General features: G+C 69.2%; 108 protein-coding genes, 1 tRNA gene and 2 pseudogenes (1 of these 111 running past the window's edge). 72 read left to right on the forward strand and 39 right to left on the reverse strand.

Translation table 11 applies throughout. The features are described 5' to 3' along the window. Positions 1–167: 167 nt before the first annotated feature. The 5 genes from ABGB19_RS12310 to sucB are packed head-to-tail and all read right to left on the reverse strand — an operon-like array spanning position 168 to position 5,401. On the reverse strand, positions 168–920 hold the full coding sequence (locus tag ABGB19_RS12310) for a DUF4191 domain-containing protein (protein ID WP_347686253.1): 753 nt from the start codon (positions 918–920) through the stop codon (positions 168–170). 4 nt (positions 921–924) lie between these two features. Then, positions 925–1,887 (reverse strand): lipoyl synthase, encoded by a 963-nt coding sequence (lipA, locus tag ABGB19_RS12315; RefSeq protein ID WP_347686254.1) that lies wholly within the window; start codon positions 1,885–1,887, stop codon positions 925–927. Continuing rightward, on the reverse strand, positions 1,884–2,558 hold the full coding sequence (gene lipB / locus ABGB19_RS12320) for a lipoyl(octanoyl) transferase LipB (RefSeq protein WP_347686255.1): 675 nt from the start codon (positions 2,556–2,558) through the stop codon (positions 1,884–1,886). The genes lipA and lipB overlap by 4 nt, the downstream gene beginning before the upstream one ends. Positions 2,559–2,578: 20 nt before the next feature. Beyond that, positions 2,579–3,487 carry a TIGR01777 family oxidoreductase gene (locus ABGB19_RS12325; RefSeq protein WP_347686256.1) on the reverse strand — a complete coding sequence of 303 codons (909 nt, stop codon included), beginning with the start codon at positions 3,485–3,487 and terminating at the stop codon, positions 2,579–2,581. A gap of 30 nt (positions 3,488–3,517) precedes the next feature. Then, entirely contained in the window at positions 3,518–5,401 is a 1,884-nt protein-coding gene (gene sucB, locus ABGB19_RS12330) for a 2-oxoglutarate dehydrogenase, E2 component, dihydrolipoamide succinyltransferase (protein WP_347686257.1), read from the reverse strand. Positions 5,402–5,560: 159 nt separating this feature from the next. Between sucB and ABGB19_RS12335 the strand changes: the two genes are divergently transcribed. Both ABGB19_RS12335 and ABGB19_RS12340 read left to right on the forward strand, forming a co-directional pair. After that, entirely contained in the window at positions 5,561–5,917 is a 357-nt protein-coding gene (locus ABGB19_RS12335; RefSeq protein WP_347686258.1) for an oxidoreductase, read from the forward strand. A gap of 50 nt (positions 5,918–5,967) precedes the next feature. Continuing rightward, positions 5,968–7,737 carry an SDR family oxidoreductase gene (locus tag ABGB19_RS12340; protein WP_347686259.1) on the forward strand — a complete coding sequence of 590 codons (1,770 nt, stop codon included), beginning with the start codon at positions 5,968–5,970 and terminating at the stop codon, positions 7,735–7,737. A 10-nt stretch (positions 7,738–7,747) separates the two neighbouring features. On the opposite strand, the gene ABGB19_RS12345 is transcribed toward ABGB19_RS12340, so the two are convergent. Next, positions 7,748–9,271 (reverse strand): leucyl aminopeptidase, encoded by a 1,524-nt coding sequence (locus ABGB19_RS12345; protein ID WP_347686260.1) that lies wholly within the window; start codon positions 9,269–9,271, stop codon positions 7,748–7,750. Between the two features lie 17 nt (positions 9,272–9,288). Continuing rightward, positions 9,289–10,374 (reverse strand): adenylate/guanylate cyclase domain-containing protein, encoded by a 1,086-nt coding sequence (locus ABGB19_RS12350; protein WP_347686261.1) that lies wholly within the window; start codon positions 10,372–10,374, stop codon positions 9,289–9,291. Positions 10,375–10,434: 60 nt separating this feature from the next. Between ABGB19_RS12350 and gcvT the strand changes: the two genes are divergently transcribed. Both gcvT and ABGB19_RS12360 read left to right on the forward strand, forming a co-directional pair. Beyond that, positions 10,435–11,529, forward strand: coding sequence for a glycine cleavage system aminomethyltransferase GcvT (gene gcvT / locus ABGB19_RS12355; RefSeq protein ID WP_347686713.1), 1,095 nt, complete (start codon positions 10,435–10,437; stop codon positions 11,527–11,529). Positions 11,530–11,552: 23 nt separating this feature from the next. Further along, positions 11,553–12,671, forward strand: coding sequence for a branched-chain amino acid aminotransferase (locus ABGB19_RS12360; RefSeq protein ID WP_347686262.1), 1,119 nt, complete (start codon positions 11,553–11,555; stop codon positions 12,669–12,671). 170 nt (positions 12,672–12,841) lie between these two features. Here ABGB19_RS12360 and ABGB19_RS12365 read toward each other — a convergent pair whose 3' ends face one another. From ABGB19_RS12365 to ABGB19_RS12380, 4 genes are read right to left on the reverse strand one after another with little or no spacing between them, the layout of a single operon-like run. Next, the gene (locus tag ABGB19_RS12365) at positions 12,842–13,564 is read right to left on the reverse strand and encodes an adenosylcobinamide-GDP ribazoletransferase (RefSeq protein ID WP_347686263.1); all 723 of its coding nucleotides are present in this window, start codon (positions 13,562–13,564) and stop codon (positions 12,842–12,844) included. Between the two features lie 3 nt (positions 13,565–13,567). Next, entirely contained in the window at positions 13,568–14,617 is a 1,050-nt protein-coding gene (gene cobT, locus ABGB19_RS12370) for a nicotinate-nucleotide--dimethylbenzimidazole phosphoribosyltransferase (RefSeq protein ID WP_347686264.1), read from the reverse strand. Continuing rightward, positions 14,614–15,144 carry a bifunctional adenosylcobinamide kinase/adenosylcobinamide-phosphate guanylyltransferase gene (locus tag ABGB19_RS12375; protein WP_347686265.1) on the reverse strand — a complete coding sequence of 177 codons (531 nt, stop codon included), beginning with the start codon at positions 15,142–15,144 and terminating at the stop codon, positions 14,614–14,616. The genes cobT and ABGB19_RS12375 overlap by 4 nt, the downstream gene beginning before the upstream one ends. 5 nt (positions 15,145–15,149) lie before the next feature. After that, positions 15,150–15,779 (reverse strand): DUF3043 domain-containing protein, encoded by a 630-nt coding sequence (locus ABGB19_RS12380; protein WP_347686714.1) that lies wholly within the window; start codon positions 15,777–15,779, stop codon positions 15,150–15,152. A 174-nt stretch (positions 15,780–15,953) separates the two neighbouring features. Here ABGB19_RS12380 and ABGB19_RS12385 point away from each other — a divergent pair, with 174 nt between their 5' ends. Beyond that, on the forward strand, positions 15,954–16,328 hold the full coding sequence (locus ABGB19_RS12385) for an iron-sulfur cluster assembly accessory protein (RefSeq protein ID WP_347686266.1): 375 nt from the start codon (positions 15,954–15,956) through the stop codon (positions 16,326–16,328). 10 nt (positions 16,329–16,338) lie between these two features. On the opposite strand, the gene ABGB19_RS12390 is transcribed toward ABGB19_RS12385, so the two are convergent. After that, a complete protein-coding gene (locus ABGB19_RS12390; protein WP_347686267.1) occupies positions 16,339–16,971 on the reverse strand; it encodes a hypothetical protein in 633 nt (210 codons plus the stop codon). 120 nt (positions 16,972–17,091) lie between these two features. On the opposite strand from ABGB19_RS12390, the gene ABGB19_RS12395 reads away from it, so the two are divergent. Then, positions 17,092–18,066 carry a carbohydrate kinase family protein gene (locus tag ABGB19_RS12395; protein WP_347686268.1) on the forward strand — a complete coding sequence of 325 codons (975 nt, stop codon included), beginning with the start codon at positions 17,092–17,094 and terminating at the stop codon, positions 18,064–18,066. Between the two features lie 28 nt (positions 18,067–18,094). On the opposite strand, the gene asnB is transcribed toward ABGB19_RS12395, so the two are convergent. Further along, positions 18,095–20,038 carry an asparagine synthase (glutamine-hydrolyzing) gene (gene asnB, locus ABGB19_RS12400; protein WP_347686269.1) on the reverse strand — a complete coding sequence of 648 codons (1,944 nt, stop codon included), beginning with the start codon at positions 20,036–20,038 and terminating at the stop codon, positions 18,095–18,097. A 146-nt stretch (positions 20,039–20,184) separates the two neighbouring features. Here asnB and ABGB19_RS12405 point away from each other — a divergent pair, with 146 nt between their 5' ends. From ABGB19_RS12405 to ABGB19_RS12420, 4 genes are all read left to right on the forward strand, one after another. Continuing rightward, entirely contained in the window at positions 20,185–21,261 is a 1,077-nt protein-coding gene (locus ABGB19_RS12405; protein ID WP_347686270.1) for a cytochrome c oxidase subunit II, read from the forward strand. A gap of 13 nt (positions 21,262–21,274) precedes the next feature. Further along, a complete protein-coding gene (locus tag ABGB19_RS12410; RefSeq protein WP_347686271.1) occupies positions 21,275–21,694 on the forward strand; it encodes a cytochrome c oxidase subunit 4 in 420 nt (139 codons plus the stop codon). Between the two features lie 198 nt (positions 21,695–21,892). After that, complete coding sequence (locus tag ABGB19_RS12415; protein WP_347686272.1) at positions 21,893–22,750, forward strand: MmpS family transport accessory protein; 858 nt, start codon at positions 21,893–21,895, stop codon at positions 22,748–22,750. Continuing rightward, entirely contained in the window at positions 22,750–23,448 is a 699-nt protein-coding gene (locus tag ABGB19_RS12420) for a DUF2561 family protein (protein ID WP_347686273.1), read from the forward strand. The genes ABGB19_RS12415 and ABGB19_RS12420 overlap by 1 nt, the downstream gene beginning before the upstream one ends. 51 nt (positions 23,449–23,499) lie before the next feature. On the opposite strand, the gene ABGB19_RS12425 is transcribed toward ABGB19_RS12420, so the two are convergent. The 4 genes from ABGB19_RS12425 to ABGB19_RS12440 all read right to left on the reverse strand — a co-directional run bounded on the left by ABGB19_RS12425 (position 23,500) and on the right by ABGB19_RS12440 (position 27,947). Further along, entirely contained in the window at positions 23,500–25,215 is a 1,716-nt protein-coding gene (locus ABGB19_RS12425; protein ID WP_347686274.1) for a cytochrome bc complex cytochrome b subunit, read from the reverse strand. Then, the gene (locus tag ABGB19_RS12430) at positions 25,212–26,405 is read right to left on the reverse strand and encodes a ubiquinol-cytochrome c reductase iron-sulfur subunit (protein WP_347686715.1); all 1,194 of its coding nucleotides are present in this window, start codon (positions 26,403–26,405) and stop codon (positions 25,212–25,214) included. The genes ABGB19_RS12425 and ABGB19_RS12430 overlap by 4 nt, the downstream gene beginning before the upstream one ends. A gap of 62 nt (positions 26,406–26,467) precedes the next feature. Then, positions 26,468–27,274: a cytochrome c gene (locus tag ABGB19_RS12435; RefSeq protein WP_347686275.1), complete on the reverse strand. Its 807-nt coding sequence runs from the start codon at positions 27,272–27,274 to the stop codon at positions 26,468–26,470. A gap of 61 nt (positions 27,275–27,335) precedes the next feature. After that, a complete protein-coding gene (locus ABGB19_RS12440) occupies positions 27,336–27,947 on the reverse strand; it encodes a heme-copper oxidase subunit III (RefSeq protein ID WP_347686276.1) in 612 nt (203 codons plus the stop codon). A 68-nt stretch (positions 27,948–28,015) separates the two neighbouring features. Between ABGB19_RS12440 and trpD the strand changes: the two genes are divergently transcribed. Further along, a complete protein-coding gene (trpD, locus tag ABGB19_RS12445; protein ID WP_347686277.1) occupies positions 28,016–29,083 on the forward strand; it encodes an anthranilate phosphoribosyltransferase in 1,068 nt (355 codons plus the stop codon). Here trpD and ABGB19_RS12450 read toward each other — a convergent pair. Then, positions 29,021–30,928 (reverse strand): annotated as a pseudogene (locus ABGB19_RS12450) (DEDD exonuclease domain-containing protein); the annotation flags it as partial. The gene trpD and the pseudogene ABGB19_RS12450 sit on opposite strands and share 63 nt — an antisense overlap. On the opposite strand from ABGB19_RS12450, the gene ABGB19_RS12455 reads away from it, so the two are divergent. The 4 genes from ABGB19_RS12455 to ABGB19_RS12470 all read left to right on the forward strand — a co-directional run bounded on the left by ABGB19_RS12455 (position 30,927) and on the right by ABGB19_RS12470 (position 34,337). Continuing rightward, the gene (locus tag ABGB19_RS12455; protein WP_347686278.1) at positions 30,927–31,133 is read left to right on the forward strand and encodes a hypothetical protein; all 207 of its coding nucleotides are present in this window, start codon (positions 30,927–30,929) and stop codon (positions 31,131–31,133) included. The pseudogene ABGB19_RS12450 and the gene ABGB19_RS12455 sit on opposite strands and share 2 nt — an antisense overlap. A gap of 214 nt (positions 31,134–31,347) precedes the next feature. Next, positions 31,348–32,412, forward strand: a complete 1,065-nt coding sequence (ripC, locus tag ABGB19_RS12460) for a peptidoglycan hydrolase RipC (protein ID WP_347686279.1) — start codon at positions 31,348–31,350, stop codon at positions 32,410–32,412. Continuing rightward, complete coding sequence (locus ABGB19_RS12465; RefSeq protein ID WP_347686280.1) at positions 32,381–33,208, forward strand: DUF4157 domain-containing protein; 828 nt, start codon at positions 32,381–32,383, stop codon at positions 33,206–33,208. The genes ripC and ABGB19_RS12465 overlap by 32 nt, the downstream gene beginning before the upstream one ends. 1 nt (position 33,209) lies before the next feature. Continuing rightward, on the forward strand, positions 33,210–34,337 hold the full coding sequence (locus ABGB19_RS12470) for a glycosyltransferase family 4 protein (RefSeq protein WP_347686281.1): 1,128 nt from the start codon (positions 33,210–33,212) through the stop codon (positions 34,335–34,337). Here the strand turns inward: ABGB19_RS12470 and ABGB19_RS12475 are convergent. Then, positions 34,334–36,136, reverse strand: a complete 1,803-nt coding sequence (locus ABGB19_RS12475; protein ID WP_347686282.1) for a long-chain fatty acid--CoA ligase — start codon at positions 36,134–36,136, stop codon at positions 34,334–34,336. The genes ABGB19_RS12470 and ABGB19_RS12475 overlap by 4 nt on opposite strands. A gap of 105 nt (positions 36,137–36,241) precedes the next feature. Here ABGB19_RS12475 and ABGB19_RS12480 point away from each other — a divergent pair, with 105 nt between their 5' ends. The 5 genes from ABGB19_RS12480 (at position 36,242) to ABGB19_RS12500 (ending at position 39,554) form a co-directional block, all read left to right on the forward strand. Next, positions 36,242–36,631 (forward strand): polyketide cyclase / dehydrase and lipid transport, encoded by a 390-nt coding sequence (locus ABGB19_RS12480; protein ID WP_347686283.1) that lies wholly within the window; start codon positions 36,242–36,244, stop codon positions 36,629–36,631. Positions 36,632–36,671: 40 nt separating this feature from the next. After that, positions 36,672–37,109, forward strand: coding sequence for an SRPBCC family protein (locus ABGB19_RS12485; protein ID WP_347686284.1), 438 nt, complete (start codon positions 36,672–36,674; stop codon positions 37,107–37,109). Then, a complete protein-coding gene (locus tag ABGB19_RS12490; RefSeq protein ID WP_347686716.1) occupies positions 37,102–38,370 on the forward strand; it encodes an ArsA family ATPase in 1,269 nt (422 codons plus the stop codon). Before ABGB19_RS12485 ends, ABGB19_RS12490 begins: the two co-directional genes overlap by 8 nt. After that, on the forward strand, positions 38,367–38,741 hold the full coding sequence (locus tag ABGB19_RS12495) for a hypothetical protein (protein ID WP_347686285.1): 375 nt from the start codon (positions 38,367–38,369) through the stop codon (positions 38,739–38,741). Before ABGB19_RS12490 ends, ABGB19_RS12495 begins: the two co-directional genes overlap by 4 nt. Positions 38,742–38,828: 87 nt before the next feature. Next, positions 38,829–39,554: a lysophospholipid acyltransferase family protein gene (locus tag ABGB19_RS12500; protein ID WP_347686286.1), complete on the forward strand. Its 726-nt coding sequence runs from the start codon at positions 38,829–38,831 to the stop codon at positions 39,552–39,554. 76 nt (positions 39,555–39,630) lie between these two features. Here ABGB19_RS12500 and ABGB19_RS12505 read toward each other — a convergent pair whose 3' ends face one another. After that, positions 39,631–40,923, reverse strand: coding sequence for a glycosyltransferase 87 family protein (locus ABGB19_RS12505; protein WP_347686287.1), 1,293 nt, complete (start codon positions 40,921–40,923; stop codon positions 39,631–39,633). A gap of 111 nt (positions 40,924–41,034) precedes the next feature. Here ABGB19_RS12505 and ABGB19_RS12510 point away from each other — a divergent pair, with 111 nt between their 5' ends. From ABGB19_RS12510 to ABGB19_RS12520, 3 genes are all read left to right on the forward strand, one after another. Beyond that, on the forward strand, positions 41,035–41,910 hold the full coding sequence (locus ABGB19_RS12510; protein WP_347686288.1) for a hypothetical protein: 876 nt from the start codon (positions 41,035–41,037) through the stop codon (positions 41,908–41,910). Beyond that, positions 41,910–42,389, forward strand: coding sequence for a polyadenylate-specific 3'-exoribonuclease AS (locus tag ABGB19_RS12515; protein WP_347686289.1), 480 nt, complete (start codon positions 41,910–41,912; stop codon positions 42,387–42,389). Before ABGB19_RS12510 ends, ABGB19_RS12515 begins: the two co-directional genes overlap by 1 nt. A 62-nt stretch (positions 42,390–42,451) precedes the next feature. Next, a complete protein-coding gene (locus ABGB19_RS12520) occupies positions 42,452–43,840 on the forward strand; it encodes a 3-deoxy-7-phosphoheptulonate synthase class II (protein ID WP_347686290.1) in 1,389 nt (462 codons plus the stop codon). A gap of 7 nt (positions 43,841–43,847) precedes the next feature. Here the strand turns inward: ABGB19_RS12520 and ABGB19_RS12525 are convergent, their stop codons facing one another. Further along, a complete protein-coding gene (locus tag ABGB19_RS12525; protein WP_347686291.1) occupies positions 43,848–45,035 on the reverse strand; it encodes a protein kinase in 1,188 nt (395 codons plus the stop codon). Positions 45,036–45,102: 67 nt separating this feature from the next. Here ABGB19_RS12525 and ABGB19_RS12530 point away from each other — a divergent pair, with 67 nt between their 5' ends. Next, complete coding sequence (locus ABGB19_RS12530; protein ID WP_347686292.1) at positions 45,103–45,507, forward strand: Rv2175c family DNA-binding protein; 405 nt, start codon at positions 45,103–45,105, stop codon at positions 45,505–45,507. On the opposite strand, the gene ABGB19_RS12535 is transcribed toward ABGB19_RS12530, so the two are convergent. The 4 genes from ABGB19_RS12535 to ABGB19_RS12550 form a co-directional block, all read right to left on the reverse strand. Continuing rightward, positions 45,428–46,999 carry an alpha-(1->6)-mannopyranosyltransferase A gene (locus tag ABGB19_RS12535; protein ID WP_347686293.1) on the reverse strand — a complete coding sequence of 524 codons (1,572 nt, stop codon included), beginning with the start codon at positions 46,997–46,999 and terminating at the stop codon, positions 45,428–45,430. The two genes, ABGB19_RS12530 and ABGB19_RS12535, sit on opposite strands and share 80 nt — an antisense overlap. Positions 47,000–47,003: 4 nt before the next feature. Continuing rightward, entirely contained in the window at positions 47,004–48,092 is a 1,089-nt protein-coding gene (gene idsA2 / locus ABGB19_RS12540) for a bifunctional (2E,6E)-farnesyl/geranyl diphosphate synthase (protein ID WP_347686294.1), read from the reverse strand. Positions 48,093–48,214: 122 nt separating this feature from the next. Continuing rightward, positions 48,215–48,898 carry a DUF3153 domain-containing protein gene (locus ABGB19_RS12545; RefSeq protein WP_347686295.1) on the reverse strand — a complete coding sequence of 228 codons (684 nt, stop codon included), beginning with the start codon at positions 48,896–48,898 and terminating at the stop codon, positions 48,215–48,217. A 26-nt stretch (positions 48,899–48,924) separates the two neighbouring features. Then, positions 48,925–49,521 (reverse strand): N-acetyltransferase, encoded by a 597-nt coding sequence (locus ABGB19_RS12550; protein WP_347686296.1) that lies wholly within the window; start codon positions 49,519–49,521, stop codon positions 48,925–48,927. Between the two features lie 230 nt (positions 49,522–49,751). On the opposite strand from ABGB19_RS12550, the gene ABGB19_RS12555 reads away from it, so the two are divergent. The 20 genes from ABGB19_RS12555 to ABGB19_RS12650 all read left to right on the forward strand — a co-directional run bounded on the left by ABGB19_RS12555 (position 49,752) and on the right by ABGB19_RS12650 (position 70,939). Then, on the forward strand, positions 49,752–50,156 hold the full coding sequence (locus tag ABGB19_RS12555) for a DUF3040 domain-containing protein (RefSeq protein ID WP_347686297.1): 405 nt from the start codon (positions 49,752–49,754) through the stop codon (positions 50,154–50,156). Between the two features lie 292 nt (positions 50,157–50,448). Then, positions 50,449–50,880 carry a division/cell wall cluster transcriptional repressor MraZ gene (gene mraZ / locus ABGB19_RS12560; RefSeq protein ID WP_064349961.1) on the forward strand — a complete coding sequence of 144 codons (432 nt, stop codon included), beginning with the start codon at positions 50,449–50,451 and terminating at the stop codon, positions 50,878–50,880. Positions 50,881–51,037: 157 nt separating this feature from the next. Beyond that, entirely contained in the window at positions 51,038–52,018 is a 981-nt protein-coding gene (rsmH, locus tag ABGB19_RS12565; RefSeq protein ID WP_347686298.1) for a 16S rRNA (cytosine(1402)-N(4))-methyltransferase RsmH, read from the forward strand. Then, entirely contained in the window at positions 52,008–53,054 is a 1,047-nt protein-coding gene (locus ABGB19_RS12570) for a hypothetical protein (protein WP_347686299.1), read from the forward strand. Before rsmH ends, ABGB19_RS12570 begins: the two co-directional genes overlap by 11 nt. Beyond that, positions 53,051–54,973: a penicillin-binding protein 2 gene (locus ABGB19_RS12575; protein ID WP_347686300.1), complete on the forward strand. Its 1,923-nt coding sequence runs from the start codon at positions 53,051–53,053 to the stop codon at positions 54,971–54,973. Before ABGB19_RS12570 ends, ABGB19_RS12575 begins: the two co-directional genes overlap by 4 nt. A gap of 51 nt (positions 54,974–55,024) precedes the next feature. Further along, entirely contained in the window at positions 55,025–56,548 is a 1,524-nt protein-coding gene (locus tag ABGB19_RS12580; protein WP_347686301.1) for a UDP-N-acetylmuramoyl-L-alanyl-D-glutamate--2,6-diaminopimelate ligase, read from the forward strand. Then, positions 56,545–58,050: a UDP-N-acetylmuramoyl-tripeptide--D-alanyl-D-alanine ligase gene (gene murF / locus ABGB19_RS12585; protein ID WP_347686302.1), complete on the forward strand. Its 1,506-nt coding sequence runs from the start codon at positions 56,545–56,547 to the stop codon at positions 58,048–58,050. The genes ABGB19_RS12580 and murF overlap by 4 nt, the downstream gene beginning before the upstream one ends. After that, complete coding sequence (mraY, locus tag ABGB19_RS12590; protein ID WP_347686303.1) at positions 58,047–59,126, forward strand: phospho-N-acetylmuramoyl-pentapeptide-transferase; 1,080 nt, start codon at positions 58,047–58,049, stop codon at positions 59,124–59,126. The genes murF and mraY overlap by 4 nt, the downstream gene beginning before the upstream one ends. Further along, positions 59,119–60,585 carry a UDP-N-acetylmuramoyl-L-alanine--D-glutamate ligase gene (murD, locus tag ABGB19_RS12595; protein ID WP_347686304.1) on the forward strand — a complete coding sequence of 489 codons (1,467 nt, stop codon included), beginning with the start codon at positions 59,119–59,121 and terminating at the stop codon, positions 60,583–60,585. Before mraY ends, murD begins: the two co-directional genes overlap by 8 nt. Before the next feature lie 15 nt (positions 60,586–60,600). Next, positions 60,601–62,127 (forward strand): putative lipid II flippase FtsW, encoded by a 1,527-nt coding sequence (ftsW, locus tag ABGB19_RS12600; protein ID WP_347686717.1) that lies wholly within the window; start codon positions 60,601–60,603, stop codon positions 62,125–62,127. Beyond that, the gene (gene murG / locus ABGB19_RS12605) at positions 62,124–63,278 is read left to right on the forward strand and encodes an undecaprenyldiphospho-muramoylpentapeptide beta-N-acetylglucosaminyltransferase (protein ID WP_347686305.1); all 1,155 of its coding nucleotides are present in this window, start codon (positions 62,124–62,126) and stop codon (positions 63,276–63,278) included. Before ftsW ends, murG begins: the two co-directional genes overlap by 4 nt. Further along, the gene (gene murC / locus ABGB19_RS12610) at positions 63,275–64,738 is read left to right on the forward strand and encodes a UDP-N-acetylmuramate--L-alanine ligase (protein ID WP_347686306.1); all 1,464 of its coding nucleotides are present in this window, start codon (positions 63,275–63,277) and stop codon (positions 64,736–64,738) included. The genes murG and murC overlap by 4 nt, the downstream gene beginning before the upstream one ends. Beyond that, on the forward strand, positions 64,735–65,640 hold the full coding sequence (locus tag ABGB19_RS12615) for a cell division protein FtsQ/DivIB (protein WP_347686307.1): 906 nt from the start codon (positions 64,735–64,737) through the stop codon (positions 65,638–65,640). Before murC ends, ABGB19_RS12615 begins: the two co-directional genes overlap by 4 nt. 171 nt (positions 65,641–65,811) lie before the next feature. Continuing rightward, positions 65,812–66,963: a cell division protein FtsZ gene (gene ftsZ, locus ABGB19_RS12620; protein ID WP_347686308.1), complete on the forward strand. Its 1,152-nt coding sequence runs from the start codon at positions 65,812–65,814 to the stop codon at positions 66,961–66,963. Between the two features lie 22 nt (positions 66,964–66,985). Then, entirely contained in the window at positions 66,986–67,693 is a 708-nt protein-coding gene (gene pgeF / locus ABGB19_RS12625) for a peptidoglycan editing factor PgeF (RefSeq protein WP_347686309.1), read from the forward strand. After that, a complete protein-coding gene (locus tag ABGB19_RS12630; protein WP_347686310.1) occupies positions 67,690–68,511 on the forward strand; it encodes a YggS family pyridoxal phosphate-dependent enzyme in 822 nt (273 codons plus the stop codon). The genes pgeF and ABGB19_RS12630 overlap by 4 nt, the downstream gene beginning before the upstream one ends. Beyond that, positions 68,508–69,149 (forward strand): cell division protein SepF, encoded by a 642-nt coding sequence (locus ABGB19_RS12635; RefSeq protein ID WP_347686311.1) that lies wholly within the window; start codon positions 68,508–68,510, stop codon positions 69,147–69,149. Before ABGB19_RS12630 ends, ABGB19_RS12635 begins: the two co-directional genes overlap by 4 nt. A gap of 104 nt (positions 69,150–69,253) precedes the next feature. Then, complete coding sequence (locus tag ABGB19_RS12640; RefSeq protein WP_238886397.1) at positions 69,254–69,544, forward strand: YggT family protein; 291 nt, start codon at positions 69,254–69,256, stop codon at positions 69,542–69,544. Between the two features lie 227 nt (positions 69,545–69,771). Beyond that, on the forward strand, positions 69,772–70,581 hold the full coding sequence (locus ABGB19_RS12645; protein ID WP_347686312.1) for a DivIVA domain-containing protein: 810 nt from the start codon (positions 69,772–69,774) through the stop codon (positions 70,579–70,581). A 37-nt stretch (positions 70,582–70,618) separates the two neighbouring features. Continuing rightward, positions 70,619–70,939 carry a DUF308 domain-containing protein gene (locus ABGB19_RS12650; RefSeq protein WP_347686313.1) on the forward strand — a complete coding sequence of 107 codons (321 nt, stop codon included), beginning with the start codon at positions 70,619–70,621 and terminating at the stop codon, positions 70,937–70,939. A gap of 30 nt (positions 70,940–70,969) precedes the next feature. Here the strand turns inward: ABGB19_RS12650 and ABGB19_RS12655 are convergent. Continuing rightward, positions 70,970–71,599, reverse strand: a pseudogene (locus ABGB19_RS12655) (phosphoribosyltransferase); the annotation flags it as partial. A gap of 156 nt (positions 71,600–71,755) precedes the next feature. On the opposite strand from ABGB19_RS12655, the gene ABGB19_RS12660 reads away from it, so the two are divergent. Further along, the gene (locus tag ABGB19_RS12660) at positions 71,756–73,105 is read left to right on the forward strand and encodes a TIGR01777 family oxidoreductase (protein WP_347686314.1); all 1,350 of its coding nucleotides are present in this window, start codon (positions 71,756–71,758) and stop codon (positions 73,103–73,105) included. Here ABGB19_RS12660 and ABGB19_RS12665 read toward each other — a convergent pair. Then, positions 73,084–73,809 (reverse strand): type 1 glutamine amidotransferase, encoded by a 726-nt coding sequence (locus tag ABGB19_RS12665; RefSeq protein ID WP_347686315.1) that lies wholly within the window; start codon positions 73,807–73,809, stop codon positions 73,084–73,086. The two genes, ABGB19_RS12660 and ABGB19_RS12665, sit on opposite strands and share 22 nt — an antisense overlap. Before the next feature lie 88 nt (positions 73,810–73,897). Here ABGB19_RS12665 and ABGB19_RS12670 point away from each other — a divergent pair, with 88 nt between their 5' ends. From ABGB19_RS12670 to ABGB19_RS12680, 3 genes are read left to right on the forward strand one after another with little or no spacing between them, the layout of a single operon-like run. Then, entirely contained in the window at positions 73,898–75,445 is a 1,548-nt protein-coding gene (locus ABGB19_RS12670) for a phospholipase D-like domain-containing protein (protein WP_347686316.1), read from the forward strand. Then, positions 75,442–76,983 (forward strand): phospholipase D-like domain-containing protein, encoded by a 1,542-nt coding sequence (locus tag ABGB19_RS12675; RefSeq protein ID WP_347686317.1) that lies wholly within the window; start codon positions 75,442–75,444, stop codon positions 76,981–76,983. The genes ABGB19_RS12670 and ABGB19_RS12675 overlap by 4 nt, the downstream gene beginning before the upstream one ends. A gap of 53 nt (positions 76,984–77,036) precedes the next feature. After that, the gene (locus ABGB19_RS12680; RefSeq protein WP_347686318.1) at positions 77,037–78,323 is read left to right on the forward strand and encodes a DUF222 domain-containing protein; all 1,287 of its coding nucleotides are present in this window, start codon (positions 77,037–77,039) and stop codon (positions 78,321–78,323) included. Here ABGB19_RS12680 and ABGB19_RS12685 read toward each other — a convergent pair. Both ABGB19_RS12685 and ABGB19_RS12690 read right to left on the reverse strand, forming a co-directional pair. Next, the gene (locus ABGB19_RS12685) at positions 78,309–78,977 is read right to left on the reverse strand and encodes a response regulator (RefSeq protein WP_347686319.1); all 669 of its coding nucleotides are present in this window, start codon (positions 78,975–78,977) and stop codon (positions 78,309–78,311) included. The genes ABGB19_RS12680 and ABGB19_RS12685 overlap by 15 nt on opposite strands. Further along, a complete protein-coding gene (locus ABGB19_RS12690; RefSeq protein WP_347686320.1) occupies positions 78,970–80,601 on the reverse strand; it encodes an ATP-binding protein in 1,632 nt (543 codons plus the stop codon). Before ABGB19_RS12690 ends, ABGB19_RS12685 begins: the two co-directional genes overlap by 8 nt. 96 nt (positions 80,602–80,697) lie before the next feature. Between ABGB19_RS12690 and ABGB19_RS12695 the strand changes: the two genes are divergently transcribed. The 7 genes from ABGB19_RS12695 to ABGB19_RS12725 all read left to right on the forward strand — a co-directional run bounded on the left by ABGB19_RS12695 (position 80,698) and on the right by ABGB19_RS12725 (position 90,350). Continuing rightward, positions 80,698–81,693 carry a tripartite tricarboxylate transporter substrate-binding protein gene (locus ABGB19_RS12695; protein ID WP_347686321.1) on the forward strand — a complete coding sequence of 332 codons (996 nt, stop codon included), beginning with the start codon at positions 80,698–80,700 and terminating at the stop codon, positions 81,691–81,693. Next, complete coding sequence (locus ABGB19_RS12700) at positions 81,690–82,214, forward strand: tripartite tricarboxylate transporter TctB family protein (protein ID WP_347686322.1); 525 nt, start codon at positions 81,690–81,692, stop codon at positions 82,212–82,214. Before ABGB19_RS12695 ends, ABGB19_RS12700 begins: the two co-directional genes overlap by 4 nt. Beyond that, the gene (locus ABGB19_RS12705; RefSeq protein WP_347686323.1) at positions 82,215–83,753 is read left to right on the forward strand and encodes a tripartite tricarboxylate transporter permease; all 1,539 of its coding nucleotides are present in this window, start codon (positions 82,215–82,217) and stop codon (positions 83,751–83,753) included. Positions 83,754–83,781: 28 nt separating this feature from the next. Continuing rightward, entirely contained in the window at positions 83,782–84,171 is a 390-nt protein-coding gene (locus ABGB19_RS12710) for a universal stress protein (RefSeq protein ID WP_347686324.1), read from the forward strand. 136 nt (positions 84,172–84,307) lie between these two features. Next, positions 84,308–85,744: a nitrate/nitrite transporter gene (locus ABGB19_RS12715; protein WP_347686325.1), complete on the forward strand. Its 1,437-nt coding sequence runs from the start codon at positions 84,308–84,310 to the stop codon at positions 85,742–85,744. 5 nt (positions 85,745–85,749) lie between these two features. Then, on the forward strand, positions 85,750–89,694 hold the full coding sequence (locus tag ABGB19_RS12720) for a bifunctional nitrate reductase/sulfite reductase flavoprotein subunit alpha (RefSeq protein ID WP_347686326.1): 3,945 nt from the start codon (positions 85,750–85,752) through the stop codon (positions 89,692–89,694). A 95-nt stretch (positions 89,695–89,789) separates the two neighbouring features. Continuing rightward, a complete protein-coding gene (locus ABGB19_RS12725; RefSeq protein ID WP_347686327.1) occupies positions 89,790–90,350 on the forward strand; it encodes a TetR/AcrR family transcriptional regulator in 561 nt (186 codons plus the stop codon). On the opposite strand, the gene ABGB19_RS12730 is transcribed toward ABGB19_RS12725, so the two are convergent. The 5 genes from ABGB19_RS12730 to ABGB19_RS12750 form a co-directional block, all read right to left on the reverse strand. After that, positions 90,331–90,981, reverse strand: a complete 651-nt coding sequence (locus tag ABGB19_RS12730) for a hypothetical protein (protein WP_347686328.1) — start codon at positions 90,979–90,981, stop codon at positions 90,331–90,333. The genes ABGB19_RS12725 and ABGB19_RS12730 overlap by 20 nt on opposite strands. A gap of 74 nt (positions 90,982–91,055) precedes the next feature. Continuing rightward, on the reverse strand, positions 91,056–91,496 hold the full coding sequence (locus ABGB19_RS12735) for a nuclear transport factor 2 family protein (protein WP_347686329.1): 441 nt from the start codon (positions 91,494–91,496) through the stop codon (positions 91,056–91,058). A gap of 229 nt (positions 91,497–91,725) precedes the next feature. Further along, entirely contained in the window at positions 91,726–91,869 is a 144-nt protein-coding gene (locus ABGB19_RS12740; RefSeq protein ID WP_347686330.1) for a hypothetical protein, read from the reverse strand. Then, positions 91,866–92,096: an FMN-binding negative transcriptional regulator gene (locus ABGB19_RS12745; RefSeq protein WP_347686718.1), complete on the reverse strand. Its 231-nt coding sequence runs from the start codon at positions 92,094–92,096 to the stop codon at positions 91,866–91,868. Before ABGB19_RS12745 ends, ABGB19_RS12740 begins: the two co-directional genes overlap by 4 nt. A gap of 38 nt (positions 92,097–92,134) precedes the next feature. Then, positions 92,135–92,220: transfer RNA gene (locus ABGB19_RS12750), tRNA-Leu, on the reverse strand. 72 nt (positions 92,221–92,292) lie between these two features. On the opposite strand from ABGB19_RS12750, the gene ABGB19_RS12755 reads away from it, so the two are divergent. Further along, positions 92,293–93,636: a M20/M25/M40 family metallo-hydrolase gene (locus tag ABGB19_RS12755; RefSeq protein WP_347686331.1), complete on the forward strand. Its 1,344-nt coding sequence runs from the start codon at positions 92,293–92,295 to the stop codon at positions 93,634–93,636. A gap of 29 nt (positions 93,637–93,665) precedes the next feature. Next, positions 93,666–94,196 carry a YbhB/YbcL family Raf kinase inhibitor-like protein gene (locus ABGB19_RS12760; protein WP_347686332.1) on the forward strand — a complete coding sequence of 177 codons (531 nt, stop codon included), beginning with the start codon at positions 93,666–93,668 and terminating at the stop codon, positions 94,194–94,196. Between the two features lie 18 nt (positions 94,197–94,214). Here ABGB19_RS12760 and ABGB19_RS12765 read toward each other — a convergent pair whose 3' ends face one another. The 3 genes from ABGB19_RS12765 to ABGB19_RS12775 all read right to left on the reverse strand — a co-directional run bounded on the left by ABGB19_RS12765 (position 94,215) and on the right by ABGB19_RS12775 (position 96,629). After that, a complete protein-coding gene (locus ABGB19_RS12765; protein ID WP_347686333.1) occupies positions 94,215–95,279 on the reverse strand; it encodes a quinone-dependent dihydroorotate dehydrogenase in 1,065 nt (354 codons plus the stop codon). A gap of 7 nt (positions 95,280–95,286) precedes the next feature. Continuing rightward, a complete protein-coding gene (locus tag ABGB19_RS12770; RefSeq protein WP_347686334.1) occupies positions 95,287–95,556 on the reverse strand; it encodes a DUF5703 family protein in 270 nt (89 codons plus the stop codon). A gap of 92 nt (positions 95,557–95,648) precedes the next feature. Next, positions 95,649–96,629 carry a hypothetical protein gene (locus ABGB19_RS12775; RefSeq protein WP_347686719.1) on the reverse strand — a complete coding sequence of 327 codons (981 nt, stop codon included), beginning with the start codon at positions 96,627–96,629 and terminating at the stop codon, positions 95,649–95,651. 183 nt (positions 96,630–96,812) lie between these two features. Between ABGB19_RS12775 and ABGB19_RS12780 the strand changes: the two genes are divergently transcribed. The 9 genes from ABGB19_RS12780 (at position 96,813) to ABGB19_RS12820 (ending at position 104,689) form a co-directional block, all read left to right on the forward strand. Then, positions 96,813–97,124, forward strand: a complete 312-nt coding sequence (locus ABGB19_RS12780; RefSeq protein ID WP_347686335.1) for a hypothetical protein — start codon at positions 96,813–96,815, stop codon at positions 97,122–97,124. Between the two features lie 44 nt (positions 97,125–97,168). Next, a complete protein-coding gene (locus tag ABGB19_RS12785) occupies positions 97,169–97,999 on the forward strand; it encodes an undecaprenyl-diphosphate phosphatase (RefSeq protein ID WP_347686720.1) in 831 nt (276 codons plus the stop codon). Further along, complete coding sequence (locus tag ABGB19_RS12790; protein WP_347686336.1) at positions 97,996–98,712, forward strand: histidine phosphatase family protein; 717 nt, start codon at positions 97,996–97,998, stop codon at positions 98,710–98,712. Before ABGB19_RS12785 ends, ABGB19_RS12790 begins: the two co-directional genes overlap by 4 nt. A gap of 102 nt (positions 98,713–98,814) precedes the next feature. Further along, a complete protein-coding gene (locus ABGB19_RS12795; protein WP_347686337.1) occupies positions 98,815–99,399 on the forward strand; it encodes a DUF3090 domain-containing protein in 585 nt (194 codons plus the stop codon). Next, complete coding sequence (locus ABGB19_RS12800) at positions 99,386–100,249, forward strand: SCO1664 family protein (RefSeq protein ID WP_347686338.1); 864 nt, start codon at positions 99,386–99,388, stop codon at positions 100,247–100,249. Before ABGB19_RS12795 ends, ABGB19_RS12800 begins: the two co-directional genes overlap by 14 nt. Before the next feature lie 14 nt (positions 100,250–100,263). Next, positions 100,264–101,043: a 3'(2'),5'-bisphosphate nucleotidase CysQ gene (locus ABGB19_RS12805; RefSeq protein WP_347686339.1), complete on the forward strand. Its 780-nt coding sequence runs from the start codon at positions 100,264–100,266 to the stop codon at positions 101,041–101,043. A 48-nt stretch (positions 101,044–101,091) separates the two neighbouring features. After that, complete coding sequence (mshC, locus tag ABGB19_RS12810; protein ID WP_347686340.1) at positions 101,092–102,330, forward strand: cysteine--1-D-myo-inosityl 2-amino-2-deoxy-alpha-D-glucopyranoside ligase; 1,239 nt, start codon at positions 101,092–101,094, stop codon at positions 102,328–102,330. Between the two features lie 50 nt (positions 102,331–102,380). Beyond that, positions 102,381–103,256 carry an SDR family oxidoreductase gene (locus ABGB19_RS12815; RefSeq protein ID WP_347686341.1) on the forward strand — a complete coding sequence of 292 codons (876 nt, stop codon included), beginning with the start codon at positions 102,381–102,383 and terminating at the stop codon, positions 103,254–103,256. Further along, entirely contained in the window at positions 103,256–104,689 is a 1,434-nt protein-coding gene (locus ABGB19_RS12820) for a DUF1254 domain-containing protein (protein WP_347686342.1), read from the forward strand. The genes ABGB19_RS12815 and ABGB19_RS12820 overlap by 1 nt, the downstream gene beginning before the upstream one ends. A gap of 67 nt (positions 104,690–104,756) precedes the next feature. Here ABGB19_RS12820 and ABGB19_RS12825 read toward each other — a convergent pair whose 3' ends face one another. Next, a complete protein-coding gene (locus ABGB19_RS12825; RefSeq protein WP_347686343.1) occupies positions 104,757–105,647 on the reverse strand; it encodes a PAC2 family protein in 891 nt (296 codons plus the stop codon). A gap of 455 nt (positions 105,648–106,102) precedes the next feature. On the opposite strand from ABGB19_RS12825, the gene metH reads away from it, so the two are divergent. Next, on the forward strand, positions 106,103–109,861 hold the full coding sequence (gene metH / locus ABGB19_RS12830) for a methionine synthase (RefSeq protein ID WP_347686344.1): 3,759 nt from the start codon (positions 106,103–106,105) through the stop codon (positions 109,859–109,861). 40 nt (positions 109,862–109,901) lie between these two features. On the opposite strand, the gene ABGB19_RS12835 is transcribed toward metH, so the two are convergent. Beyond that, a complete protein-coding gene (locus ABGB19_RS12835; protein WP_347686345.1) occupies positions 109,902–110,699 on the reverse strand; it encodes an NAD(P)H-binding protein in 798 nt (265 codons plus the stop codon). Positions 110,700–110,763: 64 nt separating this feature from the next. On the opposite strand from ABGB19_RS12835, the gene ABGB19_RS12840 reads away from it, so the two are divergent. The 5 genes in view from ABGB19_RS12840 to hisG are tightly spaced (at most 57 nt apart) and all read left to right on the forward strand, a layout consistent with a single transcriptional unit that may run on beyond the window. After that, a complete protein-coding gene (locus ABGB19_RS12840) occupies positions 110,764–111,447 on the forward strand; it encodes an HAD family phosphatase (RefSeq protein WP_347686346.1) in 684 nt (227 codons plus the stop codon). Between the two features lie 57 nt (positions 111,448–111,504). After that, on the forward strand, positions 111,505–112,968 hold the full coding sequence (locus ABGB19_RS12845) for a sugar porter family MFS transporter (RefSeq protein WP_347686347.1): 1,464 nt from the start codon (positions 111,505–111,507) through the stop codon (positions 112,966–112,968). Next, positions 112,955–114,502 (forward strand): FAD-binding protein, encoded by a 1,548-nt coding sequence (locus ABGB19_RS12850; RefSeq protein ID WP_347686721.1) that lies wholly within the window; start codon positions 112,955–112,957, stop codon positions 114,500–114,502. The genes ABGB19_RS12845 and ABGB19_RS12850 overlap by 14 nt, the downstream gene beginning before the upstream one ends. Positions 114,503–114,518: 16 nt before the next feature. Next, a complete protein-coding gene (locus tag ABGB19_RS12855) occupies positions 114,519–114,800 on the forward strand; it encodes a phosphoribosyl-ATP diphosphatase (RefSeq protein WP_347686348.1) in 282 nt (93 codons plus the stop codon). 5 nt (positions 114,801–114,805) lie between these two features. Beyond that, on the forward strand, positions 114,806–115,343 hold the 5' portion of the coding sequence (gene hisG / locus ABGB19_RS12860) for an ATP phosphoribosyltransferase (RefSeq protein ID WP_347686722.1). The gene runs 314 nt beyond the window's last position; the window shows 538 of its 852 coding nt (coding positions 1–538); the start codon lies at positions 114,806–114,808; its stop codon lies off the right edge, out of view.

A 115,343-nucleotide genomic window follows, 5' to 3' on the forward strand; every position in this document is an offset into this window, starting at 1 on the left:
ACGGGTCCAAGACAAACTCAACAGCCGACCCCGACCCACCCTGAATCTCGACACTCCAGCCCAACGCCTAGCCGCCCTCCTCGACCAAGCCGCGTAGCCGCATTGCACTAACCACTTGACTTTGAGCGTCGGTTTGTCTGCACAACTTCAGTTTCGGCGCAGAGGTGTTACCGGCGGCGGACGGTGCGCTGCACTCCGCGCATCTTCGCCTGCGCAGGCAGCGGCCCCTTAGGCATCGCTGCGGGGCCCACCTTGGTGCCGAGCGCGGCCAGCCGGGACTCCAGCGAGTCCATCTGCTTGACCGTGATGTTGGCCGGCAGCTTCGACAGGTGACGCTGCAGCTTGCTCAGCGGCACCTCACCCTCCCCGTTGCCGATGACGATGTCGTAGATCGGTACGTCGCCGACCAGCCGGGCGGTGCGCTTCTTCTCCTGAGCCAGCAGCGGCTTGACCCGGTTCGGCGCGCCCTCGCCGACGAGGATCACACCGGGGCGTCCGATCACCCGGTGCACGGCGTCGAAGTGGCCGGTGGCCGCCACGCCGGGCGTCACCCGCCACTTGCCCTGAAGCTGGTCCAGCGCCCACGCGGCGGCGCCGGTCTGGCCCTCGGCCTTGCGGTAGACCGACTTCTGCGCGCGCCTGCCGAAGATGATGAACGCCACCAGCGCGCCGAGCACGACGCCGAGCGGGATCATCATGTACATGGTGAAGCCGCCCGCGAAGATGCCGAGCGCCACCGACGCCCCGACGATCAGCACGAACGCGGCGATCATGTACGGCAGTAGCCGCTTGTCCTCTTTGCGCTGAATCTGGAACGCCTGCCAAAGCTGGCTGCGTCGCTGCTTGGACGCCGCCTTACGGGCCGCCTTGGCCTCGGCCTTCGCCGCCTTGGTGGCAGCGGGTTTGCGGGTTTTCGCCATTGGTTCAGGATACGGAGTCTGATGTCGCCGCCGTCGCGGCTCCGGTGGGCCGCGAAGCGACCGCCTGGGCATACAACCTGCCGGCTCGGTAGGACGACCGCACCAGCGGACCCGCCAGCACGCCGGCGAATCCCAGTTCCTGCGCGAAGCGCTCGTGCTCGACGAACTCCTCGGGCTTGACCCAGCGCTCCACCGGATGGTGTCGCGCCGACGGGCGCAGGTACTGGGTGATGGTGACGAGGTCACAACCGGCGTCGAGCAGGTCGCGTAGCGCGGTGCGGACCTCCTCGGGCGTCTCGCCCATGCCGAGGATCAGGTTCGACTTGGTGACGAGCCCGTACTCGCGCGCCGCGGTGAGTACCGCGAGGCTTCGCTCGTAACGGAACGCGGGCCGGATCCGCTTGAAAATCCGCGGCACCGTTTCGACGTTGTGCGCCAACACTTCCGGACGCGCCGCGAAGACCTGCTCGAGCAGGGCTGGGTCGGCGTTGAAATCGGGGATCAGCAGCTCCACGCCGGTGTTCGGGTTGAGCGCTTTGATCGCGCGCACCGTCTCGGCGTAGAGCCACGCTCCGCCGTCGGGCAGATCGTCGCGGGCCACTCCGGTGACCGTCGAGTACCGCAGGCCCATCGCCTGCACGCTCTCGGCGACCCGGCGCGGCTCGTCACGGTCGAGATCGGCGGGCTTGCCGGTGTCGATCTGGCAGAAGTCGCAGCGGCGGGTGCACTGCTCGCCGCCGATCAGGAAGGTGGCCTCGCGGTCCTCCCAGCACTCGAAGATGTTCGGGCAGCCGGCTTCCTCGCAGACCGTGTGCAGGCCCTCGCGGCGGACCAACGCCTTGAGCTCGGAGTACTCCGGGCCCATCCGCGCCCTGGTCTTGATCCACGGCGGCTTGCGCTCGATCGGCGTCTCGGCGTTGCGGGCCTCGAGACGCAGCAGCTTCCGACCATCAGGCGCGACTGTCACTGGGTCAACGGTACCCTCAGCCGCCCGTCGAGCACGTCGTCGACGGCGCGGGCCACCTGCGTGACGACGTCGTCGACGCTCACCGGGCGGCCGAGCTCGGCCGTCAGCGACGTCACGCCGGCATCGGAGATGCCGCACGGCACGATCGCCGAGAACGCGCTCAGGTCGCAGTCGCAGTTCAGCGCGAACCCGTGCAGCGTCGTCGCCCGCGACACCCGGATCCCGATCGCGGCGATCTTGCGGGCCGGCCCGCGCTCGTCGGCGGCCACCCACACCCCCGACCGGCCCGCTACCCGGCCGGTCTGCAGGCCCAAGGTGGCGCAGACGGTGATCAATGATTCCTCAAGGCGCCGAACGAAATTCACCACATCGAGCGGCTCGGCCAGGCCGATGATGGGATAGCCCACCAGCTGGCCGGGACCGTGCCAGGTGATCTTGCCGCCCCGGTCGGTGTCGACGACGGGAGTGCCGTCCAGTGGGCGTTCATGCGCTTCGGTGCGTCTGCCCGCGGTGTAGACCGGCGGATGCTCCAGCAGCAGCAGCGTGTCCGGTCCGCCGGCCACCCGCGCGTCGACCAGCTCGCGCTGCAGCCGCCACGCGTCCTGGTAGCCGAGCGTCCCGAGCCTGCGCACCTCTATCGGCGCGGACGCCGACCGAATCGACGTTGCCACGCCGTCGACGCTACTCCCGGTCACGAGCCGGCCGGTGCCGTCGCGAAGGTCAGCGCCTCACCGATGGTGTTGTGGTGGAACACGAAGCCGGCGCGTTCCAGCGCTGCCGGAATCGCCCGCTGGCCGCCGAGCAGACCCTCGTCGGCGAACTCGCCCAGCACGGTGCGCAGTGCGAAGCCCGGCACCATCAGCGGGGTCGGGCGGTTGACCGCGCGGCCCAGTGCGGTGGTGAACTCCGCGTTGGTGACCGGCGCGGGACCGGTGAGGTTGACCGGGCCGGACAGCGAGTCGGTGCCGATCGCGAACAGAAGCGCTCGAATCTCGTCCTCGAGGCTGATCCACGGCATGTACTGGCGGCCGTTGCCCAGTCGCGCGCCGAGGCCCAGCGAGAACAGCGGCCGCAGCCGACTCATCATCCCGCCCGACGGCGCCAGCACCAGCCCGGAGCGCACCAGCACCACACGGGCGCCGTCCTGCTGCGCCGCCCACGTGGCGGCCTCCCAGTCGACGCACAGATCGGCGAGGAAGCCGTCTCCGGCCGGTGCGGTCTCGTCGGTGACACGCCCGCCCGTGTCGCCGTAGTACCCGACCGCGCTAGCGTTGATCAGCACCGGGACCCCGGCCTCGGCGACCGCGGCGGCCAGCACCTCCGTCGGTCCGATGCGGCTGTCGCGCAGGCTCTGCTTGAACGCCCCCGACCAACGTTTCTCGCCGACGTTGACGCCGCACAGGTTCACCACGGCATCGACGTCGGCCAACGCACCGGAGTCGAACTCGCCGGCGTCGGGGTTCCAGAACACCTCGTCGGCGTTCGACGGCGCACGGCGCACGATCCGAACCACCCGGCGGTCAGTGGCCCGCAGGGCGTAGACCAGCGCCGTACCGATCAGGCCGGACGAACCGGCAATCGCGACGACGGCTTCGGACACGACAGGCGCAAGCCCTTCCCTATAGGCCTTCTACAGGCCCAAGTCGGCCTCGAATGCGCCCTCTTCGAGCCGGCGCTTGATGGTGGTCAGGAAGCGGCCCGCGTCCGCGCCGTCGATCAGCCGGTGGTCGTAGGTCAGCGGCAGGTAGCACACCGAACGCACGCCGATCGACTCGTTGCCGAACTCGTCGGCGATCACCCGCGGCCGTTTCACGATCGCGCCGGTGCCCAGCATCGCCGCCTGCGGCGGCACCAGGATGGGCGTGTCGAACAGCGCACCCTGGCTGCCGATGTTGGTGATCGTGAACGTGCCACCGGACAACTCGTCGGGCTTCAGGTCACCCGAGCGGGCGCGCGCGGCGATGTCGGCGATCGCGCGGGCCAGCCCGCCGAGCGAGAGGTCGCCGGCGTTCTTGATCACCGGCGACAGCAGGCCCTGCTCGGTGTCGACAGCGAAGCCGAGGTGCTCGGCGTCGTAGTAGGTGATCTCCTTGGTTTCCTCGTTGTAGCTGGCATTGACGTTCGGATGCGACTTGAGCGCGTCGATCACCGCGCGGGCGATGAACGGCAGATACGTCAGGTTCACGCCCTCGCGCTCGGCGAAGTCGTTCTTCGCGCGTGCGCGCAGCGCCACGATGCGGGTCATATCGACCTCGTGGGTCTGCGTCAATTGCGCTGTGGCCTGCAGGGATTCGCGTGTCTTCTTGGCCGTCAGCTGACGGATCCTGGTGGCCTTCTGTTTGGTGCCGCGCAGGTGTGCCAGCGGTGCGGGCGAGGCGTTGGCCTGCGCCATCGAGGCGGCCGGGGCCTTGCCCGGTGCCTCGGCGGCCTTCTCCGTCGACGCTGCGGGCGCCTTCTTGGCCTCCGCGGCGGCCAGCACGTCCTGCTTACGGATGCGTCCGCCGACCCCGGTGCCCGTCACGGTGGTGAGGTCGACGTCGTTCTCCGCGGCCAGCTTGCGCACCAGTGGGGTGACGTACGGACCGGAGTCACCCGACGGCTGCGCCTGCGGCTTGGATTCCGGCTTGGTCTGTTGTGCCGGTTGTGGTTTGGGTTCCGGCTTGGGTTCGGGTTTCGGCTCGGGCTTGGCTTCCTGCTTCGGCTCGGGCTCCGGTTCGGGTTCCGGTTCGGGCTCGGGCTCGGGCTCTGGTTCCGGTTTCGGTTCCGGTTCGCGCTTCGATTCCTCGGCGGTGTCGGCGTCGCCGCCGGTCTCTTCGCTCGAGCGCTCATCGCCGATCTTGGCGAGCTCACCGCCCACCTCGACCGTGTCGTCCTCTTCGGCGGTGATGGAGATGAGTGTGCCCGCCACCGGCGAGGGGATCTCGGTGTCGACCTTGTCCGTCGACACCTCTAGCAACGGCTCGTCGACCTCGACGGTGTCGCCGACCTTCTTCAGCCAGCGGGTCACGGTGCCTTCGGTGACCGACTCGCCGAGTTCGGGCATCAGCACCGGTGTCGCGTCGCCGGAAGGCTTGGCGGCAGGCTTGGACTTCGACTCGGACTTCGACTCGGGTTCGGGTTCGTCCTGCTCCTCGGCGGCGGGTTCGGGTTGCGACGCCGGCTCCTCGGCGGGCTTCTCTTCCACGGCAGGCTCTTCCTCCGCAGGCTCTTCGTCATCGCCCTGGTCCTCGTCGGCGGAGGTGTCCTCACCGCCTGAGTCCTCGGAGCCGTCCTCGGCCGAGTCGCCGATGACCGCCAACTCGCCGCCGACCTCGACCGTGTCGTCTTCCTGGGCGACGATCTTCGTCAGCACACCGGACGCGGGAGCGGGGATCTCGGTGTCCACCTTGTCGGTGGAGACCTCCAGCAGTGGCTCATCCTGCTCGACCGTGTCGCCCTCTTGCTTGAGCCATCGGGTAACTGTCCCTTCGGTGACGCTCTCGCCGAGTGCGGGCATCTGGACGGAGATGGCCATTGATTGACTCCCTCGCTCCCTTGAACGGTCGGTCAGTCCTGCTGGGTCGAATGTCTGCAAACCCATCCTGTCACGTCCGGGCCGAGTGTTCGCCGCAGACCTTCGGACCTGTCGCTCTGGCACTATCGAAGGAGGTGAGCGAAGGGAGCGCGGGCAGGAGTGGGTCTGTTCGACAGGTTTCGGCGCGGCAAGCGCGGCGGTAAGGGGTCGGGCAGCGACCCGGCCGCGGATCTGAAGTATCTGCGTCAGTGGGTCGCCGAGCACACCGGTGTGGAGGCGTTCGTGGAGCCGAAGACCACCGTCACCGACGTCACCGTGGTGCTGGTGGCCGCCGACGGCGAATGGACCCGGCGCCGCGCCGGGGGAGACGCCGGCGCTCGGCGACTCTCCGAGCGCCTCAACATTCCCGTCTACGACGTGCAGAAGGTCGGCTACCCGCAGCGGATGCGCGACTACGACGAGCGCAGGCGCATCGAGCGTCGTCGAGCTGCGCGCGAGGAACTCGAAGGGCGCTGACGAACGTCCTGATACGGTACCGGCGGTCCCACTCAACCACGGGAGGCGCGATGGGGGAGATCACCGAGCGGTACGTGGACAGCAGCGACGACGTGCGCATCGCGGTCTACGAACAAGGCAACCCCGACGGCCCCACCCTGGTGCTGGTGCACGGCTGGCCGGACTCGCACGTGCTGTGGGACAGCGTGGTGCCGCTGCTGGCGGACCGCTTCCGCATCGTGCGATTCGACGATCGCGGGGTAGGTAAATCATCTGTGCCCAAACGGGTTTCGGCCTACCGGATGGGACGGTACGCCGACGACTTCGCGGCCGTGATCGCCGCGGTGAGCCCCGGCGAGCCCGTCCACGTGCTGGCCCACGACTGGGGCTCGTCGGCGATCTGGGAGTACCTCGCCCGCCCGGACGCCCGCGACCGCGTCGCGTCGTTCACCTCGATCTCCGGTCCGAGCGCCGACCACCTCAACCGCTATGTGATCGGCAGCCTGATGCGGCCCTACCGGCCGCGGCGGTTCGTGCGCGGAGTCGCGCAGATGCTGCGCCTGACCTACATGGGGCTGTTCTCGATCCCGGTGCTGGCGCCGATGTTCATCCGCCGGTCCTTCCGCAGGGGCGCGCTAGCGCGCATGCTGACCCAGCGCGACGGCATTCCAGCCGACAGGGTGCGCCATTCGTCCGATCTGCCCACCGACGCGGCCAACAGCATCAGGGTCTACGCCGCCAACTACTGGCGGTCGATGACCAAGGCCCGCAAGGACCACTACGTCGACGTCCCGGTTCAGCTCCTCGTCAACGTCAGGGACCGGTTCGTTCGGCCGTACGTCTACGAGGACACCCAGCACTGGGCGCCGCGGCTGTGGCGCCGCGACGTCGTGGCCGGTCACTGGTCGCCGATGTCGCACCCGCAGGTGATCGCGCGGTCGGTCGAGCAGCTCGTGGACCATCTCGAGGGCAAGCCGCCGTCGCGCGAGCTGCTGCGTGCACAGGTCGGCCGGCCACGCGAATACTTCGGTGACACACTGGTTTCGGTGACCGGTGCGGGTAGCGGCATCGGCCGCGCGACGGCGCTGGCGTTCGCGAGCGAGGGAGCCGAGGTCGTCGTCAGCGACATCGACGAGGGCACCGTCAAGGAGACCGCGGCCCAGGTCACCGCGCGCGGCGGCGTCGCGCACGCGTACACCGTCGACGTGTCCGACACCGACGCCGTCGAGCGCTTCGTCGACCGGCTGTGCGCGGAGCACGGCGTGCCCGACGTCGTGGTCAACAACGCCGGCGTGGGTCACGCCGGGCGGTTCCTCGACACCCCGCGCGAGGAGTACGACCGCGTGCTGGCCATCAACTTCGGCGGAGTCGTCAACTGCTGCAGGTCTTTCGGGCGTCGCATGGTGGACCGCGGAGCCGGTGGGCACGTGGTCAACATCTCGTCGATGGCGGCCTACTCACCGCAGCAGTCGATGAACGCCTACGCCACCAGCAAGGCCGCGGTGTTCATGTTCTCCGACTGTCTGCGGGCCGAACTCGGCGAGGCCGGCATCGGATTGACCACGGTGTGCCCGGGCGTCATCGACACCAACATCGTGCACACCACCCGGTTCGACGCGCCCGCCAACAAGCGCGGCAAGGTCGAGGGTCGTCGCGCACAACTCGAGAAAGCTTTCAGCGCGCGGCGATACGGTCCGGACAAGGTCGCCAAGGCGATCGTCGCGGCGGTCAAGAAGAACAAGCCGATCCGGCCGGTCGCGCCGGAGGCCTACATCCTCTACGGCGTGGCGCACCTGGCGCCGCAGGCGATGCGCAGTTCGGCGCGCGCCAACGTCGTCTAGCCGCCGGCAATCAGCCGTTCGTGGCTATGTCTTCGAGGACGGCGAACATCGTCCGCGTCGGTACGCCGGTTCCGCCCTTGCCGGTGTAACCCCACGGGCCGCCGGTGTTGTAGGCAGGGGCCGCGATGTCGATGTGCGCCCACTGCACACCGTCGCGGACGAACTCCCGCAGATACGTGCCCGCGACGAGCATGCCGGCGTACCGCGACCCGCTGACGTTGGCGAGGTCGGCCACCGTGGACTTGAGCTCGTCCTTGAGTTCCTCGGGCAGCGGCATCGGCCATGCGTTCTCGCCGACGCTTTGCGAGATCCCGGCGACCCGGTCGCGGAACTCGTCGCTGCCCATCACGCCCGGGGTGCGGGCGCCCAGCGCCACCGTCTGGGCGCCGGTCAGCGTCGAGGTCTCGATCAGATAGTCCGGGTCGTCCTGGCAGGCCCGCACGATCGCGTCGGCCAGGATCAGCCTGCCCTCGGCGTCGGTGTTGAGCACCTCGACGGTGATCCCGCCGTACTGGGTCAACACGTCGCCGGGGCGCTGGGCGGTCGACGACGGCATGTTCTCGGCCATCGGCACGGTGGCGATCACGTCGATGGCAAGCTTCCGCCTGGCAGCCAGCACCACGGTCGCGATCACGGCGGCGGCGCCGCCCATGTCGGAGGTCATGTGGTGCATGTTCGCCGCGGGTTTGATCGAGATGCCGCCGGTGTCGAAGGTGATGCCCTTGCCGACGAGGGCAACCTTCCTGCCCTTGCGTTTCGCGCCGCGGTGTGACAGGCGCACCAGTCGCGGCGGGCGCGACGAACCCTTGCCTACGCCGATGATCCCGCCGAAGCGGTCCTTCTCCAGCGCCTTGTCGTCGAGGATCTCCACTTCGAGCCCGGCCGCCTCTCCCAAAGCCCGTGCGCGCTTGGCGAATTCGGCGGGGAACAGGTGGCTGGGCGGGGTGTTGACGAAGTCGCGGGCGGTGGCCACCGCGGTCGCGATGTCGGTCGCCCGCTGCGCCGCGTCCTTGGTTGCCGACTTGGTGTCGGCGGTCAGCGCGGTGATCGCGCGCAGGCCCGCATCTTTCGGGGCGGTCTTGTCGCTGCGGAACTCGGTGAACCGGTAAGCGCCGAGGATCAGCCCCTCGATCGCCGCGGACAGGTCGAGATCCGACAGCGTGGTGAGCGCGGACTCGGTGCCGTTGAGCGAGCGCGCCGCCACCCCCGCCGCACGGCGGATGGCGTCGGCGCCGAAGGTGTCGCGACTCTTCCCGAGCCCGACCGCCAGCACGCTGGCCACCGGAAGCGACGGCGCGACGACACGGGTGAGCTGCTCGGCGCCGCCCTTGGCCCCGAGCGCCTCCAGCGCGACCTCGATCTCGCCGATCGCCTCGGCGTCGAGGAACGGGCTGCCCACCACCGTGGCGGTCGCATCGTCGTCCGCACCGCTGACCACCGGCACGATCAGCACCGAGGAGCCGACCTTTCGCTTGGGTAGCGACGAGCTGACGGTGACGCTGGGGGCCTGGTATCCGACCTGTGCTGGGCTCACGAGCCCTTACCCTAGCTTCAGCCGCCGACGTGCAGGTCGTAGGCCGTTACCGGGCTTTCGAAACCCTTGAGCGTCAACGGATCCAGTTGGGTTGCCGGCCAGTGGGACAACGCTCCGCGCACCTCGGCCGACGCCAGCACCTGTCCCGGCGCCGCGGCGGCGACCAGGCGTGCGGCCAGGTTGACCGGCGTGCCGAAGTAGTCGCCGGCCAGCGCCAGCACCCGACCGTAGGCCAGCCCGGCGCGGACCTGCAGACCTTCCTCCCGGGCTCGCGGGTGGTCGACGAGATCGATCGCCACCTTCGCCAGCAGCTCGGCTGTCGAAGTCACCCACATGACCTCGTCGCCGATGAACTTCACCACCCGGCCACCGTCCGCATGCACCAGGTCGGCGATCGCGCCCCCGAATTCCAGGAGAAGCCCCGACAGCTCGTTGGGTGTGAGCCGCTGGGTCAGCGCCGTGAAACCGGTGAGATCGGCGAATCCGATGCCGCAGGTGACGCTCGCCGACGCGTCGGTGATGACCCGCTCGAAGTGGGTGCGGGCGCTCACGACGTGCTGGCGCCAGATCGTGTCGATCAGGTTCCCGAGGCGCGCGGTGGCTTCGGCGATCGCGCGGTAGGCCCGGGCGGTAGTCAGCTCGTCGCCGCTGTGCGTCATCAGCAGGTCGGGTTGGGCCACCCGGACCATGGTTCCGCCCGCTTCGGCGAGCCGGGCCATCGTGTTGCCGAGCACCCGCAGGAAGGCCAGGGCCGCTTCATCGCCCACGAGCGTTCGCATCGCGACCCATGCCGACAGTCCCTCGACGTCGGTCTGGCTCAGGGCGGGCACGTCCGGGTCGGCAACGCCGAGGCCCAGCACCGCCCATGCCTGCGCGACCTGTTCGAAAGACACGCCCAGCGCATCGGCGGCAGTGCGCAGGGTGTAGGTCGGGCGCCCCGACCACTGCAGCGCGTCGCCTGCGAGGCCGAACAGCCGGCCGCGGCGTTCGGCCTCGACCATCTCCTCGGCGGTGAACCCGAGCGAGTCCAGATACTCGATCAGCGCGGCCCGCTGCCGCGCGTCGGCTATCCCCGCGGCTTGCAGCGCGTCGAGATCGACCACCCGCACAAGTGTGCCAATTGCGGGGGCGGATTAGGGTGGATCGGCGTGACGCACGCTGAGATGAACAACGTGATGAAGGGCCCGCTGGAAGACCGGCACCGCGAACTGGGCGCCAGCTTCGCCGAATTCGGCGGCTGGCTGATGCCGGTGTCCTATGCGGGGACGGTCAGCGAGCACACCGCGACGCGGACGACCGTCGGCCTGTTCGACGTCAGCCACCTCGGCAAGGCGCTGGTGCGCGGGCCCGGCGCCGCGGCTTACGTCAACTCCGCGCTGACCAACGACCTGCGCCGCATCGGACCGGGCAAGGCACAATACACGTTGTGCTGCAACGACTCCGGCGGCGTCATCGACGATCTGATCGCCTACTACGTCTCCGACGACGAGATCTTCCTCGTGCCCAACGCCGCGAACACGGCCGCTGTCGTCGCCGCGCTGGTCGAGCGGGCGCCGAGCGGGCTGACGATCACCGACGAGCACCGGTCCTACGCGGTGCTCGCCGTGCAGGGGGCGAAGTCGGCCGAGGTGCTCGGCGGGCTCGGGCTGCCGACTGACATGGATTACATGGGCTACGCGGACGCCGAGTTCGGCGGTGCGCCCGTGCGGGTGTGCCGTACCGGATACACCGGCGAACACGGCTACGAACTGTTGCCCGAGTGGGACGCCTCGGCCGTGGTGTTCGATGCCCTCGTCGAGGCGGTGACCGCGGTGGGCGGTGAACCCGCGGGTCTCGGTGCACGGGACACGCTGCGCACCGAGATGGGCTATCCGCTGCACGGGCACGAGTTGTCGCTGGAGTTCTCGCCCCTGCAGGCGCGCTGCGGCTGGGCCATCGGATGGTCCAAGGACGCGTTCTGGGGACGCGATGCCTTGCTGGCCGAGAAGGAGACGGGTCCACGACGGTTGCTGCGGGGACTCAAGGCGGTCGGCCGGGGGGTGCTGCGCGCCGACCTCACGGTGCTCGCCGGCGAGCGGCCGGTGGGGGTGACGACGTCGGGAACGTTCTCTCCGACACTGAAAGTCGGCATCGGGCTGGCGATGATCGACACCGACGCCGGGATCGCCGAGGGTGACCGCGTCGCGGTCGACGTCCGCGGTCGCGCGGTGGAGTGCGAAGTGGTCAAGCCACCGTTCGTCGCGGCAAAAACCCGGTAGCGGTGCGGATATACACTTGCTGCATGACTGACGGCCCCCTCGAGTTCACGGTTGAGCGCAACGCGAATCCGGCGAGCGATGAGGTACGGGCGTCGATTCTGGCCAATCCCGGGTTCGGCCAGTACCACACCGACCACATGGTCTCGATCGACTGGCGGGAGGACGGGGTCGAGGGTGAGGGCTGGCAGAACGCACGGGTGATGCCGTACGGCCCCATCGAGCTCGACCCGTCGGCGATCGTGCTGCACTACGCGCAGGAGATCTTCGAAGGGCTCAAGGCTTACCGGTGGGCGGACGGCTCGATCGTGTCGTTCCGGCCGGAGGCCAACGCCGCCCGGCTGCGCTCCTCGGCCCGCCGGATGGCGATCCCCGAGTTGTCCGAGGACGTCTTCATCGAGTCGTTGCGCCAGCTGATCGCCGTCGATCAGCAGTGGGTGCCGCCGGCCGGGGGCGAAGAGTCGCTGTACCTGCGTCCGTTCGTCATCGCGACCGAGCCCGGACTCGGCGTGCGGCCGGCCAACCAGTACCGCTATCTCGTGATCGGTTCACCGGCCGGGGCCTACTTCAAGGGCGGGATCAAGCCGGTGAGCGTGTGGCTGTCCACCGAGTACGTGCGCGCCTGCCCGGGCGGCACGGGGGCGGCGAAGTTCGGCGGCAACTACGCGGCGTCGCTTCTGGCGCAGGCGCAGGCGGCCGCCAACGACTGCGACCAGGTGGTGTGGCTCGACGCCGCCGAACGCCGCTATGTCGAGGAGATGGGCGGGATGAACCTGTTCTTCGTCTTCGGCAGCGGCGGGTCGGCCCGCCTGGTCACTCCCGAGCTGAGCGGCTCCATCCTGCCCGGCGTGACGCGGGACTCGTTGTTGCAGTTGGCAACTGACGCCGGCTTCACCGTCGAGGAGCGCAAGATCGACGTCGACGAATGGCAGAAGAAGGCGGCGGCGGGCGAGATCACCGAGGTGTTCGCCTGTGGGACCGCCGCGGTGATCACCCCGGTGGCCCGGGTCAAGCACGCCGAGGGCGATTTCACCATCGCCGACGGAGGGCCAGGTGAGATCACCATGGCGTTGCGCGACACGCTGACGGGTATCCAGCGCGGCACGTTCGCCGACACGCACGGCTGGATGGCCCGGCTCAGCTGAGGACGGCTGCGCCGGGCCACCGCGCGGGTCAGGCGCCGGTCACCGACCAGACGTCGTGCGCCACGCCGACGCCCTCCGCGGCCGACGGCGGCTGAATGCCCTCCTCGGTGATGACGTCGATGAACATGTCGTCGGTCCTTGGCGCATTCTCGACGGCTTCTCGATGCGGGTCAGCGGATCGCCATGGCGAGGGCGGCGACCGTGGTGGTCACCTCGATGGCGGCGCCCAGCACGTCGCCGGTGATGCCGCCGAAGCGGCGCACACAGTGGGCCACCAAAAGGGCGCCGCAGGCGATGGCGACCACGACGGCCACCGGTCCCTGCCACGGCCGCGGGCCGGCCAGCGCGGCCAGCGCCGCCACCGCGACGACCCAGGCCGCCACCACCCCGATCGGCTGGGTGCCCGCGACCCGCGCGCCGAGCGAGCTTCCCGCCGCGGCGGGGACGCCGCGCCTGCACGCCACCACCGCAGCCACCCGCCCGGCGGCCACCGCCGCCACCACGCCGACGGCGCTGAGCCCGCTGAACGCCAGCGCCTGCACCAGAATCGCGACCACCGCAGCGGCCACGCCGAAGGGGCCCGCCGAGCCGTCGCGCATCACCGCCAGCGCCCGCTCGGGCGGGCCGTAACAGCCCAGGCCGTCGGCGGTGTCGGAGAGCCCGTCGATGTGCAGTCCGCGGGTGGCCGCCAGCATCACCGCCACCGCCAGCACACCCGGTAATGGGCCCGGCCCGAACGCCCACTGTGCCGCCCACAGCGTCGCGGCCGCCAGCGCACCGAGCGCGACACCGACCACCGGCAGAGCCGTCAGGGCGCCCCGGCCGACGGCGGCCGAGCCACGGACGGGTGCGACGGTGCCGAACGCGAAAGCGCCTGCCACCGAACGGATCACCGGCTACGGCTCCTCGGCTGCGCTGCTGATGCCCGCTTCGTCGAACATCGCCATCCACGCCAGCGTGGCCACCGCGGCCCGCACGACGGGCAGCGCGATCGCCGCGCCGGTGCCCTCGCCGAGGCGCATGCGCATGTCGACGATCGGGTCGAGGCCCAACCGGTCCAGCGCGACGGCGTGGGCCGGTTCGGTGGACCGGTGGCCCGCCTGCCACCACAGCCGTGCGCCGGGTGCAAGCCGCTCGGCGACCAGCGCCGCCGCGGTGACCACCAGGCCGTCGAGCAGCAGGGGCGTGCGACGCACCGCGGCCTGAGCGCAGAATCCCGCCATCGCCGCCAGGTCGGCCCCACCACAGATGCGCAGCAGCGCAACGGGATCGGCGCGGCTGTCCCGGCAGCGGTAGAGCGCGTCGCGCACCGCCGCGGTCTTGCGGGCCCAGCCGCCGTCGTCGATCCCGGTGCCGCGACCCACCACCGCGACCGGCTCGGCGTCGGACAGGGCGGCGATCAACGTCGTTGCGGGAGTGGTATTTCCGATGCCCATGTCACCGGCGATCAGCAGGTCGGCACCGGCGTCGACCTCGTCGTCGGCGATGCGTCGGCCCGCATCGATGGCGGCGGCCGCCTCCCCGGGGGTCAACGCATCCTCGATCGCGATGTTGCCGCTGCCGCGACGCACCTTGTGCGCGCCGACCGGCGCGGCGGTCTCGGCGTCGACGGCGATGTCGGCCACCCGCACCGTCGCCCCTGCGGCCTCGGCCAGCACGTTGATCGCGGCGCCGCCGGCCTGGAAGTTGGCCACCATCTGCGCGGTGACCTCGGCCGGATACGCCGAGACGCCGCACCGCGCGACACCGTGGTCGCCGGCGAAGACCACCACCCGCGCCCGCTCGAACGGCCGCGGCGGGCAGGCGCCCTGACACGACGCCACCCACACCGCCAGATCCTCGAGCCTGCCCAGCGAACCGGGCGGCTTGGTGAGCCGGTCCTGGCGCGCCCGCGCGGCGGCGGCCGCGTCGGCGTCCGGCGGGTCGATCGGGCCGAATGCCGTCATGCCGGCTCCTTGACCGTGACGGGCTGGCCCGCGACCACCAGCACCACCCGGTCACACACGGCGGCCAGCCGCTGGTTCAGCGAGCCCAGTTCGTCGGCGAACCGGCGCCCCGCGGCGGTCGCGGGCACCACCGTCAACCCGACCTCCGGGCTGACCACCGCCAGAGGTGCGGGAAAAGCACTCACCGCGTCCACCAAGTCCTCGGTCTCGGCGCAGACCGGGCCGCCGCTCCACGCACCCGAGCGGTCCATCGCCGCCGTCAGCCACGTGCCGATGTCGTCGACCAGCGTCGCAACGGACACGGCGCGCAATTGTGTTGTCACGTCGGTGCTTTCGACGGTCGACCACCGGTCCCGCCGGCGTTCCCGGTGCGCGGCCACCCGTGCCGCCCAGTCGGCGTCGCCCCCCGGGGCCGGGCCGGTGGCCAGATAGCGCACGGGGGAGCCGTCGGGAACCTCCTCGGCGAGCGCGGTCTCGGCCCACTGCGACTTGCCCGAGCGGATGCCACCGAGCACCAGGGTGCGCACCGGGGTCAGTCGACCTTGTCGCCGCGGTTCACCGTCGGCCGCGGCGCGCGCATCCGGCGCAGCTGCGATGCCCGGCTGGCCGCGTAGAAGCCCAGCCGCCAACCGCTTTCGGTGTTGTCGGGGAACTTCGCGTCGACCATCCGGTTGACCCGGCGCGCGACCAGGAAGCCGTCGATCACCATGACGAGCACCAGCACCAGCATCGCGGGGGAGAGCAGGCGCTGCACCTGGACCGAGGGCACGGCCAGCATCACGAAGATCAGGCCGAGTGCCGACGGCATGAACAGGCCGAGCACGTTGCGGCGCGAGTCGACCAGGTCGCGGACGTACCGCCGGACCGGGCCGCGGTCACGCGGCAGCAGGTAGGCCTCTTCGCCGGCCATCATCTTGTCGCGACGCTGGGCCATCTCCTCGCGGCGCGCGATCTTCTCGGCCTTGCGCTCCTCGCGGGTCAGCTTCGTGCGCATCTCCTTGCGGCGCCGACGCGCCTCGGCGGCGGTCAGCGGGGCGGGCGCCACCGGGCCGCGCTTGCGGGCGGCCTGGCTGCGCTTGGGCGTCGGCCTGCCCTTGGGGGCCGTGGTGCGCGCCGTACTCGCGTCGTCCTGCAGCTCGGCCTCGCCTGTGTCGTCGGACACATCGGGATCGGGGTCGGGTTCGTTGCCTTTTCGACGGCCCAGCAGGTTCACGCCTGCCAGGTTACTTCCGCGGATCCGGTGGACGGCGGCCTGGGGACAAACTCGGGAATAGCGGCGAGAAGAGGTACCGTTGAACCAGTACGCCCCGCACGATGAGGCCTTACAGGAGACGTAATGACAGTTCAGGACGAGTCGGCAGGAACCCCTGGGACGGCAACCGCCACCCACGGTGTGATTCTGACCGACGCTGCTGCCGCCAAGGCCAAGGCGCTGCTGGACCAGGAGGGCCGCGACGACCTGGCCCTGCGCATCGCCGTGCAGCCGGGTGGCTGCGCCGGGTTGCGCTACAACCTGTTCTTCGACGACCGGGCCCTCGACGGTGACCTGACCGCGGAGTTCGGCGGCGTGAACCTGACCGTGGACCGGATGAGTGCGCCGTATGTCCAGGGCGCGACCATCGACTTCGTCGACACCATCGAGAAGCAGGGCTTCACGATCGACAACCCCAACGCCACGGGCTCATGCGCCTGCGGCGATTCGTTCAACTGATCCCGGTGGATCAGTACTGCCCGGCCGAGCGGGGCAGGTAGGAGCACACCAGGATCTCGTCGCCCTGGGCCACCAACTGGGCGACGGCCTGCTGTTCCTCGGTGTCCGACTGTCCGCGTCGCGAGCTGATCGCCGGCGTGACCCGCATGGTGAACAGCACCTGCGCCTGGCTCGGTGACGGTTGCACCATCTTGTCGATCGACGTGACCTCGGCGCTGCTGTACTGCTTGCGGAACGCGTCGCTGGACAGGCCGGCCAACGCCAGGTCGGAGCGCTTCTCCTTCACCGCGTCGAACAGCCCGCACAGCGTGTGCCGTGCGACGGTCTCGTCGTCGCCGTTGGTCAATGCGTCCAGGTACTCCTGGATCGCGGTCTTCGCCGATTCGCCGGTCAGCGCGCCGGAACGCGGTGCCTCGTCGCGCCCACCCGCGAACACGATCGCCAGCACCAACCCGGCGATCGCCGCGACCGCCGCCAGGGCGCCCACGACCAACGGCCAGCGCCGGCGCCTGCGGTAGGGCACCGGCGGCGGGAGCATGCCCGGATAGGCCGACGGTACGTTCTCCGGATACGGGACCGACTGCGGATACATTTGCGGGTTGGTCGGTCCAGCGCCGTATTCGGGCGGGTACGGACCGGTCATAGATTTGCTCCCCCGAGATGTGGGTCGGAATGTGCCTGTCTACAGTGGCGGGCGGGCGTTCGTAGGCAGGTTAGCGCACTAAAATTCCTAGACGACTTAACGAATGAAGGGTGACAATTCGTGACCATCGCGGTGACCGGATCGATTGCGACCGACCATCTGATGCGGTTCCCGGGCAAGTTCTCCGAACAACTGCTGCCCGAGCACCTGCAGAAGGTCTCGCTGAGCTTCCTGGTCGACGATCTGGTGGTGCACCGCGGCGGCGTCGCAGGCAATATGGCGTTCGCCATCGGCACGCTGGGCGGGGATGTGGCGCTGATCGGCGCCGTCGGCCGTGACTTCGACGACTACCGCAGCTGGCTGGAGTCGGTCAACGTCGACACCGACAGTGTGTTGGTCTCCGAGACCGCCTACACCGCGCGCTTCGTCTGCACCACCGACGACGCCATGGCCCAGATCGCCTCGTTCTATCCCGGCGCCATGTCCGAGGCCCGCGACATCTCGCTGGCCGACGTCGTGAAGCGGATCGGCACTCCGGAGCTGGTGATCATCGGCGCCAACGATCCCGAGGCGATGTTCCTGCACACCGAGGAGTGCCGCAAGCTCGGCCTGGCGTTCGCCGCCGATCCCTCGCAGCAGCTGGCCCGGTTGTCCGGCGAGGAGATCCGCAGGCTCATCGATGGTGCCGCGTACCTGTTCACCAACGACTACGAGTGGGATCTGCTGCTGCAGAAGTCGGGCTGGAGCGAGGCGCAGGTGATGAGCCAGATCGGCCTGCGGGTCACCACGCTGGGGCCCAAGGGCGTCGATCTGGTCAGTTCCAACGGCAACTTCATCCACGTCGACGTCGTCCCGGAGAAGCGTCAGGCCGACCCGACCGGTATCGGCGACGCGTTCCGCGCGGGCTTCCTGACCGGTCGCAGCGCCGGGCTGAGCCTGGAGCGCTCGGCGCAGTTGGCCTCCCTGGTCGCCGTGCTGGTGTTCGAGGCGCCCGGGCCCCAGGAGTGGAGCTGGAACCCCGAGGAGGCGGTGCATCGGCTCACCGACGCCTACGGCGACGAGGTCGGCGAGGAGATCGCCGCGGCGCTGGCTTGATTCACGGCCCGGCCGTGGTGAAGTAGCGCTACAGCTGCACTGGATAGTGCGGCTCGCTGATGGTCGGCGTGATGCTGTGCTCGACGAAGATCGCGTGCCACAGCATGAAGATCAGCACGGTCCACAGTCGGCGGCTGTGATCGCTTGTCCCGCTTCGGTGTTCGTCGAGCATGGCGCGCACCGCCGCCAGGTCGACCAGCTCGCCGGCCTGTGACGAGCCGACCGTCGCGTACGCCCAGTCCAGTAGCTCGCCGGCCCGCAACCAGTGCCGAATCGGCACCGGGAAGCCGAGCTTGGGGCGGTTGAGCACATGTGCGGGGACGATCGGCTCCAGTGCGCGCCGCAGCGCGAATTTCGTTGTCGCCCTGGTGATCTTCTGGTCGAACGGCAGCCGAGACGCGACGGCGAACACCTCGGGGTCGAGGAACGGCACCCGCAGTTCCAGCGAGTTGGCCATGGTCATCTTGTCCGCCTTGACCAGGATGTCGCCGCGCAGCCAGGTGAAAAGGTCGATGTGCTGCATCCGCGCGACCGGGTCCCAGCCGTCGGACGCGGCGTACACGGGCGCGGTGACGTCGGTGTGCGTCCAGTCCTGGCGGAAACCGGGCAGCACGGCGCGCAGTTGCGCGTCGGAGAAACTGCGCGCGTTGCCGTAGTAGCGCTCCTCGAGCGTCAGCGAACCGCGGTGCAGCAGGCTCTTACCGCGCAAGCCCTCGGGAAGCGGCCGCGAAGCGCGCCCCAGCGACCGCCGCACCGGCTTGGGCAGATACTCGAAAGGCCGCAGCGACAACGGCTCCCGGTAGATGGTGTAGCCGCCGAACAACTCGTCGGCGCCTTCGCCGGACAACACCACCTTGACGTGCTTGCGGGCCTCGCGCGCGATGAAATACAGCGGGACCAGCGCGGGGTCGGCGACGGGTTCGTCGAGATACCAGACGATTTCGGGCAGTGCGGCGACGAACTCGGCCTGGCTGACCACCTTGGTGACGTGCCTGGCGCCGATCGCCTCTGCCGAGGCGACCGCGACGTCGACCTCGGAGAACCCTTCGCGCTCGAACCCGGTGGTGAAGGTGATCAGCCGTGGGTTGTGCCGCATCGCGAGCGCCGCGATCGCGGTCGAGTCGATGCCGCCGGACAAGAACGCGCCCACCGTGACGTCGGCGCGCATGTGCTTGGCGACCGAGTCCTCGAGCACCGCGGTGATCTCGTCGTAGCGTGCCTGCTCGCCCCCGGCCGCGAAAGGAACAGCGGTGAACCGCGGGATGAAATAGCGGGTCACCTCGGGCCGCTCGCCGGGACGGAGGCGGGCATAGCTGCCCGACTCGAGCCGGCGCACGCCGGTGTGCAGGGTCTCCGGCTCCGGGACGTACTGCAGCACCGTGTAGTGCTGCACGGCGCGCCTGTCGATGGACAGGTCCAGGCCCACCGTGTCCGCGAGGTCGAGCAGGCATTTCTTCTCGCTGCCGACCGCCGTGCCGCCGGGTCCGGTCGCCATGTACAGCGGTTTGATGCCGAACGGGTCGCGCGCGCAGAACAGTTCGCGGGCGACGGTGTCCCACAGCGCGAACGCGAACATGCCGCGCAGTCGGGTCAGCGCGTCGGTGCCCCAGTGGTGATAGGCGGCGATGATCGCCTCACCGTCGCCGTCGGTGGTGAATTCGGCGCCATGCCGGGCCGCCAGTTCCTCACGCAACTCGAGGTAGTTGTAGATCTCGCCGTTGAACACCAGCACGTAGCGGTCGGGCGAGTGCGGCGGCCCCCAGCGCAGCGGCTGGTGGCTGTGCGCGATGTCGATGATCGACAGCCGGTTGAAGCCCAGCACGGTGGTGGGTTCCGCCGGGTCGTCCGACCACGTGCCGGGTTCGTCCGGGCCGCGGTGACGCATCAGGTGCGACGCGCCCGAAACCGCCTCGATCAGGCCTTCGGAGACCACAGCGGACGGGTCACGCACGAGGGCCAGCAGTCCGCACACGGCGCCAAGTATGCCCAATGCGTCGGCGCGGGAACCACGGCGCCGCGGACGCGAGGTACGCGACGGCAGAGGTGTGTCGAGGCCGGCACCCGGCGGTGGTCTACGCTGCGTAGTATTCGCTCCAGAACACCGGCCGCGCCGCGGTCGTGCGTCACCGACTTCTAGGAGGCTTCAACGTGACACCTCGCGGGCTGAAGGCGGTGGTGCGCACGACGGCACTGTCACTCGTCCTGGGTGGTACGACGTTGCTGCTCAGCGGCTGCAGCTGGTCGGAGGTGCTGGGCCTGGGCTGGCCGAACGGCATCACACCCGAAGCGCACCTAAACCGTGAACTGTGGATCGGCTCGGTGATCGCGGCGCTGGTCGTCGGTGCGATCGTCTACGTCCTGATCTTCTGGACCTCGGCGTTTCACCGGCGCAAGAAGACCGACACCGAGCTGCCGCGGCAGTTCGGTTACAACATGCCGCTGGAGCTGGCGCTGACCGTCATCCCGTTCCTGATCATCTCGGTGCTGTTCTACTTCACCGTGGTGGTGCAGGAACGCATGCTGAACGAGGAGCCCAACCCCGAGGTCGTCGTCGACGTCACCGCCTTTCAGTGGAACTGGAAGTTCGGCTACCAGAAGGTGGACTTCTCCGACGGCACCTTCACGTACGACGGCGCCGACCCCGAGCGCCAGGAGGCCGTCGCATCGGGCCCCGAGGGCGTCGAGGGCGAGCACGGCGGTGAGTTCGGCGCGATCGCGGGCATGAACCCCGAGGACCGCAGCTACCTGAACTTCGACAAGGTCGAGACGGTTGGCACCTCCTCGGAGATCCCGATCCTCGTGGTGCCCGTCGGCAAGCGCATCGAGTTCCAGATCGCCTCCGCCGACGTCATCCACGGGTTCTGGGTGCCGGAGTTCCTGTTCAAGCGCGACGTCATCCCGAACCCGCAGGCGAACAACTCCGACAACACCTTCCAGATCAGCGAGATCCAGCAGACCGGCGCGTTCGTCGGCCGCTGCACGGAGATGTGCGGCACCTACCACTCGATGATGAACTTCGAGTTGCGGGTGGTGCAGCCCAACGACTTCAAGGCGTACCTGCAGCAGCGCATCGACGGCAAGACCAACGCCGAGGCGCTGCAGGCGATCAACCAGCCGCCCACCGCCGTCACCACCAAGCCGTTCGACACCCGGCGCGGTGAGCTGGCGCCACAGCTAGCCCAGGCCAGCAAGTAGGGGATCACACCACATGCACATCGAAGCCCGGCTGTTCGAGTTCCTGACCGCCTTCTTCGTCCTCGCGGCGGTTGTCTACGCCGTGCTGACCGCGATGTTCGCCAACGGCGGCATCGAGTGGGCGGGCACCGTGGCACTGGTGATGACGGCGGGCCTGACGCTGATCACCGGCACCTTCTTCCGCTTCGTGGCCCGCCGCCTCGACACCCGGCCCGAGGACTACGAGGACGCCGAGATCAGCGACGGCGCGGGGGAGCTGGGCTTCTTCAGTCCGCACAGCTGGTGGCCGGTCTTCATTGCGCTCTCGGCGTCGGTCACCGCGGTCGGCGTCGCGCTGTGGCTGCCCTGGCTGATCGTGGCCGGCGTCTGCTTCGTGCTGACCACCGCGGGCGGTCTGGTGTTCGAGTACTACACCGGCGCCGAGAAGCACTGACCCACCCGACTCCTTCTGCGCCCGGGCGGGGAAAGGTCACAATCGGGCCACCACTTCGCCCGCACCCCGCGCTGCGATTCATCCGCTTCTTGCCGTTGGGTAGTGTTGCCGAGGCACGGTCAGGCGCCGCCGGCCGAGCCGGCAATCGAACCTTTCGGCCTGTCGCGCCGGTTGAGTAGTCGAGAAGGATAGGCGTAGATGAGCGGGCCGAACCCCCCAGGTGACGACGGGGCGGATCTCACGGGGCAGGAGCCGGGCCACGGCCCCGGCGACGACATCAAGCCGGACACCAGCGAGACCGACCTGCACTCGCGCGCGTATTCGGCGCCGGAGTCCGAGCAGTTCACCAGCGGCCCGTACGTGCCCGCCGACTCGTCGCTCTACGACTACGACAGCTACGAGCAGACCGAAGTCGTCGAAGCGCCCGAGCCGCCCCGGTGGCCGTGGGTGGTCGGCGTCGTCGCGATCATCGCCGCCGTCGCACTGGTGGCGTCGGTGTCGGTGCTGGTGACCCGCACCGACACCAGCAATCTGGCCACCCCCGATACGTCGACCACCACCGCTCCGCCGGTGCAGGACGAGATCACCACCACGACTCCGCCGCCGCCGCCCCCGCCGCCGCCGACGACCGAGGAGCCACCGCCCCCGCCGCCGGAGACCGTCACGGTGACGCAGGAGCCGCCGCCTCCGCCGCCGGCGCCCGCCGAACCACCCCCGCCGCCGCCCGCACCGGAAACCACCCCACCGCCGCCGTCGCCGCCACCCACGACGACGACGCGAGCGGGTCCGCGCCAGGTCACCTACTCGGTGACGGGAACCAAGGCACCTGGAGACATCATCACCGTGACCTACATCGACGCGTCGGGCCGCAGCCGGACCCAGCGCAACGTCTACATCCCGTGGTCGTTGACCGTAACCCCGATCTCGCAGTCCGAGGTCGGCTCGGTGCAGGCCTCGAGCCTGTTCCTGGTCAGCAGGCTCAACTGCTCGATCACCACCAGCGACGGCACGGTGCTGTCGTCGAACACCAACAACGCCGCCCAGACCAGCTGCTGATGGCCTACGACACCGACACCTCGGGCCGCTCACGGCTGACGCCCGTGCTGGACCCGAGCGAACTGGACCGCACCGACCGGATCCTGCTGGGCTCGTGCGCGGCGATCTGGCTCGTCGCCCTCGGCGCCGGCGTGGCCGCCACCGTCGCGCTGGTGGACCTGGGGCAGGCCCACGCCGAGTCGGCGGGTGAGGCTGGGACTCCGTGGCTGCTCTACACCGTCATCGGCGTCTCGGCCGTCGTCATCATCGGCGCGGTGCCGTTGCTGCTCCGCGCGCGACGCGAGGCGCTGGCCGAGCCGGCCCCGGCCGCCCCCCAGTCGGCGGCCCGCCCGGCACCCGGCCGTGCCCAGCCACCCGGCGGGCAGGCCCCGGCCACCGAGAAGATCGGCGCACTGGGGCCCAGAAGCGGCCAGGGCGCGTCGTATGCGGCGCCCCGCGCCCTTCGTACGCAGGAGGCGCCCGAGCCCGCTCTGGCGGCCGTCGACCAGCTCTGGCTGCGCTGCGCGCTGGTGATCGCCTGCGCGATCGGCATCGCCATGGTCGCCATCGGCGTGGCCACCTACCTGATGGCCGTCGACAGCACCGTGGCCGGGTGGGTGTTCTACGTACTGGCCGCGTTGGTCACGCTGGCCATGCCCGCCATTCCGTGGTTCTACCTGAAAGAGCTACGCGCCCAGCTGGATCAGCCGGCCGCGTAGCTCTTTTGCGCTCTTCAGCGCTCTTCAGCGCTCTTCAGCTCGGGCGGGTGGTCAGTGATGACCGTTCGTGTGGCCGTCCGACGAGCCGTTGCCGTGACCGTTGGACGAGCCGTTGCGGGCCTGGTGCTCGGCCAGCGCGGTGAGCGCCTTGCGCTCGCCCGCGTGATGCGCCTCGGTGAGCGCCTCGTGCTCGGAGAGCGGGTCGGCGGACAGGAAGCTGCCGCTACCCGGAGCCCCGGCCGAGCCGAGCTTGTTCATCCGCTTCGGCAGGGCTGCGCCCTGGTACGCCAACGGGATCGGATGGCCGTGCTCGTCGACCGGGCCCAGCGGCTGGTGCAGCTCGATGTAGGCACCGTGCGGCAGCCGCTTGATGATGCCGGTCTCGATGCCGTGCTCGAGCACCTCGCGGTCGCTGCGCTGCAGGCCGATGGCCCACCGGTAGGCGATGTAGTACACGATCGCGGGCAACGCCACCATGCCGATGCGGCCGATCCACGTGGTCGCGTTCAGCGAGATGTTGAACTTCAGCGCGATGATGTCGTTCATCGCGCTCAGCGTCAGCACCATGTAGAACGCGATGGCCATCGCGCCGATGGCGGTGCGCACCGGGGCGTCACGGGGACGCTGCAGCAGGTTGTGGTGCGCGTCGTCACCGGTGAACTTCTTCTCCAGGTACGGCCAGGCCGGCAACAGGATGAAGATCAGGCCCATGACCAACGCCACCCACACCGGGGACGGGATCGTGTAATTGCCGAGGTAGATCTCCCACGGCGGGAAGATACGGGCCAGGCCCTCGGTCCACATCATGTAGAAGTCGGGCTGGCTGCCCGCCGACACCTGAGACGGCTTGTAGGGGCCCAGGTTCCAGATCGGGTTGATCTGCAGCAGGCCACCCATCAGGCCGGTGATGCCGACGGTCATCGCGAAGAACGCACCGGACTTGACCGCGAACACCGGCATGACACGGACACCGACGACGTTGGTCTCGGTGCGGCCGGGGCCGGGGAACTGGGTGTGCTTCTGGAACCACACCAGCGCGAGGTGAACACCGATGAGCGCCAAGATGATTCCCGGTATCAGCAGGATGTGCAGCGCGTACATTCGCGGTATCCAGAAGCCGTCCTGCATGCATTCGTAGCCGACGCCGCCACACGGGAAGTCACCGCCGAACAGTGCCCAGTGCAGCCACGTTCCGATGACCGGCATGCCGAGCGTGATCGACGACATCGCAGCGCGAAGACCGATGCCCGAGAGCAGGTCGTCGGGCAGCGAGTAACCGAAGTAGCCCTCGAACATCGCGAGGATCAGCAGCAGCGAGCCGATCACCCAGTTCGCCTCGCGCGGCTTGCGGAACGCGCCGGTGAAGAAGATGCGGGCGAGGTGCACCATGATCGCCGCGGCGAACAGCAGTGCGGCCCAGTGGTGTACCTGGCGCACGAACAGGCCGCCGCGAACCTCGAAACTGATGTCCAGCGTGGACTCGTAGGCCTTCGACATCTGCACACCGCGCAGCGGTTGGTAGACGCCGTCGTAGGTGACCTCGGCCATCGACGGGTCGAAGAACAGGGTCAGGTAGACGCCGGTGATCAGCAGCACGATGAAGCTGTACAACGCGATCTCGCCCAGCAGGAAGGACCAGTGGGTCGGGAACACCTTGTTCAGCTGGCGTCGCACCGCCGCCGATGGGTGATACCGCGAGTCGATCGCGTTGCCTTGGGAGGCGGCGATCTGGGCTGCGCTGGGGGGTTTTGGCAGTGTCGGACTCATTCTGTCCTCCGTTCCCAGAATGCCGGACCCACGGGCTCGATGAAATCGCCGTTGGCGACCAGATACCCGTCCTGGTCGATGGTGATGGGCAGCTGCGCCAACGCGCGCGCAGCGGGGCCGAATATGGGTTTCGCGAAGTGCAACGCGTCGAACTGCGACTGGTGGCACGGGCAGAGAATGCGATAGGACTGCTGTTCGTAAAGCGAAGCGGGACAACCCAGGTGGGAGCAGACCTTGGTGTAGGCGAACAGGTCGCCGAAGTTGAAGCTCTCCTGGCCCTTGCGCTTGACGACGCGCCCCATGTCCTGGGCCTTGATGCGGATCAGCATGACCGGGTTGCGCACGCCCATCGCGATCTCGGCGAGGTGGTGATGCGACTCCACCGTGGTGCCGTCACCGTCTGACTCGCGCCACGGGAAGACCGTCTCCATGCCGCCGGCGTCGATGTCCTCGGGCCTCATCTTGATGAACGGCGACTCGCCCGGCTTGCCGGTCGACCGCGCCAGGTAGATGGTCTCGCCCTCATAGCGGGGCGTCCACCCCGACGTCCACAGCACGGCCTTCTTGCCGTCGGCGGTCTGCACCACCGGCTTCCACGGGTTCTTGATCAGACCACCGGCGAAGGCCACCAGGGTGCCGAGGCCGAAGGCGCCGAGCCCGATGCCGAGCGACAGGCCGACGAGCTTGCGCCGCTTGATCGTCGAGCCCTCGAGCGCATCGGTCAGGTTGGCCACGACCGTCCTGCGCTGGATCTCCGGGGAGCTGCCGTCGTGGCGCTCCTGGATCGAGATCTCCTCGGGGATGAACTTCTTCTGGTACAGCACCGCGCCGATGCCGATGGCGAGGATGGACAGCCCGAAGGTCAACCCGTACAGGGGGGTGGCCAGGCTGTAGAGGAACTCGCCCTCCGAGCCGTAGGGCTGGTACTCCCACGGCCAGAACAGGAACACCAGCAGCAGCGCGAGGCCCGAGAACCCGCCCAGCAGAAGCCAATACGAGACCGTGCGTTGGCTCCGCTTCTCGGCCTTGGTGCCCGCGACCGGCCAGCGGTCCTCCTTGTAGACGATCTCGACGCCGTCGAGCTTGCCGCCGAGCTCGAGGAGCTCCTCACGCGACATCGCCGCCAGCTCGGCGTCGGTGGGCTGACCGGGCACCCCGGCGTGGCCGGGGGCGTCGGTGCCCTTGGGCATACCGTCCGGGCCGCTGGGAGTCCCATCCATGCGCGATCCGCCTTCGGCCCCTCGCTCGCTGCTCATGCTCGCGCTCCGATCCACAGGGCCGCAGCGATGACGGCGACCATGCCGATGATCCAGGCCGCCATGCCTTCCGGCGCCGGACCGAACCCGCCCAGGCCGTAGCCGCCGTAGCTCGGCGTCTCCGCCGACTCACGGACGTAGGCGACGATGTCGCGCTTCTCTTCGGGGCTCAGCTGCCGGTCGGAGAACTTCGGCATGTTCTGTGGGCCGGTCAGCATCGCGGTGTAGATCTGCGCCGGGGTGGCGCCGCCGAGGTCGGGGGCGTACTTACCCGACGACAGCGCGCCGCCCTTGCCGGTGAAGTTGTGGCACGACGCGCAGTTGAGTCGGAACAGGTCCCCGCCGCGGGCGACGTCGTTGCCGATCAGCGAGGCGTCGGCGATCTGGCCGTTCTCGTCGCGCGGTGCGACGGGTCCGCCGCCGTTGGCCTGGACGTAGGCGCCGAGAGCGTCGATCTGCTGGGCGTCGAACTGCGGCGGCTTGGCGGGCGCCTGGGCCTCGCCGCGCATCGCCGGCATGCGGCCCGTGGACACCTGGAAGTACACCGCGGCCTCGCCGACACCGATGAGGCTCGGCCCGCGATCGGCCACACCCTGCAGGTTCAGCCCGTGGCAGGTGACGCAGGAGGTGTCGTAGAGCTGCTGGCCCGTGCGCAGCAGCGCCGACTGCGACTCGTCGGCGACCGCCACCTGGGGCGTCGGCGTCAACGTGGCCGCCAGGCCACCGGCGACACCCAGTCCAACCAGCAGCAGCACTGCCGCTGACAGGCGCCGGCGCAGCCGGCGGCGGGACTTGTCGGTCATCGGACCCTTTCTTTCCTCGGACACATCGGCGAGCCGATCGACGGACACAGCGGCGAGCCGATCAACGGACGAAGTAGATAACGGCGAACAGGGCGATCCACACGATGTCGACGAAGTGCCAGTAGTACGACACGACGATCGCGGCGGTGGCCTGCGCCGGGGTGAACTTGCTCATCCGGGTGCGGGCCAGCAGGAAGATGAAGGCGATGAGGCCGCCGATGACGTGCAGGCCGTGGAAGCCGGTGGCCAGGTAGAACACCGATCCGTACGCGCTGGACGAGATCGTCGTGCCGTGGTGCACCAGCTGGATGTACTCGTAACCCTGCCCCAGCACGAAGAACAGGCCCATCAGGAACGTCACGACGTACCAGCGGCGCAGGCCGAACACGTCACCCCGCTCGGCGGCGAAAACGCCCATCTGGCAGGTGAACGACGAGGCGATCAGCACCAGCGTGACCGGCACGGCCTGCACGAGGTTGAGCTCGGTCGGCGGGGTGGGCCACTCGCCGCCCGCCTGCGAGCGTGCGGTGAAGTACATCGCGAACAACCCAGCAAAGAACATCAGCTCGCTGGATAGCCACACAATCGTGCCGACACTGACCATGTTGGGTCGGTTCAGCGAATGTACTCGCGACGTGATTGCGGTTCCCGAGGTCCCTACAGCGCTCGTCACAGGAGCAAGTATGACGCTTTGTAGTTGTCGATCTCCACCCGGGTCGGCAGTTTCGTAATAATCACGGGGTGCCTTCCCCTCAAAATGCAGATTCCCTCACGTGGCCCCGGGTGCTGGGCCGCCTCACCACCGGGCAGTCCCTCGCGACGGGCCAGGCGGCGTGGGCGATGGACCAGATCATGACCGGTTCGGCGACGCCCGCCCAGATCGCCGCGTTCGGCGTCGCGATGAGGATGAAGCGGCCGACGTCGGCCGAGGTCACCGAGTTGGCCGACATCATGCTCAAGCATGCGCGGCGAGTGCCGACCGACGTGATCGGCACCGACACGGTCGACGTGGTGGGTACCGGCGGCGACGGATCGAACACGGTGAACCTGTCCACTATGGCAGCGATCGTGGTGGCCGCCGCCGGGGTGCCGGTGATCAAGCACGGCAACCGCGCCGCGTCGTCGCTGTCGGGGGGCGCCGACACCCTCGAGGCGCTCGGGGTCCGCATCGACCTCGGGCCCGACGACGTCGCCCGCAGCGTCGCCGAGGTCGGCATCGGGTTCGCCTTCGCGCCGCAGTTCCATCCCTCGTACCGGCACGCCGGCGTGGTGCGCCGTGAGATCGGTGTGCCGACGGTCTTCAATCTGCTTGGGCCGCTGACCAATCCGGCATCCCCGCGGGCAGGGCTGATCGGCTGTGCCTGGGCGGATCTGGCCGAGGTGATGGCGGGTGTGTTCGCCACCCGCCGGTCCAGCGTGCTGGTGGTGCACGGCGACGACGGGCTCGACGAGCTGACCACCACCACGACGAGCACCATCTGGCGGGTGCAGTCCGGCACCGTCGAGCGGTTGACGTTCGACCCCGCCGCGTTCGGTTTCAAGCGGGCCGAGTTGTCGGAGTTGGTCGGCGGCGACGCCGAGTCCAACGCAGCCTCGGTGCGCGCGGTGCTCGGCGGCGCGACGGGTGCGGTGCGCGACGCGGTGGTCCTCAACGCAGCGGGTGCGATGGTGGCCCACGCGGGCCTAGCCAGCGACGCCAAATGGGTGCCGGCGTGGGAGCACGGGCTGGCCAAGGCGGCCGAGGCCATCGACTCCGGGGCGGCCGAACAGCTCCTCGCGCGTTGGGTGCGATTCACGCAGAAGGTCTGAGAGGGTCGTCCTCTCGATCTGCTCGGCGGCCAGTCGGGCCGAGCGCGCCGACGCGGCCCACCCCGCCCACCGGCCCGCCGCGTGCACCGGCGAGCAGTAGCCGTCCTCGGTGCGCACGATGCGCACACCCGGCTGCTGCACCCAGCGCGCGATGAGCGCCGTCTCCTCGACGAGCGCGCCGCCGAGCGGCGCGGTGGACGGCAGAATCGCTTGTGCCCCAGCGCAAATCGCGTCCACGACGGGCATCGGTGGCACTCCGCGCGCGGCGTTTCCCGCGGCGGCCAGTTGACCGTGCCGGACGACCACCAGCTGCCAGCCGCCCGCGCCGTCCGGCCGGGCGGCGACCAGTTCGGCGATGCCGGCCAGCGCCCGCAGCCGCTGACCGCGCCAGAGCGCGTCGATCGCGGTGGCGGCGTGGTCGCGCAGCCGCGCGGCGGTCTCGTAGCGGCCGCGGTCGGCGAGGTCGGCGATGTGGCCGAGGACGTCGGCCAGCGCGCGGCCGTCGCGGCCGTCGACGAGGTCCTTGGCGCGCAAGGGGGCGGCGGCGTACTCGGCGGCGCCGACGTCGCGGGCCGCGGGGCAGGGCGAGAGTTCCCGTTCGGGGCAGGCCGGCCCGTGCAGCGCCGTGCGGCCCAGCCGGTTGGTGCACGTGCGCAGCCCGGTGAACCGCGCGAGCAGCGCGGCGGTGTCGACCGCGTCGGCGCGCGCCCGGAACGGGCCGATCACCGCATCGTGCTTCGGGGTCCGAACAACCGAGAACCGGGGGAACGCCTCGTCGGTCAGCGCCGCCCACCACCACCGGTGCGGGAACTTCGACCGGCGGTTGTAGGGCGGCGCGTGGGCGGCCAGCAGCCGCAGTTCGCGCACGCCCGCCTCGAGGTCATGGGCGCACTCGACGTGATCGACCGCGGTGGCCAACGAGGCCATCTCCTTCATGCGGGTGCGCGGGTCGGCGCCGTTGAAGTACTGACCGACCCGCCTGCGCAGGTCGACCGCGGTGCCGACGTAGAGCACCTCCGCCGCCGGGCCGCGGAACAGGTAGACGCCGGGGCGCCGGGGCAGCCCGGTGGCCAGATGCCGGTTGCGGCGTTGCGCCGGGGTCACGTCGGGCAGGTACGAGCGCAGTTCGGGGTAGGTGTGCACGCCCTGATTGCCGACCCGCTCGATGAGCCCGTGCAGCACGTCGACGGTGGCCCGGGCGTCGTCGAGCGCGCGGTGCGTCGGCGTGGTGGACGCACCGAACAGGCGGGCCAGCGCCGAGAGCTTCACGCTGGGCGCCTCGTCGCGGGTGAGCACCCGACGCGCCAGCTTGACCGTGCACAGCACCGGCGGTTTGGGCCAGGCGATGTCGCAACGTTCGGCGGCCGCCCGCAGGAACCCGATGTCGAATCCGGCGTTGTGCGCGACCAGCACCGTGCCGCGCGCGAACTCGAGGAACGCGGGCAGCACCGACTCGATTCGCGGCGCGTTGCAGACCATCGCCGTGGTGATCCCGGTGAGCGCGACGATCTGCGGGGGGATGCTGCGCCCGGGATCGACCAGTGTGGCCAGTTCACCGAGCACCGTGCCGCCGCGCACCTTGACCGCACCGATCTCGGTGATGGCGTCGTGGTGGTCGCCCGAGGCGCGCCCGCCGGTGGTCTCCAGGTCGACGACGACGAACGTCGTCTCGCGTAACGAGACGTCAGCCACGCGATCGACGTCCGCGAAGCTGAGCTGACCCATGTGCCGAAGGTAGGAAACGGCACCGACATCGGCGGGTTGCCACGCGGGGGTGCCGGCGCGCGGTCTCGAATGTCGGTACCCCCCGATAGCGTGCGGACAGCACCGACCGAGAGGAGCCATGGTGGGCACGGTGAAGATCGACTGCGACGACTGCGCGGTCCGCGGACCAGGTTGTCAGGACTGCGTGGTGAGCGTTCTGCTCGGCGTGCCGGAGACCTTGCTGGATGACGAGCGTCGCGCGTTGGAGGTGCTTGCCGACGTGGGTCTCGCGCCACGGCTTCGGCTGGTTCCGATTCATCGGCAAGGGGATTCGGGAGTGGCCTGACGACACGCTCGTGACGAGGCCGTTGATAACGGTTTTCGTTGCGGCTGTTAAATTTGCGTCTTCTGTTGGACAAGCCCGATGCCGTTTCGTAACCTGTCTGAGACCTAAGAGCAGTCGACACGGCTTCGTCACGGAAGTTGAAGGACGCAAAATCTTGAGGCTCGGCTTTACGCGCTTGACTAAACGTGGGTTCCGGCGGCCCGTCGTAGGTGCGATGGTCGGTGTCGCCCTCCTCGTGGGCCTGTTCACGGGAAGTGTGCAGGCCGACCCGGCCGACGACGCGCTGGCAAAGCTCAATGAGCTGTCGCGCCAGGCCGAGCAGACGACCGAAGCGATGCACTCGGCGCAGCTCGATCTCGAGAACAAGTTGGCCATCCAGCGCACTGCCGATGCCAAGCATGCCGCCGACGTCGCCGCCGCGGATGCGGCACGCGCGCAGCTGGCAAACTTTCAGAACGCTGTCGACAAGGTTGCTGCGGCGCAGTACATGGGCGGCAGGACCGACGGTCTGGACGCGATGCTGACCGCCGGCTCACCACAGGGCCTCATCGATCAGTTGTCGGTGCAGCGGGTGATGGCCGCCGAGATGTCGGCGCAGATGAAGAGCTACCGCGAGATCGGCCGAGAGGCCGCGCTGGCCGAAGAGGCGTCGGCGAAGTCGGCCGCCGAGGCCAAGACCGCGGCCGAACAGGCCGCCGCGGTGCGCGCCGATCTGCAATCCAAGCAAAGTCGGCTGCAGATCCAGATTGCCGTGGTCAAGGCGCAGTACGAGGCGTTGACGCCGAATCAGCGCGAAGCGCTCGCCGCCATGCCGCCCGCACCTCCGGTGCCCGCACCCACGCCGTTGCCACCGGGCGGCGATCCCGCGATCATGGCCGCGCCGCCGGGAGCCCCCGGTGCGATCCCGCCGGGCGATATGGCACCCCCGCCGGGCGGGCATTCGGCGACCGTCATCCAGGCCGCGATGAGCCGCATCGGCTCGCCGTACTCGTGGGGCGGATCCGGACCGAGCGCCTTCGACTGCTCCGGGCTGGTGATGTGGTCGTTCCAGCAGGCGGGCATCTCGCTGCCCCACTCCAGCCAGGCGCTGGCGAGCGGCGGTCAGGCGGTGTCGCGGGACCAGATGCAGCCGGGCGACCTCGTCACGTACTACTCCGACGCGTCGCATGTGGGCATCTACATCGGCGACGGGATGATGGTGCACGCTTCGACCTACGGCACGCCGGTGCGAGTCGCGCCGGTGGACAATGCGCCGATCCACAACGTCCGTCGTTACTGACCGCCGCCGGAGCAGGACCAGGCTCGCCGCGCTCCTTGTCACCGAGCTGATCTGCGCGCTGCTGCTGCTGGGCCGCTCCGAGATCCCGGCCGGGCCAACACTGGCCACGCCGGCCTCGCTGACCACCCCGACGGCCGCGTCGACGGTCGAGGCCCTGCGCGACGGTCGCACCGTGCGGCTGATCGGGTTCGGCGGGCAGCGCACCGAGGGCCTGCTCGCAGGTGTCGCCGCCGAGATGGACGGCGCCGCGGCGGCGGTCACCGCGTTCTGGGGCGCCGACTGGCCGCGCGAGGTGACGATCGTCGCCGCCGCGACCGACGAACAGTTCGCCGCGATGGGCGGCGGTGACCTTCACACCGCGGCCACCACCACCGGCGAGCGCATCGTACTCGCGCCTGGCGCCGCACAGATGAGTGCTGCGGGTCTGCGAATAGTGCTGCGCCACGAGCTCTTTCACCATGCCGCCCGGGCCGGGACGGCCGCCGACGCGCCGCGGTGGCTGACCGAGGGCGTCGCCGACTTCGTCGCCCGCCCCGCGGCCACGCCGCCGGACGGCGCGGGGATGGCGCTGCCCACCGACGCCGAACTGGCCGGACCCGACCGCTCGCTGGCCTACGACCGTGCCTGGTGGTTCAGCCGGTTCGTTGCCGACCGCTACGGCGCCGCGGCGTTGCGCGATCTCTACGCCCGAGCATGCGGTCCCGGGCATCCCGACGTGGCGACCGCGGTGCGCGACACGCTCGGGGTGGATCTCGACACCGTCCTGGCGCAGTGGCGGCAGTGGGCGTCGGCCTGACGTGAGCCGGGTGTTGCTGGTCACCAACGACTTTCCGCCGCGCCGCGGCGGCATCCAGTCCTATCTGCAGGAGTTGGTCGACCACTTGGTCGCCGCCGGCGGGCACACGGTGACGGTGTACGCGCCGAAGTGGAAGGGCTGCGAGGACTTCGACCGTCGCGCCGGCTACGACGTGGTGCGGCACCCGGGCACGCTGATGCTTCCCGAGCCGTCGGTGATGGGCCGGATGAAGCGGCTGATACGACGGCACCGGGCCGAGACGGTGTGGTTCGGTGCGGCGGCCCCGCTGGCGTTGATGGCGCCGCTGGCCCGCGATGCCGGCGCGCACCGGGTGATCGCCAGCACGCACGGCCACGAGGTGGGTTGGTCGATGCTGCCGGTGGCGCGAACGGCGTTGCGGCGCATCGGATCCGGCACCGACGTGGTCACCTACGTCAGCCGCTACACCCGGGGCCGGTTCGCCTCGGCCTTCGGGCCCGACGCCGCGCTCGAGCACCTGCCGCCGGGTGTGGACACCGACCGGTTCGCCCCCGACGAGGTCGCCCGTGCCGAACTGCGCGCCCGCTACCGGCTGGGCGGCCGGCCGGTGGTGGTGTGTGTGTCCCGGCTGGTGCCGCGCAAAGGGCAGGACATGCTGATCCGGGCGTTGCCGGCGATCCGGCAGCGGGTGCCCGGCGCGGCGCTCGTCGTCGTGGGGGGCGGGCCCTACCGGGATGCGCTGCGCCGGCTGGCGCACGGCTTCGGCGTGACCGAACACGTGGTGTTCACCGAGGCGGTGCCCGGTGACGAACTCCCGGCCCACCACGCGCTGGCCGACGTGTTCGCCATGCCGTGCCGCACCCGCGGGGCCGGGCTTGACGTCGAGGGCCTGGGCATCGTCTACCTGGAGGCGTCCGCCACGGGGGTACCGGTGGTCGCGGGCCGCTCGGGCGGTGCACCCGAGACGGTGCGCAACGGCGAGACGGGCGTCGTCGTCGACGGCTGGGATGTCGGCGCCATCGCGGCGTCGATCGGCGACCTGCTCGCCGACCCGGACTCAGCGGCGCGGATGGGCGCGGCCGGGCGGCGCTGGGTGGTCGAGAACTGGCAGTGGCACACCCAGGCCGATCGGCTTGCGAACCTGCTCTAGCCCTTCTCGTACAGCGCTTCGATCTCGGCGGCGAACTTGTCGGCGACGACCTTGCGCTTGACCTTCAGCGTCGGGGTGAGTTCCCCGGTGAGCACGGTGAAGTCGACCGGCAGGATCCGAAATTTGCGGATCGCCTCTGCCTTCGACACCACCTGGTTGGCGTTCTTGACGGCCAGGTCGATCTCGGCGACCAGGTCGGGGTCACCGGCCAGGTCCTCCACCGAAGCCGTGGCCGGCTTGTCGTGGTGCTGCTTCCACACGTCGAACGCCTCGGGGTCGATGGCGATCAGTGCGGCGATGAACGGTTTGCCGTCGCCGACCGCCATGGCCTGACTGATCAGCGGGTGGGCGCGCAGTTGGTCCTCGAGAACCGCGGGGGCGACGTTCTTGCCGCCCGCCGTCACGATGATCTCCTTCTTGCGGCCGACGATCGACAGGAAGCCGTCGCCGTCGATGCTGCCGAGATCGCCGGTGTGGAACCAGCCGTTGACGATCGCCTCGTCGGTGGCGGTCTGGTTGCGCCAGTATCCGTTGAACACCACGCCGCCGCGCACCAGTAGTTCACCGTCGTTGGCGACCGCCATGCTGTTGCCGGGCAACAACTTTCCGACGGTGCCGATCTTCAGCTCACCGATCCGGTTGGCCGTGATCGCGGCGCTGGTCTCGGTGAGGCCGTAGCCCTCGTAGATCGTCAGCCCGATGCCGCGGTAGAAGTGACCCAGTCGCGCGCCCAGCGGCGCACCGCCCGAGATGGAGGCGCGGCAGTTGCCACCGGTGGCGGCGCGGAGCTTGCCGTAGACGAGCCGATCGAAGATCGCGTGCCTGGCGCGCAGCAGCAGGCCCGGCCCACCGCTGTCCTGGGCCTTGCTCCACTCGATCGCGGTCTGGGCCGCCTTGGCGAAGATCGCGCCCTTCCCGCTGTCCTGGGCGTTCAATTCGGCTGTGTTGTAGACCTTTTCGAACACGCGGGGCACCGACACGATGACCGTCGGCTTGAATAAGCCGAACATCGGCACCAGGTTCTTGATGTCACTGGTGTAGCCGATGGTCACCCCGTTCGCGAACGCCGTCATGGACAGGGCCCGCGCCAGCACGTGTGCCAGTGGGAGGAACACCAGCAGGCGCTCGCCCTTGCGCAGCAGGCTGGGGAAGCAGTCCGACGCGCCACGGATCTCGCTGAGCAGGTTGGAGTGGGTGAGCTGGCAGCCCTTCGGCCGGCCCGTGGTCCCGGAGGTGTAGATCAGCGTGGCCGGATCGGCGGATTTGATGCCCGCCAGCCGCCGGTCGAGTTCGGCTGCGTCTGCGCCCGCACCGGCTGCGGCCAGCGTGTCGAGCGCCCCGGGCGCCGTCGACTCGATGACCGCCACCTGCCGCAGCGCGGGCAACTCGTCGAGCAGTTCCTTGACCATCAGGGCGTGCGCCTCGATCTCGACGAACGCCACCACCGCGCCGGAATCCTCCAGCACCCAGCGCACCTGCTCGGGCGAGGAGGTCTCGTAGATGGGAACCGTCACGGCGCCGACGGCCAGGATCGCGTAGTCGAGGATGACCCACTCGTAGCGCGTCGCGGACAGGATCGCCACCCGGTCTCCCGGCTCGACGCCTTGGGCGATCAAACCGAGCGCCGCAGAGCGGATCTCGTCGGCGGCCTGCCTGCAGGTGACGTCACGCCAGGCGCCGTCGACGAGGCGCTGGAAGATCACATGGTCCGGATTGTCGCGTTCGTGGGCGAACACGGAACTGGCGACGTGGTCGTGCTCGCCGACGGTGAACGAGGCGGGCACACTGTATTCACGCACGATCTGGCCTCCCGGTGTCCGGCTGCAATGCCGGTCCCAGCCTAGTCGGCCGAGTTCAGGCCGGTCAGGGTCATGGGTCAGGGCCGTATGTGAAGCTTGTATGCCATGAACAGCATCCAGATCGCGGACGAGACCTTCGTCGCCGCCGATCCCGTCGAGGTCGGCCGCTATGTCGCCGACCCCGCGAGCTGGCGCCGCTGGTGGCCCGACCTGCGGTTGACGGTGGTTCAGGACCGAGGCGAGGCGGGACACCGCTGGACCGTCGCCGGCGCGCTCACCGGCACGATGGAGATCTGGCTCGAGCCGAGGCTGGACGGCGTGATCCTGCACTATTTTCTGCACGCCGAGCCGTCGGGTGCGGCCGCCTGGCAGCTGGCCAAGATGAACCTGCCGAAGATGAACCACCGACGCCGGGTGGCGGGCAAGGACATGGCCTTCGAGGTCAAGCAGCGGCTCGAGGCGACGCGCCCGGTGGGCGTCTCGCGCCTGGCCTGATACTTCGGCCGCATCTCTGGGAGAAGGGTAGATTTTTCACGTGGCGGACAAGACGGCGCAGACCATCTACATCGACGCGGACCCGTCGACGGTGATGGATGTCATCGCGGATATCGGCTCGTATCCCGACTGGGTCGCCGAATACAAGGAGACCGAGGTGCTCGAGGCGGACGCCGAGGGCTACCCGAAGACCGCCCGCCTGGTGCTGGACGCCGCGGTGCTCAAGGACACCATGGTGCTGGCCTACGTCTGGCCGCCGGACCACAAGTCGGTGACGTGGAGCCTGGTGTCCAGCTCGCTGCTGAAATCGCTCGAGGGCGCATATCGGTTGTCGCCGAAGGGATCCGGCACCGATGTCACCTACGAGCTGTCGGTGGACCTGGTCATCCCGATGATCGGCCTGCTGAAACGGAAGGCCGAACGGCGCCTCACGGACACCGCGTTGAAGGACCTGAAGAAACGAGTCGAGGCTGAGTGAGCTGACCGATGCCGCCGGCATCAGCCTGTTCGTCGGTAAGGGCGGGGTAGGCAAGTCCACGTTGGCGACCGCCACCGCCGTGCGCGACGCACGCGCGGGGATGCGGGTGTTGCTGGTCTCCACCGACCAGGCGCACTCCATCGGCGATGTGCTCGGTTCGACCGTCACGCCGACCGGGTTGCGCGCGCCGACGCGCGTGCTGGCCGACCTCGACATCGGGCGCGACGACGGATCCGGCGGGTTCCTCGACGCGCTTGCGCTCGACACGCTGGCGCTGCTCGAGTCGCATTGGCGCGAGATCGCCGGGCTGCTGTCGGGCAGGTTTCCCGAATCAGAGCTGGGAAGCGTTGCGCCCGAGGAGCTTTCGGCATTACCCGGTATTCAGGAGGTGCTCGGCCTGCACGAGGTGGGAGAGCTGGCGCGCTGCGGGCAGTGGGACCACGTGGTGGTCGACTGTGCATCGACGGCCGACGCGATGCGCATGCTCACCCTGCCCGCGACGTTCGCGCTCTACCTCGAACGGGCGTGGCCCCGCCATCGCCGGCTGTCCACGGGCGCCGACGATGCGCACACCGCGGCGATCGTCGGCCTGCTCGAACGCATCGGCGCCGGGACCGAACGGCTCGGCGCGCTGCTCACCGACGGCTCGAAGGTGAGCGCGCATCTGGTGATGACGGCCGAGCGGGTGGTGGCCGCCGAGGCGGTGCGCACGTTGGGGTCGCTGGCGCTGATGGGTGTGAAGGTCGGCGAGTTGATCGTGAACCAGATTCTGGTTCAGGACGATTCGTATGAGTACCGCAACCTGCCGAGCCATCCGGCCTTCGACTGGTACACCGAGCGGATCTCCGAGCAGCGCTCGGTCCTCGACGAGCTCGACGCCACGATCGGCGATGTGCAACTGGTGCTGGTGCCGCACCTCGCGGGTGAACCGATCGGGGCCAAGGCGCTGGGCGAACTTCTGGACAGCGCGCGCCGCCGTGACGGTTCGCCGCCACCGGCGCCGGTGCGCCCGGTCGTCGACCGCGAGTCCGGTTCCGGGCTCGAGGCGATCTACCGGTTACGGCTAGAGTTGCCGCAGGTCGACTCGTCCGGCTTGACGCTCGGCAGGGTCGACGACGACTTGATCATCGGCGTCGGCGGTTTGCGGCGCCGAGTTCGACTGGCGTCCGTGCTGCGTCGCTGCATCGTGGTGGACGCGCAGTTGCGAGGCTGTGAGTTGACCGTGCGTTTTCGACCGAATCCGGAGGTGTGGCCGAAGTGAGCGGGCCCCACCCGGACATCGGGCCGGAGCTTAGGCAGTTGGCCCAGGCGATCCTCGACAAGCTCGACCCCGCGGTGCGGCTGGCGGCCGCGCGGGCGTTGTCGAGCGGGGCGGGCAAGTGCCAGCAGGTCTGGTGCCCGGTGTGCGCGCTCGCCGCGCTGGTCGCGGGCGAGCAGCATCCGCTGCTGACCGTCATCGCAGAGCACAGCGTCGCGCTGCTGGCGGTGATCAGGGCCGTGGTCGAGGGTTCCGACGGCGCTGGGCCTCGAGGGCCCGACGAGCCGCCCGAGGGACCCCCGCCAGGCGGCGACGAACCGCCGCCCCCGACGCCCGGCCGATATCAACACATTCCGGTCACCGTCGAGGAGTAACCGCCTCGCGCTGTGGTCGCATCCACATCGCGTGGGTAAAGTTGTCGCAGAACACTGCCGTCGAGTGTTCGATCACCGGGAGGGCCCATGTGGTACTGGCTGTTCAAATACATCTTCATGGGCCCCTTGCTGTCGTTGCTGGGTCGGCCGAAAGTAGAAGGGCTGGACTGCGTTCCGCACGACGGTCCTGCGATTCTGGCGAGCAATCATCTCGCGGTGGCGGACAGCTTCTATTTGCCGCTGGTGGTCACCCGCCGGATCACGTTCCTGGCCAAGGCCGAGTACTTCACCGGCACCGGGGTCAAGGGCTGGTTCACCCGGTGGTTCTACACCGTCGCGGGGCAGGTGCCGATCGATCGGACCGACGCCGACAGCGCCCAGAGCGCGCTGACCACCGCCGCGCGCATCCTCGGTGAGGGAAAATTGCTGGGGATGTATCCCGAGGGGACCCGCTCGCCCGACGGCAGGCTCTACAAGGGCAAGACGGGGCTGGCGCGGCTGGCACTGGAAACCGGCGTGCCGGTGATCCCGGTCGCGATGATCGGAACCGACGCCGTCAACCCGCCGGGCAGCAAGATGTGGCGGTTCGGCCGGGTGCAGGTGAAGTTCGGCAAGCCGATGGACTTCAGCCGCTTCGAGGGGCTCGCGGGTAACCGCTTCATCGAGCGCGCGGTGATCGACGAGGTGATGTACGAGCTGATGCGGCTGTCGGGCCAGGAGTACGTCGACCTCTACGCCGCCGACATCAAGGACGGCAAGACCGACGGCTCGGACAAGCCGTCGGCGCGCATGCCGGAGGTGGCCGCCGGCTGAGCCGGCGAATCAGGCACCGCCGGCTGAGCCGGCGAATCAGGCACCGCCGGCGAGCCGGCGAATCAGGCACCGCCGGCTAGTTGGCCGCGGCCACCGGGGCGGCGTCGACCACGGCTTCGTCGCGCGCAGCCGTGCGCACCGACAGCGTGCCCGCCGCCACGATCACCGCGACGGCCCACCACACATAGGAACCGCCGACCAGCTGGCGCCACAGCGAGGCGGCGGTTTCGCGGTGCTCGGGCATCAGCACGATCGGCGTCCACACCGTCAACGCCAGGCCCGCCACCGCGACGAACGCCAGGGCCGCCTGCCGCAGCCGGTACGCCAGGACGGCGGTGACCACCAGCGCCGGCAGCGCCCACACCCAGTGATGCGACCACGACACCGGCGAGACCACCAGCCCGAACATCGCCACGCAGATCAGCGCCAGCACCGGCTGCTCGGCCTTGAGCACGCGGCGCACGGCCCACACGTTCAGCGCCAGCAGCGCGAAGCAGGCCAGCACCCACAGCGCGAACCGGGGGCCCTCACCGAGCCCCAGCCGGGCCAGGGCACCGGCGATGTTCTGGTTGGTGTTCAGCGTGGCGGTGCCGATGCGATCGGTGTTGCGCACGGTCTCGGTCCAGTACTCGAGTGAGTCGCGCCAGGCGAACACCGCTCCTGCCAGCGTGGCCACCACGGCCGATACGACGGTGACGATCAACGCGCGCACGTCACGGCGCAGCAGGAAGTACAGCAGGAACACCGCCGGAGTGAGCTTGAGTGCGATCGCCAGGCCCAACAGCATCCCGCGGGGCCACGGCGTCCTACGCGGCACGCAGTCGGCGATCACCAGCGTCATCAGCACGACGTTGATCTGGCCGAAGTCGAAGTTGGACCGGATCGGCTCCAGGTAGACCAGTGCGGGGGCGACGATCGCCGCCGCCAGCCAGGCCCGGCGCAACCATGCGGGTTCACCGGTCACTCTGCTCTTACCGACGAGCGGATGCGGCCAGACGTCGAGTCGGGTCAACAGGATCGTCACCGCCACGACCAGCAGGACCAGCGTGGTCGCGGTGATCGCGACGCTCGCGACGTCCAGCGACAGCAGTGCGAGCGGCGAGAACAACACGGCGGCCAGCGGGGGATAGGTGAACGGCAGGTCCAGGCCGCCCTGGGTGTGGAACATGGCGCCGTCGGCGTAGAGCGGGCGCCCGTCGAGCCAGGCCTGCCCGCCCATCCGGTAGACGTCGACGTCGATGCGGTAGGGCACCTGACCCAGCAACCGCCAACCGGCCCAGGCCAACGCCGCCACGGTCAGCAACTGGAACAGCCGCCAGGCGAGCGTTGGCCCCCAACCAACCCCGCCGGGCGACCGCCGAATACTCATGTCGCCGACCAGACTATCCGGGCCATCCGGCGCCTCGGCCGGTATCCCGGCCACGACACGCGCAGGCCATCTGGCTCCTCGCGTCCGCCGGGGTCGGCGTAAGTTCTCTGCGTGCGCGCGGACCTCGACTTCAACTTCACCATCCCGCCGGGACGGCTGCCGCTCGCCTTCTGCCTGGTGGCGTTCATCGTGACGTTCTTCGTCACCCGCACGATCGTGCGGTACATCCGCCGCCATGCCGACAGCGATGCGCCGCGCAAGTGGTGGCAGCCGCGCAATATCGGTACCGGTGGCGGGCTGCACATCCACCACGTGGTGATCGGGGTGATTCTGGTCATGGTCTCCGGCGTGACGATGGTGACGTTGGCGGTCGACGGGGGAGTACCCGAATTCACGGCGGCGGCAATCTTTTTCGGGATCGGCGCGGCTCTGGTGCTCGACGAGTTCGCGTTGATCCTGCACCTGCAGGACGTGTACTGGGCCGAGGACGGCCGCACGTCGGTCGACGCGGTGTTCGCCGCGGTGGCCGTCGCGGGCCTGCTGATCATGGGCTTCAACCCGCTGTCGTTCTTCGACATCAACATCTGGCGCAGCGACCAAACGCTGTTGGCGCGCGTCTTCGTCGTCGGTGTCGCGGTGCTGACGCTGCTGTTGGCGGTCGTCGTGCTGCTCAAGGGCAAGGTCTGGACCGGATTGGTCGGGATGTTCATCACACCCCTGCTCGTCATCGGCGCGATCCGGTTGTCGCGGCCGCACGCGCCGTGGGCGCGGTGGCGCTACACGAACCGGCCCCGCAAGATGCACCGGGCGCTGGAGCGCGAGCGGTGGCTGCGTAGGCCCGTCGTGCAGGCCAAGCTGTGGCTGCAGGACGCGATCGCGGGCATGCCGAAGTTCCCCGACGACGCCAAGGTCGACGAACAACTCGACCGCGAGATCCACGCCGCCCCGGCGCCGGCCCACCGGGCGATCGCGAAGGAACCCGCTTAGTGCGCTACTTCTACGACACCGAGTTCATCGACAACGGCCGCACCATCGAGTTGATCTCGATCGGCGTCGCGGCCGAGGACGGTCGCGAATATTACGCCGTGTCAACCGAATTCAACCCTGAGCGGGCCGGGAGCTGGGTACGCAGGCATGTGCTGCCCAAGTTGCCGTCGCCCGCGTCGCAGCTGTGGCGCTCGCGCAGGCAGATCCGCGCGGACCTGGAGGACTTCTTCGGCGTCGACGGCGACGAACCCATCGAGCTGTGGGCCTGGGTCGGCGCCTACGACCACGTCGTGCTGTGTCAGCTGTGGGGCCCGATGACCGACCTGCCGCCCGCGATCCCGCGCTTCACCCGTGAGCTGCGGCAGTTCTGGGAGGACCGCGGCTCGCCGCGGATGCCGCCGCGACCACGCGACGCCCACGACGCGCTCGTCGACGCCCGGCACAACCTGCGGCGATTCCAGGTGATGACCACCGGCTGACCAGGGCCCCGGCCGCCGCCCGGCGGTGAAAACGACATGTCGCGGGCCGTTACCATGAATGGGTGAACTGGACCGTCGACGTACCCATCGACCAGCTGCCTGCGCTGCCGCCGCTGCCCGATGACCTGCGGCACCGGCTCGACGCGGCCCTGGCCAAGCCGGCCGTTCAGCAGCCCAGCTGGGATGCCGATCAGGCCCGCAACATGCGCACCGTGCTGGAGAGCGTCCCGCCGGTGACCGTGCCCGCCGAGATCGAGCGGCTCAAGGGCCTGCTGGCCGACGTGGCGCGCGGCAAGGCGTTCCTGCTGCAGGGCGGCGACTGCGCCGAGACCTTCGTCGACAACACCGAACCCCACATCCGGGCCAACATCCGCACGCTTCTGCAGATGGCGGTGGTGCTGACCTACGGCGCCAGCGTGCCAGTGGTCAAGGTCGCCCGCATCGCCGGGCAGTACGCCAAGCCGCGGTCGTCCGACATCGACGCGCTGGGCCTGAAGTCCTACCGCGGCGACATGGTCAATGGGTTCGCGCCCGACGCGGCGGCCCGCGAGCACGACCCGTCGCGCCTGGTGCGCGCCTACGCCAACGCCAGCGCGGCGATGAACCTGGTGCGCGCGCTGACCGGTTCGGGGCTGGCGTCGCTGCACGCGGTGCACGACTGGAACCGCGAGTTCGTCCGCACCTCGCCGGCCGGTGCCCGGTACGAGGCGCTGGCCGGTGAGATCGACCGCGCACTGACCTTCATGAGCGCGTGCGGCGTCGACAACCGCAACCTGGACACCGCCGAGATCTACGCCAGCCACGAGGCGCTGGTGCTCGACTACGAGCGCGCGATGCTGCGGCTCGGCGAGAACGAGGCGGGCGAGTCCGCGTTGTACGACCTGTCGGCGCATTACGTGTGGATCGGCGAGCGTACCCGCCAACTCGACGGGGCGCACATCGCGTTCGCCGAGGTGATCGCCAACCCGATCGGGGTCAAGCTCGGTCCGACCATGACACCGGAGCTGGCGGTCGAGTACGTCGAGCGGCTCGACCCGAACAACGTTCCGGGCCGGCTCACGCTGGTCACCCGCATGGGCAACAACAAGGTGCGCGACCTGCTGCCGCCGATCATCGAGAAGGTGCAGGCGACCGGCCACCAGGTGATCTGGCAGTGCGATCCGATGCACGGCAACACCCACGAGTCGTCGACGGGCTACAAGACCCGCCACTTCGACCGGATCGTGGACGAGGTGCAGGGCTACTTCGAGGTGCACAGGGCGCTGGGCAGCTATCCCGGCGGCATTCACGTCGAGATCACCGGCGAGAACGTCACCGAATGCCTCGGCGGCGCGCAGGACATCTCCGACTCCGACCTCGCGGGTCGCTACGAGACCGCCTGCGATCCGCGGCTGAACACCCAGCAGAGCCTGGAGTTGGCGTTCCTCGTCGCGGAGATGCTGCGCGACTAGCGCCACCTCAGATCAGGTTGCCGAGGTTGCCGCCGATTGTCCATGCGGCGGCGGCGATCAGCCCGGTCAGCGTCAGCACGGCCACCGTCCAGAACAGCAGTGCGCGCTTGGCGCGCTGCCGCGCCCAGTAGAACTCGTCGAGGTCGATACCGGCGAATCGCTGTGAGGGCGGCGGGTATTCGGGTTCGGCAGGCGACCAGTCGTCGCGGTTCAGCGTGCGGGTCGGCCTGCGCGGCGATGGCGCGGCGGCCGACGGCGGACGGGGGACCGGTGCCGCGGTGGCGGACGGGGCCGAGAGTCGGGGGGCGGGCACCCGAAACGGGGGCAGCCCCAGCTCGTCGACGATCTCGTCGAGTTCGTCCCCCATCTCGGTGGCGTCGGCGTAGCGTCCCGCCGGGTCGCGAGCGGTGGCGCGCAGCACGAGATCGTCGAAATGTGCTGGCACACCGGCGATTACCGAGCCCGGCGGCGGTACATCGTGATCCATCCGCCGATACGCCACCGCCAGCGCGCTGTCCCCGGTGAAGGGCGTGGTCCCGGTCAGCAGCTCATAGGTGAGGATGCCGACGGCGTAGACGTCGCTGCGCGGGTCGGCCGATCCGGTGCTGACCTGTTCGGGTGACAGGTACGCCGCGGTGCCGAGGATCACGCTGGTGGAGGTGATCTTGGCCTCGGCGACGGCACGCACCAGCCCGAAGTCGGCGATCTTGACGTCGCCGCCGGTGGAGATCAGCACGTTCTCCGGCTTGATGTCTCGGTGCACCAACCCGGCGCGGTGTGCGACTGCCAGCCCGCTGAGCACCGGCCCGAGCACCGCCGCCGCGGCGTGCGGTGGCATCGGCCCGCGCTCGCGCAGCAGTTCGCGCAGTGTGCCGCCCTCGACGAGTTCCATCACGAGAAAGGGCGGGTGGCCGCCCACAGTTCCGCCGCCTTGGTCATAGACGGCGACCAGGCCGGCGTGCGCCAATCGGGCGACCGCGCGCGCCTCGCGCTGAAAGCGCGTCAGGAACTGGGTGTCGCCCGCGTACCGCGAGTCCATGATCTTCAGTGCCACCGGCCGGTCCAGCCGCAAATCGAGTCCGCGGTAGACCGCCGACATGCCGCCCGTGGCGATCAGCGTGTCGACGCGGTACCGACCGTCCAAGACGACCCCGGCGAGCGGGTCGGCTTGCGGGTAGGCGTTCACCGAAGACATGTTACGGAGCGCCGGGTCGGCGAATATGCGCCGCCGGCGGCGGGTGCGGGGTTTTAGACTCGGTGCGGTGAGCAGCATTCCGGCCGCCGAGGATGTCCTCGACCCCGCCGAGGACGTCTACGATCTACCCGCTGTCGCCGCGCTGCTGGGCGTTCCGGTGACCAAGGTGCATCAGCAACTGCGCGAAGGCCACCTGATCGGTGTCCGCCGCGGCGGAGCGGTGGTGGTGCCGAAAGTCTTCTTCGACGACACGGGTCAGGTGGTCAAGAGCCTGCCGGGGCTCCTCGTGGTTCTGCAAGACGGCGGGTACCACGAAACCGAGATCGTCCGATGGCTGTTCACGCCCGACCCGTCGCTGACGATCCGCCGCGACGGCACGATGGACGGGCAGACTAATGCCCGGCCGGTTGATGCGCTTCACTCGCATCAGGCCCGCGAGGTGGTGCGTCGGGCCCAGGCGCTGGCGTACTGACTTCGGGCGCCTTGCGCAGCACGTACCAGGCCAGCAACCCGCACACGGTGGCGAGCAGGACGTGGGACCACGAGTACATCCCGTGCGCCCCGTCGGGTCTCCAGATGACCGTGATCCAGGTGGACAGGCCCGCGATCACCGCGATCGACCGGTGGGACTGAGCCAGCGCCGCCACCACCGCCAGCGGCCAGGTGTAGTACCAGGGCAGGGCTGCGGGGACGAACAACACCACCACGCCCATCACCAACGCGATGCCCATCAGCGCCTCGCGGTCGGTGTGCCGGAACCGCCACCACAGCAGGGGAAGTGACACGGCGATGGTCACGATGCCGATGATCCTCGCGATGTCGAGCACGGCATAGAAGTTCACCGGCAGGAACAGCCCGCCGAAGAGGTTGATGAGGTTGGACGCCGCCGTGGGCAGCGTCAGCCAGTTGATGATCTTCACCGAACCGGCCAGTGCGGTCAGCCAGCCCAGACCGACGCCTGCGGCCAGCGAGAGCACCGCGAACACCGCCGCGAAGATCAACGCCGAGGCTCCCGTCGCGATCGCGAACGCCTTGACCGGGGCGAACCCGCGCCTGCGGCGCAGATCGCGTGCCCACACCCACACCATGAACGGAAGGGCAAGTCCGCCCGTGGCTTTCACGGCGACGGCCGCGGCGATCAGGGCGACTCCCCACACATGACGGCCGGCGAAGGTCAGCGCGATGCCGGTCATCATCAGCCCGACCATCAGCATCTCGTTGTGGACGCCGCCCATCAGGTGGACGATCACCAGCGGGTTGAGCACGCAGATCCACAAGGCCGTTGCCCCGTCGGCGCCGACCTGCCGGGCGACGCGCGGCGCGGCCCAGATCAGCAGGGCCAGGCCGGGGAGCATGCACAGCCGCAGCAGCATCGTGCCCGCCACCACGTCGTTGCCCACCAGTAAGGTGACGAACTTCGCGACCAGGATGAAACCGGGCCCGTAGGGCGCGGTGGTGGTCGTCCAGATGGGACTTACGTTGTCCAGCAATGAGTTCGGGTTGTCGATGGGGCCGACGGCGTAGGGGTCGAAGCCGTCGCGCAGCAGCGCGCCCTGCGCCAGGTAGGAGTAGGTGTCGCGGCTGAACAGGGGAACGCTCAACAGCAACGGCGCCAGCCAGAACCCGGTGGTCGCGACCATCGTGTACTCGGTCGCGGTGCGGTCGATCACCTGGCGGCCCAACCACAACCACGCGGCCAGCATCAGCGCCACGCCGCCCCACAGCAGCACCGACGACAGCACCAGTCCGTGGCCGAACCGCAGCCATGAGAGGTGCAGGGACTCCAGCAGCGGATCGTGCAACCGGGTGCTGCCCGCACCCAGACCCCCCGCGGCGATGAGCACGGCACCGAGAAGGCCGAGGCGGGCGGGCCGGGCCTGCGGCGACGTCGCGAACGAGACTAGTCGTGAAAAGTGTTGTGCCAGCCCGCTTCTCGGCGAGCTTGTCGGCGCTGGGGTGGTCATACTCCTAGGCGGACCGGTTCGCGGCCAATCGGGCGAGTTCGGTCAGCCCGGTCCTCGCCTGCGGGTCGATCGGTGCGGCGTCGAGGATGCCGAGGGCCCGGCGGGTGAGCTCGTCGATGCGGGCCTCCACCGCGGCCAGTGCGCCGACCGACTCGATCGTCCTGCAGACCTCTTTGACCTGGTCATCGGACAGCTCTGAACCGATCGACGTGTTCAGCAGCCTGGCCGCCACCGGATCGGTCTGCTCGGCCCGTTCGACGGCCTCGGCCAGCAGCACGGTGCGCTTGCCCGAGCGCAGATCGTCCCCCGAGGGCTTACCGGTGATGGCGGGGTCGCCGAACACCCCGAGCACGTCGTCGCGAAGCTGAAACGCCACACCGAGGTTGGTGCCGACCTCGTGGAACGCGTCGGCGACCTCGGGACGGTCGGCCGCCGCGGCGGCGCCCAGTTGCAGCGGACGCGTGATCGTGTACGAGGCGGTCTTGTAGACGTTGACCGTCATCGCCGAGGCCACCGAGTCCGCGCCGCTGGACTCGGCGACGATGTCGAGGTATTGGCCGCCGAGCACCTCGGTGCGGATGGCGGCCCAGACCCGCTGCACGCGATGCCGCGCATCGAGCGGCAGGTCGGCCGTGGCGACGATGTCGTCGGCCCACACCAGGGCCAAGTCCCCGAGCAGAATCGCCGCCGAGAGCCCGAACTGCTCTGCGGACCCGTGCCAGTTGTCGGTGCGGTGCCGCTCGGCGAACAGGCGGTGCACCGTCGGCAGCCCGCGACGCGTCGCCGACGCGTCGATCACGTCGTCGTGCACCAGCGCGCAGGCGTGCAGAAGTTCGAGGGCGGAGACGAGTCGCAGAACCCTCGGGTCGAAGGGATCCCCGGGGCCTTCGGCGACGGCGCGCCAGCCCCAGTACGCGAACAGCGGCCGCAGCCGCTTGCCGCCGCGCAGTACGAACTCCTCGAGAGCCGCGGTCAGTTCGGCGTAATCGGTGCCCATATAGGCGCAGTCGCTGCGGCGCTCGCGCAGATAGTCCCGCAACTGTTCGGTGACGGCGCTGGCCAACTCGACGGCTGACGGTGCCGCTGCATGCACGCTCAGCGGGCGCCCCTTTCTCTCCTGCGTCTACTAGGCCCCGAGTGACTTCGACAGTAGAGCCTGCGGTCGACGCATTAGCAAGTCAGTACGGATGCCTGCGGGCAAGCTCTCATCGCGCTCTAATCGCGGGGGCTGCCGACGCGCGGCGACTGGTCGCGGCTCATGTAGGCCAGCGCGCCGATGATGCCCGCCACCACGAACGAGCCGATACCCAGCCAGATCGCGGCCCCGGTGAAGGACCGGGCGCTGGGGTCGGTGTAGCGCGCCTGGGCGTTCATGGTGCTGACCACCCCGGGGCGCAGCTTCCACTCGACGATCTCGGCGGAGACCTGATCGCCGTTGGTGGAGGTCACCTCGCCGGGGAAGGACACCGTCAGCGAGACGTCGGCTTCCGGGTCGGCCAGCGACGTCAGGTCGGCGCGGCCCTCGAGGATCACCAGGTCGCCGGCGCGGCGCAGCGACAGGTCGACCCCGGCGGCGTCGCGGTTCATGTTGGCCAGCTGCGGCACCTCGGCGAAGGTCAGGTCGGAGAACACCGCCTGCGAGCCGACATAGTCGTCGCGGTCGTACTCCGACACCGCGACCTTGTTGGCGAACGGCAGGCTGTTCAGCAGCTGCGGGCCCTTGTCGTCCGCGTTGCGGGGTTTGGCCGCCGCGACGATCTGGCCGGACACCCGGTCGTCCGGGGACACCGTGATCGACGCCCGAACCCGCACGCAGCCGACCGCCGTCGGAAGGACGACGAGCAGCAGCAACACGAGGGCGAGCAGCCGGGTTCTGCTGCGTCGCTGGCGAGCCGGCACGGCCTCATCGTGCCAGACCGACCGGATCACAGCGGCAGGGACCGGCCGAGTATCGCGAACGCCCGCGGATCGCCCGCGAAGTGGTAGCCGCGAATGACGTCAGTGAATCCGAGCCGTCGGTAGAGGCGCCAGGCCCGGTTGGATTCGCCGTTGATCTCCGGAGTGGACAGCAGCACGTGCGCCTCACCGCGGTCGGCCAGGAGCCGTCGGGTCAGCGCCTCGCCCAGCCCGCGGCCCTGGGCGCGGGGGTGGATGTGCAGCTCGGTGAGCTCGAAGTAGCTGGCCATCAGCTCCGCGATGCGGCTCCGGTCGGCGCCGACGCGGTGCAGGCCCGCGACGACCTGCTGCTGCCACCACTGGTCGGGGGCGCCGCAGTAGCCGTACGCGACACCGAGCAGCGGTGCCGCGGCGAGGTCGGGGGCGGTGGTTTCGGGCACTTCGGCGGCCGCTTCCACCGCGGCGACGGCCTTCCAGCCGTGCCTGCGGGTGTGCTCGAGCCACATCGACGCGCGTTGGTCCTCCGTGCCTCGCGGATAGCGCATCGCGTCAACGTATACGGCGAGCGCGTCTGCGAGCCGGCGCTGCATATCGGCCGGCGACAGATCGACCAGAAATGTCGCCAACTCCTGATCCGCCTCTCCGCGCGTCGTGCGGTGTCGTCGACACCATTATCGGGTAGCCAACGAGGTCGGTTCCAAATCGCGGCGGAGGTCATACAATCGAGCGTCGAACTAGGTGGTACGCCTCAGACTGACCTCGTATCATGACTGTTAGGTGCCCGTAAACGCGGGCCCACACGAGTTTGAATTTTGGCCACGGCCGCATCGGCCATCGGGTTCCGAGGGAGGGACGAATGCCACTCTCCGATCATGAGCAGCGCATGCTCGACCAGATCGAGAGCGCGCTCTATGCCGAGGACCCGAAGTTCGCTTCGAGCGTTCGCGGCGGAACCTTGCGCGCTCCCTCCACCCGGCGCCGCCTGCAAGGCGCCGCCCTTTTCGTCCTCGGGCTGGCCATGCTGGTCTCGGGGGTGGCGTTCCCGGCGACCCAGATCAGCGGATTTCCGGCCCTCTCCGTGCTCGGCTTCATCGTGATGTTCGGTGGCGTGGTCTTCGCGATCACGGGCCCGCGGGTGGCGGGCGGCCGTGACCGCTCGGCCGCCGAACCGGGTGCGCCGCGGCAGAAGCGCGTCAAGGGGTCCGGCGGTTCGTTCACCAGCCGCATGGAGGACCGCTTCCGGCGCCGCTTCGACCAGTAGGCGCACGCCGCCACAGGGGTAGCCCACGCCGGGCTACCCCTTTTTCGTTGCGCCGGGCCGGGGCGGAGCCCCCACTTCGCCCCACCGGCACCCGTTAGCCGTTCGAGCTGCAGATTTCGGCGCGATGGCGGCGATCCGACGATCGGCCGGCCTAAAGAAAACGTCGCTCCGGGGCGCACCGTGGGGACTCACAAGCACATTTTGCTATCAAATGGAGAGTTGTGGGGGATTGTGGGGTAAAGTGGCGGACAACGGAGCGACCGGGGCTCCGGAGTGAAGTGGAGGTGGCGAGATGTTTCTCGGCACCTACACGCCGAAGCTCGACGACAAGGGGCGGCTCACACTGCCCGCCAAGTTCCGCGATGCGCTGGCAGGAGGGTTGATGGTCACCAAGAGCCAGGACCACAGCCTCGCCGTGTACCCGCGCGCCGAATTCGAGAAGTTGGCACGGCGGGCCTCGCAGGCCTCACGGAGCAATCCGGAGGCTCGCGCGTTCCTGCGGAACCTGGCCGCCGCCACCGACGAACAGCATCCCGACGCTCAAGGCCGGATCACCCTGTCGGCCGACCACCGCCGCTACGCGAACCTTTCCAAGGACTGCGTGGTCATCGGGTCGGTCGACTACCTGGAGATCTGGGATTCGGCCGCCTGGCAGGAGTACCAGCAGACCCACGAAGAGAACTTTTCCGCGGCCACCGATGAAGCTCTGCACGACATCATCTGAATCGGCGGTCGACCGACGCAGACACCGGCACCCGGCCCGTGCATCGCGGCCTCTGCCCGAACCGGCCCTGGCGTACTTCCCCAACGCCAGGTCCGCGCTCTCGGACAGGGACCCCGGTGCAGGGGCCGCCAACGGAGGCCTCGACAAAGGATTAGTGATGGCCCAGCACGGACATGTTCCAGTCCTGCTGGACCGCTGCGTGGAGCTCCTGCGGCCGGCGCTGACGCGGCGCAGTTCCGACGGCGACGGCGCGGTGCTGGTCGACGCGACGCTCGGGGCGGGCGGCCACGCCGAGCGGTTCCTCACCGAACTGCCGGGCCTGCGCCTGATCGGCCTCGACCGCGACCCCGATGCGCTGTGGATCGCCGGCGAGCGGCTGGCACAATTCGGCGACCGGGTCGTCCTGGTCCGCACCCGCTACGACGGCATCGCGACCGCGGTGCGCGAAAGCGCCCACGGCACAGCCGAAGCGGACGGTGTGCTGTTCGACCTCGGGGTGTCCTCGATGCAGCTGGACCGCGCCGAGCGGGGTTTCTCCTACGCCGCGGACGCGCCGCTGGACATGCGGATGGACCCCGACGCCGAGCTCACCGCCGCCGAGGTCGTCAACACCTACGACGAGAAGCGCCTGAGCCGGGTGCTGCGCGAGTTCGGCGAGGAGCGCTTCGCCGCGCGGATCGCTTCGCAGATCGTCCGCCGTCGCGTCCGCCAGCCGTTCACCACCACCGGCGAACTCGTCGAACTGCTCTATCAGGCCATACCCGCGCCGGCGCGGCGCACCGGCGGGCACCCGGCCAAGCGCACCTTCCAGGCGCTGCGCATCGCCGTCAACGCGGAGCTGGACTCGCTGCGCGCCGCGCTGCCCGCCGCTCTCGGAGTGCTGGCACCCGGCGGACGCATCGCGGTGATGGCCTACCAGTCGCTGGAGGACCGGATCGTCAAGGCCGTCTTCACCGAGGCGACGGCGTCACGCACACCCCAGGGACTGCCCGTCGAACTGCCCGGCCACGAAGCACCTTTCGTCGCCCTGACCCGTGGCGCCGAGCGCGCTACCGCCGAGGAGATCGAACAGAACCCGCGTAGCGCACCCGTGCGACTACGAGCACTCGAAAAGGTGGGGGCAGCCCGTGAAGGCTAAGAACGGTAAGCAGGGCAAGCAGGCCAAGCGCAAGGCGCCGGTGCGCGGCACGGACGAACGTCGTCGCACGGCACGCACCGCAGCACGCCGTTCCGGTGAGGCGCAGGCACGGCGCAAACCGGTCCGCGACCAGCGACCGCAGCGGTCGGCGCCGCAGACGAACCCGATCCCGCGGCCCATCGACAAGCCGGCCAGGCCGAAGAACGCCTCGCAAGCCAAGGCGCGGTCCAAAGCGCGAAAAGCCAAGGCGCCGAAGGTGGTCAGACCGCCGCTGCGCGAGCGCATCGTCGTCAAGTTGGCCTCGATCGAGCTGAACCCGCGCACCCTGGTCGCTCGGGTCCCGTTCGTGGTGCTCGTCATCGGGTCGCTGGGGATGGGTCTGGGCACCACGCTGTGGTTGTCGACCGACGCCGCCGAGCGGTCCTACCAACTCGGCAACGCACGCGAGACGAACCAGGCTCTGCTGCAGCAGAAGGAAGCGCTCGAGCGCGACGTGCTCGAGGCGCAGGCCGCACCCGCGCTTGCCGAGGCGGCACGCGAACTCGGGATGATCCCGTCCCGCGACACCGCGCATCTGGTGCAGGACCCGGCGGGGAACTGGGTGGTGGTCGGTACCCCCAAGCCGGCCGAAGGGGTGCCCCCTCCGCCGCTGAACACGCCGCTGCCCGACGAGGCGCCGCCTGCGCCGCCGAGGCCGCCGGCACCGCGTGTCGTCGAACCGCGTGAGCTGCCCGTCCGACTCCCGGGCCGGGCCGCTCCGGCACCGGGTGTGCCCGGCGCGCCGTTGGCGGTGCCCCCGGGTGCGGAGGTGCCGCACCAGGTGCCCGGCCAGCAGCCAGCCCTGGGGCCGGCGCCCGCGCTCGTACCGCCGGCGCCCGCACCCGGCGGGCCGATCGCCCCGCCCGCCGATCCGGCGCTCGTCGCGCCGATGGGTGCGGCAGCGCCGCACGACCCGTCACCGCAGGCACTTCCGGGGCCGGTGCCCCCCGCCGAGGAGTTCACCCCCGCCGCGCCCCTCCCCGGCGCTCCGGCATGACCCGCGGCGAGAGGCAGCGCCGCGCACCCAAGGCGCCGCGAACCAATCGCACCAGCACCCAGGAACGCCCGGCCAAGGCGCGCCGCACCCGCGCGCCGATGGCCGACACCGGCCTGCGCAGCGCGTCTTTCGTGTTCCGCCACCGCGTCGGCAATGCGGCCATCTTCCTGGTCCTCGCTGTCGCGGCCGGCCAGTTGTTCAACCTCCAGGTGCCACGCGCGGAGGGCCTGCGTGCCGAGGCCGCGGGCCAACTCAAGGTGACCGACGTCCAGCAGGCCCTGCGCGGGTCCATCGTCGACCGCAACAACGACAAGCTGGCCTTCACCATCGAGGCTCGCGCGCTGACCTTTCAGCCGGTGAAGGTGCGCAAGCAACTCGAAGAGGCCAGGGCGAAAACCGAAGAGGCACCGGACCCGCAGCGCAGGCTGCGCGACATCGCCGCCGAGGTGGCGTTGCGGCTCAACAACAAACCCGACGTCGCGACGGTGCTCAAGAAGCTCAAGAGCAACGAGACGTTCGTGTACCTCGCACGTGCGGTGGATCCGGCCGTCGCCGACGCCATCACCACGAAGTTCCCCGAAGTCGGCACGGAGCGCCAGGATCTGCGCCAGTATCCCGGTGGCGCGCTGGCGGCCAATATCGTCGGCGGTATCGACTGGGACGGTCACGGCCTACTGGGACTGGAGGATTCGCTCGACGCGGTGCTCGCGGGCACCGACGGCTCGATCACCTACGACCGGGGCAGCGACGGGGTGGTGATTCCCGGCAGCTACCGCAACCGCCACGACGCGGTCGACGGCTCGACGGTGATGCTCACCCTCGACGACGACATCCAGTTCTACGTACAGCAGCAGGTGCAGCAGACCAAGAACCTGTCCGGCGCGAAGAACGTGTCGGCGGTGGTGCTCGACGCGAAAACCGGTGAGGTTCTTGCGATGGCGAACGACAACACGTTCGACCCGAGCCAGGACATCGGCAGGCAGGAGGACCGCGAGCTCGGCAACCCGGCGGTGTCGTCACCGTACGAACCGGGATCGGTCAACAAGCTCGTCACCGCCGCATCGGTCATCGAGTACGGCCTTTCGCACCCCGACGAGGTGCTGCAGGTGCCCGGCTCGATCGACATGGGCGGCGTCACCGTAGGCGACGCCTGGGAGCACGGCACGATGCCGTACACCACCACCGGCATCTTCGGGAAGTCCTCGAACGTCGGCACACTGATGCTGGCGCAGCGGCTCGGCCCGGAACGGTTCTTCGACATGGTGCGCAAGTTCGGCCTCGGCCAGCGCACCGGCGTCGGCCTCCCGGGCGAGAGCGCAGGTCTGGTTCCGCCCATCGATCAGTGGTCCGGCAGCACGTTCGCGAACCTGCCTATCGGACAGGGCCTTTCGATGACCCTGCTGCAGATGACCGGCATGTACCAGACCATCGCCAACGACGGCGTGCGCATTCCGCCGCGCATCGTCAAGACGACCATCGCGCCGGACGGCACTCGCACCGAGGAGCCGCGACCCGACGGCATCCGGGTGGTGTCGCCCCAGACCGCCAGGACCGTGCGGCAGATGTTCCGCGCGACCACCCAGCGCGACCCGATGGGCTATCAGCAGGGCACCGGGCCGCAGGCCGCGGTCGAGGGGTACCAGATCTCCGGCAAGACCGGCACCGCGCAGCAGATCAACCCCGCCTGTGGCTGCTACTACAGCGACGTCTACTGGATCACCTTCGCCGGCATGGCCACCACCGACGACCCGCGTTACGTGGTGGGCATCATGATGGACGCCCCGCACCGCGCCGCCGACGGCACTCCGGGTTCCTCTGCCGCGCCGCTGTTCCACAACATCACGTCCTGGCTGCTGCAACGCCAGAACGTGCCGCTGTCTCCCGATCCGGGCCCGCGCCTGACGCTGCAGGCCGACTGAGCGCGGCGCGTCAGAAACGGCCCGACGAGCGGTCGGTACTGTGTCATGGCCATGAACCTGCGACCCAGCCAACCAGCCGGCCTCGCGCTCGGGACGCTGGCCGAGCAGGTCAAGGCGGTGCCCGTCGGGGCGGCCGCCTCCTCCCACGTGCAGATCACCGGCGTGACCCTGCGCAGCCAGGGGGTGCGGCCGGGCGACCTGTTCGCCGCACTGCCCGGGGCGTCGTCGCACGGGGCCCGGTATGTCGGCGAAGCGGTGGCCCGCGGTGCGGTCGCCGTGCTGACCGACGTCGCCGGAGCGGCCGAGATCGGGCAGGAGGCGACGGTGCCCGTCATGGTGCACGCCGAACCGCGTTCGGTGCTCGGGGAACTGGCCGCCACGGTCTACGGGCGCCCGTCGGAGCATGTGCGCGTCATCGGTGTCACGGGCACGTCCGGCAAGACCACCACGACCTACCTGGCCGAGGCCGGGTTGCGGGCGGCCGACCGGGTGGCCGGACTCATCGGGACGGTCGGCATCCGCATCGACGGCCACGACCAGCCCAGCGCGCTCACCACGCCGGAGGCGCCTGATCTGCAGGCGCTGCTGGCCGTGATGGTCGAAGAAGGGGTCGACACCGTGGTGATGGAGGTGTCCAGCCACGCGCTGGCCCTCGGCCGCGTCGACGGTGTGCGGTTCGCGGTCGGGGGCTTCACCAACCTGTCCCGCGACCACCTGGATTTCCACCCGACCATGCAGGACTACTTCGACGCGAAGGCGCGCCTGTTCGATCCCGAATCGTCAACGCACGCAGCCACTTCGGTGGTGTGCGTGGACGACGACGCGGGGCGTGAGATCGCCCGGCTCGCGGACCGCCCGGTCACGGTCAGCGCGATGGGCCGCGATGCCGACTGGCGGGTGGAAGACGTGCGCGGCGTCGAGCGCGGCGGGCAGGAGTTCACCATGGCCGACCCGGCGGGGGTGCACCACGTACTGCGGATCGGGCTGCCCGGTCGCTACAACGTGGCCAACTGCCTGCTGGCCGCCGCGCTGCTCGACGCGGTCGGCGTGTCGCCCGAGCAGGCAGCACCCGGCCTGCGCACGGCCACCGTCCCGGGCCGGCTCGAGGCGATCGACCGCGGGCAGGATTTCCTTGCGCTGGTGGACTACGCGCACAAACCCGGCGCGTTGCAGGCGGTGCTGGAGACCCTGCGGGCCCAGGCCGACGGCAGGGTCGCCGTGGTGTTCGGGGCGGGCGGCAACCGGGACCCGGGCAAGCGCGGGCCGATGGGCCGCGTCGCCGCCGAGTTGGCCGACCTGGTGGTGGTCACCGACGACAACCCCCGCGATGAGGACCCGGCCGCGATCCGCGCCGCGATCCTGGCGGGCGCCGTGAGTGCCCGCGCCGAAATCGTCGAGATCGGGGACCGCCGTGCGGCCATCGACTATGCGGTCGGCTGGGCGCGTCCGGGCGACGTCGTGCTGGTCGCCGGCAAGGGCCACGAGGCGGGCCAGACCAGCGCCGGGCAGACCCGGCCGTTCGACGACCGCGACGAGCTGGCCGCCGCGCTGGAGGCAGTGGGGCACCGCGCGTGATCGATCTGACCGTCGCCGAGGTCGCCGACATCGTCGGCGGCCGGCTCGCCGACATCTCCGCCGAGGACGCCGCCGCCACCCGGATCACCGGGACCGTCGAGTTCGACTCCCGCAAGGTCACATCCGGCGGCCTGTTCCTCGCGCTTCCCGGCGCCCGCTCCGACGGCCACGACTTCGCGGCGGCCGCGGTGCTGGCCGGTGCCGCCGCGGTGCTGGCCGCGCGCCCGGTCGGGGTGCCCGCAATCGTCGTCGACCCGACGCCCGAAGCCACCGACCGCGGCGCCGGCGTACTCGAGCACGACACCGACGGCAGCGGTGCGGCCGTGCTCGCGGCACTGGCGAAGCTGGCCGCCGCCGTCGCCGCGCAGCTCGTGGAGGGCGGGCTCACGGTCGTCGGCATCACCGGTTCGTCGGGCAAGACGTCGACCAAGGATCTGATCGCCGCGGTGCTGGCGCCGCTGGGCGAGGTGATCGCCCCGCCGGGATCGTTCAACAACGAGCTCGGCCACCCGTGGACCGTGCTGCGCGCGACCCGGTCCACCGACTACCTGGTGCTGGAGATGTCGGCTCGCCACCGCGGCAACATCGCCGCACTCGCCGCCATCGCCACCCCGTCCATCGGGGTGGTGCTCAATGTCGGCACCGCCCACTTGGGCGAGTTCGGCTCGCGCGAGGCCATCGCCGCCGCCAAAGCCGAACTGCCGCAGTCTGTTCCGGCCTCGGGCGCGGTCGTCCTCAACGTCGATGACACCGCGGTCGCCGCGATGGCCGAGCAGACCTCGGCGCGGGTGGTGCGGGTGTCGCGGGACCCGGGCGCCCGGAACGTGGACGTGTGGGCCGATGCGGTGACCCTCGACGCGCTGGCCCGCCCGCGGTTCACCTTGCACGCCAACGGAGACCAGACAGACGTGGCGCTCGCCGTGCATGGCGACCACCAGGTGTCGAACGCGCTGTGCGCGGCGGCCGTCGCGCTGGAGTGCGGTGCGTCCCTCGAGCAGATCGCGAGCGCGCTGGCCGCGGCGGGCCCGGTGTCGCGGCACCGCATGCAGGTGGTCACCCGCGACGACGGCGTGACCGTCATCAACGATGCCTACAACGCCAACCCCGACTCCATGCGCGCCGGGCTCAAGGCGCTGGCCTGGATGGCGCGCGAAGGCGGGGGGCGGCGCCGAAGCTGGGCGGTGCTCGGCGAGATGGCCGAACTCGGCGAGGGCGCGATAACCGAGCATGACAACATCGGTCGGCTGGCAGTGCGATTAGATGTCTCACGACTCATCGTCGTCGGAACCGGGAGGGCTATGAGCGCCATGCACCACGGCGCGGTGATGGAGGGGTCGTGGGGGCCCGAGGCCACCATGGTCGCCGACGCCGACGCGGCGCTGGCACTGCTGCGTGCTGAACTGCGGCCATCGGACGTGGTGCTGGTGAAGGCGTCCAACGCAGCGGGGCTCGGGGCGCTGGCCGATGCGCTCGTCGCCGAGTCCGGAGAACCGCCCGCATGAGGCAGATCCTCATCGCCGTCGGCATCGCGCTGACGGTCTCGATCCTGCTCACCCCGGCGCTGATCCGGCTGTTCACCCGGCAGGGGTTCGGCCACGAGATCCGCGAGGACGGCCCGCCGAGCCACCACAAGAAGCGCGGCACGCCGTCGATGGGCGGCGTCGCCATCGTCGCGGGCATCTGGGCCAGCTATCTGGGCACCCACCTGGTGGGTGTGGTGATCGACGGCAAGGGCCCGTCGGCCTCGGGGCTGCTGGTGCTGTTCCTGGCCACCGCCCTGGGTGTCGTCGGTTTCATCGACGACCTGATCAAGCTCCGGCGGGCACGCAATCTCGGGCTGAACAAGACCGCCAAGACCGTCGGGATCCTCGCCGCCGCCGTGATCTTCGGTGCGTTGGCCCTGCAGTTCCGCAACGCCGACGGGTTGACGCCGGGCAGTCCGGAACTGTCGTACGTGCGCGAGATCGCCACGGTCACGCTGCCGCCCGCGTTGTTCGTGTTGTTCTGCATCGTGGTGGTCAGCGCGTGGTCGAACGCGGTGAACTTCACCGACGGGCTGGACGGGCTGGCGGCAGGCGCGATGGCGATGGTGTGCGCGGCCTACGTGCTTATCACGTTCTGGCAGTTCCGCAACGCGTGCGCGACCAGCCCGGGGCTGGGCTGCTACAACGTGCGCGACCCGCTGGACCTGGCGATCATCGCGGCCGCGACCGCCGGCGCCTGCATCGGCTTCCTGTGGTGGAACGCGGCGCCGGCCAAGATCTTCATGGGCGACACCGGGTCGCTGGCGCTGGGCGGCATCATCGCCGGGCTGTCGGTGGCCAGCCGCACCGAGATGCTGGCCGTGGTGCTCGGCGCCCTGTTCGTCGCCGAGGTCGTCTCGGTCGTCGTGCAGATCATGGCGTTTCGCACCACCGGCCGGCGGGTGTTCCGGATGGCGCCGTTCCACCACCACTTCGAGTTGGTCGGCTGGGCCGAAACGACGGTGATCATCCGGTTCTGGCTGCTGACCGCGATCGCTTGCGGGTTGGGTGTCGCGCTGTTCTACAGCGAGTGGCTGACCACCGTCGGTGCCTGACATGGCCCGTCTCGAGCCGCTGGTGCCCGGGGCCCGGGTGCTGGTCACCGGGGCCGGGATCACCGGCCGCTCGGTGAGTGCGGTGCTCGAGCCGACGGGCGTGCGGCTGACGATCTGCGACGACGATCCGCTGGCCCTGCAACGGCTGGTCACCCCGGCGACGGTTGTCACCACCGAGGAAGCTCGGGCGCACATCGGCGACTATGCGCTCGTCGTGACCAGCCCCGGCTTCTCGCCGGACACGCCGGTGCTGGCCGCGGCCGCAGCGGCCGGCGTGCCCATCTGGGGTGACGTGGAGTTGGCGTGGCGGCTGGACGCGGCCAGCTGGTTCGGGCCGCCGCGGCGCTGGCTGGTGGTCACCGGCACGAACGGCAAGACCACGACCACCTCGATGCTGCACGCCATGCTCGTCGCCGCCGGGCGGCGGGCGGTGCTGTGCGGCAACATCGGCAACCCGGTGCTCGACGTGTTGGCGCAGCCTTCAGAGCTGCTCGCCGTCGAGCTGTCCAGCTTCCAGCTGCACTGGGCGCCGTCGGTGCGGCCCGACGCCGGCGTCGTGCTCAACGTGGCCGAGGACCATCTGGACTGGCACGGCTCGATGGCGGCCTACGCCCGGGACAAGGCGCGCGTCCTCGACGGGCGGGTGGGGGTCGTCGGCCTCGACGACCCGGTCGCCGCGGGCCTGCTCGACACCGCGGCGGCCGACGTGCGCGTCGGGTTCCGGCTGGGCGAACCGGGCGACGGTGAACTCGGTGTCGTCGACGGCACGCTCGTCGACAACGCGTTCGGCGACCGGGTTGCGCTGGCCGAGGCGGCGACGATCCCGGTGGCGGGACCGGTCGGCGTGCTCGACGCGCTCGGCGCCGCCGCGCTGGCCCGCGCCGCCGGTGTGACGCCCGAGCCGATCGCGCGTGCCCTGGCCGGCTTCGAGGTCGGTAGGCACCGCGCCGAAGTGGTCGGCATGGTCGACGGCGTCACTTACATCGACGACTCCAAGGCCACCAACCCGCACGCGGCGCAGGCGTCGATCGCCGCCTACCCGCGGGTGGTCTGGATCGCAGGCGGAATGCTCAAGGGTGCCTCGGTCGCAGAACTGCTGGCCGGGGTGCGAAACCGCCTGGTCGCAGCGGTACTGATCGGCCGCGACCGAGCGGTGGTGGCCGAGGCTCTGGCGCGACACGCCCCGGATGTCCCCGTCGTTGAGGTTGTGACGGGGGAGGATTTTGGGGTGCAAGGGACAACTGGGGCAAATGTTAGTCCTGTTACTCGTGTGATCCAGCTGCCCGGCGGGCCGGACGGCGATGCGATCATGGCGGCGGTGGTCGGCGCCGCGCGCGACCTCGCGCGGCCTGGGGACGCCGTGCTGCTGGCACCGGCGGGGGCCTCCTTCGACCAGTTCACCGGCTACAGCCACCGCGGGGACGCGTTCGCCGCGGCCGTGCGCGCGCTGACGCGGTAAGCACCGATGAGCAACATCCTGACCCGTTTGCGGCACCGCAGGACGGGCGCAGAGGACAAGCCCGCCGAGCCCACGGTCGAGGCACGCGGGCCGCGCACCCGGTTCGGTGCCTGGCTCGGCCGGCCGATGACGTCGTTCCACCTGATCATCGCCGTCGCGGCCCTGCTGACGAGCCTGGGGCTGACGATGGTGCTGTCCGCCTCGGGCGTCTACTCCTACGACACGGACGGATCGCCGTGGGTGGTCTTCGCCAAGCAGGTGATGTGGACGGTCATCGGGCTGTTCGCGTTCTACATCGCGCTGCGGGTGCCCGTCGCGCTGATGCGCAGCCTGGCGTTCTCGGGCTTCGCGTTCAGCATCGTGCTGCTGGTGCTGGTGCTGATTCCCGGTATCGGCACCGTGGCCAACGGATCCCGCGGCTGGTTCGTCGTCGCCGGGTTCTCGATGCAGCCCTCCGAACTGGCGAAGATCGCGTTCGCGATCTGGGGTGCGCACCTGTTGGCCGCCCGCCGCATGGAGCACGCGTCGCTGCGGGAGATGCTGATCCCGCTGGTGCCCGCGGCGTTCGTCGCGCTGGCGCTCATCGTCGCCCAGCCCGACCTCGGGCAGACGGTGTCGCTGGGCATCATCCTGCTCGGCCTGCTCTGGTACGCGGGCCTGCCGCTGCGGGTGTTCCTGTCCTCACTGTTCATGGTCGTCGTGTCGGCGGCGGTGCTGGCCATGGTTGAGGGGTACCGGTCCGCGCGCGTGCAGTCCTGGCTCAACCCGGCCGCGGATGCGCAGGGGTCGGGGTACCAGGCCAGGCAGGCGCGGTTCGCGCTGGCCAACGGCGGCGTTTTCGGCGACGGGCTGGGCCAGGGCGCGGCCAAGTGGAACTATCTGCCCAACGCCCACAACGACTTCATCTTCGCGATCATCGGCGAGGAACTCGGCTTCATCGGCGCCGCCGGTCTGCTCTGTCTGTTCGGGCTGTTCGCCTATACGGGCATGCGCATCGCCCGCCGCTCGGCCGACCCGTTCCTGCGCCTGCTGACCGCCACCGCGACGCTGTGGATCATGGGGCAGGTCTTCATCAACGTCGGCTACGTGGTCGGGCTGCTACCGGTGACCGGGCTGCAGCTGCCGCTCATCTCGGCCGGTGGAACGTCAACGGCAACAACGCTTTTCATGATCGGGCTGATGGCCAACGCGGCGCGCCACGAACCCGAGGCGGTGGCCGCGTTGCGCGCAGGCCGCGACGACCGGGTCAACAAGCTGCTGCGCCTGCCGTTGCCCGCCCCGTATGCGCCGACGCGCACGGAGGCGCTGCGGGACCGGCTGCGGTCGCAGAAAGCGCACAAGTCCGAACGCAAGAAGGACCCGAAGCGGGCCGAGCGGGCGCGGCCGGCCAAGCAGGGCGCCTCGTCCGGGCGCAAACCAGTCGCCGACGAGCGGCGCAAAGGCCATGCGGCCGGCCGACCCGTGCGGGCCTCAAGGCATCATGGAGGCGGCCGGCCCGAGAGAGGCCGGCGGCGCACATTGGAAGGTCAGCGTTACGGGTGAGCGACACGGTGTCCGTCCCCGGGGGGCAGGAGCGAAGCGACCGGGGGGTGTCCGTGGTGCTCGCGGGTGGTGGCACCGCGGGGCACGTCGAACCGGCGATGGCGGTGGCCGACGCGCTCACCGCGCTCGATCCGGGCGTACGGATCACCGCGCTGGGCACGGTGCGGGGTCTGGAGACCCGGTTAGTGCCCGAACGGGGCTACCGGTTGCAGCTCATCACGCCGGTTCCGCTTCCTCGCAAACTCTCCGGCGATCTGCTCCGCCTGCCGGCCCGGGTGCGGCGGGCGGTGCGCGAAACCCGCGCGGTGCTCGATGAGGTCGACGCGGACGTGATCGTCGGCTTCGGCGGTTACGTGGCGGTTCCCGCCTACCTGGCGGCCAGGGGAGGGCCGCGACGCCGCCGAGTGCCGGTGGTGGTGCACGAGGCCAACGCCAGCGCCGGATGGGCCAACAAGGTCGGCGCCCGAGGTGCGGACCGGGTGCTCGCCGCGGTCGCCGATCCCGGGCTCAGACGTGTCGAGGTGGTCGGGGTGCCGGTGCGCGCGGCGATCACCTCGCTGGACCGGATTGCGCTGCGCGAGCAAGCCCGCGCCCACTTCGGGTTCGACCCCGACGCGCGGGTGCTCTTGGTGTTCGGCGGATCGCAGGGCGCGCAGTCGCTCAACCGTGCGGTGGCCGCGGCCGCCAAAGACCTTGCCGCCGCGGGTGTCTCGGTGTTGCATGCGCACGGACCCAAGAACACCCTCGAGCTGCGCGAGCCCGCCGACGGCGACCCTCCCTACGTCGCGGTGCCCTACCTCGACCGGATGGACCTCGCCTACGCCGCCGCCGACCTCGCGATCTGCCGGTCCGGGGCGATGACGGTCGCCGAACTCACCGCGATCGGCCTGCCCGCGGTGTACGTCCCGCTGCCGATCGGCAACGGCGAGCAGCGGCTCAACGCGCTGCCGGTGGTCGACGCCGGCGGTGGACTGCTCGTCGACGACGCCGACCTGACACCGTCGTTCGTCGCCGACACCGTCGTCGTCCTGCTCACCGACACCGGCCGGCTGCAGGCGATGACCGCGGCCGCCGCGCTGGCCGGGCACCGCGACGCCGCCCAACGCGTCGCCCAGATCGCCCTGGATGTGGCCCGAAAGGCCAAGCGGTGAACGGGAAGTCGCTCCCCCCCGAACTGCAGCGGGTGCACATGGTCGGCATCGGGGGAGCGGGCATGTCGGGCATCGCCCGCATCCTGCTGGACCGAGGCGGGCTGGTGTCCGGATCGGACGCCAAGGAGTCGCGGGCGGTGGCGGCGCTGCGGGCCCGCGGCGCCGCGATCCGCATTGGGCACGACGCGTCGTCGCTCGACATGCTGCCCGGCGGGCCGACCGCCGTGGTCACCACGCACGCCGCCATCCCCAAGACGAATCTCGAACTGGTGGAGGCGCGTCGGCGCGGAATCCCGGTGATCCTGCGTCCGGTGGTGCTGGCCAAGCTGATGGCCGGCCACACGACGCTGATGGTCACCGGCACGCACGGTAAGACCACCACCACCTCGATGCTCATCGTGGCGTTGCAGCACAGCGGATTCGACCCCTCGTTCGCCGTCGGCGGCGATCTCGGCGAAGCGGGCACCAACGCGCACAACGGCAGCGGTGAGTGCTTCGTGGCCGAGGCCGACGAGAGTGACGGCTCGCTGCTCGAGTACACCCCCGACGTGGCGGTGGTCACGAACATCGAGGCCGACCATCTCGACTTCTTCGGCAGCGCCGAGGCGTACAGCGCCGTGTTCGACGCCTTCGTCGAACGGCTCAAACCCGGTGGTGCTCTTGTGGTTTGCACCGACGACCCGGGCGCGGCAGCGCTCGCCGAGCGCACCGCGGAGCTGGGTATCAGGGTGCTGCGGTACGGCAGTGACCCGAGCCTGCCGCTGCAGGGCACGCTGTTGAGCTGGGAACAGCACGACACCGGCGCGGTCGCGCACATCCAACTCGCCGACGAGCCGTATCCGCGGGTGATGCGGCTGTCGATACCTGGCAGGCACATGGCGCTCAACGCGCTCGGTGCCGTGCTGGCCGCGGTCGACATCGGGGCGCCCGTCGACGCCGTGCTCGACGGCCTGTCCGGCTTCGAGGGGGTGCGGCGCCGGTTCGAGCTGGTCGGGACGGCGAGCGGGGTCCGCGTCTTTGATGACTACGCGCACCATCCGACCGAGGTCGGCGCCACGCTGAGCGCGGTGCGGACGGTGACCCAACAGTCCGGCAGCGGTCGCTCGATCGTGGTGTTTCAGCCGCACTTGTATTCGCGCACAGAAGCTTTCGCCAGGGACTTCGGGCAGGCGCTGAACGGCGCCGACGAGGTGTTCGTGCTCGACGTCTACGCGGCCCGCGAACAGCCGATCGCGGGTGTGAGTGGCGCGAGCATCGCCGAACACGTCACCGTTCCGGTCACCTACGTGCCCGACCTCTCGGCGGTCGCCGGGCGCGTCGCCGAAGCGGCCGAACCGAACGATGTCGTCGTCACCATGGGCGCCGGTGACGTCACGATGCTGGGCCCGGAAATCCTTGCTGCACTGCGGGTCAAGGCAAACCGCAGCGCACCGGGCCGACCGGGGGCCGGCATGCGATGACCGAGCCGACCGACACCTCCGGGCCGGCCGAACCCGCAGACCCGGCCGAGGCGGCGGAGCCGTCCCCGGCCGGCGACGCGGCTCCGGATTTCGAGGGACCGCGCCGGCGGGCGCGCCGGGAGCGTGAGGAGCGCCGCGTCGCACAAGCCCGCGCCACCGCGATCGAACAGGCCCGCCGCGAAGCCAAGCGACGCGTGATGGGCACGCCCGCTGAGGAGAAGAGGAACATCCGCGGCACGGTCCGCGGCCTCAAGGTGCTGATGTGGTCGGCGCTGGTCAGCGTGATCGTCGTCGGACTGGGCCTGCTGCTGTACTTCAGCCCGATCATGTCGGTGCGCAACACCGTGGTGACCGGGCTCGGCGCGCTGACTCAGGAGGAGATCGCGGCCGCCGCGGCCGTCGCACCGGGTACGCCGTTGTTGCAGGTCGACACGGACGCCGTGGCCGAACGGGTGGCCGAGATCCGGCGGATCGCGACGGCGCGCGTCCAGCGGCAGTACCCCTCGACGCTGCGGATCACCGTGGTGGAACGGCTGCCCGTGGTGGTCAAGGACTTTCCCGACGGGCCGCACCTTTTCGACCGTGACGGCGTGGACTTCGCGATCGGACCGCCGCCGCCGGGCGTGCCGTATCTCGACGCGGAGAACCCCGGTCCCAACGACCCGCCCACCAAGGCCGCGCTGCAGGTGATGACGTCGTTGCGCCCGGAGGTCGCCGCGCAGGTCGCCCGAGTCGCCGCGCCGTCGGTTGCGGCAATCACGCTGCAGCTCATCGACGGTCGGCAGGTGGTCTGGGGGACTACCGACCGCACAGAGGAGAAGGCGGCCAAGCTCGGGGCGCTGCTCACGCAGCCCGGGCGCACGTACGACGTATCGAGCCCGGACCTGCCGACGGTGAAATAGCCGGAAAAATCTTCCGCCGCGTGTCGGCGCGCCTGCATCGCAACGGCGCGACCTCGCCCTACCGTTCTGGATGCGCGGAACAACTTGACATAACTATAACCCTCTGGTTGAGGTTTAGAGTTTGCCAAGCGGTCGGCGTGTCGTCCGCAACCTGGGAGGAAGGCAATCCCGATGACCCCCCCACACAATTACCTCGCCGTCATCAAGGTGGTCGGCATCGGCGGCGGTGGAGTCAACGCCGTCAACCGGATGATCGAGCAGGGTCTCAAGGGCGTGGAGTTCATCGCCATCAACACCGACGCGCAGGCGTTGTTGATGAGCGACGCCGACGTCAAGCTCGACGTCGGTCGTGACTCGACGCGCGGTCTTGGCGCGGGCGCCGACCCCGAGGTCGGGCGCAAGGCCGCCGAGGACGCCAAAGACGACATCGAGGAGCTGCTGCGCGGCGCCGACATGGTGTTCGTCACCGCGGGCGAGGGCGGTGGCACCGGCACCGGTGGCGCACCCGTCGTCGCGTCGATCGCGCGCAAGCTCGGTGCGCTGACGGTCGGCGTGGTGACGCGGCCGTTCTCATTCGAGGGCAAAAGGCGGTCCAACCAGGCCGAGAACGGTATCCAGTCACTGCGCGAGAGCTGCGACACGCTGATCGTCATCCCGAACGACCGTCTGCTGCAGATGGGCGACGCCGCGGTCTCGTTGATGGATGCGTTCCGCAGCGCGGACGAGGTGCTGCTCAACGGCGTTCAGGGCATCACCGACCTGATCACCACGCCCGGCCTGATCAACGTGGACTTCGCCGACGTCAAGGGGGTGATGAGCGGGGCGGGCACCGCGCTGATGGGCATCGGGTCGGCACGCGGTGACGGGCGTGCGCTCAAGGCCGCCGAGATCGCGATCAACTCACCGCTGCTCGAGGCGTCCATGGAAGGCGCCCAGGGTGTGCTGCTGTCGGTGGCGGGCGGTAGCGACCTCGGTCTGTTCGAGATCAACGAGGCCGCTTCGCTGGTGCAGGACGCCGCCCACCCGGACGCCAACATCATCTTCGGCACGGTCATCGACGACTCGCTGGGCGACGAGGTACGGGTGACGGTCATCGCCGCGGGCTTCGACTCTGCGGGGCCGGGACGGAAACCGGTCGTCAGCCCGGCCGAGGGACAGGGCATCACACCGGGCAAGGCCGGCAAGGTGTCGACGTCGCTGTTCGAACCGGCGGACCCGGCCAGCGTGCCGGTGCACACCAACGGCGCGACGGTCAGCATCGGCGGGGACGACGGTGGTATCGCCGATGACGACGTCGACGTGCCGCCATTCATGCGCCACTGACGCGCGGCCCATACTGGCGACCGTGACGGTTCGCATACGCCGCGTGACCACCACACGCGCCGGCGGTGTCTCCGCACCGCCGTTCGACACGTTCAATCTGGGCGACCACGTGGGCGACGATCCCGGGGCGGTCGCCGCGAACCGCAAACGGTTGACCGCGGCGATCGGATTGGGTGACGACGGAATCGTCTGGATGAATCAAGTGCACAGCGATCACGTCGTCGTGGTGGATCAACCTCGGGACGCGCCGGTCGACAAAACTGACGCATTGGTTACTACTCGGCGACGTTTGGCATTGGCGGTGGTTACCGCCGATTGCGTACCGGTATTAATGGGCGACGCCCGCGCCGGTGTGGTGGCGGCCGTGCACGCGGGTCGGGTCGGCGCACAGCACGGCGTCGTGCCGCGCACGGTGGAGGAGATGCTGAGGTTGGGCGCCCGCCCCGAAGACATCTCGGCGCTGCTGGGGCCCGCGGTCAGCGGCCGCAACTACGAGGTTCCCGACGCGATGGCCGCCGAGGTGGAGGCCGCCCTGCCGGGCAGCCGCACCACCACCGCCAGGGGGACGCCTGGGCTGGACCTGCGGGCCGGAATCGCAAGACAGTTAACGGGTTTGGGGGTCACGGCGATTGACGTGGACCCGCGCTGCACGGTCGACGACAGGAACCTGTTCAGTCACCGGCGGGGCGCCCCGACCGGTCGGCTGGCGTCGCTGGTGTGGATGGAGTGACGGTCATCGTGGCGACGACTCGCGAGCAGGAACTGGCCGACGCCCTGGAGGCGGTGCGCGCACGGGTGACCGCAGCCGCCGACGCCGCCGGACGCGATGCCGGAGAAATAGAATTGCTTCCGGTCACGAAATTCTTTCCCGCGAGTGACGTCATTATTCTGCGTCGTTTGGGATGCGAGTCTTTCGGCGAATCCCGCGAGCAGGAGGCGTCGAATAAAGTCGCCGAAATCGGCGAATTCCGGAACCTCGGACCCATTCGCTGGCACATGGTCGGCCGAATTCAGCGCAACAAAGCGCGAGCGATCGCGGGCTGGGCGTACGCCGCGCACTCCGTCGACAGTCGCAAGGTGCTCGACGCGCTGGACCGCGCGGCGGGCGAGGCGCTGGCCGAGGGCAGGCGGGCCGAGCCGCTGCGCGTGTACATCCAGGTGAGCCTCGACGGCGACGACAAGCGCGGCGGCGTGGACGTCGAAACTCCAGGGGCGGTCGACGAGATGTGTGCCGCCGCGCACGCCGCCGGCGGTCTCGAGTTCGTCGGGCTGATGGCGATTCCGCCGCTCGGCGTCGACGCGGAGGCCGCCTTCGGCCGTCTTCAGGTCGAGCATCAGCGGGTACAGGCCGACTACCCGCAACGCCTCGGGATGTCGGCCGGAATGTCGGACGACCTCGAGGTGGCGGTCAAACACGGCTCGACTTGTGTGCGTGTCGGTACCGCGTTATTTGGCCAGCGTCCCTTACCGTCACCAGGAGTAGTCACTCCAGTCACATCTTCATCACAGACACCAGAGTCCAAGGTCATCAGAAGGGTCGAGCGATGAGCACACTCCACAAGGTCAAGGCCTACTTCGGTATGGCCCCGATGGACGACTACGACGACGAGTACTACGACGACGACGACCGCGGTCCCTCGCGTGGTTATTCGCGACGCAGCCGGGAGGATCGCTTCGACGAGGAGGGTTACGGCCCAGGCCTTCGGGGCTATGACGACCGCGACTACGACGACGCACCCGCGGGCTACCGCAGCGGCTACCACGACGAGCGGTTCGAGCCCCGGCCGCGTCTGCCGCGTGAATTCGACCGGCCGGCACCACGTCTCGGCGCGATGCGCGGTGCCACCCGCGGCGCGCTGGCGATGGACCCGCGCCGGATGGCCGAGCTGTTCGAGGCGGGCAGTCCGCTGTCGAAGATCACAACTCTGCGGCCCAAGGACTACAGCGAGGCCCGCACCATCGGCGAGCGTTTCCGTGACGGCACCCCGGTGATCATGGACCTGGTCTCGATGGACAACGCCGACGCCAAGCGGTTGGTCGACTTCGCCGCCGGTCTGGCCTTCGCGCTGCGCGGTTCGTTCGACAAGGTCGCCACCAAGGTGTTCCTGCTGTCGCCTGCCGACGTGGACGTGACGGCCGAGCAGCGGCGCCGCATCGCCGAGGCCGGCTTCTACGCCTACCAGTAGGGCAGGCGCGCGGACAGGTAGGCTGGCGTCGCACCTCGGGCTGTGACCGGCCGTGAGGGGCTGTATCTAATGTCACACCCCTGCCCGTAGTGAGGTCGGCTTAGTTGTCGCTCTTCTTCGAAATCCTGGGTTTCGCGCTGTTCGTGTTCTGGCTGCTGCTGATCGCCCGGGTCGTCGTCGAGTTCATCCGCTCCTTCTCCCGTGACTGGCATCCGAAGGGCGCCACCGTGGTGATCCTGGAGGTCATCATGACGCTCACCGATCCGCCGGTGAAGCTGCTGCGGCGAATCATTCCCCAGCTCACGATAGGTGCCGTGCGGTTCGACCTGTCGATCATGGTGCTGCTGCTGGTGGCGTTCATCGGCATGCAGCTGGCGTTCGGCGCGGCGGCCTGACAGCCGGGTGCGCACAGGCCCGTTCGGAGTTTTCGATGACCGTTTGCCGGGGTTGATTTCCGGCCACTGAATCGCGTCAACGACCCGGCAATGTTGAAATTCGGTCTTAATTCTCAGCCTCTCCTGCAACGGCCGCGTCTGGTGTGACAGGATGGACGCCAGTTACGTTCCAGTAAGGCTTTACACTTTTAGATCGGTTGACGGTCCAGACTCCAAGGGGGCAGACAATGCCGCTCACACCAGCTGACGTCCACAATGTCGCGTTCAGCAAGCCGCCCATCGGCAAGCGTGGCTACAACGAGGACGAGGTCGATGCCTTCCTCGATCTGGTGGAGAACGAGCTGACTCGGCTCATCGAGGAGAACGCCGATCTTCGCCAGCGGGTCGCCGAACTGGACCAGGAGCTGGCCAGTGCCGGCGCCGGTGGCGGGGGACAGTCGACCCAATCCATCCCCGTCTACGAGCCGGCCCCCGAGCCGACGCCGCCGCCGGCCCCGCCTCAGCCCACCTACGAGGCGCCGCCCGCCCAGCCCTCCGAGGACCAGGCGCTGAAGGCGGCCAAGGTGCTCAGCCTGGCGCAGGACACCGCCGACCGGTTGACCAGCACCGCCAAAGCCGAATCGGACAAGCTGCTCGCCGATGCGCGCGCGCAGGCCGACGCGATGGTCAGCGAGGCCCGGCAGACCGCGGAGACCACCGTCGCCGAGGCCCGTCAGCGCGCCGACGCGATGCTGGCCGATGCGCAGACCCGGTCCGAGGCGCAGTTGCGCCAGGCCCAGGAGAAGGCCGACGCCCTGCAGGCCGACGCCGAGCGCAAGCACTCCGAGATCATGGGCACCATCAACCAGCAGCGCTCCGTGCTGGAGGGTCGCCTCGAACAGTTGCGCACCTTCGAGCGCGAATACCGTACCCGGCTCAAGACCTACCTGGAATCGCAGCTCGAGGAGCTCGGCCAGCGCGGTTCGGCCGCGCCGGTCGACTCCAGCGCCGGCCAGGACGGCGGCGGCTTCAACCAGTTCAACCGGGGCAACAACTGAGCCACCGCGCTCCCACCTTTCGACCTAGGGTTGATCCATGCTGATCGTTGCGCTCGTCCTCGCCGTCATCGGGCTGGCTGCGCTGGTGACCGCGGTTGTCACCAGCAATGAGCTGATCGCCTGGGTGTGCATCGGCGCCAGCCTGATCGGTGTGCTGCTGCTGATCGTCGACGCGGTGCGGGAGCGCTCCGCCGGCCGCGGCGGCGCCGACACCGGCCGGACCGAACCCGAGCCGGAGTACTACGAGGACTATCCCGAGGACGACGCCACGGTGGCCGCCGAGTCCGAGGACGAGGCGGAGACCTCGGTGGTCGAGCAGGCCGACGGCGACGTGCCCGGCGAGGACCGAACTCGCTAAACCCTTGGCGCAGTAGTCAATTGGCCCGGCTCAGCCGGACGCCAGCAATTCGCGTACCTCGTCGTCGGTGACCTGATGGAAGTCGGCGAACACCTGGCCGACCGCCTCGAAGCCCGGTGGCATGGTCGCGCACACCACCTCGTCGGCTTCGGTCGCCAACTCCCGGCACGCTGACGCCGGCCCCACGGGTACGGCGACGACCACCTGCGCCGGCCCGTACGCGCGCACCGCGCGCACCGCGGCGAGCATGCTGGCGCCGGTGGCGATTCCGTCGTCGACCAGGATGGCGATCCGGTCCGCGATGTCGACGGGCGGGCGGTCACCGCGGTACGCCACCTCGCGCCGATGCAGTTCCTCCGTCTCGCGGGCGATCGCGTCCTGTACTGCGTCCTCGCTGATGCCGAGGCTGCGGACCAGGTTGTCGTTGATCACCACGCCGCCGCCGCTGGCCAGCGCGCCCATAGCGAGTTCCTCCCATTGCGGCACACCGAGCTTGCGGACCAGGAACACGTCCAGGGGGGCGTGCAGGGCGCGGGCCACCTGCCACGCCACCGGGACGCCGCCGCGGGCCAGGCCCAGCACCACGGTGTCCTTGTCCCGATAGGACGTCAGCTCGTCAGCCAGGACCTCGCCGGCCTCTCGGCGGTCCCGGAACACGCGTCTCGCATTTCGGCGGGCGAGTCCACTCCATCCGCTCATCACTGAAGTTCCCGGTGTGCGACTTTGTCGAGCCTACGACCGTGGGTACCCGGGCAGGACGCAATCCATCGGCGCGACGACTACGAATATTCCAGGGGAGCGGCGGAACGGAGGATCATGGGCATCGAGTTCGAGAGCGTTGTCGAGCACCCACTGGGCGAGGTGTTCGCCTGGCACACCCGGCCCGGCGCGATGCGGCGATTGGTGCCGCCCTGGCAGCCGATGACGGTGATCGCCGAGACAGAATCGCTGGCCGACGGGCGCGCAGTGCTCGGGCTGCCGGGCGGCCTGCGCTGGGTGGCACGGCACGATCCGGCGGGCTTCGATCCGCCGCACCGCTTCGTCGACGTGCTCGCGTCCGACGGCCCGACCTCATGGCCGCCGCGGTTGGTCGGCCGGTGGACCCACACCCACGAGTTCGATGAGGTTCCCGGCGGCACGCGGATGCGCGACCGCGTCGACACCCCGGTGCCGGCGGCGGCCCTGCGGCCGATGTTCGTCTACCGGCACCGCCAGCTCGCCGACGACCTGGCCGCGCACCGCGACGCGGCAGCGGCGGGCCTTGGCTCGCTCGTCGTCGCCGTCACGGGAGCGTCGGGCCTCGTCGGCTCGGCGTTGAGCGCGTTTCTGAGCACCGGCGGGCACCGAGTGATCCGGTTGGTGCGGGGCCCGGCGCGGGGCAACGACGAGCGGCAGTGGGACCCGGACCGGCCATCGCCCGACCTACTGAACGGGGTCGACGCGGTGGTGCACCTGGCCGGCGAGTCGATCGCCGGACGGTTCACCGACGCCCACAAGACCGCGATCCGCGCCAGCCGCATCGAGCCGACGCGACGCCTGGCCGAGGCGGCCGCCGACGCGTCGGACGGGCCCGGCGTCTTCGTCAGCGCCTCGGCGGTCGGTATCTACGGCTATGACCGCGGCGACGCGGTGTTGTGCGAGGACAGCGTGCGCGGTGACGGCTTCCTCGCCGACGTGGTGTCGGACTGGGAGGCCGCGACCGAACCGGCGGGTGCGGCGGGGCTGCGGGTGGTCAACGTGCGCACGGGCATCGTGCAGTCGGCGCGCGGCGGTACGTTGCGGCTGATGCGCCCGCTGTTCGCCGCCGGCCTGGGTGGCCGATTGGGCAGCGGTCGCCAGTGGTTGGCCTGGATCGGGCTCGACGACCTGCTCGACGTGTACTACCGCGCGCTCTACGACAGCCGGCTGACCGGGCCGGTCAACGCCGTGGCCCCGGACCCGGTGCGCAACGGCGACTACACCAAGGCGCTGGCCGGGGTGCTGCACCGGCCGGCGATCGTGCCGGTGCCGTCGTTCGGGCCGCGGTTGCTGCTGGGTTCACAGGGGGCTCGCGAACTCGCCGAGGCCAATCAGCGCGTCGTGCCGGCCAAGTTGCAGGCGCTGGGGCACCGGTTCCGGCGTCCGGGCATCTCCGACGCGCTCGCTCACGAACTCGGGCACGGCTGACGCACGACGTGGGTGACGAACCCCCGCACCAGGCGACTTACCCGCTCAGCGGCGTCAGCCGCGAGTTGCGTTGTGCGCGAGCGCAGTTCGTCATGGGTTGAGCCGAACCCAACGACCTCGCCGTCGCGGTCGTCGGCCAGCCACAGGTCCAGCAGCCGGTGATCGATCTCGGGATGGAACTGCAGCGCGAGCGCACGTCCCAGGCGAAACGCCTGCGACGCGTCGGCGGTGCGGGCGAGTTCGGTGGCGCCGGGCGGCAGCGTCCAGCGGTCGAAGTGCCACTGGAACCACGGCCCGTCGGGGATCAGGTCGGGGTGGTCGCTGGCGACGTCGTACCAGCCGATCTCGGGCGCGGGTGACCGGGTGACCGTGCCGCCGAACGCCTGCGCGAGGAGTTGACCGCCGAAGCACACGCCGAGGACGGCCACGCCGGCGTCGACGGCGTCACGCACCATCGCCATCTCGGCACTGACCCAGGTGTCGCGCAGCGCCTCGTCGTAGACCGGCCATCGTGCGCCGAGCGGCACGATCACGTCGTAGCCGGTCGGATCGGGGAAGACGACGTCGCCTGCCGGGGAGTCGACGCGTTCGGCTGGCACCACGTCGAAGGTGTCGACGTCGAAGCCCTGCTCGGTGAACGCGTCACCGAGCAGGCCCTCGGTCGCCAGATGCTCGTTGTAGAGGAACAGGACCTTCGACGTCACCCGCACATTATTTCGGCGTGCGGCGCGACGGTGCAGGGTCAGGCCGGGCGGATTGCGTAAATTGACGCCAGAGTGGGCATTCCACGGCGTGTCTGTCCTGGCCGAGTGGTTCCTCACGGCGGCTGAACGCGGCAATCCCAGCTGGGACCTGCCGGCATGGAGCGAGGGCAACCGCGCCGAGGCCCTCATCCACGGCGCGGCGTACTTCGACCGGCTGGTCGCCGAGGTCGAGGCGCTCGGCCCGGGTGACCACCTGTTCTTCGCCGACTGGCGCGGTGACGCCGACCAGCGGCTGCGCGAGGGCGGACCGACCGTCGCCGAACTGTTCCGCGCGGCGGCCGAGCGGGGCGTTCTGGTCAAGGGCCTGATGTGGCGGTCCTATCCGAACATGCTGCAGTTCAACGAGGAGCAGAACCGCCATCTCGGCGAGACCATCGAGCGTGCGGGCGGGCAGGTCCTGCTGGACCAGCGGGTGCTGCTGGGCGGATCGCACCACCAACGGCTGGTGGTGTTGCGGCGGCCCGACGATCCCGAGCGCGACGTGGCGTTCATCGGCGGCATCGACCTGTGTCACTCGCGTCGAGACGACGCCACGCACCGCGGTGACCCGCAGGCCGTGCGCATGTCGACCCACTACGGGGACCGCCCGCCGTGGCATGACGTGCAGCTGCAGTTGCGGGGGCCGGTGGTGGGCGCGCTGGACACCACCTTCCGGGAGCGCTGGACGGCGCGGGCGCCGCTGAACCTGCTGAATCCGCTGGCCTGGCTGCGAGACAGATTCCTCGGCCCCGACGCGGCACGGCGCCCGCTGCCGGACCAGCCGCCGGACCCACCGGCGTGCGGACAGCACGCGGTGCAGGTGCTGCGGACCTACGGTGACGCCTTGATCCAGTACGAGTTCGCCAAGGACGGCGAGCGGACCATCGCCCGGGGCTACACCAAGGCGTTCCGGCGGGCGAGGCGGCTGATCTATCTCGAGGATCAGTACCTGTGGTCCGAGGAGATCGCCGATCTGCTCGTCGGCGCGCTGACGGAGAGTCCGGGACTGCACCTGGTCGCGGTGGTTCCGCGCTATTTCGATCTGGAGGGCGGTCTGGGGCGGCCGCCGACCCTGGTCGGGCGCCAGCTGGCGCTGGACGCGTGCCGGCGGGTCGCGCCCGATCGGGTGCATGTGTTCGACGTCGAAAACCACGAAGGCACACCGGTTTACGTGCACTCCAAGGTCTGCGTCATCGACGACACCTGGGCCTGCGTGGGTAGTGACAACTTCAACCGGCGGTCGTGGACACACGACAGTGAGCTGTCGTGTGCGGTGCTGGACGCCGACGAGGTGTTCGCGCGCGATGTTCGACTGCGGCTGCTGCGCGAGCACCTCGATCGCGCCGAGGACGGCACTGAGGACGCCGGACTGACCGATCCGAGTACCGCGGTGGCCGAGATCATCTCGTGTGCGGAGGCTTTGGAGTCATGGCACGAGTCGGGGCGTCGCGGCCGGCGCCCGCCCGGACGGTTGCGCCCGCACAAGATCGAACGGGTCGACGCCCTTACCCGGCTGTGGGCCGAGCCCGCGTACCGGATGATCTACGACCCGGACGGGCGGTCGTATCGAGATCGACTGTTAGGACGGCGACCGTGAACCTGTCGGAGTGGTTCCTCACCGAGGACGAACGCGGCAACCCAGCGTCGAAGTTGCCGGCCTGGTGCGAAGGAAACCGGGTCGAACCCCTCGTACACGGCTCGACGTACTTCGACCGACTCGTCACCGAGGTGGAGGCGCTGCGCGAGGGCGACTACGTGTTCTTCACGGACTGGCGGGGAGATCCGGACGAGAGGATGCGCGAACAGGGCCCGACCGTCGACGAATTGTTCTGTCGCGCCGCTGAACGCGGCGTGGTGGTCAAGGGTCTCGTGTGGCGGTCACATTTGGACGCGCTGCAGTACAGCCAGGAGGAGAACCGGCATCTCGGCGAGAGCATCGAGGCCGCGGGCGGGGAGGTGCTGCTGGACCAGCGGGTCCGCATGGGCGGCTCGCATCATCAGAAGCTGGTCGTCATCCGGCATCCCGGCGCGCCGGAGCGAGACGTCGCGTTCGCGGGCGGTATCGACCTGTGTCACTCGCGCCGCGACGACGCGTCGCACCTGGGTGACCCGCAGGCGGTACAGATGTCGAAGCAGTACGGGGACCGGCCGCCGTGGCACGACGTGCAGTTGCAGCTGAAGGGACCGGTGCTCGGCGCGCTCGACACGACGTTCCGGGAACGGTGGAACGACCCGGCGTCGCTGGACATGCTGAATCCGCTCGCCTGGCTGCGCGACAAGCTGAGTGGAGCCGATATGACGGCCGACCCGTTGCCGAAGCAACCGCCGGACCCGCCCGCGTGTGGGCCGCATGCCGTGCAGGTGCTGCGCACCTATCCCGACGCGCATTTCGCCTACGACTTCGCGCCGCACGGCGAGCGCAGCATCGCTCGCGGCTACAGCAAGGCCGTGCCGCGGGCCAGACGGCTGATCTATCTCGAGGACCAGTATCTGTGGTCGAAGCAGGTGGCCAACCTGTTCGCACGGGCGTTGCGCGACAACCCCGAGCTGCACCTGGTTGCAGTCGTACCGCGCCACCCGGACGTCGACGGACGACTTGCGTTGCCGCCCAACAAGGTTGGTCGTTGGCAGGCAATCGAGACATGCCATCAGGCTGCACCCGAGCGGGTCCATATATTCGATGTCGAGAATCATGAGGGCACGCCGGTGTACGTGCACGCGAAGGTGTGCGTCATCGACGACGTATGGGCGTGTTCGGGCAGTGACAATTTCAACCGGCGGTCGTGGACTCACGACAGTGAACTGTCGTGTGCGGTCCTCGATTCCGACGGCGTCTTCGCGCGCGATTTCAGGTTGCGGTTGATGCGTGAGCACCTGGACCGGGCCGAGGACGGCAGTGAAGACGGGGGACTGGTCGATCCGGTCACCGCAGTACAGGAAGTCGTCGATACGGCCAACGCATTGGAGGCGTGGTACGCGTCCGGCTGCCAGGGGCCAAGGCCGCCGGGCCGGCTACGACCGCACAACGCTGAGCGGCTGGGTGCGCTGACCCGGGTGTGGGCCGAGCCGGCGTACCGGTTCGCCTATGACCCGGACGGGCGGTCCTACCGCGACCGGATCAGGGGGCGGCTGTAAGCGATCGGCACGGCTGACCGGGCTTGTCAGTGGAGCGGTCTAGTATCGAATGTATGTTCGAATCAGCGGGGCTGGCGGTGGTCGACGAGGACGCCGACGAGGCGGCGTTGGTCGAACAGATCACCTGGCTGGAGCGGGTGAAATCGGCCGCCGCGGCCAGTCAGGCCCGGGCGGCGGCGCTGCTGGACGCCAAGCGTCGCGCCGCCGAGGCCGCCGCGGGTGTGCCCACGGCCAAGCGGGGTAGGGGGCTGGCCAGTGAGGTGGCGTTGGCGCGGCATGACTCCCCGTCGCGGGGCGGCCGCCACCTCGGATTCGCCAAGGCGCTGGTGCACGAGATGCCCCATACGTTGGCGGCGTTGGAATGTGGCGCCTTGTCCGAATGGCGGGCCACGCTGATCGTGCGCGAGTCGGCGTGTCTGAGTGTGCAGGACCGGCGCACGTTGGACGCCGAATTGTGCGGCGACTGCACCAACCTCGAGGGCCTCGGCGATGCGCGCATCGTTGCGAAGGCCAAGGACATCGCCGCCCGACTGGACGTGCAGGCGGTGGTCGACCGGGCGGCGAAGGCCGCGGCGGACCGCACGGTCACCGTCCGACCCGCGCCGGACTGTATGACTTATGTGACCGTACTGCTGCCGGTCGCCAAGGGGGTGGCGGTGTTCGCGACGCTCAAACGCCAGGCCGACACCACCTTCGATGACCGCACCCGCGGGCAGGTGATGGCCGACACGGTGTTCGAGCGGGTCACCGGGCGGCCTGCCGAGGTGCCGGAACCGATCGCGGTCAACCTGGTCATGTCGGATCAGACCCTGCTCGGCGACGACGACAGCACCGCGGTCATCGACGGGTACGGGCCGATCCCGGCTGATGTGGCCCGCAATCTGGTCGCGGCGACGGGGTCGGATCAGCGGACGCGCGCGACGCTGCGACGGTTGTACCGGCATCCAAAGAGCGGCGCGCTGGTGGCCATGGAGTCGCGAGCGCGTCGCTTCCCGAAAGGGTTGGCCCGCTTCATTGCGCTACGTGATCAACGATGTCGCACGCCGTACTGCGATGCTCCGATCCGCCACACCGACCACGCCGTACCCAAGAACCGCGGCGGACCCACCAATGGGCTCAACGGATTGGGCGCATGCGAGCAGTGCAACTACGCCAAGGAAGCACCGGGCTGGCATGTCAGCACCAGCGAGGTCGACGGCGTGCACCACGCCGAGTTCGTCACCCCGACCGGCGCGCGACACCACTCGGTCGCACCGTCACCTCCCGGACCACCCGTGATCGAGGTCAGCGAGGTCGAAGCGCGAATCAGCATTGCGCTCACCGACCTACACGCTGCGTAGGAAGTAGCGACGCTCGGGACGTCCCACGCCGTATTGCAGTCGCAACTCGAGAGCGCCGGTGCCCAAGTAGTGCTCGAGATAGCGGCGGGCGCTGACCCGCGAGATGCCCACCATGTCAGCGCATTCCGCGGCCGAGACCTCGCCGGCGTCGCGGACGGCGTCGAGCACCAGGCGGCCGGTCTCGGCACCCAGCCCCTTGGGCAACATCGCGGGGCGCGGTGCACCCGGATTGCCGAATAAGGAGTCGATCAGCGATTGGTCAACTCCCGCAGCCGATTCCAGGGCGTCGGCGCGCAGAGCGAACGCCTCCAGCTTGGCCTTCAACTGGTCGAACTCGAACGGCTTGATCAGGTAGTCCGCCGCCCCGCCGTCCAGCGCGCCTTTCACGGTATCCAGCTCGCGCGCTGCGGTGATCATGATGACACCCACCGGGTCGCCGTCGCTGCGCAGGCGTTGCAGCACGTCGAGTCCCGTCATGTCGGGCAGGTACACGTCCAGAAGGATCAGGTCCGGACCGAACTCTTTCGCCGACGACAGCGCCTCCTCACCCGTGCGGGCGACGCCTAGGGCCCGGAATCCGTTCACCCGATCGACGAACCGCCGATGGATCTCGGCGACCATGAAATCGTCGTCGACGATCAGCACATCACGCATGGCCGGCCTTCTCCGCCGCGATCCCCACCGGTAGCCGCACCACGAATCGCGCCCCGCCCGAGGGGGTGTCGGTCACATCCACCGTGCCTCCGTGCTGCGCGGTGACCAGTCGCACGAGCGCCAGGCCGATGCCACGTCCGCCCGGTACGTGCGGCTTGGACGTCACCCCGCGCGCGAAGATCTCTTCTCGGAGATGCTCGGGGACACCGGGACCGGAGTCGACGACCGAGATGGTCAGGCCGTCGCCGTCGTCCACGCAGACGGTGACCCGGGCGGCGCGGGAACCCATCGACACGTCGACGGCGTTGTCGATCAGATTGCCCAGCAGCGTGATGACATCGGTGGCCAACGCGGGCTCCAACGCCCGCAGCCGCGAGGCGGGATCGATCTCGAGCGACACGCCGCTCTCCGCGGCCAACGTGGTCTTGGCGATCAACAGCGCCGCCACCGCAGGATCCGAAACCGTCTGTGTCACAGCGTCGCTGATCTCCTCGCGGCGACGGGTCAGAGCGCCGATCAGGTCGCGCACGGAATCGTACTCGCCCAGCTGTACCAGGCCCGAGATCGTGTGCAGTTGGTTGGCGAACTCGTGCGTCTGGGCCCGCAACGTGTCTGTCACACTCTTATGCGACGACAACTGTCCTTGCAGCGCAGCGAGTTCCGTGCTGTCCCGCATCGTCGTCACCGTACCGATCTGCCGGCCCTGGCTCGTCGCCGGTCGCCGGTTCAACGCCAGCACCCGCGTCCGCGTGACGATCACGGTGTCGCTGGTGGAGCGGCCGTCCTCGCCGGACAACAGAAACTCGACCACCGCGGGATCCATGCCCACGCTGTCCACCGGGCGGCCGACGGCGTCACCGGCGACACCGAGGAGCTCCTGTGCACTGTCGTTGAGCAGCGTGATGTCGCCCTCGTTGTTGACCGCCACCACGCCTTCTCGGATGCTGTGCAGCAGCGCCTCGCGATGGTCGGCGAGACCGGCGATCTCGGCGATCTCCAGCCCGCGAGTATGCCGCTTGATCCGCCGCGACAGCAGCCACGACGCCAGCAGGCCCAACGCGGCGCCCAGCCCGAGATACACGAGCAGGCGTTCACCGGCTCCGCCGAGCAGCTGCCACACCGACGGGTACGGCTCGCCGACCGAGACCACCGCCAGCACCTGGCCGTCCGTCCCGAGAATCGGCACCTGCCCGACCAGGCTGTGCACGCCGGCCAGGTCGGCATCGCCGAACCACGCCCTGCCCTCGTCGGCTCGGCTCACGCCGAGGTCGACGCGCTCACCGATGCGGGAGAAATCCGACGAGACACGCACCGTGCCGATGGGATCGAGGATCTCGGCGACGCCCGCACCGGACAAGGCGACCGCTCGATCCACCTCCGGCGCCAGTACCCGCGATGCGAACGGGTCGGCGTAGCGGTCGCGCACGATCGGTGTGGACGCCATGTTCTCCGCGACCGCGATCATCCGCTGACCGCGCGCCTCGCGGAACTCACGCGTCGACTGGGCGACCGACACGGCGGCAACGGCCACCAGCACCACGGCGACGACGACGGTTTGAAACACCAGGAACTGGCCGGCGAGGCTGCGGATGCTCCGCGTCGGCGACCACCGCGGCGGCGTCATGTTCACAACGACCAATACGTCCTTTGCGTACTCATCAGTGACGCGCGTCACTTCCCGGGTCCAGTATTGCTGAGCATCACAACGGATAGGGGCGGCATGAAGACAACCCTGACAAGACCGAGGACCACGACCCTAGTGGTTCTCACCGTGATCGCGGCGCTGCTGCTGACCGCGTGCGGTGTCACCCGCGGCGGGGACGAACGCGGATTCCACCGCCTGCGCATGATGGTGCCGAACAGCCCCGGCGGCGGTTACGACCTGACCGCGCGCACCGCGGTGAAGATCATGGAGGACGACGACATCACCGGCCGCGTCGAGGTCTTCAACGTCATCGGCGCCGGCGGCACCGTCGCGATGGCCCGGTTGATGAACGAACGCGGCAACGACGACCTCATGATGATGATGGGTCTCGGTGTCGTCGGCGCCACCTACACCAACGGCTCGAAGATCAAGGCGTCCGACGCGACGGCGCTGGCGAAGATGATCGAGGATCCGGGCGCGATCTTCGTGCCCGCCGATTCGGAGTTCAAGACCGTGCAGGACTTCGTGGCGGCATGGAAGGCCGATCCGGCCAAGGTGACCATCGGCGGCGGATCGTCGCCTGGCGGGCCCGACCACCTTTTCCCGATGGAGACCGCGCGCGCAGTCGGCGTCGATCCACGTCAGGTCAACTTCGTCACCTACGACGGCGGCGGGGACCTGCTGACCGCGCTGCTCGGGAAGAAGATCACCGTCGGCACCTCGAGCCCCGGCGAGTTCATCGACCAGATCGATTCCGGCCAGCTGCGCGTCCTCGCCGTGTCCAGCGACGAGCGCGTCGAGGGCATCGACGCGCCCACGTTGAAGGAATCCGGCATCGACCTCACCTTCGCCAATTGGCGCGGAATCCTCGCTCCGCCAGGAATTTCCGATACCACGAGGCAGTCGATGATCAAGGTGCTCGAGGAGCTGCACGGCACCCAGCAGTGGAAGGACGCGCTGGTGAAGAACGGCTGGACCGATGCGTTCGTCACCGGCGCGGCATTCGAACAGTTCCTCGAGGACCAGGATGCGCGCGTCTCGTCCACGCTGACCGAACTGGGGTTGCTATGACCACGACCGACGACACCACGTCCACTGCCACCGAAAGACCAGGCGACAGAGCGCAATACATCGTCTGCGCCGTGATGGTGGCGGTCGGCGCCTTCCTCATCTACGACGCGCTGACACTGGAGGCCGGCTTCGCCAAGGTCGATCCGGTAGGACCCAAGCTGTTCCCGCTGGTGATCGGTGTCGTCCTGCTGGGGCTCGCCATCGTGCTGGCCATCGCCATCCCGCGCGGCTCGGTCGGTGAGGCGGATGCCGGCGAGGACGTCGACCCCAGCTCGCCGGGGGACTGGCGCACCGTCGGTCTGCTGGTCGGCCTGTTCGTGGCCGTGATCGTTCTGATCAACCCACTGGGATGGGTGATCACCGGGACGATCCTCTTCGCCGGCGCGGCGACGATCCTGGGCAACCGCCACTACGTCCGCAACCTCGTCATCGGGGCGGCGCTGTCGCTGATCAGCTTCTACGCGTTCTATTCCGGGCTCGGGATTCCGTTGCCCGCAGGCATTTTGGATGGGATTCTGTAGATGGACTTCACCATGCTGCTCCAGGGGTTCGAGCAGGCCGTCACGCCGATGAACCTCCTTTACGCCGTCATCGGCGTGCTGTTGGGCACGGCGGTCGGCGTGCTGCCCGGCATCGGCCCGGCCATGACCGTCGCGTTGCTGTTGCCCGTCACCTACAACGTCAGCCCCAGTGCGGCGTTCATCATGTTCGCCGGGATCTTCTACGGCGGCATGTACGGCGGGTCCACCACCTCGATCCTGCTCAACACACCGGGCGAGTCGTCGTCGGTGATCACCGCGATCGAGGGCAACAAGATGGCCAAGGCCGGCCGGGCGGCACAAGCGCTCGCGACGGCCGCCATCGGATCGTTCGTCGCGGGCGCCATCGGCACCGCCTTGCTCGCCGCCTTCGCACCACCGATTTCGAGGTTCGCCGTGACCCTGGGTGCGCCGTCGTACCTGGCGATCATGTTGTTCGCGCTCGTCGCGGTCACCGCGGTCCTCGGCGCGTCCAAGCTGCGGGGCGCCATCTCGCTGTTCCTTGGCCTGGCGATCGGCGTCGTCGGCATCGACTTCCTCACCGGGCAACCGCGCGCCACCTTCGGCCTTCCCCAACTCTCCGACGGCATCGACATCGTCGTGGTCGCTGTCGCCATCTTCGCTGTGGGGGAGGCGCTCTGGGTGGCCGCCCATCTGCGCCGCAGGCCCGCCGACGTCATCCCCGTCGGCAGGCCGTGGATGGGGCGCCAGGACTTCAAGCGCTCCTGGAAGCCGTGGCTGCGCGGCACCGCCTACGGCTTCCCGTTCGGTGCGCTGCCTGCGGGCGGTGCCGAACTGCCGACGTTCCTGTCCTACATCACCGAGAAGCGCCTCTCCAAGCACAAAGAGGAGTTCGGCAAGGGCGCGATCGAAGGCGTCGCCGGTCCCGAAGCGGCCAACAATGCCTCGGCCGCAGGCACTCTGGTGCCGATGCTCTCGCTCGGTCTGCCCACCAACGCCACCGCGGCGGTCATGCTCACCGCATTCGTGTCGTACGGCATCCAGCCCGGCCCGACGCTGTTCGAGAAGGAACCGCTGCTGATCTGGACGCTGATCGCCAGCCTGTTCATCGGGAACTTCCTGCTGCTGCTGATCAACCTGCCCTTGGCGCCGTTGTGGGCCAAGCTGTTACGTACGCCGCGGCCGTACCTGTACGCGGGCATCCTGTTCTTCGCGACGCTGGGCGCGCTGGCGGTCAACGTCCAAGCGGTCGATCTCGCGCTGCTGCTCGTCTTCGGCCTGCTCGGACTGATGATGCGCCGGTTCGGCCTACCCGTGCTGCCGTTGATCATCGGTGTGATCCTGGGGCCGCGCATCGAACGCCAACTGCGGCAGTCGCTGCAGCTGGGCGGTGGCGAATGGTCCAGCCTGTTCACCGAACCCGTCGCGATCGTCGTGTACGCGCTGATGGCGGTGCTACTGCTGATGCCGTTGGTGCTGCGGCTGATGCACCGCAGCGAGGAGACGCTGCTCGTCGTCGAGGACGACCGGGACCAGCGGGAGAAGGCGGCACAGGCATGACCGACGAGTGCTTGCACGAGGAGAATCGATGATAGTCATCGGATACAGCGCCGACCGCTTCGGCAGGGCAGCGCTCGAGCAGGGTATCGCCGAGGCCAGGCTCCGCAACACGTCCGTGCGGGTGATCAATTCGACATCCGGGGAGGCATACGCCGACCCCGCGTTCGCACAGGAGGACGAGGTGCACGACGTCGAGAAGCACCTCGAGGAATGCGGCCTCGCCTACGAGCTCACCCAGCCGGTCGGCGTCGACACCGCCAGTGAGCTGCTCGCGGAAATGAAACGTGATGACGCCGAGCTGTTGGTGATCGGCATCCGGCACCGCAGCCCGGTGGGCAAGCTGCTGTTGGGCAGCGTGTCGCAGCGCTTGCTGCTGGAATGTCCGAAGCCGGTGCTGGCGGTCAAACCCCCCGAATGACGTGGCGCAGGCCACAATTGTTTCGGTCGCGTTTCGTCCACCCGGATGCACACGTGTTGCTGAAGTGAGCGGGAGTTGACGTTGCCGACACGATGAGGCAACGGCTGCGGAATGGCCGGCGGCCACTCTTGGGCCCGTGAAGACTTTGAGCCGCAGCCGCACCATCGAGAACTGGGACTCCGAAGACGTCGAGGCGTGGGAGGGCCGGCCCGGGCAGACGCCAGGAAAAAAGGTAGCCACGCGGAACCTGATCTGGTCGATCTTCGCCGAGCACGTCGGGTTCTCGGTCTGGTCCATCTGGTCGGTGATGGTGCTGTTCATGCCGCAGAACATCTACGGCATCGACGCCGCGGGCAAGTTCTACCTGGTCGCGGTCCCGACACTGGTCGGCGCAGTCATGCGCATCCCGTACACGATCGCCCCGGCGAAGTTCGGCGGTCGCAACTGGACGATCGTCAGCGCGCTGCTGCTGCTGATCCCGACCGTGCTGACGTTATGGGTCATGCAACGGCCCGACGTCTCCTACACCACTTTCATGATCGTCGCCGCGTTCGCCGGCATCGGCGGGGGCAACTTCGCCTCCTCGATGACCAACATCAACGCGTTCTACCCGCAGCGGCTCAAGGGCTGGGCACTCGGCCTCAACGCCGGCGGAGGAAACATCGGCGTGCCGGTGATCCAGCTGGTCGGTCTGCTCGTGATCGCCACCGTGAGCAACACCGCGCCCGAGGTGGTCTGCGCGATCTACCTCGTCCTCATCGCGCTCGCCGCGCTGGGCGCCGCGCTGTTCATGGACAACCTGGGCAACCAGCGGTCGAACCTGAGCGCGATGGGCGAGTCGCTGCGCTTCAAGCACTCCTGGGTGATGAGCTTCCTCTACATCGGCACGTTCGGCTCGTTCATCGGGTTCTCGTTCGCCTTCGGCCAGGTGCTGCAGATCAACTTCCTCGCCGGTGGTGACACCGCGGCCCAGGCCTCCCTGCACGCCGCGCAGATCGCGTTCATCGGCCCGCTGCTGGGCTCGATCTCACGGCCGTTCGGCGGCAAGCTGTCCGACAAGATCGGCGGCGGAAAGGTGACGCTGTACACCTTCGTCGCGATGATCTTCGCCGCCGGCATCCTGGTGACGGCGGGCATGCTGGACGACAGCATGGCCGGCGCGGCCACCGGCGGGCAGATGGTCGCCTACGTCACCGGCTTCATCCTGCTGTTCATCCTGTCCGGCATCGGCAACGGGTCGACGTACAAGATGATCCCGTCGATCTTCGAGGCCAAGGCGCAGGGCCGCGACGAGTGGAGCCGCGAAGAGAAGGCCGCCTGGTCACGCAGCATGTCCGGTGCGCTGATCGGCTTCGCCGGAGCGATCGGTGCCCTCGGCGGGGTGTTCATCAACGTCGTACTGCGGGCGTCGTACGTCAGCGACGCCAAGTCCGCGACGAACGCGTTCTGGGTCTTCCTTGGCTTCTACGTGATCTGCGCGATCGTCACCTGGTTCGTGTTCCTGCGGATGCAGACCTCGCGGGTCGGCGCCGGCGAGCAGGTCGGCCGGGCGACCTCGCCGGTGCCCGCTTGACGCCCATGGTGACGCGCACGGCGTGCTCGTACTGCGGCGTGGGCTGCGGTATGGAGGTGCACACGTCCACCGACGGTGGCAAGCCAGTCATCGCCCGGGTCTCCGGAGACAAGATGCACCCCGCCAACTTCGGTCGGTTGTGCACCAAGGGCGCGACGCACGCGGAGATGATGCGGGCCGACGACGGACGGTTGACGTCGGCCTTCGTCAGGCCGAGCCGCGACGAGGAACTGCTACCGACGCCCGTCGACGATGCGGCAGCCGAGGCGGGCAGGCGGCTGCGCGCGATCGTCGACGAGCACGGGCCCGACGCGGTCGCGCTCTACGTCTCGGGTCAGATGTCCATTGAGGCACAGTATCTGGCGACCAAGCTGGCCAAGGGCTTCCTGCGGACGGTGCACATCGAGTCGAACTCGCGGCTGTGCATGGCCAGCGCGGGCACGGGGTTCAAGCAGTCCCTGGGAGCGGACGGTCCGCCGGGGTCCTACGCCGACTTCGACTGCACCGACCTGTTCTTCGTCATCGGGTCGAACATGGCCGACTGCCATCCGATCCTGTACCTGCGGATGGCCGACCGGCTCAAGGCGGGCGCGAAGCTGATCGTGGTGGACCCCCGCCGCACCGAGACCGCCGAACGAGCCGACCTGTTCCTGCAGATCAAGCCGGGCACCGACCTGGCTCTGCTCAACGGGTTGCTCCACCTTCTGGTCGACAGCGGCGACATCGACGAACAGTTCATCGCCGAGCACACCGAGGGCTGGGACGACATGCCGACGTTCCTGGCGGATTATCCGCCGAAAAAGGTCGCTGCCATAACCGGTCTCGCCGAATCCGACATCCGCCTTGCGGCCCGGATGATCGCCGAGGCGGGGGAGTGGATGAGCTGCTGGACGATGGGGCTCAACCAGAGCACCCACGGCACGGCGAACACCAACGCGATCTGCAACCTGCATCTGGCCACCGGCGCGATCTGCCGGCCCGGCAGTGGGCCGATGTCGCTGACCGGTCAGCCCAACGCGATGGGCGGGCGCGAAATGGGTTACATGGGGCCGGGTCTGCCCGGGCAGCGTTCGGTGCTCTCGGCCGCCGACCGCGAATTCGTCGAGGCACAGTGGGGATTGCCGTCCGGCACCATCCGCTCCGAGGTGGGGCCCGGCACCATCGACATGTTCGGTCAACTCGCGGCGGGCGAGATCAAGGCCTGCTGGATCATCTGCACCAATCCCGTTGCCAGCGTGGCGAACCGTTCGACGGTAATCGCCGGCCTCGAAGCCGCCGGACTCGTCATCACCCAGGACACCTACCGGGCCACCGCGACCAACACCTACGCCGACATCGTGCTGCCCGCCACCCTGTGGGCCGAATCCGACGCGGTGATGGTCAATTCCGAGCGCAACCTCACGCTGCTGCAGCAGTCGATCCCGCCTCCGGGCCAGGCGCGACCGGACTGGCAGCTGATCTGCCAGGTCGCGGCGCACATGGGCTTCGCTGAGCACTTCTCCTACGCCAGCAGCGGGGAGGTCTTCGACGAGATCCGTCGCTTCAGCAATCCTGGGACCGGCTACGACCTCCGCGGGGTCAGCTACTCGCGGCTGCGCGAGACCCCGCTGCAGTGGCCCTGCCCGCCCGACGATTCGGCGGACCGGCACCCCATCCGCTACCTCAACGACGGCGTGAGCCAGGACCTGTTCGTCGACGAGTCGGGTCACACGCCGCGGCTGGCCTTCCCGACCCCGTCGCGACGCGCGATCTTTCGCGCCCGCCCGCACCTGGATGCGCGGGAACTGCCCGATGACCAGCACGCGTTCGTGCTCAACACCGGTCGGCTGCAACACCAGTGGCACACCATGACCAAGACCGGACGGGTGGACGCCCTCAACAAGCTCAACAGCGGCCCGTTCGTCGAGATCCACCCCGACGACGCGCGCACGCTCGACATCGACGACGGTCAGCGCGTCGAGCTCACCTCCCGGCGCGGCCGCGCGGTGCTGCCCGCCGTCCTGACCGACCGCGTGCAGCGCGGCAGCTGCTTCGTGCCGTTTCACTGGAACGACGAACACGGCGTTGACCTGACCGTCAATGCGCTCACCAGCGATGCCGTCGACCCCGACTCGCTTCAGCCCGAGTTCAAGGTCTGCGCGGTGAGCCTGCGCCCAGTCGCCTCCCCGACGTTGACCGAACCCGAAACACTCTACGTGTCAGGCTTTTTCAGCGGTCTGGCCGAGGCGAACGCCGAGGCGCCCGTGCTGCCCGATTCCGCGCCCGTCAGCCCCGAGGTCCGGCAGTGGATCAACGGCCTGCTCGCCGGGCAGTCGGCCACACCGCCCGCGGACGATCCGGCGCCCGTGCGCGTCGGCGCCGGACCGCTGGTGCTCTGGGCCTCGCAGACCGGCAACGCCGAGGAGTTCGCGTGCCGCCTCGCCGAACGCCTCGGTGGTGCCTCGCTGGTGAACATGGACGACCTCGCGCTGACCGACCTCGCCGGCGCCCGCCAGGTGCTGGTGGTCACGAGCACCTTCGGTGACGGCGGTCCACCCGACAACGGCGCCACATTCTGGCACCGCCTGGACTCCGCCGAGGCGCCCGCCCTTACCGGTGTCAGCTATGCGGTGCTCGGGATCGGGGACCGGTCCTATGACGACTTCTGCGGGCACGCCAGGGCAATCGACACCCGACTGGCGGCGCTCGGTGCCACCCGACTGCTCGAGCGTGCCGAGTGCGAGGTCTACGACGACGAGCCCATGCGCCGGTGGGCCGACGACGTGACCACGTTGCTGGCCCCGGACCACGATCTCGAGGTCGGAGGCGGTGGCGTCACCACGATTGCGCGTCCGGCCACCGTCACCGAGCCGTTCACGCGTGCCCAGCCCATCGTCGTGCCGCTGTCACGCAACGTCATGTTGACCGGGCCGGGATCTCGAAAAGAGGTGCGCCAGTTCGGCTTCGACCTCTCGGCTCACGAGGTGAGCTATGCCGCCGGTGACTCCCTCGGTGTGTGCGCGACCAACGACCCCGCGGTCGTCGACGCCTGGCTCGCCGCGACGGGACTGCGGCCGGCGCACGTCGTGGAGATCGACGGCGTCGAACAGCCGCTGCGCGAGGCGTTGACCTCCCACTACGACTTCTGCCGCGTCACACCGGACCTGGTGAGGTTCATCGCCGACCACAGCCGCGACGCCAAGGCGCTGCGGGCGCCGAAGGCCAAGCTGGACAAATGGCTCGACGGCCGCAACGGACTCGACCTCGTGCAGGAATTCGTCGTGCACGCCGATCCCGACGAATGGCAGCAGGTTCTGGTCCGGCTGACCCCGCGCAGCTACTCGATCTCGTCGAGTCCTCTGGTAAGCCCGCACGAGGTGCACCTGACGGTGTCCGTGGTGCGGTACCGCGGGGCCGACGGCGGTCGCCGCGGCGGCGTGTGCTCGACCTTCCTCGCCGACCGCGCGGCGTCGGCTCCGGTCTTCCTACAACACAGCCCGCACTTCCGGCCGCCGGAGGACGGGGCCACGCCGATGATCATGGTCGGGCCGGGGACGGGCATCGCACCGTTTCGTGGGTTCCTGCAGGAGCGTCGTGCGCTGGGCCACCGCGGCCGCAACTGGTTGTTCTTCGGCGAGCAGCATCGCGCCGGGAACTACTACTACCGCGACGATTTCGAGGACATGGCCCGTGACGGCTTTCTCACCCGGCTCGACCTCGCGTTCTCGCGCGACCAGGCCAAGCGAATCTACGTACAGCACAAGATGATCGACCACGGTCGCGAGGTGTGGCGCTGGCTCGACGACGGGGCGCACTTCTACGTCTGCGGCGATGCGGGGCGGATGGCCAAGGACGTCGACGCCGCGTTGACCACGATCATCGAGACGCACGGCGGGATGTCCCACGAGCAGGCGCGCGATTACAAGCGCGAACTCGTCGCGGCCAAGCGTTACGTGCGCGACGTGTACTAGCGTTTGCGGTGGTCGTCCGCCTGCCGTCGGGCGATGTCGAGGAAGCGCTCTAGAATAATTGGGTGCCTCGGCCTGCGCTCCATCCGACCGACGCGATGCTCGATGCCGCGCAGGACCTGCTCCTTCGCCATGGCACCCGGGCGGTCACAGGCACCGCGATCGCGGAGCTGAGCGGCGCACCTGTCGGTTCCATTTATCACCGGTTCGGCTCCCTGGAGGTGCTGATCGCAAGGCTCTGGATGCGCGCCGTATCCCGGTCGCAAGCGGCGTTCCTCGCGGCGATCGACGAGCCGGATACCCGAGAAGCCGCTGTTGCGGCGGCACTTTCAGTGTTCGACTTCTGTCGGGAGCATCCGGCGGATGCGCAACTGCTGGCGTCGTTCGGTCGCGAGGATCTCATCGGCGCCGACTCGACGGGGCCGCTCGCCGACGAGTTCTCTCAGCTGAACCGTCCGGTCGAGCACGCTGTGGCGACGATGGCTCAACGGTTGTACAGCAAGCGAACTCGGCGTGCTCTTGATCGTACGATGTTGGCGGTCTTCGACCTTCCCTATGGCGCCGTCAAACGCCACCTGGTCCACGGCACCAAGCTGCCCGCCGGCCTCCGCCATGATGTCGAGACCGCGGTCCGAGCTGTCATCGACGCCCCGATGTGAACGGTTCCCGCGACTGCTGTCTCACCGTGGATGGATGTCGCAGCCATCGCACGCTGACCGCCAGGATCCAGACCACCCAGACCGCAACGGGGCCGGCCAAGCCGCCCAGTAAGCCGTTGCCCGAGTTCGGCGCGCCGGTCAGGGACAGGAAGCCCGCCACCGCGGCCAGGTTGACCAGCGCGCCTACGACGGCGAGCCAACCGAAGCTCCGCGGCCAGTGTCCTTCGAACGCCAACGCGGCTACCGCGATGAAGAAGGCGCTTCCCGCCCCGGCTGCCGGGGCCGCGAGCAGGAACGCCACCGAGTGCGATACCCAAACGGCCTCCGGGGACGCGCGCTCGAAGAGCAGTACAGCCGCCGCGTCGACACCGACGGCCACGCACAACGCGGTCATGAACATCAGCGCCCCTGCCAGCGCGGTCCAGGTCCAGCCTGAGTCGCGGAACGGTAATTCGACGACCAGTCGACCAAGGAAAATCAAGAAGGCGATGAAGCCGACACTGATCGAAAGAAGGATCAGCCTCATCATGTCGGCATGTTCGGCGTAGAAGGTCTCTATGCCGGCCGCGCCCGCGAGGTCGGGGAAGTCGGGGATGACCAACGCCACCGGGGCCCACAAGACAGTCAGCACGACACCGCCGACCGCCCCACCACGTCGACCGAGGGTTGAGGGCGCGGACTCCTGACTCTTCACGCTGTGCACGACTACGAACTCCGCTGTGCGCGGCGAAGGAACTCGTTCAGCGCCGTGGTGTCGAAGTGGAACATCTGGGCGCGCGCGCACTTGCCGTCGCGGACTTCATAGAGGGCCAGTACCTCAGACTCGAAACACTCGCCGTCGGCGCTTAGTCCCCGCATCCGGTATTCGACCACCACCTCGTCGCCGTTGACCGCGACCACCCGGGGATCGAAGCGGCGCTCCCGCTCGGTCGGTTGAAGCGGTCCCCACGTTCCCAGCCAGGTCTTCCCGGGTTCTGACTCGAGCTGGTCCCGTAGCACGTTCTTGCCCGCGAGGGTGCCGCCGTACGGCAACGACGGCGCCTCGCGGAACTCGAGATCGTCGTGATAGAGGCGTTCGAGCGTCTCGGCGTCGCGATCCTGAACGGCTTGGATCATGTCGAGGATCACCTTGGCTTTGCTGGTCATCAGAATCCTCCCATCACAAGTTTTAGAAGATATATTCTAGTATATACGCTCTAATATTAAAGGCTCAAGGGGAGAGGCGGACCGAACCTAGGTATCTAGAGTCCGCGCTCCACGGCGGCCGCGACATCGGTTGCGCCACTGATGGGTTCGGGCCTCAATCCGGCGACCACGCCGCGCCGGTCGGCGTCTGAGCGGTTCTGACTCAACTTGGCCCTACCCTCCACGCGGGTCACAGCGACCTCCACGCCGACGATGCCGCCCAGCTGACCCGCGATGAAGCTCTCCGGCGCATCGTCGACGCGCGGCCGGCCTCGTGCACGGCGGTCAACCGGGACACCACGTCGCGCAGCCACTCGGGTCCTCGTGCACTCACACCGTCCCGGTGAGGTGCACGGCGCTGTAATTCCAGGTCGGTCTGACGCGGCCGTGCTCGGCCTTCGCCGGGTACCGCGACGGACTGATATAGGCTCGGCGCCCGCGCAGATCAGCGGCGCCGGGGAGTCCGGTGTCCTCGCGCGCCACTGCGGGTCGCCCCGCGCCACGTGCGCGACCAGCGCACGAATCTCGGCGTCGTCGATGCGGTTGGCCGACGGGATGCACATACCGACCGCGCTGCGGCAATGCTAGAGATGATTCTGTGTCCGAGGGGGGACTTGAACCCCCACGCCCGTTAATAGGGCACTAGCACCTCAAGCTAGCGCGTCTGCCATTCCGCCACTCGGACCTGTTGTGGGCAGCTAAGGCTATCGGATCACCGAGGCCGGACCCAAACCCGGCAGGCAGGTCAATGGTACGAATGGTGACTGTGACAGGTCCCGTCAACGCCGAAGCGGAGGTCGTCGACCTCGTCAGCGCGCTCATCCGGTTCGACACGTCCAACACCGGGGAACCGGCCACCACGAAGGGCGAGGCCGAATGCGCCCGGTGGGTGGCCGCTCAGCTGGAGGAGGTCGGCTATGCGACCGAATACCTGGAGGCGGGCGCACCGGGCCGCGGCAACGTGTTCGCCCGGCTCGAAGGCGCCGATCGCAGCCGCGGCGCGCTGCTCCTGCACGGCCACCTCGACGTGGTGCCCGCAGAGGCCTCCGACTGGAGCGTGCACCCCTTCTCCGGGGCGGTCGAGGACGGTTACGTCTGGGGCCGCGGCGCCGTGGACATGAAGGACATGTGCGGCATGCTGATCGCGATCGCCCGCCACTTCAAGCGAGCAGGTATCGCCCCGCCGCGCGACCTGGTGTTCGCGTTCATGTCCGACGAAGAAGCCGGCGGCAAGTACGGCGCGCATTGGCTGGTCGACAACCGCCCCGACCTCTTGGAGGGGGTCACCGAGGCCGTGGGCGAGGTGGGCGGATTCTCGCTCACGGTGCCGCTCAAGGACGGCGGCGAACGGCGGCTGTACCTGGTGGAGACCGCGGAGAAGTCCATGATGTGGATGAAGCTGACAGCCCGCAGTCACGCCGGCCACGGGTCGATGATCCACGACCAGAACTCGGTCACCGCGGTCGCCGAGGCCGTCGCGAAGCTCGGCCGCCACGAGTTCCCGCTGGTGATGACCGACGCGGTGGGTCAATTCCTGCAGGCGGTCACCGAGGAGACCGGCTACTCGTTCGATATCGACTCACCCGATCTGCCCGGCGCGATCGCCAAGCTGGGCCCGATCGCCCGCGTCGTCGGCGCCACCCTGCGCGACACCGCCAACCCCACCATGCTCAAGGCCGGCTACAAGGCCAACGTCATCCCGGCGACAGCGGAGGCGGTGGTCGACTGCCGCATCTTGCCCGGCCGCCGGGCCGCATTCGAGCGTGAGGTCGACGAGATCATCGGCCCGGACGTCACGCGCGAATGGATCACCGAACTGCCCTCGTACGAGACCACCTTCGACGGCGACCTGGTGGACGCGATGAACGGCGCGATTCTGTCCGTCGACCCGGACGCCCGCATCGTGCCGTACATGCTGTCGGGCGGAACTGACGCAAAAGCGTTCATGCGGTTGGGGATTCGCTGCTTCGGCTTCGCCCCGCTGCAATTGCCGCCCGACCTGGACTTCACCGCGTTGTTCCACGGCGTCGACGAGCGGGTACCCGTTGAGGCGTTGAAGTTCGGCACCCAGGTACTCGAGCACTTCCTCATGCACTGCTAGCCGATAAACAACGAAGAGAGGTTGGTTCCATGGCGTTTGACTACAACCCGTACGAGTTCCTTCCCGAACTGCCGTCGTTCACGCTGTCCTCGGACACCATCACCGACGGCCAACCGCTGGGCAACGACCAGGTCAGCGGCATCATGGGCGCCGGAGGCGAGGACGTCTCGCCGCAGCTGTCGTGGTCCGGCTTCCCGGAGACGACCCGCAGCTTCGCGGTCACCATGTACGACCCCGACGCGCCGACGGCGTCGGGCTTCTGGCACTGGGCGGTGGCCAACCTGCCCGCCACCGTCACCGAACTGCCCGCGGGTGCCGGCGACGGCAGCGCGCTGCCCGGCGACGCCCTGATCCTGCGCAACGACGCGGGACTCAAGCGCTTCATCGGCGCCGCGCCGCCGCCCGGCCACGGGCCGCACCGCTACATCGTCGCGGTGCACGCCGTGGACGTCGAGAAGCTCGACCTGCCCGAGGACGCCACCCCGGCCTACCTCGGCTTCAACCTGTTCCAGCACGCGATCGCGCGGGCGCTGATCCACGGCACCTATCAACAGGACTAGTACAGGACACGCGGGCGCCTACTTGCTGATGGCCGAGCCGACGGCGTCGGCCACCGACGCGAAGCCACCGGCGTGCAGGCGGCGGGCGATGCCGTCGTGAATGTGCTTGGCCCACAGCCCGCCGCCGTACACGAAGCCGGTGTAGCCCTGCAGCAGTGACGCGCCGGAGGTGATGCGCTCCCACGCGTCGTCGGCGGTTTCGATGCCCCCGACACTGATCAGCACCAGGCGGTCGCCGACGCGTCGGTACAGCCTGCGCAGCACCTCCAGCGAGCGTCGCGCGACCGGAGGTCCCGAGATCCCGCCGGGGCCGAGGTCGCCGACGCCCGGCGTGGCCAGTCCGTCGCGGGACACCGTGGTGTTGGTGGCGACGATCCCGGCGAGTCCCAATTCGACTGCCAGATCGGCGATTTCGTCGACGTCCTGATCCGACAGGTCGGGTGCGATCTTCACCAGCACCGGTGCCGACGTCTCGGCCTTGACCGCGGCCAGGATCGGCCGCAGCGACTGCACCGCCTGCAGGTCGCGCAGGCCCGGCGTGTTCGGCGAGCTCACGTTGGCGACCAGGAACGACGCGAGCGGCCCGAGCAGCCGGGCACTGGCCGCGTAGTCGGCCACGGCGCGCTCGGGTGGTGTGGTCTTCGTCTTGCCGATGTTCACGCCGATCGGCACGTCCGGCATGTGCCGGGTCAGTTTCACGGCGAGTTCGCCTGCGCCGTGGTTGTTGAACCCCATCCGGTTCAGCAGCGCGCGGTCCTCGGGCAGCCGGAACATCCGCGGCTGCGGGTTGCCGGGCTGGGCCTGTGCCGTCACGGTGCCCACCTCGGCGTAGCCGAAGCCGAGCGCGCCCCAGGTGTGCAGCCCGCTGCCGTTCTTGTCGAAGCCGGCCGCGAGTCCGAGCGGTCCACCGAACCGCACCCCGAACACCGTGCTGGCCAGCACCGGATCGTGCGGGCCCAGCCATCGCGTCAACGCGCGTCGCGGCCACGGCAGATAGGTCACGGCGCGCAGCACCGCGAACACCCAGGTGTGGATGCGTTCGGGCGCAAAGAGGAACAGCGCCCGCCGCAGCGCGCGATACATCACGCGATCACAGCGCGGGTTGCTCCGGCAGACCCGCCCGGTGGGCCGCGGTCTTCTTGCGCCGCAGCAGCACCCGCCGGGAGCCGTCGGTGTACAGCCGCACCCGGGTCAGTTCCCACCCGCGGTACTCCGCCTCGATCGACAGCCGGGTCGAGGCGCTGATGCGGGTCACGTCCGGGGGCAGTCGCAGCGGAATCCACTCGTAGTCGTCGGAGAGGTCGGCCGCGACGACGTCCTCCCAGCCCGATGGCATGCGGCCGCGGTGAATCGCGCTCACAGCCGTTCCTTCTTCGCGCGAGCGCTCATCACAGCTGTCTCTTCTTCGCGCGAGCGCTCATCAGCGCTGTTCCTTCTTCGCGCGAGCGCTCATCAGCGGCTACCCGCCGCGTCGCTGATTACCTGCACACCCGCTCCCGATCCGGACACCACGTACAGCGTGCCAGACGATTCGTCAAAGGCCAGGGAGTTCGGTTGCTGCACGGTTCGATATCGCACCTTCTCGACGGGTATGCCGGTGGCCAGATCGTAGCCAACGACGGTGTTGCTCGCCGTCTGTGACACCCAGACCAGGGACGACGACCCCGCCAGCCCGTACGGGGCGTCGGGCACCGGGTAGCGCTGGCGCAGGATCAGCGGGTCGGTGCCGAACACCAGCAGGCCGTCCCCGCGCGTGTCGGCTACGAGCACCCGACCGATCGGGTCGGCGACCATTGTCGTGGCGCCTTCGCCGGCCCGCAGCGCCTCCTCGTCCTCGGCCCCGTTCTCCGACAGCGTCGTCACCGACGTCTGCCCCCGGTCGAGCACCACCGCTGTGTTGCCCTGTGTCACAAGGTCATCGACGCGAGCGAAGATCTTGAGCTCGGCGGCGACCCCGGTGTCGGAGTCGAGGGTGAGCAAGGCGCCGTCGGCACTGCCGAGCACCAACCTTCCATCGGCGCGGCGGGCGATCGCGGTGAACTCGGTGTCGCGTCGGCCGTCGACGTCGACCATTGTGGAGGTGCCTTGCGCGAGCCCCACCCGGTAGTAGCCGCCGCGTGTCGACAGGTACAGCCGGCCGTCGCCGTCGCCGGTCATCGCGGTCGCCGACGTCGGCAACGACACGGTCCTGGCGTCGCCGTCCGGCGGGAAGATCGTGACCAGCGACTGGGTCCCGGGACCGGTGGACAACACCGCCAGCGAGCCGCTCGCCGGGTCGACCCTCGCGGCCTGGCCCGGTTGGGGCAGGGGGCGCACGACGCCGGGGGGCCGGTCGGTCACCGGGGGTGACGCGGCGGCCTGCGCGGGCACGATGGTGGGCGGCGGTGCGTCGGCGGGGTTGGCCGAACAGCTGGTCAAGGTCACAGTTGCCAGCGCCGCAGCGCACGTCGAAAGCACGCGAATCGGGGTGTTTAGACGAGGCGGCAAAGGGTAGCTCTCGGTCGTGAATTGCGGATATCGACTGAGTCGCCAGTGTAGGCAGACCGCTCGTCGTGTTTTACCGGCCGCTCGTCGTGGCCGCGCTCTCGGCCCGTACGCCGGCGGTATGGTGCGATCATGACCCTCGCCGCGGACCGCGATCTGGGCAACCAGGAGTTTGCTCTCGAGGACATCACCACTGGTGTGCACGCCAGCGGGTTTGGCCGGCTGGGGGACGGGCGCAGCTTCTCCTTCCACGTCGAGCGCCAACAGCTCGTCGTCGAGGTGTACCGGCCGCGGTTGACCGGCCCGGTTCCGCTCGACGAGGACGTCGTGGCGATCGCCACCCGCAAGCTCACCGACATCGATCTCACCGACCGGCGCAGCCTGACCGCTGCCGTGCGGGATGCGGTCGCCGCCGCCGAGCCCGTGGCGCGGGCCAGCCGCTAACAACACCTCACGGTACGGTCGTCGTCGTGACGGACGTGCCGGCGATGTCGTGGCTCCAGGTTGTCGTCCTCGCGATCCTGCAGGGCCTGACCGAGTTCCTGCCCGTCTCGTCGTCGGGGCACCTGGCGATCGCCTCGCGCGTGTTCTTCACCGACGACGCGGGCGCCTCGTTCACCGCCGTGACGCAGTTGGGCACCGAACTCGCGGTGCTGCTGTACTTCGCCAAAGACATCGGCCGCATCCTCAAGGCCTGGTTCAACGGGCTGTTCGTCAAGGCGCACCGCACCGCCGACTACTGGCTGGGCTGGTACGTGATCATCGGCACCATCCCGATCGGCGTGTTCGGTCTGCTGTTCAAGGACCAGATCCGAACGGGCGCAAGGAATCTGTGGGCGATCGCGATCGCGCTGATCGTCTTCTCCGCTGTCATCGCGGCCGCCGAGTACCTCGGCAGGCAGACCCGCCGGGTCGAGCAGCTGACATGGAAGGACAGCATCGTCGTCGGCCTGGCTCAGTGTCTGGCGCTGCTGCCCGGGGTGTCACGGTCCGGCGCGACGATCAGTGCCGGACTTTTCCTCGGCCTGAACCGTGAACTCGCGGCCCGGTTCGGCTTCCTGCTCGCCATCCCCGCGGTGTTCGCCTCCGGCCTGTTCTCCTTGCCCGACGCCTTCCACCCCGTGGGTGAGGGGATGAGCGCCAGCGGGGCGCAGTTGTCGGTGGCGACGGTCATCGCGTTCGTCGTCGGCTTCGCCGCGGTGGCGTGGTTTTTGCGGTTCCTGGTCCACCACAGCATGTACTGGTTCGTCGGCTACCGGGTGCTGCTGGGCACCGTCGTGCTGATCCTGCTGGGCGCGGGCGTGGTGTCGGCGACATGACCGTGATCCTGCTGCGGCACGGCCGCTCGACGTCGAACACCGCGCACACCCTTGCCGGCCGCTCGGACGGCGTCGACCTCGACGACACGGGCCGCGAACAGGCCAAGGGGGTGGTGACGCGGATCGGCTCGTTGCCCATCCGGGCGATCGTGCGCTCGCCGCTGCTGCGATGCGAGCGGACCGTCGAACCGCTGGCGGCGGCGCTGGGCCTGACACCGATGGTCGACGACCGGATCTCCGAGGTCGACTACGGCGCGTGGACCGGGCGCAAGATCGGTGAGTTGGTCAAGGAGCCGCTGTGGGCCGTCGTGCAGCAGCAACCCAGCGCTGCGGTGTTCCCGGACGGGGAGGGACTGGCTCAGGTGCAGGCGCGCGCGGTGGCCGCGGTGCGCGAGCACGACCGTCGGCTGGCCGAGGAACACGAGGCCGATGTGCTCTGGGTGGCATGCACGCACGGCGACGTGATCAAGGCCGTGGTGGCCGACGCGCTCGGCACGCACCTCGACAGCTTCCAGCGGATCACCGCCGATCCCGCGTCGATGAGCGTGATCCGCTACACGGCGGTGCGCCCGTTCGTGATTCACGTCAACCACACCGGAGACCAACTCACTGCGGGCCTGGCGCCCAAACCCCCAGGGGCCGACGGTAAGGGCGGCTCGGAAGACGGGGATGTGCCGCCGGAGGACGCGGTCGTGGGCGGCGGCGCGGGCTAGTCGCACGACGATGGGGCGGCATCCCGCGCGCCGTCGAGGAGTGCGACCGTGACCTAGTCGGATGACGGCAACCACGCCCTAGCCGGTATTTTGGAGGATGCCATGGCCCGCGCAATCCACGTCTTCCGCACACCCGACCGCTTCGTGGCCGGGACTGTCGGCCAGCCGGGCAACCGGACGTTCTACCTACAGGCCGTCCACGACAAGCGCGTGGTGTCGGTGGTGTTGGAGAAGCAGCAGGTGGCCGTGCTCGCCGAGCGCATCGCGGCGCTGCTGCTGGAGATCAACCGACGGTTCGGCACCCCGATTCCGCCCGACACCGGAGAGGTCGGGGACCTGAGCCCGCTCGTCACGCCCGTCGACGCGGAGTTCCGCGTCGGGACGATGGGCCTGGGCTGGGACTCGGAGGCGCAGACCGTCGTGGTCGAGCTGCTGGCCGTGTCGGACGCCGAGTTCGACGCCTCGGTGGTGCTCGACGACGCCGAGGACGGACCCGACGCGGTGCGCGTGTTCCTCACCCCGGAGTCGGCTCGCGAGTTCGCGACCCGGTCCAACCGGGTCATCTCGGCAGGGCGGCCACCGTGCCCGCTGTGCGACGAGCCACTGGACCCCGAAGGCCACATCTGCGTGCGCACCAACGGCTACCGGCGCGGCGCCTTCGCCGAGTCCGACGATGACGCCGACTGAGGGCCGCGGGCCCGACCCCGATGACCTCGACGAGGTGTGCCTGCGCGGCGAGCTGACCGTCATCGGACGCATCCGCTCGGCCAGCAACGCCACCTTCCTGTGTGAGACGCATCTCGGTGAGCGGCAGACACATTGCGTCTACAAGCCGGTCGCGGGCGAAGCGCCGCTGTGGGACTTCCCGGACGGCACGCTGGCGGGCCGCGAGGTCGCTGCCTATCTGGTGTCGGCGGCGCTCGGCTGGAACATCGTGCCGTACACCATTATTCGGGACGGTCCTGCGGGTCCGGGCATGGTGCAACGGTGGATCGACCAACCCGGCGACACCGCGGACGTGAGGAGCGAATCAGCGGAAGTCGAAAGTGAGCCGGCCGCGGGCCCCGATCTGGTGGATCTGCTGCCCGCCGGGCGTATTCCGCCGGGCTACTTACCGATCCTGCAGGCCTACGACTACGCCGGCGCCGAGGTCACGCTCGTGCATGCCGACGACGACCGGCTGCGCCGGATGGCGGTGTTCGATGTGCTGGTCAACAACGCCGACCGCAAGGGCGGACACATCCTGTCCGGCGTCGACGGGCGTGTCTACGGCGTCGACCACGGCGTGACACTGCACGTCGAGGACAAGCTGCGCACCGTGCTGTGGGGATGGGCAGGCAAACCCGTCGACGATCCGACGCTCGAGGCGGTGACCGCACTGCGCGACGACTTGCGCAACGGCCTGGCCGATCGGTTGGGTGACCACATCACCATGCGGGAGGTCGCCGCGCTGTTGGCCAGAACCGTTGCGCTGCTGAATGATCCGGTGATGCCGACGCCGGACCGGCGGCGGCCCATCCCGTGGCCGGCGTTCTGAGCGATACTGTCGCGATGAGCCTGACCGATGCGGCACTGGCTGCCGAGGTGGCCGCCGAGGCCGGCGAACTGCTGCTGAAAGTCCGCGAGGAGGTCGGCTTCTACGATCCCTACGACCTCGGCGACGCGGGCGACATGCGGGCCAACACGCTGATCCTGCAGCGGCTGCGTGAGCTTCGCCCCGACGACGCGGTGCTCTCCGAGGAGGCCGCCGACGACGTGTCACGGGTGCAGGCCGACCGGGTCTGGATCGTCGACCCCGTCGACGGGACGTGGGAATACTCCCTACCCGGCCGGACCGACTGGGCGGTGCACATCGCGTTGTGGCAGCGCGACGGCAGCCCCAACGGCCGCATCACCGACGCCGCGGTCGCGCTACCGGCGCGCGGTGAGGTCTACCGTACGGACACCGTGGCCGCTCCGCCGCCGCGCGACGACGGGCCGATACTGATCACGGCCAGCGCGAACCGGCCGCCGCCGGTGCTGTGGTGGCTGCGCGAGCGGATGGACATCCGGCTGGTGCGGATCGGCTCCGCGGGAGCGAAGGCGATGGCGGTGGTGCGCGGCGACGTCGACGCCTATCTGCACGCCGGCGGCCAGTGGGAGTGGGATTCGGCCGCACCGGCGGGCGTGGTGCAGGCCGCCGGTCTGCACGCCTCGCGGCTCGACGGCTCCGAGCTGATCTACAACCGGCGCGACCCCTACCTGCCCGACCTGTTGATGTGCCGCGCCGAGCTCAGCGACGCGCTGCTCGGGGGAATCCTGTCGGCGTACCGGAGCCGCTTTGGGGAATGAATCGCCCTACCCGCGTTGTCAGACACGCTGATGCCTAGAGTCGAAGCCATGAATTCGTGGCCGGCACCGTCCGTCCCGGCGCTGCCGGGCCGCGGTCCTGCGCTGCGCCTCTACGACAGCGCCGACCGACAGGTCCGCCCGGTGAGCGCGGGCGACACCGCCACCATGTACGTCTGCGGCATCACCCCTTACGACGCCACGCACCTGGGCCACGCGGCCACCTATCTGGCCTTCGACCTGGTGCACCGGGTCTGGCTGGACGCCGGCCACCACGTCCACTACGTGCAGAACATCACCGACGTCGACGATCCGCTGTTCGAGCGGGCGCAGCGCGACGGCGTCGACTGGCGGGAACTGGCCGACCGCGAGATCGACCTGTTCCGCGCGGACATGACCGCGTTGCGGGTGCTGCCCCCGCACGAGTACGTGGCGGCCACCGACGCGATAGCCGAGGTCGTCGAGGTCACCGAGAAGCTGCTGGCGTCGGGTGCGGCCTACGTCGTCGACGACCCGCAGTACCCGGACGTCTACTTCCGCGCCGACGCCACCGCCCAGTTCGGCTACGAGTCCGGCTACGACCGCGACACGATGCTGCGGCTCTTCGGCGAGCGCGGCGGCGACCCGGACCGCCCCGGCAAGAGCGACCAGCTCGACGCGCTGCTGTGGCGGGCGCAGCGGCCCGGCGAACCGAGCTGGCCGTCACCGTTCGGGCCCGGCCGGCCGGGCTGGCACGTCGAGTGCGCGGCGATCGCGCTGAGCCGCATCGGCACCGATCTCGACATCCAGGGCGGCGGCAGCGACCTGATCTTCCCGCATCACGAGTTCTCCGCGGCCCACGCCGAATCCGTCACGGGGGAGCGGCGATTCGCCCGCCACTATGTGCACGCGGGCATGATCGGGTGGGACGGGCACAAGATGAGCAAGAGCCGCGGCAACCTTGTGCTGGTGTCGCGGCTGCGGGCCGACGGCGTGGATTCTGCAGCGATCCGGCTCGGCCTGCTCGCCGGCCACTACCGCTCGGACCGGGAGTGGAGCGACGCCGTGCTCGCCGAGGCCACTGACCGGCTGGGCCGCTGGCGGGCCGCGGTGGCGCTGCCCGCCGCACCCGACGCGACCGACGTGGTGGGCCGTGTGCGCCGCTACCTCGCCGACGACCTGGACACCCCGAAAGCGCTTGCCGCGCTTGACGGGTGGACCACCGATGCGCTCAGCTACGGCGGTCACGACACCGCGGCCGGGCGCACGGTGGCGGCCGCGATCGACGCGCTGCTGGGCATCCGGCTGTAGAGCCGTCGGACTCCGCCCGTCGCGGCGACCGGCGGGGTACGTTGACGGCCATGAGTTCTGTGACCGGAAAAGTCGCCCTGATCACCGGCGGGGCCAACGGCATCGGTGAAGAGGTGGCCCGCCGCCTGCACGACAAGGGCGCCAAGCTGGTGCTGACCGACCTCGACGAGGGCAGGTTGAAGGACGTGGCCGGCCGCCTCGACGCCGACCGGGTGCTGACTGCGGTGGCCGACGTGCGCGATCTGGCGGCCATGCAGTCCGCCGTCGACAGGGGCATCGAGCGCTTCGGCGGCATCGACGTCGTGATGGCCAACGCGGGCATCGCGACCTCCGGCTCGCTGCTGGCCGTCGACCCCGATGCCTTCAAGACGCTGATCGACGTGAACGTCGTCGGGGTGTTCAACACGGTGCGCGCCGCGCTGCCGTCGGTGATCGAGCGCCGCGGTTACGTGCTGGTGGTCTCGTCGGCCGCGGCCTATGCCGCCTCGGCCGGGATGGTGGCCTACGACACCTCCAAGGCCGGCGTCGAGCATTTCGCCAACGCCCTGCGGCTCGAGCTCGCGCACCGGGGTGTGGACGTCGGGTCGGCGCACATGCTGTGGATCGACACGCCAATGGTCCGCGACGGCAAGGCGGAGTCGGCGGCCTTCCGGGAGATGCTGCGCCGGCTGCCCGGACCGCTGGGCAAGACCACCTCCGTCGAGAAGTGCGGCGAGGTGTTCCTCAAAGGCATCGAGTCGCGCAAGCGTCAGATCAACTGTCCGGAGTGGGTCGGGCTGATGCGCTGGCTCAAGCCGGTGCTGGCGTCGCGGATCGGAGAGCGGGCGACGTTGAAGTCGGTCCCGGAACTACTGCCGCAGATGGACGCGGAGGTCGTCGCGCAGGGCCGGTCGATGAGCGCGCGAGCGCAGGACCTGATCAATTGATGATCCGCCGAGCCGCGGTGGCCGTGGTCGCCGCGCTGATGCTCGTTGCCTGCAGCACAGACGGATCCGATGAAGCGGCGACGTCCTCGGCTCCACCGAGTCCGGACGCCGTCGCGCCGGAGCAGGCGCGGGCCATCGCAAAAGAGGCCTACATCTACGGCTTCCCGATCGTCGACAACTACCGGGTGCAGTATGCCTATTACGTCAACAAGGACGACCCGGAGTACAAGGGCGGCTGGAACGAGATCCACAGCACCGCGAGGGTTTTCGGTCCCGAGGACAAAGCGGTTCAGACGCCGAACTCCGACACGCCCTACTCGATGCTCGGCGCCGACCTGCGGGCCGAACCGCTGGTGCTGACGGTCCCGCCGATCGAACAGGACCGGTACTACTCGTTGCAGTTCATCGACGGGTACACCTACAACTTCGCCTACGTCGGCAGCCGCACCACCGGCAACGGTGGCGGTAAGTACCTTCTGGCCGGACCGGATTGGCAAGGCGAAAAGCCGGAAGGCATCGACGAGGTCATCCGATCGGATACCGAGTTGGCCGGCGTGATCTACCGCACTCAGTTGTATGGGCCCTCGGACATCGAACAGGTCAAGAGGATCCAGGCGGGCTACCAGGCGACGCCGCTGTCGGTGTACTTGAACCAGCCGTCGCCGCCGGCAGCGCCACCGATCGACTTCGTGCCGCCGCTGACCCGCGATCAGGAGAAGACGTCGCCGCAGTTCTTCGAGATCCTGAACTTCGCGCTGCGCTTCGCCCCGACGCTGCCCGACGAGAAGGACATGCGGGACCGGTTCGCCACCATCGGGATCGGGCCGGAGGGCACCTTCGACGCCGACGAGTTGAGCCCCGAGATGCGTTCCGCGGTCGAGGGTGGAATGGCCGACGCCTGGGCCGAACTCGACACGTTGCAGAAGGACAAGATCGAAACCGGCGAGGTCGGCTCCGCGCAGTTCTTCGGCACCGCGGCGGACTTGAACGGCAACTACCTGTACCGGATGGCGGGCGCGGTGTACGGCATCTACGGCAACACCGCTGCCGAGGCGCTGTACCCGGGCATCGTCCACGACTCCACCGGCGCGCCGCTGACCGGCGCCAGCAATTACGTCGTAAAGCTACCGTCCGGACAGTTGCCGCCGGTGAATGCGTTCTGGTCGCTGACCATGTACGAGATGCCGCAGAGCCTGCTGGTGCAGAACCCGATCCAGCGCTATCTGATCAACTCGCCCATGTTGCCCAGCCTCGTGCCAGACCCTGACGGCGGCTACACGATCTACGTGCAGAACGTCTCGCCGGGCATGGATCGCGAGGCCAACTGGCTACCCGCCCCGAGGGGCCCGTTCCAAATGGTGCTGCGGCTGTACTGGCCCAAGCCCGACGCCCTCAACGGCACCTGGAAGCCCCCGCAGGCCGAGAAGGTGTAGGCGGCGAGCGGCCAGTTACGGCGCGCATCGCGCCCGAAGATGTGCGTCACGTGGCCGCTCGCCCGACTCAACCGCGGAAGCCGGGGCCGCGGCGGCGCAGATAGCGCTCGAACTCGGCGGCCAACGCGTCGCCGTCGATCTTGCCGAGTGCCTCATGCATGTCGACCTCGGCGTCGCCGCGCTCCTCGAGCGACTGCACGTAATCGGCGATCTCGTCGTCCTCGGCCGTCATCTCCGACACCGCCTGCTCCCACTCCTCGGCGGCGGCCGGCAGGTCGGCCAGCGGCACCTCGATGTCGAGCACGTCCTCGACCCGGCGCAGCAGGGCCACTGTCGCCTTCGGGTTCGGCGGCTGCGACACATAGTGCGGAATCGCCGCCCAGAACGTCACCGCGGGGATGCCGGCCTGCACGCACGCGTCCTGGAACACCCCGGCGATGCCCGTTGGACCCTCGTACCGGGTCTCCTCCAGCCCGAACGTCTTGGCCGAGTCGGGGGAGTAGGCCGCGCCCGACACCGGCACCGGCCGGGTGTGCGGCGTGTCGGCCAGCAGCGCGCCCAGGATGACGACGGTCTGCACGTTGAGCTTGTCGGCGATGGCCAGCAGTTCGGCGCAGAACGTCCGCCAGCGCATGTTGGGCTCGACTCCGTGCATCAGCACGATGTCGCGGTCGGAGCCGGGCGGACGGCAATGCGAAATACGCATCGAGGGCCACACCAGCTCGCGGGTGACGCCGTCGACCTGCCGGATCACCGGCCGATTCACCTGATAGTCGTAATAGGCCTCGTCGTCGATCTCCACGATCGGTTCGGCTTCCCAGATGGCGTCCAGGTGCTCGAGCGCATCGCTGGCCGCGTCGCCGGCGTCGTTCCAGCCCTCGAAGGCCGCCACGACAATCGTGTCGTTGAGTTTGGGCAGGTCGGGCGGCTTGTAGCCGCTCGCATCCGACGAGGTCACTACGCCAGCGTAAGCCCTGCGCGGCGGCTAGGAGCGCCATCGCCACGCAGGCCGATTTCGCGCCGACGAGCACTTGCGCGAGGAACCGATTTGCCTCGAGCGACTACCCTGGATCCGTGACTGATGTGACCAATCGCGCTGACGACGGCGCGATGGCCACGCAGCTGCAACCGCGGACCTGACCGAGACGAAATACCTTCGACTGCAATCTGGTTGATCCTGTGACAACGACATTGCCGACAATTCCGCGAGCCGCCGGTCAGCGGCACCACGATCGCCACGCGAGTCGGGATCGCCGGCGTCGATGAGCTGGGCGTCCGGACGTCGATTACGCGACGACGTAGACTTTCTGGGGTCGAGAGGCGTTGCAACGGTTATCTGGGGGGCTGGGTCCCCCTCGGTATCCGCCACGCTCGGCAGAGTCAAGGACGCCTTCCGTTACGGAAGGAGCGCACGTGAAGTCGCCTGAGCCGAACACCTTCGAGCCGAACATCCGTCCCGACTGCACCGACGAACTGACGGCTGCTCTCGGACAGCGGATCATCGTGATCGACGGCGCGATGGGCACGGCGATCCAGCGGGACCGGCCCGACGAGGCCGGTTACCGCGGCGAGCGCTTCAAGGACTGGCCAAGCGATCTCGTGGGCAACAACGACCTGCTCAACCTGACCCAGCCGCAGATCATCGAGGGCATCCACCGCGAATACCTCGAGGCGGGCGCCGACATCCTGGAGACCAACACGTTCAACGCGAACGCGATTTCGCTCTCCGATTACGACATGGCGGACCTGGCCTACGAACTGAACTACGCCGGCGCGGCCCTGGCCCGCACGGCCTGCGACGAGTTCAGCACCCCGGAAAAGCCCCGCTACGTCGCCGGCGCCCTCGGGCCGACGACGCGCACCGCGTCGATCTCGCCGGACGTCAACGACCCCGGAGCCCGCAACGTCTCCTATGACCAGCTGGTCGCCGCCTACCTCGAAGCGGCCAACGGCCTGGTCGACGGTGGTGCCGACCTGCTCATCATCGAGACGATCTTCGACTCGCTGAACGCCAAGGCAGCGGTGTTCGCCGTCGAGACGTTGTTCGAGGAGCGCGGACGCCGCTGGCCGGTGATCATCTCGGGCACCATCACCGACGCTTCCGGGCGGACGTTGTCCGGTCAGGTCACCGAAGCGTTCTGGAACTCGATCAGGCACGCCAAGCCGCTCGCGGTGGGCCTCAACTGCGCCCTGGGCGCGCCGGAGATGCGGCCCTACCTCGCCGAGATGTCGCGCATCGCGGACACCTTCGTGTCCTGCTACCCGAACGCCGGCCTGCCCAACGCCTTCGGCGAGTACGACGAATCCCCGGAGCGTCAGGCCGGTTACATCGCCGAGTTCGCCGAGGCCGGCCTGGTCAACCTGGTCGGTGGTTGCTGCGGAACGGCGCCGCCGCACATCGCCGAGATCGCCAAGGTCGTTGAGGGCAAACCGCCGCGGACCGTCCCGCAGATTCCGGTGGCCACCCGGCTCGCCGGCCTGGAGCCGCTCAACATCACCGACGAATCGCTGTTCGTCAACATCGGCGAGCGCACCAACATCACCGGCTCGGCCCGGTTCCGCAATCTGATCAAGGCCGAGGACTACGACACCGCGCTGTCGGTCGCCCTGCAGCAGGTCGAGGTCGGTGCGCAGGTCATCGACATCAACATGGACGAAGGCATGATCGACGGTGTCGCCGCCATGGACCGGTTCACCAAGCTGATCGCGTCGGAGCCGGACATCAGCCGGGTCCCGGTGATGATCGACTCCTCCAAGTGGGAGGTCATCGAGGCCGGCCTGAAGAACGTGCAGGGCAAGCCGATCGTCAACTCGATCTCCATGAAGGAGGGCGAGGAGAAGTTCATCCGCGAGGCGCGGCTGTGCCGCAAGTACGGCGCCGCCGTCGTCGTGATGGCGTTCGACGAGCAGGGCCAGGCCGACAACCTGGAGCGCCGCAGGCAGATCTGCGGGCGCGCTTACCGGATCCTGACCGAAGAGGTCGGTTTTCCGGCCGAGGACATCATCTTCGACCCGAACTGCTTTGCGCTGGCGACCGGTATCGAGGAGCACGCGACCTACGGGATCGACTTCATCGAGGCCTGCGCCTGGATCAAGGAGAACCTGCCCGGGGTGCACATCTCCGGCGGCATCTCGAATGTGTCGTTCTCGTTCCGGGGCAACAACCCCGTCCGCGAGGCGATCCACTCGGTGTTCCTGTTCCACGCCATCAAGGCCGGCCTGGACATGGGCATCGTCAACGCCGGTGCGCTGGTGCCCTACGACTCGATCGACCCCGAGCTGCGGGACCGCATCGAGGACGTCGTCCTGAACCGGCGCGAGGATGCGGCCGAGCGACTCCTGGAGATCGCGGAACGGTTCAACAGCTCGGAGAAGCCCGACGATGCGGCGGCGGCCGAGTGGCGCAGCCTCCCCGTCCGCGAGCGGATCACGCACGCCCTGGTCAAGGGCATCGACGCCAACGTCGATGAGGACACCGAGGAGTTGCGGGCCGAGATCGCCGCCGCGGGGGGCCGCCCGATCGAGGTGATCGAGGGCCCGCTGATGGACGGCATGAACGTCGTCGGTGACCTCTTCGGCTCGGGCAAGATGTTCCTGCCCCAGGTCGTGAAGTCGGCCCGGGTGATGAAGAAGGCCGTGGCGTACCTGCTGCCGTTCATCGAGGCGGAGAAGGCCGAGTCCGGCGCCGCTGCAGGTAAGGACACCAACGGCACGATCGTGATGGCGACCGTGAAGGGCGACGTCCACGACATCGGCAAGAACATCGTCGGGGTCGTCCTGCAGTGCAACAACTTCGAAGTGATCGACCTCGGTGTGATGGTGCCCGCCCAGAAGATCCTGGACGCGGCCAAGGAGCACGACGCCGACATCATCGGGCTGTCCGGTCTGATCACCCCGTCCCTGGACGAGATGGCCAACTTCGCCGTCGAGATGGAACGTGAGGGGCTGGAGATCCCGCTGCTGATCGGTGGCGCGACCACCTCGCGCGCCCACACGGCCGTGAAGATATCGCCGCGACGTAGCGGTCCGGTGGTCTGGGTCAAGGACGCGTCCCGCTCGGTGCCGGTAGCTGCCGCGCTGCTGGACGACAAGCAACGGCCGGCCTTGCTGGAGGCCACCGAGAAGGACTACGCATCGCTGCGGGAACGGCACGCCCAGAAGAACGAGCGGCCCATGGTGACGCTGGAGAAGGCCCGCGCCAACCGGACGCCGATCGAGTGGGACGGCTACACGCCGCCGGCGCCCGCCCAGGGCGTCGGAGTACGCGATTTTCCTGACTACGACCTCTCCGAGCTTCGCGAGTACATCGACTGGCAGCCGTTCTTCAACGCCTGGGAGATGAAGGGCAGATTCCCCGACATCCTCAACAACCCGGCCTCGGGGGAGGCTGCCCGCAAGCTCTACGACGACGCCCAGCAGATGCTCGACACCCTGATCAAGGAGAAGTGGCTGACCGCCAACGGGGTGATCGGGTTCTTCCCGGCGAACGCGGTCGGCTCGGGTGTTGAAGACATCGAGGTCTACACCGACGAGACCCGTACCGAGGTGATGACCACGTTGCACAACCTGCGCCAGCAGGGCGAGCACCGTCCCGGCATCCCGAACCGGTCGCTGGGCGACTACATCGCCCCCAAGAATACGGGTCTCCGGGACTACGTCGGCGCGTTCGCCGTCACCGCGGGACTCGGCAGCGGCGACAAGATCGCCGAGTTCAAGGCAGATCATGACGACTACAGCGCGATCCTGCTGGAGTCGCTCGCCGACCGGCTGGCCGAGGCGTTTGCCGAACGGATGCACGAACGGGTCCGCAAGGAGTTCTGGGGATACCAGCCCGACGAGCAACTGGACAACGACGCACTAATCGCTGAGAAGTACGTCGGGATCCGCCCGGCCCCCGGCTACCCGGCCTGCCCGGAGCACACCGAGAAGGCGACGCTCTGGGAGTTGATGGATGTCCAGGAGCGGACCGCCATCGAGTTGACCGAGTCGATGGCGATGTGGCCGGGTGCCGCCGTCAGTGGCTGGTACTTCTCCCACCCGCAGTCGCAGTACTTCGTGGTCGGCCGGCTGGCCCAGGACCAGGTAGCCGACTACGCGAGGCGCAAAGGCTGGACCCTGGCCGAAGCCGAGCGGTGGCTCGCCCCGAACCTCGGCTACAACCCGGAGGACTGAGCCGCGCTCATCGAGCCGAAACCCGCTGCACCTGAATGGTTTACGTGAAAAACGCAGCGTTGCGCGCCGCCCACTGCGCCACCGACTCGGCAGGCGTTCCGGTGAGCCGCGCGACCAGGTCGTTGGCATGTTGCGGTTCGCCGTCGGCCATCAGGTCGAGATACCACGCGGCTTCGTCGCCCATGATCTGTCGCAGCGCGTCCTCCGCCTCGACCCGGGTGCACTGTTCGAACGTCACCTCGACCCCGATGCCGACGCCGATCTGCTCGGCGATCTGTGCACGGGTCAGCGCCTGCGGCCCGGTCAGCTCGTACATCCGGCCGTGATGCGCCGCGTCCGGCCTGGCCAGCAGCGTGGCGGCCACGCGTGCGATGTCGTCCATCGACACCGGGGTCTCGACGACGTTCGGGTAGGGCTCGCGGACGGTGCGGCTGGTCTTGATCTGATGCGACCAGATCGAGAAGTTGTCGAGGAACTCGCCGGGCCCGAGCTGAGTGTGGGCCAGCCCGGAGGCCGCCACGGTGTCGGAATGCTCCTGCCAGTGCGCCCCGCCCGAGAGCGCGACCACGTAGTCGATGCCCGCCTTCTTCGCGAGTTCGAGCGTGACCGCCGCCGTCGACGGCAGCGGCGCCAGGTACATACTGTCCACCCCGTCGAACGCGGCGGGCAGCGAGTCGGGCTCGCCGAGGTAGCCGGTGGCGACGGTGACACCTTTCGGCAGGTTGGCCTTGGCCGGGTTCTTGATCAGCGCGTGGATGTCTTTGACGCCCAACGCGATCAGATGGTCGACGACGAGACGGCCGATGTTGCCTGTTGCTCCGGTCACGAGGATTGTCATGGATTTCACCGTACGTCGACCCTCCGTCAGATTGGCGGCTCGCCGCCGTGACAGAATCGGTGCCATGAAAGCGGTGCTGTTCGACATGGACGGCACGCTCGTCGACTCCGAAAAGCTGTGGGACGTATCGCTGGCCGCGCTGTACAGCGAACTCGGCGGCCACCTGAGCGCCGAGGTCCGCGCGTCGATGGTGGGCGGCTCGGCCGAGGACACCATCCGGACCGTCTACACCGACCTCGGACTCGATCCGGATCCGGTCGCCATGGCCGAGTCGAGCCGGTGGCTGCACGACTACACCGCCGATCTCTTCGCCGGTGGGCTGCCGTGGTGCGACGGCGCCAGGGAGCTGCTCGAAGAGCTTGCGGCCGAACGCACTCCGATGGCATTGGTTACCAACACAGCTCGGGCCCTGACCGACAGGGCGTTGAACAGCATTGGCCGGCACTACTTTTCGGTGACCGTGTGTGGCGACGAGGTGGCGCGCGGCAAACCGTCGCCCGACGTCTACGAGCGGGCCGTGGCGTTGCTGAAACTGCATCCGAGCGCGTGCCTTGCCGTCGAGGACTCGGTGACCGGCACGGCGGCGGCCGAGGACGCCGGATGCCCGGTGCTGGTGGTGCCCAACGACGTAGCGGTGCCGGGCGGCCCGCGACGACGGCACGTTTCCTCCCTGGTCGGCGTGGGTATCGCCGACCTGCGCGTCATTCATTGCGAACTGAGTGAGCGCTCGGAAGAACGCACCGCGTGACGCCCGGTCTGTGATTGAATGTGACCTCCATCACGCAACGCTGCGGAAGGGTGTCACATGACTCACGAGCCCGCCGGTGATCCCACGACAGGTGCGGATTACGAATCCGAGTACATCACCGGGAAGGTCGTCCGGGTCGCCGCAGTCGCTGCGCTCGGTGGGTTCCTGTTCGGCTACGACAGCGCGGTGATCAACGGCGCTGTAGCGGCCGTACAGGACCACTTCCAGGTCGACAACACCACCCTCGGCTTCGCCGTCGCATCCGCCCTGCTGGGCTGCGTGGCCGGCGCACTGACCGCCGGAAGGCTCGCAGACCGGATCGGCCGTCTGCAGGTGATGCGGATCGCTGCCTTGCTGTTCCTGGTAAGCGCGATCGTCACCGGGTTGGCCAACGACATCTGGCTGTTGGTCGCCTTCCGGATCGTCGGCGGTGTCGCCGTCGGTATCGCATCCGTGATCGCCCCGGCCTACATCGCCGAGACGTCCCCGCCCCGCATCCGTGGGCGTTTGGGTTCACTGCAGCAGTTGGCGATCGTCACCGGCATCTTCCTGTCACTGGCCATCGACTATCTGTTCGCTTCCTTGGCCGGCGGCTCGCGCGAGGAGCTCTGGCTGGGTCTGGAGGCGTGGCGCTGGATGTTTCTCGCGGAAGCCGTACCGGCCATCGCTTATGGAGCGCTCGCCTACACGATCCCCGAGTCGCCCCGTTATCTGGTGGCCACCTACCGGATCCCGGAGGCCCGCCGGGTCTTGACGATGTTGCTCGGCGGCAAGAATCTCGACGTCACCATCAACCGGATCCAGGAAACCTTGCGCGCCGAGAAGCCGCCCTCATGGCGTGACTTGCGTAAGCCGACCGGCGGGCTGTACGGCATCGTCTGGGTTGGCCTCGGATTGTCGATATTCCAGCAGTTCGTCGGAATCAACGTGATCTTCTACTACTCCAACGTCCTATGGGAGGCGGTCGGGTTCGACGAGGGCCAGGCGTTCATGATCACCGTGATCACCTCGGTGACGAACATCGCCACCACACTGGTGGCCATAGCGCTGATCGACAAGATCGGCCGTAAGCCGTTGCTGCTGATCGGTTCCAGCGGTATGGCCGTCACGCTGGGCACGATGGCGGTCATCTTCGGCACGGCCCCGCAAGTGGACGGCCAGCCTCAACTCGGTGATGTCGCCGGCCCCATTGCGTTGGTCGCGGCCAACCTGTTCGTCGTGGCGTTCGGCATGTCCTGGGGGCCGGTGGTGTGGGTTCTGCTCGGCGAGATGTTCCCGAACCGCATCCGGGCGGCCGCACTGGGGCTTGCTGCCGCCGGTCAGTGGTTGGCCAACTGGGCGATCACCGTCACCTTCCCGGGACTACGCGAGGTGCTCGGTTTCGCCTACGGGTTCTACGCGCTGTGCGCGGCCCTGTCGTTCCTCTTCGTGTGGCGCTGGGTCGAGGAGACCAAGGGCAAGCACCTGGAGGACATGCACCGCGAGGCCGTCCATCACGAGGAGGCGTCTGATCGCACCTGACGAGACCGTCGACGTCCTCGTCGCCGGGTCGGCCGGGGCGCTCGCCGGAGCCTATACGGCTGCGCGGGAAGGACTGTCGGTCGCGATCGTCGAGGCATCCGACCGGTTCGGCGGCACGTTCGCCTACTCCGGCGGCGGCGGGATGTGGTATCCCTGCAACCCGGTGCTCGTGCGCGCCGGCTGCGACGACACTATCGACGACGCGCTGCGCTACTACCGCGCGGTCGTCGGCGGCCGCACGCCGCCGGAGCTGCAGGAGACCTACGTCCGTGGCGGCGCGGCGCTGATCGAGTACCTCGAACGCGACGACCACTTCGCCTTCAAGATCCTGCCGTGGCCGGACTACTACAGTTCGCTGCCCGCCGCGCGCACCGACGGCATGCGGCACATCGTGTCCAAGGCGGTGCCCGACGAGCGGCTCGGACGGTTCCGCGGCCTGGTCCGGGGGCCCCTCGACCACGAACGGCTCGGGGCGCCGCAACCCGAGCTGCTGACCGATGGCCGCGCGCTGGTCGGACGGTTCCTGTGGGCGATCGCAGACCATCCCGCCGTGTCCGCGCACCTGGGGACCAGCCTCGTCGACCTGATCGTCGACGACGGCCGCGTCATCGGCGGGGTGGTCGAACGCGACGGCGTGCGGCGGACGATCCGCGCGCGCAGCGGAGTGCTGCTCGCCGCCGGCGGATTCGAGCAGAACGCCGAGATGAGAGCCGAATACGGCGTACCGGGCGCCGCGCGCGACACGATGGGGGCGCCGGCCAACACCGGGTTGGCGCACCGGGCGGCGATCGCGGTCGGTGCCGATGTCGACCTGATGGACCAGGCGTGGTGGTCGCCGGGGCTGATCCACCCCGACGGCAGGGCTGCGTTCGCGCTGTGCTTCACCGGCGGCATCTTCGTGAACCGGGCGGGCCGCCGGTTCGTCAACGAATCCGCGGCCTACGACAGGCTGGGCCGGGACATCCTGCGCGCCATGGCCGACGGCAGCGTCGGCACCCCGTACTGGATGGTCTACGACAGCCGCGCCGGTGAGCAACCGCCCGTAATGGCCACCAACGTGTCGTTCTCGCCGACACAGGAGTATTCGGACAGGCGGCTGTGGGTGCAGTCCGACACCCTGGCGGGGTTGGCCGCGCAGATCGGCGTGCCCGCCGACAACCTCGAAGCCACCGTGGCGCGCTTCAACAAGCTCGCCGAACGCGACGACGACGAGGACTTCGGCCGTGGTCGGGAATCCTTCGACCGCGCGTTCACCGGCGGAGCGTCCCCGCTCGTGCCCATCGACACCCCGCCCTACCGCGCCGCGGCCTTCGGCGTCTCCGACCTCGGCACCAAGGGTGGGCTGCGCACCCACGTCGACGCCCGCGTCGTCGACACCGGCGGCCGGCCGATCCCCGGCCTGTACGCGGCGGGCAACACCATGGCCGCCGTCTCCGGTGAGACCTATCCGGGCGGCGGCAACCCGATCGGGGCCTCGCTGTTGTTCAGCCACCGCGCCGCACTGCACATGGCGCGCTCGGGCAAACCCGCGTGACCGCATCGGCGTGCGCGTGAAACAATCGCGTGCCGTGAAGACCTTCGACGCCCTGTTCGCTGAGCTCAGCGAGCGCGCACGCACCCGGCCCGCCGGTAGCGGCACCGTCGCGGCACTCGACGGGGGCGTGCACGGGCTCGGCAAGAAGATCCTCGAGGAGGCCGGCGAGGTGTGGCTGGCCGCCGAGCACGAGAGCGACGAAGCGCTCGCCGGTGAGATCAGCCAGTTGCTGTACTGGACGCAGGTGCTGATGATCGCGCGCGGCCTGACCCTCGACGACGTCTACGGCAAGCTGTGAGCGAGATGCTGCGGGTCGCCGTCCCCAACAAGGGCACGTTGTCCGAACCGGCCAGCGAGATCCTCTCCGAAGCCGGCTACCGGCGCCGCACCGATCCCAAGGACCTGACGGTCGTCGACCCCGCCAACAACGTCGAGTTCTTCTTCCTGCGACCCAAGGACATCGCGATCTACGTCGGGTCCGGGCAACTCGATTTCGGTATCACCGGGCGCGACCTGGCCGCCGAATCCGACGCGCCGGTGCGCGAGCGGCTCGCACTCGGGTTCGGGTCTTCGACGTTCCGTTACGCCGCACCGGCGGACCGCCCGTGGCGCGTCGAGGATCTCGCGGGTAAGCGGATCGCGACCGCATTCCCGAATCTGGTCCGAAAAGACTTGGCCGCCAGAGGCATTGACGCGACGGTGATACGGCTCGACGGCGCCGTGGAGATCTCCGTTCAGCTCGGCGTCGCCGACGCGATCGCCGACGTCGTCGGATCCGGCCGCACCCTGGGCCTGCACAACCTCGCCGCATTCGGCGACTCTCTGTGTGATTCGGAGGCCG

Source organism: Mycobacterium sp. B14F4 (genome assembly GCF_039871645.1).
In the GTDB taxonomy this organism is placed as follows: domain Bacteria; phylum Actinomycetota; class Actinomycetes; order Mycobacteriales; family Mycobacteriaceae; genus Mycobacterium.

Bases quoted from the DNA above. Each gene is read 5' to 3' on its own strand.
- ABGB19_RS12310 (WP_347686253.1), bottom strand. From the start codon at position 920: ATGGCGAAAACCCGCAAACCCGCTGCCACCAAGGCGGCGAAGGCCGAG.
- sucB (WP_347686257.1), bottom strand. From the start codon at position 5,401: ATGGCCATCTCCGTCCAGATGCCCGCACTCGGCGAGAGCGTCACCGAA.
- ABGB19_RS12340 (WP_347686259.1), top strand. From the start codon at position 5,968: ATGGGGGAGATCACCGAGCGGTACGTGGACAGCAGCGACGACGTGCGC.
- gcvT (WP_347686713.1), top strand. From the start codon at position 10,435: ATGAACAACGTGATGAAGGGCCCGCTGGAAGACCGGCACCGCGAACTG.
- ABGB19_RS12360 (WP_347686262.1), top strand. From the start codon at position 11,553: ATGACTGACGGCCCCCTCGAGTTCACGGTTGAGCGCAACGCGAATCCG.
- cobT (WP_347686264.1), bottom strand. From the start codon at position 14,617: ATGACGGCATTCGGCCCGATCGACCCGCCGGACGCCGACGCGGCCGCC.
- ABGB19_RS12385 (WP_347686266.1), top strand. From the start codon at position 15,954: ATGACAGTTCAGGACGAGTCGGCAGGAACCCCTGGGACGGCAACCGCC.
- ABGB19_RS12390 (WP_347686267.1), bottom strand. From the start codon at position 16,971: ATGACCGGTCCGTACCCGCCCGAATACGGCGCTGGACCGACCAACCCG.
- ABGB19_RS12410 (WP_347686271.1), top strand. From the start codon at position 21,275: ATGCACATCGAAGCCCGGCTGTTCGAGTTCCTGACCGCCTTCTTCGTC.
- ABGB19_RS12415 (WP_347686272.1), top strand. From the start codon at position 21,893: ATGAGCGGGCCGAACCCCCCAGGTGACGACGGGGCGGATCTCACGGGG.
- ABGB19_RS12420 (WP_347686273.1), top strand. From the start codon at position 22,750: ATGGCCTACGACACCGACACCTCGGGCCGCTCACGGCTGACGCCCGTG.
- ABGB19_RS12425 (WP_347686274.1), bottom strand. From the start codon at position 25,215: ATGAGTCCGACACTGCCAAAACCCCCCAGCGCAGCCCAGATCGCCGCC.
- ABGB19_RS12430 (WP_347686715.1), bottom strand. From the start codon at position 26,405: ATGCCCAAGGGCACCGACGCCCCCGGCCACGCCGGGGTGCCCGGTCAG.
- ABGB19_RS12435 (WP_347686275.1), bottom strand. From the start codon at position 27,274: ATGACCGACAAGTCCCGCCGCCGGCTGCGCCGGCGCCTGTCAGCGGCA.
- ABGB19_RS12455 (WP_347686278.1), top strand. From the start codon at position 30,927: ATGGTGGGCACGGTGAAGATCGACTGCGACGACTGCGCGGTCCGCGGA.
- ripC (WP_347686279.1), top strand. From the start codon at position 31,348: ATGGTCGGTGTCGCCCTCCTCGTGGGCCTGTTCACGGGAAGTGTGCAG.
- ABGB19_RS12465 (WP_347686280.1), top strand. From the start codon at position 32,381: ATGCGCCGATCCACAACGTCCGTCGTTACTGACCGCCGCCGGAGCAGG.
- ABGB19_RS12480 (WP_347686283.1), top strand. From the start codon at position 36,242: ATGAACAGCATCCAGATCGCGGACGAGACCTTCGTCGCCGCCGATCCC.
- ABGB19_RS12500 (WP_347686286.1), top strand. From the start codon at position 38,829: ATGTGGTACTGGCTGTTCAAATACATCTTCATGGGCCCCTTGCTGTCG.
- ABGB19_RS12505 (WP_347686287.1), bottom strand. From the start codon at position 40,923: ATGAGTATTCGGCGGTCGCCCGGCGGGGTTGGTTGGGGGCCAACGCTC.
- ABGB19_RS12525 (WP_347686291.1), bottom strand. From the start codon at position 45,035: ATGTCTTCGGTGAACGCCTACCCGCAAGCCGACCCGCTCGCCGGGGTC.
- ABGB19_RS12535 (WP_347686293.1), bottom strand. From the start codon at position 46,999: ATGACCACCCCAGCGCCGACAAGCTCGCCGAGAAGCGGGCTGGCACAA.
- ABGB19_RS12555 (WP_347686297.1), top strand. From the start codon at position 49,752: ATGCCACTCTCCGATCATGAGCAGCGCATGCTCGACCAGATCGAGAGC.
- mraZ (WP_064349961.1), top strand. From the start codon at position 50,449: ATGTTTCTCGGCACCTACACGCCGAAGCTCGACGACAAGGGGCGGCTC.
- rsmH (WP_347686298.1), top strand. From the start codon at position 51,038: ATGGCCCAGCACGGACATGTTCCAGTCCTGCTGGACCGCTGCGTGGAG.
- ABGB19_RS12575 (WP_347686300.1), top strand. From the start codon at position 53,051: ATGACCCGCGGCGAGAGGCAGCGCCGCGCACCCAAGGCGCCGCGAACC.
- ABGB19_RS12580 (WP_347686301.1), top strand. From the start codon at position 55,025: ATGAACCTGCGACCCAGCCAACCAGCCGGCCTCGCGCTCGGGACGCTG.
- mraY (WP_347686303.1), top strand. From the start codon at position 58,047: ATGAGGCAGATCCTCATCGCCGTCGGCATCGCGCTGACGGTCTCGATC.
- ABGB19_RS12615 (WP_347686307.1), top strand. From the start codon at position 64,735: ATGACCGAGCCGACCGACACCTCCGGGCCGGCCGAACCCGCAGACCCG.
- ftsZ (WP_347686308.1), top strand. From the start codon at position 65,812: ATGACCCCCCCACACAATTACCTCGCCGTCATCAAGGTGGTCGGCATC.
- ABGB19_RS12635 (WP_347686311.1), top strand. From the start codon at position 68,508: ATGAGCACACTCCACAAGGTCAAGGCCTACTTCGGTATGGCCCCGATG.
- ABGB19_RS12645 (WP_347686312.1), top strand. From the start codon at position 69,772: ATGCCGCTCACACCAGCTGACGTCCACAATGTCGCGTTCAGCAAGCCG.
- ABGB19_RS12650 (WP_347686313.1), top strand. From the start codon at position 70,619: ATGCTGATCGTTGCGCTCGTCCTCGCCGTCATCGGGCTGGCTGCGCTG.
- ABGB19_RS12660 (WP_347686314.1), top strand. From the start codon at position 71,756: ATGGGCATCGAGTTCGAGAGCGTTGTCGAGCACCCACTGGGCGAGGTG.
- ABGB19_RS12680 (WP_347686318.1), top strand. From the start codon at position 77,037: ATGTTCGAATCAGCGGGGCTGGCGGTGGTCGACGAGGACGCCGACGAG.
- ABGB19_RS12685 (WP_347686319.1), bottom strand. From the start codon at position 78,977: ATGCGTGATGTGCTGATCGTCGACGACGATTTCATGGTCGCCGAGATC.
- ABGB19_RS12690 (WP_347686320.1), bottom strand. From the start codon at position 80,601: ATGACGCCGCCGCGGTGGTCGCCGACGCGGAGCATCCGCAGCCTCGCC.
- ABGB19_RS12695 (WP_347686321.1), top strand. From the start codon at position 80,698: ATGAAGACAACCCTGACAAGACCGAGGACCACGACCCTAGTGGTTCTC.
- ABGB19_RS12700 (WP_347686322.1), top strand. From the start codon at position 81,690: ATGACCACGACCGACGACACCACGTCCACTGCCACCGAAAGACCAGGC.
- ABGB19_RS12705 (WP_347686323.1), top strand. From the start codon at position 82,215: ATGGACTTCACCATGCTGCTCCAGGGGTTCGAGCAGGCCGTCACGCCG.
- ABGB19_RS12710 (WP_347686324.1), top strand. From the start codon at position 83,782: ATGATAGTCATCGGATACAGCGCCGACCGCTTCGGCAGGGCAGCGCTC.
- ABGB19_RS12720 (WP_347686326.1), top strand. From the start codon at position 85,750: ATGGTGACGCGCACGGCGTGCTCGTACTGCGGCGTGGGCTGCGGTATG.
- ABGB19_RS12725 (WP_347686327.1), top strand. From the start codon at position 89,790: ATGCTCGATGCCGCGCAGGACCTGCTCCTTCGCCATGGCACCCGGGCG.
- ABGB19_RS12735 (WP_347686329.1), bottom strand. From the start codon at position 91,496: ATGACCAGCAAAGCCAAGGTGATCCTCGACATGATCCAAGCCGTTCAG.
- ABGB19_RS12755 (WP_347686331.1), top strand. From the start codon at position 92,293: ATGGTGACTGTGACAGGTCCCGTCAACGCCGAAGCGGAGGTCGTCGAC.
- ABGB19_RS12760 (WP_347686332.1), top strand. From the start codon at position 93,666: ATGGCGTTTGACTACAACCCGTACGAGTTCCTTCCCGAACTGCCGTCG.
- ABGB19_RS12765 (WP_347686333.1), bottom strand. From the start codon at position 95,279: ATGTATCGCGCGCTGCGGCGGGCGCTGTTCCTCTTTGCGCCCGAACGC.
- ABGB19_RS12780 (WP_347686335.1), top strand. From the start codon at position 96,813: ATGACCCTCGCCGCGGACCGCGATCTGGGCAACCAGGAGTTTGCTCTC.
- ABGB19_RS12785 (WP_347686720.1), top strand. From the start codon at position 97,169: ATGTCGTGGCTCCAGGTTGTCGTCCTCGCGATCCTGCAGGGCCTGACC.
- ABGB19_RS12790 (WP_347686336.1), top strand. From the start codon at position 97,996: ATGACCGTGATCCTGCTGCGGCACGGCCGCTCGACGTCGAACACCGCG.
- ABGB19_RS12795 (WP_347686337.1), top strand. From the start codon at position 98,815: ATGGCCCGCGCAATCCACGTCTTCCGCACACCCGACCGCTTCGTGGCC.
- ABGB19_RS12800 (WP_347686338.1), top strand. From the start codon at position 99,386: ATGACGCCGACTGAGGGCCGCGGGCCCGACCCCGATGACCTCGACGAG.
- ABGB19_RS12805 (WP_347686339.1), top strand. From the start codon at position 100,264: ATGAGCCTGACCGATGCGGCACTGGCTGCCGAGGTGGCCGCCGAGGCC.
- mshC (WP_347686340.1), top strand. From the start codon at position 101,092: ATGAATTCGTGGCCGGCACCGTCCGTCCCGGCGCTGCCGGGCCGCGGT.
- ABGB19_RS12815 (WP_347686341.1), top strand. From the start codon at position 102,381: ATGAGTTCTGTGACCGGAAAAGTCGCCCTGATCACCGGCGGGGCCAAC.
- ABGB19_RS12820 (WP_347686342.1), top strand. From the start codon at position 103,256: ATGATCCGCCGAGCCGCGGTGGCCGTGGTCGCCGCGCTGATGCTCGTT.
- ABGB19_RS12835 (WP_347686345.1), bottom strand. From the start codon at position 110,699: ATGACAATCCTCGTGACCGGAGCAACAGGCAACATCGGCCGTCTCGTC.
- ABGB19_RS12840 (WP_347686346.1), top strand. From the start codon at position 110,764: ATGAAAGCGGTGCTGTTCGACATGGACGGCACGCTCGTCGACTCCGAA.
- ABGB19_RS12845 (WP_347686347.1), top strand. From the start codon at position 111,505: ATGACTCACGAGCCCGCCGGTGATCCCACGACAGGTGCGGATTACGAA.